This is a genomic window from Wolbachia endosymbiont of Dirofilaria (Dirofilaria) immitis (genome assembly GCF_013365455.1).
Taxonomy (GTDB): Bacteria; Pseudomonadota; Alphaproteobacteria; order Rickettsiales; family Anaplasmataceae; genus Wolbachia.
The window spans coordinates 576,715-692,057 of record NZ_CP046578.1; the positions used below are offsets into that span (position 1 = coordinate 576,715).

The 115,343-nt window shown below is 32.3% G+C and carries 85 protein-coding genes, 3 tRNA genes, 2 other RNA genes and 3 pseudogenes (1 of these 93 running past the window's edge); 32 read left to right on the forward strand and 61 right to left on the reverse strand.

Annotated features, from left to right (window positions below):
* The 5 genes from GOY12_RS02290 to GOY12_RS02310 form a co-directional block, all read right to left on the reverse strand.
* Positions 1-215: the 5' end (the start) of a TrbI/VirB10 family protein gene (locus GOY12_RS02290; protein ID WP_175818456.1), read on the reverse strand. Its footprint begins 1,267 nt before the window's first position; only the first 215 of its 1,482 coding nucleotides appear in the window; its start codon is at positions 213-215; the stop codon falls past the left edge of the window.
* 16 nt (positions 216-231) lie between these two features.
* Positions 232-1,038 carry a P-type conjugative transfer protein VirB9 gene (gene virB9, locus GOY12_RS02295; protein WP_175818707.1) on the reverse strand — a complete coding sequence of 269 codons (807 nt, stop codon included), beginning with the start codon at positions 1,036-1,038 and terminating at the stop codon, positions 232-234.
* Positions 1,025-1,708, reverse strand: a complete 684-nt coding sequence (locus tag GOY12_RS02300; RefSeq protein WP_175818457.1) for a VirB8 family type IV secretion system protein — start codon at positions 1,706-1,708, stop codon at positions 1,025-1,027. Before GOY12_RS02300 ends, virB9 begins: the two co-directional genes overlap by 14 nt.
* Positions 1,709-1,771: 63 nt before the next feature.
* Positions 1,772-2,854: a GTP cyclohydrolase II gene (locus tag GOY12_RS02305; RefSeq protein ID WP_175818458.1), complete on the reverse strand. Its 1,083-nt coding sequence runs from the start codon at positions 2,852-2,854 to the stop codon at positions 1,772-1,774.
* A gap of 31 nt (positions 2,855-2,885) precedes the next feature.
* Positions 2,886-2,973 (reverse strand) — tRNA-Leu (locus GOY12_RS02310).
* Between the two features lie 190 nt (positions 2,974-3,163).
* Between GOY12_RS02310 and GOY12_RS02315 the strand changes: the two genes are divergently transcribed.
* Positions 3,164-4,438, forward strand: a complete 1,275-nt coding sequence (locus GOY12_RS02315) for a metallophosphoesterase family protein (protein WP_175818459.1) — start codon at positions 3,164-3,166, stop codon at positions 4,436-4,438.
* 3,585 nt (positions 4,439-8,023) lie between these two features.
* On the opposite strand, the gene GOY12_RS02320 is transcribed toward GOY12_RS02315, so the two are convergent.
* The gene (locus GOY12_RS02320) at positions 8,024-8,236 is read right to left on the reverse strand and encodes a hypothetical protein (RefSeq protein WP_175818460.1); all 213 of its coding nucleotides are present in this window, start codon (positions 8,234-8,236) and stop codon (positions 8,024-8,026) included.
* Between the two features lie 1,085 nt (positions 8,237-9,321).
* Positions 9,322-12,363 (reverse strand): phosphoribosylformylglycinamidine synthase subunit PurL, encoded by a 3,042-nt coding sequence (locus GOY12_RS02325; RefSeq protein WP_175818461.1) that lies wholly within the window; start codon positions 12,361-12,363, stop codon positions 9,322-9,324.
* A gap of 94 nt (positions 12,364-12,457) precedes the next feature.
* On the opposite strand from GOY12_RS02325, the gene GOY12_RS02330 reads away from it, so the two are divergent.
* The 4 genes from GOY12_RS02330 to hisS all read left to right on the forward strand — a co-directional run bounded on the left by GOY12_RS02330 (position 12,458) and on the right by hisS (position 20,410).
* A complete protein-coding gene (locus tag GOY12_RS02330; protein WP_175818462.1) occupies positions 12,458-15,145 on the forward strand; it encodes a PD-(D/E)XK nuclease family protein in 2,688 nt (895 codons plus the stop codon).
* A gap of 1,888 nt (positions 15,146-17,033) precedes the next feature.
* Positions 17,034-18,419, forward strand: a complete 1,386-nt coding sequence (gene purF / locus GOY12_RS02335) for an amidophosphoribosyltransferase (RefSeq protein WP_175818463.1) — start codon at positions 17,034-17,036, stop codon at positions 18,417-18,419.
* A 180-nt stretch (positions 18,420-18,599) separates the two neighbouring features.
* Positions 18,600-19,172: a NifU family protein gene (locus tag GOY12_RS02340; RefSeq protein ID WP_458694625.1), complete on the forward strand. Its 573-nt coding sequence runs from the start codon at positions 18,600-18,602 to the stop codon at positions 19,170-19,172.
* Positions 19,169-20,410: a histidine--tRNA ligase gene (gene hisS / locus GOY12_RS02345; RefSeq protein ID WP_175818465.1), complete on the forward strand. Its 1,242-nt coding sequence runs from the start codon at positions 19,169-19,171 to the stop codon at positions 20,408-20,410. Before GOY12_RS02340 ends, hisS begins: the two co-directional genes overlap by 4 nt.
* 16 nt (positions 20,411-20,426) lie before the next feature.
* Here the strand turns inward: hisS and GOY12_RS02350 are convergent, their stop codons facing one another.
* The 6 genes from GOY12_RS02350 to ffs all read right to left on the reverse strand — a co-directional run bounded on the left by GOY12_RS02350 (position 20,427) and on the right by ffs (position 25,022).
* Positions 20,427-20,924, reverse strand: coding sequence for an invasion associated locus B family protein (locus GOY12_RS02350; RefSeq protein WP_175818466.1), 498 nt, complete (start codon positions 20,922-20,924; stop codon positions 20,427-20,429).
* Positions 20,917-21,810: an RNA polymerase factor sigma-32 gene (locus GOY12_RS02355; protein ID WP_175818467.1), complete on the reverse strand. Its 894-nt coding sequence runs from the start codon at positions 21,808-21,810 to the stop codon at positions 20,917-20,919. Before GOY12_RS02355 ends, GOY12_RS02350 begins: the two co-directional genes overlap by 8 nt.
* Positions 21,811-22,087: 277 nt before the next feature.
* A complete protein-coding gene (locus GOY12_RS02360) occupies positions 22,088-22,798 on the reverse strand; it encodes an acyloxyacyl hydrolase (RefSeq protein WP_175818468.1) in 711 nt (236 codons plus the stop codon).
* 291 nt (positions 22,799-23,089) lie between these two features.
* Entirely contained in the window at positions 23,090-23,422 is a 333-nt protein-coding gene (locus GOY12_RS02365; protein WP_246214349.1) for a YbaB/EbfC family nucleoid-associated protein, read from the reverse strand.
* A gap of 3 nt (positions 23,423-23,425) precedes the next feature.
* The gene (gene dnaX, locus GOY12_RS02370; RefSeq protein WP_175818469.1) at positions 23,426-24,910 is read right to left on the reverse strand and encodes a DNA polymerase III subunit gamma/tau; all 1,485 of its coding nucleotides are present in this window, start codon (positions 24,908-24,910) and stop codon (positions 23,426-23,428) included.
* 16 nt (positions 24,911-24,926) lie between these two features.
* An RNA gene (gene ffs, locus GOY12_RS02375) (signal recognition particle sRNA small type) lies at positions 24,927-25,022 on the reverse strand.
* Positions 25,023-25,252: 230 nt separating this feature from the next.
* Between ffs and GOY12_RS02380 the strand changes: the two are divergent.
* Positions 25,253-25,906: pseudogene (locus GOY12_RS02380) on the forward strand (glutathione S-transferase family protein).
* A 1-nt stretch (position 25,907) separates the two neighbouring features.
* On the opposite strand, the gene GOY12_RS02385 reads toward GOY12_RS02380, so the two are convergent.
* Positions 25,908-26,555, reverse strand: a complete 648-nt coding sequence (locus tag GOY12_RS02385; RefSeq protein WP_175818470.1) for an O-methyltransferase — start codon at positions 26,553-26,555, stop codon at positions 25,908-25,910.
* Between the two features lie 237 nt (positions 26,556-26,792).
* Between GOY12_RS02385 and GOY12_RS02390 the strand changes: the two genes are divergently transcribed.
* Positions 26,793-27,071: a DUF2671 domain-containing protein gene (locus GOY12_RS02390; protein WP_175818471.1), complete on the forward strand. Its 279-nt coding sequence runs from the start codon at positions 26,793-26,795 to the stop codon at positions 27,069-27,071.
* Between the two features lie 38 nt (positions 27,072-27,109).
* Here the strand turns inward: GOY12_RS02390 and GOY12_RS02395 are convergent, their stop codons facing one another.
* Together GOY12_RS02395 and ssrS are read right to left on the reverse strand one after the other, a co-directional pair.
* The gene (locus tag GOY12_RS02395) at positions 27,110-27,802 is read right to left on the reverse strand and encodes a thioredoxin domain-containing protein (RefSeq protein WP_175818472.1); all 693 of its coding nucleotides are present in this window, start codon (positions 27,800-27,802) and stop codon (positions 27,110-27,112) included.
* 527 nt (positions 27,803-28,329) lie between these two features.
* Positions 28,330-28,491, reverse strand: a non-coding RNA gene (gene ssrS / locus GOY12_RS02400) — 6S RNA.
* 123 nt (positions 28,492-28,614) lie between these two features.
* On the opposite strand from ssrS, the gene GOY12_RS02405 reads away from it, so the two are divergent.
* The 3 genes from GOY12_RS02405 to GOY12_RS02415 all read left to right on the forward strand — a co-directional run bounded on the left by GOY12_RS02405 (position 28,615) and on the right by GOY12_RS02415 (position 32,584).
* Positions 28,615-29,205: an MlaC/ttg2D family ABC transporter substrate-binding protein gene (locus tag GOY12_RS02405; protein WP_175818473.1), complete on the forward strand. Its 591-nt coding sequence runs from the start codon at positions 28,615-28,617 to the stop codon at positions 29,203-29,205.
* Complete coding sequence (locus GOY12_RS02410) at positions 29,202-30,503, forward strand: bifunctional folylpolyglutamate synthase/dihydrofolate synthase (RefSeq protein WP_175818474.1); 1,302 nt, start codon at positions 29,202-29,204, stop codon at positions 30,501-30,503. Before GOY12_RS02405 ends, GOY12_RS02410 begins: the two co-directional genes overlap by 4 nt.
* Positions 30,504-31,420: 917 nt before the next feature.
* Positions 31,421-32,584 (forward strand): aspartate kinase, encoded by a 1,164-nt coding sequence (locus tag GOY12_RS02415; protein WP_175818475.1) that lies wholly within the window; start codon positions 31,421-31,423, stop codon positions 32,582-32,584.
* Positions 32,585-34,068: 1,484 nt separating this feature from the next.
* Here GOY12_RS02415 and tyrS read toward each other — a convergent pair.
* Together tyrS and rsfS are read right to left on the reverse strand one after the other, a co-directional pair.
* Positions 34,069-35,331 (reverse strand): tyrosine--tRNA ligase, encoded by a 1,263-nt coding sequence (gene tyrS, locus GOY12_RS02420; RefSeq protein ID WP_175818476.1) that lies wholly within the window; start codon positions 35,329-35,331, stop codon positions 34,069-34,071.
* A 205-nt stretch (positions 35,332-35,536) separates the two neighbouring features.
* Positions 35,537-35,866, reverse strand: a complete 330-nt coding sequence (gene rsfS, locus GOY12_RS02425; protein WP_246214357.1) for a ribosome silencing factor — start codon at positions 35,864-35,866, stop codon at positions 35,537-35,539.
* 552 nt (positions 35,867-36,418) lie between these two features.
* Between rsfS and GOY12_RS02430 the strand changes: the two genes are divergently transcribed.
* Both GOY12_RS02430 and GOY12_RS02435 read left to right on the forward strand, forming a co-directional pair.
* Positions 36,419-36,904 (forward strand): RNA pyrophosphohydrolase, encoded by a 486-nt coding sequence (locus GOY12_RS02430; protein WP_175818477.1) that lies wholly within the window; start codon positions 36,419-36,421, stop codon positions 36,902-36,904.
* 15 nt (positions 36,905-36,919) lie between these two features.
* Positions 36,920-37,705: a TatD family hydrolase gene (locus GOY12_RS02435; RefSeq protein ID WP_175818478.1), complete on the forward strand. Its 786-nt coding sequence runs from the start codon at positions 36,920-36,922 to the stop codon at positions 37,703-37,705.
* 25 nt (positions 37,706-37,730) lie between these two features.
* Here GOY12_RS02435 and mdh read toward each other — a convergent pair whose 3' ends face one another.
* From mdh to GOY12_RS02465, 6 genes are read right to left on the reverse strand one after another with little or no spacing between them, the layout of a single operon-like run.
* Positions 37,731-38,681 carry a malate dehydrogenase gene (mdh, locus tag GOY12_RS02440; protein WP_175818479.1) on the reverse strand — a complete coding sequence of 317 codons (951 nt, stop codon included), beginning with the start codon at positions 38,679-38,681 and terminating at the stop codon, positions 37,731-37,733.
* A 3-nt stretch (positions 38,682-38,684) separates the two neighbouring features.
* Positions 38,685-39,257 carry an NADH-quinone oxidoreductase subunit C gene (locus GOY12_RS02445; RefSeq protein ID WP_175818480.1) on the reverse strand — a complete coding sequence of 191 codons (573 nt, stop codon included), beginning with the start codon at positions 39,255-39,257 and terminating at the stop codon, positions 38,685-38,687.
* A 1-nt stretch (position 39,258) separates the two neighbouring features.
* A complete protein-coding gene (locus GOY12_RS02450) occupies positions 39,259-39,765 on the reverse strand; it encodes a NuoB/complex I 20 kDa subunit family protein (protein ID WP_175818481.1) in 507 nt (168 codons plus the stop codon).
* A gap of 4 nt (positions 39,766-39,769) precedes the next feature.
* Positions 39,770-40,123, reverse strand: a complete 354-nt coding sequence (ndhC, locus tag GOY12_RS02455) for an NADH-quinone oxidoreductase subunit A (protein ID WP_175818482.1) — start codon at positions 40,121-40,123, stop codon at positions 39,770-39,772.
* 23 nt (positions 40,124-40,146) lie between these two features.
* Entirely contained in the window at positions 40,147-40,515 is a 369-nt protein-coding gene (locus GOY12_RS02460; RefSeq protein WP_175818483.1) for an HIT domain-containing protein, read from the reverse strand.
* Positions 40,516-40,518: 3 nt separating this feature from the next.
* Positions 40,519-41,424, reverse strand: coding sequence for a hypothetical protein (locus tag GOY12_RS02465; RefSeq protein ID WP_175818484.1), 906 nt, complete (start codon positions 41,422-41,424; stop codon positions 40,519-40,521).
* Between the two features lie 187 nt (positions 41,425-41,611).
* Between GOY12_RS02465 and GOY12_RS02470 the strand changes: the two genes are divergently transcribed.
* On the forward strand, positions 41,612-43,030 hold the full coding sequence (locus tag GOY12_RS02470) for a UDP-N-acetylmuramoyl-tripeptide--D-alanyl-D-alanine ligase (RefSeq protein WP_175818485.1): 1,419 nt from the start codon (positions 41,612-41,614) through the stop codon (positions 43,028-43,030).
* A 1,009-nt stretch (positions 43,031-44,039) separates the two neighbouring features.
* Here the strand turns inward: GOY12_RS02470 and GOY12_RS02475 are convergent.
* A tRNA-Arg gene (locus GOY12_RS02475) sits at positions 44,040-44,113 on the reverse strand.
* Between the two features lie 186 nt (positions 44,114-44,299).
* On the opposite strand from GOY12_RS02475, the gene rpe reads away from it, so the two are divergent.
* Entirely contained in the window at positions 44,300-44,980 is a 681-nt protein-coding gene (gene rpe, locus GOY12_RS02480; protein WP_175818486.1) for a ribulose-phosphate 3-epimerase, read from the forward strand.
* Between the two features lie 63 nt (positions 44,981-45,043).
* On the opposite strand, the gene pnp is transcribed toward rpe, so the two are convergent.
* The 4 genes from pnp to GOY12_RS03715 all read right to left on the reverse strand — a co-directional run bounded on the left by pnp (position 45,044) and on the right by GOY12_RS03715 (position 48,398).
* Positions 45,044-47,311, reverse strand: coding sequence for a polyribonucleotide nucleotidyltransferase (pnp, locus tag GOY12_RS02485; RefSeq protein WP_175818487.1), 2,268 nt, complete (start codon positions 47,309-47,311; stop codon positions 45,044-45,046).
* Positions 47,312-47,325: 14 nt separating this feature from the next.
* Entirely contained in the window at positions 47,326-47,598 is a 273-nt protein-coding gene (rpsO, locus tag GOY12_RS02490) for a 30S ribosomal protein S15 (protein WP_175818488.1), read from the reverse strand.
* A 237-nt stretch (positions 47,599-47,835) separates the two neighbouring features.
* Complete coding sequence (locus GOY12_RS03710) at positions 47,836-48,180, reverse strand: pseudouridine synthase family protein (protein ID WP_369406219.1); 345 nt, start codon at positions 48,178-48,180, stop codon at positions 47,836-47,838.
* A 152-nt stretch (positions 48,181-48,332) separates the two neighbouring features.
* Positions 48,333-48,398, reverse strand: a complete 66-nt coding sequence (locus tag GOY12_RS03715) for a hypothetical protein (RefSeq protein ID WP_246214416.1) — start codon at positions 48,396-48,398, stop codon at positions 48,333-48,335.
* A 232-nt stretch (positions 48,399-48,630) separates the two neighbouring features.
* Between GOY12_RS03715 and GOY12_RS02500 the strand changes: the two genes are divergently transcribed.
* Positions 48,631-49,344, forward strand: a complete 714-nt coding sequence (locus tag GOY12_RS02500; RefSeq protein WP_175818489.1) for a hypothetical protein — start codon at positions 48,631-48,633, stop codon at positions 49,342-49,344.
* 549 nt (positions 49,345-49,893) lie between these two features.
* Here the strand turns inward: GOY12_RS02500 and GOY12_RS02505 are convergent.
* Positions 49,894-51,054 carry a cysteine desulfurase family protein gene (locus tag GOY12_RS02505; protein ID WP_175818490.1) on the reverse strand — a complete coding sequence of 387 codons (1,161 nt, stop codon included), beginning with the start codon at positions 51,052-51,054 and terminating at the stop codon, positions 49,894-49,896.
* 134 nt (positions 51,055-51,188) lie between these two features.
* Between GOY12_RS02505 and GOY12_RS02510 the strand changes: the two genes are divergently transcribed.
* On the forward strand, positions 51,189-51,887 hold the full coding sequence (locus tag GOY12_RS02510) for an alpha/beta hydrolase (RefSeq protein ID WP_175818491.1): 699 nt from the start codon (positions 51,189-51,191) through the stop codon (positions 51,885-51,887).
* Positions 51,888-52,133: 246 nt separating this feature from the next.
* On the opposite strand, the gene GOY12_RS02515 is transcribed toward GOY12_RS02510, so the two are convergent.
* Together GOY12_RS02515 and GOY12_RS02520 are read right to left on the reverse strand one after the other, a co-directional pair.
* Entirely contained in the window at positions 52,134-52,808 is a 675-nt protein-coding gene (locus tag GOY12_RS02515; RefSeq protein WP_175818492.1) for an ABC transporter ATP-binding protein, read from the reverse strand.
* Positions 52,809-52,849: 41 nt separating this feature from the next.
* Entirely contained in the window at positions 52,850-53,314 is a 465-nt protein-coding gene (locus tag GOY12_RS02520) for a HesB/IscA family protein (RefSeq protein WP_175818493.1), read from the reverse strand.
* 47 nt (positions 53,315-53,361) lie between these two features.
* On the opposite strand from GOY12_RS02520, the gene GOY12_RS02525 reads away from it, so the two are divergent.
* From GOY12_RS02525 to GOY12_RS02545, 6 genes are all read left to right on the forward strand, one after another.
* On the forward strand, positions 53,362-54,561 hold the full coding sequence (locus GOY12_RS02525; RefSeq protein ID WP_175818494.1) for a deoxyguanosinetriphosphate triphosphohydrolase: 1,200 nt from the start codon (positions 53,362-53,364) through the stop codon (positions 54,559-54,561).
* Between the two features lie 18 nt (positions 54,562-54,579).
* Complete coding sequence (locus GOY12_RS03785; protein ID WP_410543526.1) at positions 54,580-54,918, forward strand: hypothetical protein; 339 nt, start codon at positions 54,580-54,582, stop codon at positions 54,916-54,918.
* Positions 54,919-55,131: 213 nt separating this feature from the next.
* Positions 55,132-55,335 (forward strand): dihydrofolate reductase family protein, encoded by a 204-nt coding sequence (locus GOY12_RS03790; protein ID WP_410543527.1) that lies wholly within the window; start codon positions 55,132-55,134, stop codon positions 55,333-55,335.
* 1,396 nt (positions 55,336-56,731) lie between these two features.
* A complete protein-coding gene (gene mnmG, locus GOY12_RS02535; RefSeq protein ID WP_175818495.1) occupies positions 56,732-58,645 on the forward strand; it encodes a tRNA uridine-5-carboxymethylaminomethyl(34) synthesis enzyme MnmG in 1,914 nt (637 codons plus the stop codon).
* 18 nt (positions 58,646-58,663) lie between these two features.
* Positions 58,664-60,481: an aminopeptidase P family protein gene (locus GOY12_RS02540; RefSeq protein ID WP_175818496.1), complete on the forward strand. Its 1,818-nt coding sequence runs from the start codon at positions 58,664-58,666 to the stop codon at positions 60,479-60,481.
* 120 nt (positions 60,482-60,601) lie between these two features.
* On the forward strand, positions 60,602-60,973 hold the full coding sequence (locus tag GOY12_RS02545; protein ID WP_175818497.1) for a hypothetical protein: 372 nt from the start codon (positions 60,602-60,604) through the stop codon (positions 60,971-60,973).
* Positions 60,974-60,984: 11 nt separating this feature from the next.
* Here the strand turns inward: GOY12_RS02545 and GOY12_RS02550 are convergent, their stop codons facing one another.
* The 13 genes from GOY12_RS02550 to ccmC all read right to left on the reverse strand — a co-directional run bounded on the left by GOY12_RS02550 (position 60,985) and on the right by ccmC (position 77,131).
* Positions 60,985-61,968, reverse strand: coding sequence for a beta-ketoacyl-ACP synthase III (locus GOY12_RS02550; RefSeq protein WP_175818498.1), 984 nt, complete (start codon positions 61,966-61,968; stop codon positions 60,985-60,987).
* The gene (gene plsX / locus GOY12_RS02555) at positions 61,961-62,998 is read right to left on the reverse strand and encodes a phosphate acyltransferase PlsX (protein WP_175818499.1); all 1,038 of its coding nucleotides are present in this window, start codon (positions 62,996-62,998) and stop codon (positions 61,961-61,963) included. Before plsX ends, GOY12_RS02550 begins: the two co-directional genes overlap by 8 nt.
* 10 nt (positions 62,999-63,008) lie before the next feature.
* Positions 63,009-63,191 carry a 50S ribosomal protein L32 gene (gene rpmF, locus GOY12_RS02560; RefSeq protein ID WP_175818500.1) on the reverse strand — a complete coding sequence of 61 codons (183 nt, stop codon included), beginning with the start codon at positions 63,189-63,191 and terminating at the stop codon, positions 63,009-63,011.
* A 1,539-nt stretch (positions 63,192-64,730) separates the two neighbouring features.
* Entirely contained in the window at positions 64,731-65,117 is a 387-nt protein-coding gene (gene ccmE / locus GOY12_RS02565) for a cytochrome c maturation protein CcmE (protein WP_175818710.1), read from the reverse strand.
* A complete protein-coding gene (locus GOY12_RS03660) occupies positions 65,101-65,238 on the reverse strand; it encodes a CcmD-like small membrane protein (protein ID WP_218938927.1) in 138 nt (45 codons plus the stop codon). The genes ccmE and GOY12_RS03660 overlap by 17 nt, the downstream gene beginning before the upstream one ends.
* Positions 65,235-66,026 (reverse strand): biotin--[acetyl-CoA-carboxylase] ligase, encoded by a 792-nt coding sequence (locus GOY12_RS02570; protein WP_175818501.1) that lies wholly within the window; start codon positions 66,024-66,026, stop codon positions 65,235-65,237. Before GOY12_RS02570 ends, GOY12_RS03660 begins: the two co-directional genes overlap by 4 nt.
* Position 66,027: 1 nt before the next feature.
* On the reverse strand, positions 66,028-67,422 hold the full coding sequence (locus tag GOY12_RS02575; protein WP_175818502.1) for an NADH-quinone oxidoreductase subunit N: 1,395 nt from the start codon (positions 67,420-67,422) through the stop codon (positions 66,028-66,030).
* Complete coding sequence (locus GOY12_RS02580; protein WP_175818503.1) at positions 67,419-68,855, reverse strand: complex I subunit 4 family protein; 1,437 nt, start codon at positions 68,853-68,855, stop codon at positions 67,419-67,421. Before GOY12_RS02580 ends, GOY12_RS02575 begins: the two co-directional genes overlap by 4 nt.
* A 3-nt stretch (positions 68,856-68,858) precedes the next feature.
* A complete protein-coding gene (nuoL, locus tag GOY12_RS02585) occupies positions 68,859-70,715 on the reverse strand; it encodes an NADH-quinone oxidoreductase subunit L (RefSeq protein ID WP_175818504.1) in 1,857 nt (618 codons plus the stop codon).
* 4 nt (positions 70,716-70,719) lie between these two features.
* Complete coding sequence (gene nuoK / locus GOY12_RS02590; protein ID WP_175818505.1) at positions 70,720-71,028, reverse strand: NADH-quinone oxidoreductase subunit NuoK; 309 nt, start codon at positions 71,026-71,028, stop codon at positions 70,720-70,722.
* The gene (locus GOY12_RS02595) at positions 71,019-71,606 is read right to left on the reverse strand and encodes an NADH-quinone oxidoreductase subunit J (RefSeq protein WP_175818711.1); all 588 of its coding nucleotides are present in this window, start codon (positions 71,604-71,606) and stop codon (positions 71,019-71,021) included. Before GOY12_RS02595 ends, nuoK begins: the two co-directional genes overlap by 10 nt.
* A 680-nt stretch (positions 71,607-72,286) precedes the next feature.
* Complete coding sequence (locus GOY12_RS02600; protein WP_175818506.1) at positions 72,287-74,149, reverse strand: WD0745 family porin; 1,863 nt, start codon at positions 74,147-74,149, stop codon at positions 72,287-72,289.
* A 2,271-nt stretch (positions 74,150-76,420) separates the two neighbouring features.
* Positions 76,421-77,131 carry a heme ABC transporter permease CcmC gene (gene ccmC / locus GOY12_RS02605; RefSeq protein ID WP_175818507.1) on the reverse strand — a complete coding sequence of 237 codons (711 nt, stop codon included), beginning with the start codon at positions 77,129-77,131 and terminating at the stop codon, positions 76,421-76,423.
* Positions 77,132-77,286: 155 nt separating this feature from the next.
* On the opposite strand from ccmC, the gene GOY12_RS02610 reads away from it, so the two are divergent.
* The 4 genes from GOY12_RS02610 (at position 77,287) to GOY12_RS02625 (ending at position 80,907) form a co-directional block, all read left to right on the forward strand.
* Positions 77,287-78,108, forward strand: coding sequence for a pyruvate, water dikinase regulatory protein (locus tag GOY12_RS02610; protein WP_175818508.1), 822 nt, complete (start codon positions 77,287-77,289; stop codon positions 78,106-78,108).
* A gap of 68 nt (positions 78,109-78,176) precedes the next feature.
* Positions 78,177-78,305: a ribosomal protein bL36 gene (locus tag GOY12_RS02615; protein WP_025264104.1), complete on the forward strand. Its 129-nt coding sequence runs from the start codon at positions 78,177-78,179 to the stop codon at positions 78,303-78,305.
* 474 nt (positions 78,306-78,779) lie between these two features.
* Positions 78,780-79,388 (forward strand): protocatechuate 3,4-dioxygenase, encoded by a 609-nt coding sequence (locus GOY12_RS02620; RefSeq protein WP_246214360.1) that lies wholly within the window; start codon positions 78,780-78,782, stop codon positions 79,386-79,388.
* 58 nt (positions 79,389-79,446) lie between these two features.
* Positions 79,447-80,907, forward strand: coding sequence for a leucyl aminopeptidase (locus tag GOY12_RS02625; RefSeq protein WP_175818509.1), 1,461 nt, complete (start codon positions 79,447-79,449; stop codon positions 80,905-80,907).
* A gap of 103 nt (positions 80,908-81,010) precedes the next feature.
* Here the strand turns inward: GOY12_RS02625 and rho are convergent, their stop codons facing one another.
* Together rho and GOY12_RS02635 are read right to left on the reverse strand one after the other, a co-directional pair.
* Positions 81,011-82,426, reverse strand: a complete 1,416-nt coding sequence (gene rho / locus GOY12_RS02630; protein WP_175818510.1) for a transcription termination factor Rho — start codon at positions 82,424-82,426, stop codon at positions 81,011-81,013.
* Between the two features lie 204 nt (positions 82,427-82,630).
* The gene (locus GOY12_RS02635; RefSeq protein WP_175818511.1) at positions 82,631-83,242 is read right to left on the reverse strand and encodes a cell cycle transcriptional regulator TrcR; all 612 of its coding nucleotides are present in this window, start codon (positions 83,240-83,242) and stop codon (positions 82,631-82,633) included.
* 295 nt (positions 83,243-83,537) lie between these two features.
* Here GOY12_RS02635 and GOY12_RS02640 point away from each other — a divergent pair, with 295 nt between their 5' ends.
* The gene (locus GOY12_RS02640; RefSeq protein WP_175818512.1) at positions 83,538-85,346 is read left to right on the forward strand and encodes a peptidylprolyl isomerase; all 1,809 of its coding nucleotides are present in this window, start codon (positions 83,538-83,540) and stop codon (positions 85,344-85,346) included.
* A 617-nt stretch (positions 85,347-85,963) separates the two neighbouring features.
* Here the strand turns inward: GOY12_RS02640 and ubiA are convergent.
* The 7 genes from ubiA to acnA form a co-directional block, all read right to left on the reverse strand.
* A complete protein-coding gene (gene ubiA / locus GOY12_RS02645; RefSeq protein WP_175818513.1) occupies positions 85,964-86,821 on the reverse strand; it encodes a 4-hydroxybenzoate octaprenyltransferase in 858 nt (285 codons plus the stop codon).
* A gap of 3 nt (positions 86,822-86,824) precedes the next feature.
* The gene (gene rbfA, locus GOY12_RS02650) at positions 86,825-87,172 is read right to left on the reverse strand and encodes a 30S ribosome-binding factor RbfA (RefSeq protein ID WP_175818514.1); all 348 of its coding nucleotides are present in this window, start codon (positions 87,170-87,172) and stop codon (positions 86,825-86,827) included.
* A 9-nt stretch (positions 87,173-87,181) separates the two neighbouring features.
* Positions 87,182-89,500: a translation initiation factor IF-2 gene (infB, locus tag GOY12_RS02655; protein WP_175818515.1), complete on the reverse strand. Its 2,319-nt coding sequence runs from the start codon at positions 89,498-89,500 to the stop codon at positions 87,182-87,184.
* Positions 89,501-89,509: 9 nt separating this feature from the next.
* Entirely contained in the window at positions 89,510-91,072 is a 1,563-nt protein-coding gene (gene nusA, locus GOY12_RS02660; protein ID WP_175818516.1) for a transcription termination factor NusA, read from the reverse strand.
* 1,640 nt (positions 91,073-92,712) lie between these two features.
* Complete coding sequence (locus tag GOY12_RS02665) at positions 92,713-92,874, reverse strand: hypothetical protein (RefSeq protein ID WP_175818517.1); 162 nt, start codon at positions 92,872-92,874, stop codon at positions 92,713-92,715.
* A 1,953-nt stretch (positions 92,875-94,827) separates the two neighbouring features.
* Positions 94,828-94,968 carry a hypothetical protein gene (locus GOY12_RS02670; RefSeq protein WP_175818518.1) on the reverse strand — a complete coding sequence of 47 codons (141 nt, stop codon included), beginning with the start codon at positions 94,966-94,968 and terminating at the stop codon, positions 94,828-94,830.
* A 361-nt stretch (positions 94,969-95,329) separates the two neighbouring features.
* Positions 95,330-97,933: an aconitate hydratase AcnA gene (gene acnA / locus GOY12_RS02675; RefSeq protein ID WP_175818519.1), complete on the reverse strand. Its 2,604-nt coding sequence runs from the start codon at positions 97,931-97,933 to the stop codon at positions 95,330-95,332.
* 827 nt (positions 97,934-98,760) lie between these two features.
* On the opposite strand from acnA, the gene GOY12_RS02680 reads away from it, so the two are divergent.
* Together GOY12_RS02680 and hemB are read left to right on the forward strand one after the other, a co-directional pair.
* Complete coding sequence (locus GOY12_RS02680) at positions 98,761-100,008, forward strand: IscS subfamily cysteine desulfurase (protein WP_175818520.1); 1,248 nt, start codon at positions 98,761-98,763, stop codon at positions 100,006-100,008.
* A 1,328-nt stretch (positions 100,009-101,336) separates the two neighbouring features.
* Entirely contained in the window at positions 101,337-102,332 is a 996-nt protein-coding gene (hemB, locus tag GOY12_RS02685; protein ID WP_175818521.1) for a porphobilinogen synthase, read from the forward strand.
* An 823-nt stretch (positions 102,333-103,155) separates the two neighbouring features.
* On the opposite strand, the gene dapA is transcribed toward hemB, so the two are convergent.
* The 5 genes from dapA to GOY12_RS02710 all read right to left on the reverse strand — a co-directional run bounded on the left by dapA (position 103,156) and on the right by GOY12_RS02710 (position 107,253).
* Positions 103,156-104,103 carry a 4-hydroxy-tetrahydrodipicolinate synthase gene (gene dapA / locus GOY12_RS02690; protein WP_175818522.1) on the reverse strand — a complete coding sequence of 316 codons (948 nt, stop codon included), beginning with the start codon at positions 104,101-104,103 and terminating at the stop codon, positions 103,156-103,158.
* 9 nt (positions 104,104-104,112) lie between these two features.
* Complete coding sequence (ssb, locus tag GOY12_RS02695) at positions 104,113-104,586, reverse strand: single-stranded DNA-binding protein (protein WP_175818523.1); 474 nt, start codon at positions 104,584-104,586, stop codon at positions 104,113-104,115.
* Positions 104,587-104,653: 67 nt separating this feature from the next.
* Positions 104,654-104,727 (reverse strand) — tRNA-Arg (locus GOY12_RS02700).
* A gap of 888 nt (positions 104,728-105,615) precedes the next feature.
* The gene (locus tag GOY12_RS02705) at positions 105,616-105,780 is read right to left on the reverse strand and encodes a hypothetical protein (protein WP_175818524.1); all 165 of its coding nucleotides are present in this window, start codon (positions 105,778-105,780) and stop codon (positions 105,616-105,618) included.
* Positions 105,781-107,067: 1,287 nt separating this feature from the next.
* A complete protein-coding gene (locus GOY12_RS02710) occupies positions 107,068-107,253 on the reverse strand; it encodes a hypothetical protein (RefSeq protein ID WP_175818525.1) in 186 nt (61 codons plus the stop codon).
* A gap of 255 nt (positions 107,254-107,508) precedes the next feature.
* Here GOY12_RS02710 and GOY12_RS02715 point away from each other — a divergent pair, with 255 nt between their 5' ends.
* Positions 107,509-108,153, forward strand: a complete 645-nt coding sequence (locus tag GOY12_RS02715) for a hypothetical protein (protein WP_175818526.1) — start codon at positions 107,509-107,511, stop codon at positions 108,151-108,153.
* A 267-nt stretch (positions 108,154-108,420) separates the two neighbouring features.
* Here the strand turns inward: GOY12_RS02715 and GOY12_RS02720 are convergent, their stop codons facing one another.
* The gene (locus GOY12_RS02720; protein WP_175818527.1) at positions 108,421-110,163 is read right to left on the reverse strand and encodes a type I secretion system permease/ATPase; all 1,743 of its coding nucleotides are present in this window, start codon (positions 110,161-110,163) and stop codon (positions 108,421-108,423) included.
* Positions 110,164-110,339: 176 nt separating this feature from the next.
* Positions 110,340-111,347 carry a tRNA (adenosine(37)-N6)-threonylcarbamoyltransferase complex transferase subunit TsaD gene (tsaD, locus tag GOY12_RS02725; RefSeq protein WP_175818528.1) on the reverse strand — a complete coding sequence of 336 codons (1,008 nt, stop codon included), beginning with the start codon at positions 111,345-111,347 and terminating at the stop codon, positions 110,340-110,342.
* Between the two features lie 1,787 nt (positions 111,348-113,134).
* Between tsaD and GOY12_RS02730 the strand changes: the two are divergent.
* Together GOY12_RS02730 and GOY12_RS02735 are read left to right on the forward strand one after the other, a co-directional pair.
* Positions 113,135-114,080, forward strand: a pseudogene (locus GOY12_RS02730) (D-alanine--D-alanine ligase).
* A pseudogene (locus tag GOY12_RS02735) lies at positions 114,061-114,821 on the forward strand (cell division protein FtsQ/DivIB). The pseudogenes GOY12_RS02730 and GOY12_RS02735 overlap by 20 nt, the downstream one beginning before the upstream one ends.
* Positions 114,822-115,343 lie beyond the last annotated feature (522 nt).

Below are 115,343 nucleotides of genomic sequence, written 5' to 3' on the forward strand. Positions count from 1 at the left end.
TCTTGAACACTTTGCTTCACTTCTTCCTTTTTAATGATTTCTATATTCTCTTTGTTAAAAAAAGGATTAAAATAAAGGTAATAATACACCCCACCAACTAAAAATACCAAAACAATAATTATTAATATTCTATAACTTTGACTAGAACCAACTATTACTACTTTGCTCTCTATTTCCGACTCATTCTCTGAATTGTTATGCCTATCTTTATTCATATTACATATATCAAAGCTAAAACGATCTATTTATAATTTCAACTTCATCACCTTCATACCGCATAAATAACTTCCTATGCACCCCCTTTATTACAACATAACCATCAAATAATAGCCTTCTACAAGGCGATTTAGCTTTGTTCTCCTCTACAAAAATCTGAGGTATTTTGCTACTATCCCTAAATTTAAAATAGGTTAAATAGCCGTCATCAAATAACTCTACTGGTATTATATCAGCATCAACACCTTTATCGACATATGTATAATTGTACTTTGTAGCATTTTCCTGTACTACGTCTTCTAGATCATCTACAACATATTGCATTTGAGTAGGAGTTGATATTTCATCTAAATCAATATCAAACTCATCCTCCTCTTGAGGATAATAAAAACGTATTACATAAGATATATCTTTTTCAGTAGAATAATCATGATTTGTTTTCCCAGCATTAGTATCTGGATGTTTATCGTAGTTTGGCCTTGAGATTAGATCAAAAATGTAATTCCTTTTTTTTGTGGTCGTAATAATCATATTAGTACGACCACTAACTTCAAACGGCATGATGAGTAATTTATTATCATAAGGACTGATTTTCCAACTAGATGCATCACCAACGGCAATATTTTTGACTTTTTCTCCTTCTGCAAACTCTATATAAGAATAGTAACCTTGACTAAAAACGACTGTAAATACTTCATTAGGACTATATACAAAAGTTTTTATTCTACTGTCTACAGAAATAGGCTTACTATAATCAACTAACGCACTTAAACCACTACTCATCAATAAAACTAAAATCAATAATACTCTACACATATTCATCATCTACTCTATAAGAAGTAACCTGAAATCCTAATGGGTTAACATATCTTTGCTGATCATTCATTTCAAGTAACACATACCTATATGACATAATAGCTATTTTATTTTTTCTTATAGAACTTCCATCTTCTCGTGTAAATTCTACAGTGAACCTCACTTGAAAAGTATTATCATACAATTTCTGAATTGAGCGAATCTTAAACTCATTTTTAACAAAATCTGAATATACACTGAAAAGGTCATCCATGTTCTGTAGTTTTGTATAATTTCTAAACTCATTGTACACACTTGGTGAGGAAAATAATCTCACTTTTGTATAGTAGTTATAATTATAGTTATATGGGTCAAAAACCTCTCTTGATTTTATATATTCTGCAATAAAATGATTATTTAGCACTTCATCTGCGGAATACTGTTTTACCGTAACAGGATCAACCCATTGCACTATTCCTGATTTCTTATCAATTTCTATAACAAATGGTTCAATAGTACTACTAGTACTAATTTTAAATATAGCTAATATGCTTACAAAAATTGCCGCCGACAATATTAACACAAATAGAAGTAAAGTATTTCTCTGAGCAACAACCATGCTATAGCGACTCGAATTCCAATCTATATCTTTATCCAATAACTTACTATTTCTTTCCTGCTTAAAAAACTTTAGCATCTTTATTCTCTTAAAACCTTAATTTACATCAATAAATTTAGTAAATTAATAAAGCAATTAAAACTAAAAAATCCTTAACTTATGGCCTAACTTACTGAATTTTGTCTCCATATATGAATCATTATGTTCATTACGCTCCATAATAAGTGGTAGACATTTTGTAACCTCTATACCGCTACTTCTTAACCCTAATAACTTCCTATCGTTATTTGTAAGCAATTGGATTTTTTTGATGTCTAATTTCTCAAGTATTTTGGCTGCAATAGTAAAGTTTCTTTCATCATCTTTAAAACCCAATACTCTATTCGCATCCACAGTATCAAGGTTATATTTTCTCTGCACACCATACGCTCTTAACTTATTAGCTAAACCAATACCTCTTCCATCCTGCATCAAGTACAATATAATACCACCTCCAGAATCAGATATCACTTGGATTGCTTGATGTAGCTGGCTTCCACAATCGCATGATAAACTATCTAACAAGTCACCTGTGTAGCATGAAGAATGAATTCTCACTAACGGCTCACCTTCTTCACCTGGACTACCAATAATAATTGCATAATGTTCTTTTCCACAACTTCTAGTTCTGTAAGATACAATATTTACCTTTCGAGCTTGCTTCAAAAACAGAGATGTTCTGCATACTTCATATACACCATAATCCTGTTGAAAATGATTTACAAGTGATGTATCCAGCGCAATGACATCATTTTTCTCACACCAATATCGCATTTCATTCTCATCTTTAAAAGTCATATCAACTACCAACGCGTACGGTAGTAACTCTGAAAACTTAAGCAAAGCAATAGCATATTCATCTATTGTTTTTGAACATTGTAATCTCTCTGTATAATCTTCTATTGAACAGTTTACTAAACTTAGCAGCTCATCAAAGTTGTTCACCGGCAAGCGTTTGTTATCACTTTTCCCATTCTTTAATATATACTGCATCTTATCTGAAGTTAAGGTGATATACAGATTATTTGATATAACCTTATACTGATCAAACAAATCTCTCTCCAAAGTTTCAGCAGCAGCAAACAATAGATAATCACTTTCATCATATATTAAAATTGGTAGGCTACACCTAATCTCACTAACAGCTCTTTTTACCTTGTTTCTACCTTGATTTTCTATCAACATTCTACTTACATAAATAACAATAAGAGAAAATTGGTGCGGACGAGAAGACTTGAACTCCCAAGGCTCTTACAGCCACAGCGACCTCAACGCTGCGTGTCTACCAATTCCACCACGACCGCGCCTTATTCTAGCCTCTACATAATTATCTTAAATTACTTAATCATTTTAAAATTTTTCATCTAAAGTGTCAATCTGATACTAGAATAATTTTTAAATTACCTATACGATTAAATAACGGTTTTTATAATTATAAACTTCATCTACTTAAGGTAATTATGTTACTATTTTTTAACTTAGGCTTTTATATAAATGAATATAGCTAACATTTTTGTTTTTTTGACTTTACCCTTTGTAACCAGTTTCTACTCCGTCCACGCACAAATATTATATACATGGTCTCAAGTTATCCCTGGAAATAAATTAAGCGTACGCGCAATTATAGGTAATGATATATGTCCAATCGCTTATATTGATGGTAAGAAAGTAGAAATGTTAAACCGTAGCTCAATTAGTAACGGTAATCATACTGAAACAGTTTGTGAACTGACAATAAAACCGAGTGCTAAAAACATTAGTATTAACAATATACAAATTCCCATACTACCAGAAAAAATTAGTAAAATTGCTTTTATTGGTGATACGGGCTGCAGAACAAATACACTATTTCAGCAGGAATGTAATTCCGCAGATAGCTGGCCTTTTAAAAAAAATTTGGATTCTATTGCTTTCCATAAACCGGACTTAACTATCCATGTTGGCGATTATCATTATAGAAAAACAAAATGTAGAAACACAAGAAAATGTGGTGATGTTTACGGACATAATAAAGAAGTTTGGTATGCTGATTGGTTTACCCCCGCAAAGGATATTTTATTACAATCTTCCTTTCTCTTTGTTAGAGGGAATCATGAAGACTGTAATAGAGCTTATGAAGGATGGTTTAGATACCTAGATCCATATCCCCTTTCATCTGAAAAGTGTGTAGATTGCATCCCTAGCTGGTCCTTAGATGCTGGACCGATTAGATTTTTCATCTTTGACTCTTCATCTGGTAAGGATATCCTTACAAATCAAAGGACAACTAATACCTTTAAAAAACAATTTGATAAACTAATACAAAACAGTTCCGATAAGCCTACATGGTTTTTAACTCATAAACCGCTTTGGAGGTCCATAAAAAAAGAATTTTTGACACTAAAAAGCCATGGCAATCTTACACAAATTGAAGCTTTCGGAGATAAATTTCCCAGTAATATAACTACCATAGTCTCCGGACACATTCACATAGCTCAGATATTATTAATGGACAATGTTCCAGATCAGATCATAGTCGGAAATGGTGGTGCACTATTACATGCTCAAGATCAGGAGCCGCTTTACCGGAATGTAGAATTTAGTTATCCGAATGATAAAAACTACTTAGCACATGAAGTTAGAAACTTCTTCGGCTTCGGTTTTGCAATATTAAACTTAGATGACCACAAATTTACTTTCTATAACCAAGATAATAAGGAAATACATTCTGTAAAATTAACGAAAGACTTTAAGCTTATGGGATATACTAGAGCTATGACTTTAGATTAACAGTTTTACGTTTAATAATAGAAAAACATCAACTGTTTCGCACTATTAATCCAATACACACAGTATCAAAACACGATAATCATGAATTCATCCAGTAAAAAGCGTTGAAAATAGAAGTTTTGCGCTATAAAGCGCAATAAACAAGCGTAGAAAAATGCAACCAGAAAAGGTATATGGTTTATTTTAAGTCACTCTTAAAGTAGCCAAAAACCGTTTCCAATAATAGGCCTTTTTCTCAGCAAAACCTTTCTTCCATTCAATGAAATTAATACGGTCTTTTATATTCCTTATTTTGTAAATATGCTTAAATTTCTATTAAATAGTTTTTAAATATTATTTTTTCTAACATAGTCTTCATCTCTAAACAACAAACTTACTAACTTTTGAGCTTAGATCTAGAAGTAATTTTCTTCTCATTGATGATCATATACAATCTAAAATCACAAAACTAGCAAGCGCTTTTGTTTAATTTTACAACTCCAGCAAAAACCTCATTAAGATTCTTTTTTTACAGTCTGCTATATAATGCATCAAATCAATATGAGGTACCCTATATTTTTGCTTGCTAATATAGCCATTGTAGCAGAATCACCAAACATGTAAAGGTAACATTAGAAAGTCCAACTCATGTAATAACTTTAGATAGCATTAATAAAACAATTCTGTTATATTTTTACTTATTAGATAATCTTCTACCATAGGTAAGATAGAATATCAAGGAGTTACCTTACTTTCCTTCTTTTCTTCACTCTCTTTTCCAATCCATAGTTAAGTTCTAAAGGATACCCCTATCGATTTAAAGTAAGCTTGTCCCACAACTGCCAGCTTTTGATGATGGAAATCGTTATATTATTTAAATCTTTTAATTTAAATAATCACTAAATAAACAATAAATTTATCCTATAGTAGCTAAGAGAGATCAATAAAAATAACGGCAAAAATAGGCTTTTTGTCAGCTTGGTAAATTTAAATTAATTTCTTTACTTTTCTAAATTAAATTTGGTTTAACCCTTTTTTTAACCTTTATATACTAAAGCTTTGATTTATCCACTCACAGTAAAATTCAATCAGAGAAAGTACACTGCAACAGGCACGTTTCTGAGCTAGCCTGTAAGCAAAGACAATGTAGACAGTTTTATTATAAAAAGAATAAAGCTCAAGAAGTAAGATGATAGAGAAAAAACAATAACATTTTTACAGTCTCTCCACATCAGAGAACATACAGCACTCACAAATTAGGTGACTAAAAACATTTTTTGAGTGAGTTTTAAGAGAGTAAAAAATACAACCTCCATAAAAATAACTCTTGTAATGTCCGGACAGGTAAAAATTTCTACTATAAGAGAGGATATTCTCTATTTAAAGGAGAAGTGCATTACAGTACAGAAATAGTAGTAAATGTTATTACTACGACTTATGTGCAGTCAAACAAGGACTGTGAGCTAGTATCTTTTAGCTCCCTATACTGTGATAGAAACGATATCAGAATAATGACCCACCAACATTAGTTTACCTGCAGCAAGTTACACAATAGTTGTTGAAAAGAAATGATGAAGATGAGCTTTTAATCTACCTTACTAATAAGCAAGAAGCATGCACAAAGATTAAAATAAACATAGGTTTTGATGCCTTAAATTACGTGAATTCATTTTCTAAAATAGTACTACTAAGAAAACTTAAATATAAAAGAAATCTTACTTGAAGCTTGGGATTAACTATATTCTTTTAAAAAAAGTTAAAATATTAAATCAATAAGATTGATACAACAGACCAAGCACAGTTACTCAAGAGTTAATTACTAATAAAGTAAATAAATTATGACAAGCAGTACTTAATACTACTAATAGCAAAGTTGAAATTCGGTATTTAGGTTACTAATAAAGTCAATCTTCATCCGGAAAGAAGCTTATAAATAAAGTTGATAGAGCAGATCTTACTTAAGAAATGTAAGCTTACTACAAAAAAGCAGAAAAGAATTATACAAGATATTATTAATTTGATATTAAGCAAGGTCACATGAAAAAATAATCTAGATCAAAGCCTTTAGGAAACATAAAAAAACTACTAAATTGCTTGTTAACAGAAGCAAAATAAGTAGAGATAATATTCATAATCTCGTAAAAGAAGAAAGTAGGCAAGTTGGTTTTAGCGCAAGGTACCTTACTCTATATGGCAACTTATAGCAAGCTAGTAAAGCGTGCCCAGTGGTAAAACAAAAAAAGCTGGTAAGGGAAAAATTAACTGGACTATTAGCTAAATCACTGCTGGGTGGTTTCATGAAAATGAAAAAACACAGCAAATACAACAATTTAAAATATTACAACCACTTTCTTAGCGCCAAAGTGGATAAGTTATGATATAAACAGTTTTAGAAGTAAAGGATGGTTAAAAACAGAAAAAATTAATGAATAACTCTATTTTACAGAGGAAGGATAGTAGGTAAAATTGATGAACGGTGATAATAAAAATACGCTAGTAATTAAAGTTACAAATAATAAAGGTACAAAAGGCTGTAGTAGGTAATCCAGGGTTAAGAACTTCGTTAGCAAACAACTTGAGAGGGATTAGAGCTTTTAAAATAATGTGAAAGTCAGAATGAGTCCATAGGCTAACAATACAGCTATTTAACTACTTACTGATAAAAAATACGTAAGTAACTAAAGTTGTCAATGAGCAAGGGTTAGGAGTTATAGCTATAAATCCTTTAAAGAGGAAGGTAGAGCTTCTTAAATTTGTTGTAAAGGGAGAAAGAGATGAAGCCATAAAGCAGATCCAGTCTTCATAGAGCACAATGGTGTAACCCCTTGGCAATAGTTTACGGTAGCTTAAAATCTAAGTCTTTTTTGCAAGGAAGGAGAAAAAATTATCAAAATATATCTGTAAAGCAAAAATCGCACTGAATGATAAGATCATAGCTACTTTACCAAAACAGATTAACTACATGATCAGTGATCACTGGTTACAAATAATCATGTATAAAAAGAGGAAGTGACTCCTCTATAGAGACTTCCATTATTTGAAAATTGTTAAATTTGTCAGTAGTTTTAATATTAGCAATTATAAATAGATTTTTTAATAATCCACAGTATTCAAATGTTTCAGGTGAAAACAAATCCATAAGTTTAGATTATATAAAAATAACATAATACAGATCTCAGCTAGTTACTAAGCCATCAGCCATTATATTTTTTGCCATAGAAGAACTTGCTGAGTTAGACTCAATTGCTGCGTTTGAATCAACACATTATAGAAAAGATGAAGAAACGTTCACATTAATTGATAAATTTAACTATTTTGATCAAAGCTGCCTGTTTAGGTAGAGCAATGACCATAAAGAAACGAAATATGCTCTTATACTTTTGCTAAAATTGATAAAGAACATCAGACAGCAGATATACAGATGGTGATTTTTACTTAGCAAAACATAACAAAATATCTCTTTACACCATCCCGAAGTTATAAACTCTGTAAAAATATTCTTAATTTCTCTTCGTCCTTCTTGGATAAAGTTAGTTTCGCCTATTTAAAATAAAATCTAGAGCCACATAATGCAGATGTTGATAGCATTCAAAAGTGGCCAGACGGTTATAGAGCTATACATTTATATGTAGCACAAACTGCTTTACCTGCTGTGTCAACCATAACTATTGCACCTCGATGAAATATTAATAAGTTAATTCTTATACTAAAATCCTCTTTGGAGTTATGTTCTAAGGTATACTCTAACATCTTGTGATGCTTATCTCCTACATAATTAACAACTTCCACTACAACTAACTCATTTTTTACCCTCAACACTTTTATCTCCTTTTTACTTTTCCAAGCTCTTCAATACTTTTTGATTTTGCATCTAAAATCCCTTTTTTTTAAATATAAGTAAACTTTTCACTTTTCTCAGTTTTGTGTATTTCAATGATTCATCTTAGTTGCACCATTTGTCTCATAATAACAATATCTTTCTCTTATAGAATAAGAGCAACCGATATATCATTTAGTTGAGCCTATGTTGAAGACAATGAAAGAAAACGAAAAATAACACAAAAAAAATGTAGTCAGAATAAAAAGGATACATATATCAGAATCCATTCTACTAGACCAAAGCTTAATATTGTATGTAAAGTTATTAAATTTCATCTATCTAGAGTAACTTCCAAGAAACATTTTACTACTAAAGTAAGCAAATCTTAATTCATAAAACTGTTATAGTTAATGTGGGTTAATACAAAAAAGCCAGCCATTATTATACCTCAAGAATATAAGATCGCATCAAAACCCAGATTAAGTAAAAAACCAACATACTTCCTTCTTACTAAGCAGAATAAACACACTGATGAAAGTAAGCAGAAACTTAGTTCAACACATTAAAAAAACTCAAAAGCCAAGTCCATGATGTATATTGATAGATATTTATATAGAGAAAATTTTTATAGAATTAAATGTAAGCAACAGCACTCTCTCATCAATTACCGATTACTATAGTTAAAATAACAAAATTTGCTATACAAAAGCTAGACTTAGTCTTCAATTTTTTAAAGACAATCATCTTAAGGATGAAGAGGATAAAATTATAGCATATTAAATTAATATCATCAAGCTACAATTTTGCTATTCAAAAATACAACATAACACTATTCGTATTATTGGCCATATATAATTTTCCTTTTGTCATAAAATTTAGCTATTAAATTCACAACTAAAGCTGTCTTATAATCGAAGTGGAATATACCATGTTAACCTACTTTAAGTATTAAGTAAAAAAGACTAATAAACAGAAAAAGCAATAGAAACAGATGTAATTACCTACTTTAAAGTAAATAACGTATATCTATACTATAAATAAACGTTGCCCATAATGAAAGAATTTCTAGCATAACAGAAAATATTTATATTAGAATACTACGGTAACTGTTCTCTAAATCTTTCAGATCTACTTTTAAGGTATCCTTTATATTTAGGAACTTTTCCTCTGTTACTTTACCGATGCATGAGAAGGCTACACCTCTAAATAATTCCTCAAACCTTTGCTGACTCTGTGGTGCTATAGTGATCAAAATTCTACTTTGTGATTCAGAAAACATTATTATCTTATTTATTATATCCCTATTTTGCGTTTCCCCTATTGGTACTAGTGAAAGATCAATTTCAGCACCTAGATCCCCTGCAATTAGCGATTTTACTAAAGCAATAGCTAGCCCACCTAAGTTTGATGCAATTGCAGAAGCAATTATATCATCTTTTATTGCAAAGTTATAACGCTCATACAACTTCTTAGCACTTTTTGCATTAACCTTTGGTACACTATTATTGCCTATTCCACTATATAATTGATATTCGGATTTACCAAGCTCGTCATAAGTTACACCAAGCACATATATCAAATCTCCTGGCATTTTTACATCAAGAGATACTACATTCTCGATATTTTCTATAACCCCGATTGCTGAGATAAGCAGTGATGGTGGTGCAGAGATCATCACTTCCTTACCACTTTCATCATATCCCTTGAAGTCGTTGAACATACTATCTTTTCCAGATATGAATGGAGTTTTAAATGCAGTCGCAAAGTCATAACAAGCCTCTGCAGCCCTTTTTAGCTGCCATAGCCTTTCTGGGTTATAAGCGTCACACCAACAAAAATTGTCAAGCAACGCTAGATGATTTATATTTCCTCCCGCAGCCACACAGCTGCGTATGGCAGTGTCAATTGCACATGCTGCCATATGATAAGTGTCAATTTCCCCATAGCTAGAGCCAAACCCTTGCGATTTCACAACTCCTTTATTTGAAGAAAGGATTGGTCTTGAGACAATAACTTCACTACATACTCTTCCCTTGCCTTGTAGTGGTTTCAACACTGATGAACCTTGAACTTCATGATCGTATTGCACCACTATAAACTCTTTACTACATATGTTTGGCCTACTTAGCATTTCTTTTAGTTCAATTTCTAGAAAAGGAAAGTTTGTTGCCACTCCAGCACATGACATGTAAATGGTATTATCCAAGTGCTTGATATTAGAATCCATTTTGCGCTTAGATTCACCATCGTATATACTTTTATATAAGGATTCAGGTTTAGTCTTTATAGACCAAGGCTTTGTCTGCAAATGAACTCTAGGGTTGCCATCGTGCAGAAACTCAGTTTCTATATCCATGATTACCATCCCTTCAGAACATTTAACAATAGCTTTGCCACTATTGTTAAATTCTCCAATTATACTAACTTCTACATCATGTTTTTTCATGATTTGCTTAAACGCAGGAAGGTTTTCTCCTGGTACTGCTAAGGTCATTCTCTCCTGTGATTCTGATATCCATATTTCCCATGGAGCCATATTATTGCTTTTAAGTAGAACCCTGCTTAAATCAACCTCAAACCCATCCCTTCCCATTTCACCAATAGATGATGATAGGCCACCTGCTCCATTGTCTGTTATTGCATTATAAAGACCAAGATCTCTTGCTTCCATTATGGCATTAGATAATTTTTTTTGCATAATAGGGTCACCAATTTGTACAACTGTTAAAGAACTGTTCCTCGATAGTGCTTCTGAAGAAAACGTCGCACCGTGAATTCCATCTCTTCCAACTCTTCCACCAATAATTATGATTTTATCACCATTTTTAAGCTTCTTAATATGTGAAGGTACGTTATTTATACTGCGAGGAATAATCCCGACACTTCCAACAAAGACTAATGGCTTACCACAAAATCTATCATCAAAATGCACTGACCCAAGTTGCGTCGGGATACCAGAGGAATTACCAGCAACATTAACACCATGAATAACTTCTTTCATTATATATTTCGGCAGTAAAACCTCGTCAGTGCATTCCTTGTCCCTATAAAGTTTACCTCTTATTTCTTTGGCAAAGCAAAAATAATAAGTATTCATTATAGGCTCTGCACCCTTGCCAAAGCCTATTATATCACGGTTAACTCCAAGCACTCCAGTCATTGCTCCTCCAAACGGATCAAGAGCTGAAGGACTATTGTGGGTTTCAACTTTATCTATAATCAAGTAATCGTCATCAAAGACTATCCCTCCTGCATTATCAGAGAAAACTGATACGCATATTTTAGAATTTATTTCATGTGTTGCACGCTTAATATAATGTGCATATAAGCCATCTTTTATTTCATCAATAGAAGAACAAAAGATATTATGCTTACAATGTTCAGACCAAGTTTGCGCGAGAGATTCAAGTTCAATATCATATGGATTCCTGCCAAGTCTTTTGAAGTAATCTTTTATAGTTTGCATTGCTATGAGAGAGAGCCCTAAAGGGCCATTACCATCAATTCCGTTCCTGCTGATATTCTCAAGTTCTTGGTTACTTACGTTCAAATTAACAGATTTAGCTCTATTTTTGCTTGTAGTTAGTTTCTTTTCTATCATTTCAGCGCAGAGTGCTGAAATGACACCAGAGTGAGTATTTGATCTACCATAATATTTCCAACAACAATTACTGTTTCCTTTATAAACAAGCTTACAGTACTCAGTAAAAGGGTTAAATTCTTGCTTTATACTATCTTCTGCTGGTGCGTTCCCTTTACCTAAAATCAATTTAGAGCTCCTTGCTTTAATATAAATATCTTTATAAATATGACCCTTACTTAATAAATATTCTCTAACAATTTGTTCTGCTGTATTACCTACATTATCTGTCATACCAGGCAAGAAGCTTATCTCTAAGCCCCACTCAGCTTGCGGGTTGATGAAATCATATTGAACTTCCTCAAAATCTTCATTGTAGAAGTAATAATGGCAGTCTTGTATCACTCTATTGTAAAATAATTTACAAATTTCTTTATATAGTTTTAGTGGCAACTCTTTACTCATATAGATTGAATAAATATCAACTAACCACCTATAACCAACCTGCTCATATCTATTTAAAACTTCTACTCTAATATTTACCATAACGTTACAAAAGGCTTTAACATATAATAACACAATAAGCTTCAAACACACTTACATTTTGCTATACAATAGGCATCATTAGTTAATGTCTTTTATGAAAAAAATTTTCACTATTAACGCATATGAAACCTTTTTTGATGTGCTGGTTCAGCACATATTTTCTGAATATGAAAAAGAAAAAATTCCTGAAATAAAGATTATACTCCCCTGCAAAAGAGATGTCATAGCATTGTTAAGTGCATCCAAAAGCCACAGTGCTAAAAAATGCATCATTCTACCAGAGGTAGTTTCACTAGAAAACATTAATGAAGAAGATTCAATATTAAATCTTGACAAAATCAGAGTCATCAAGCCAATAAAAAGGATGCTATTGCTGATTCAATTCATCCTAAAATGGAATAAAAAAAATAACGATACCTTCCCCATTGATTTAGCTTGCAGCCTACCACTACTGCTTGATGAGATCCAAGCTGCCCAAACAATAGATTATTATCAACCCAGTGAGCACCCAGGAAAAATAGAAAGTTTCATAAATTTGCTTATTGAAACCTGGGATAAAACCCTAAGAAATCTTGGAGTAATAGATATATCAAAACATAAAAGTGATTATATAAAAAATATGATCGCTTCTTTAAAAAAAGATCAACATGTAATCTTTGTTGGAATTGGAAAGGGTAAAATTTATAAACTATTGATCAAAGCTATATATGACATACCACTTGGAAAAATAATCTTACCTAACTTGAACTTAAAAATTAAAGAGAAAAATTGGAAGTCACTTGGTAAAAGGCACTACCAGCATAGTATAAAGGATCTGCTGGATTACTTAAATGTAGATAGAAAAGATGTAAGTCTTCTAAAAGAAACTAACATCACTGCCACTCAAACACATAAAGCTGGAATTTGTGATCAAGGAACTGTAGACCACCTAGATTATATCTTTGATACAACTACTGATCTTAACAAAGTTAGTAATGAGTACATCAAAAATATCGAAGTCATCACCTGTGACTCTAAAGAAGAAGAAGCACAAGTGATATCGTTGATTATAAAAAATGAAGGTCATGAAAACGTTTCTCTGGTCGTTCTTGATAAATTACTTGCAACACGTATAGCTTGTTTATCAAAGCCCATATCAGAAAATTACTCTTACATAATGCTTTTACTTAATAGTATCGAAGTTTTGACCTCAAATTGGAACAGTGTAGCATTGCTTGCGCTTCTCAAACATAAACTAGTAACTTTTGGTCACTCTCAGGAAAAATATGCTCAGATTTTATCTGAGTTTGAAATAGAGGTATTACGTAACTTTAACACAAATGGCCTAAGCGATATCATAAATTCTATTAATATCCATGAAAAGCTAAAATATAAAGAGGATATACTGTTTATTATTAATAATTTAAAGATTATATCTAATATATTATATAATGTTACAGATTATTTTATTTATGATATAGTAACAGCCCATTTACAGTGCATTAATATGCTTTCTAATATAAATTTTTTAGAGCTAGATAATAAAATAGGCGATTTTGTTCGTGATTTTTTAAACGCATGTAAGGGTGTAACAATCAAATGTTCTTTAGAGCTATACAAACAAATTCTAATGTTATTCCTAAAGAAAGAGTTTTTTTCTATAACAAGTAACTTTAATAGACTCAGTTTATATCACAATAGAGTTACAATACTTGCTGGATTTTATGATATGCCTAGTTTTCAAAACCCACTTTTAAATGCATTGACAAGAGAAAAATTTAACCTCCCTTCTATACAAGAGAAGCAGGGTTATTTTTTATATACCTTACGCAATTTATTTGGTGCAAGCAAAGTTTATATCACAAGACTGCTGAGCGATAAGAAACCAACTATATTAAGTCGTCTAGAAGTTCTATTACAAAAACCAAAATATCCTTATTGTGATTGGTTAAGAATATTAAATACACCTGAATATGTTGTTCCATACACTCAGCCTATACCAAAGCCTCAAGCTAAAGTCAGAGAAGAAAAAATGCAAGTGATATCTTGCAGTGCGGTAGAAAAACTAATTCGTAATCCTTACTCGTTTTATGTTGAATACATACTGAACCTTAAACAGTTAAGAGACCTAAATTTCAAGCCATCAATATTAGAATTTGGCACTGTGGTGCACAGCATTTTTAAGAAGCACTCATGTGATAGAAAACCATTAATGAGCATCGCACACGAAGTATTCTCAACTAGCCAGTTTCACTTCTCAAGTATATGGTGGGCAAGGTTACAAAGAGTAATTCAATCTTTCGTTAAACTAGATAAGGATAGAAATAATCATGTCGAGTTAGAAAAGAGCTTTTCTTATCCGATATCTCATATTCCAACACATACTGACAGTTATGTTACTTGGATGACAAAAGAAATTTCACTGATAGTAAGATGTGACCGAGTTGAATACCTGCCAAGTGGGCAAGTAGCAATTATAGACTATAAATTTGGTTCATCACCATCAAATAAGGAAATTATGTCAGGTTTTTTTCCACAATTAATTTTACAAGCCTTAGCAGTGGAACATACAACCAAGAGAGAAGTTTCAGAGCTTGCTTATTGGAAATTTGACTATGATAAAATAAAAGTTACTACCTTAAAAAATTATAGACTAAAAATGCAAGAATTTCAAGATAATTTACCAAGCTTCCTGTCTAATTATTTAAGGGAGACTACCCCTTTTATTGCCTCCCCATATTTCGATAAATTCCTAAGATTTAATAGCTATAAACAGCTAGAAAGGATAGAAGAGTGGTTGTAAAATCAGTAATAGTACATCACGAAAGTAGCTGACACTTTGATTTATAGTGTAGTTCATTGTACTACAGCATTAACATATGACAGAAATGTTGATAGATTTTCTGTTATCCTCATTTTAACATTTCTGAAGATAATACAAAAATAGAACATCATCCTTGATTATGCTAAATTAAAACTGGATTTCAATATCTGTTAATTAAAACGCTATTTTAAAATAAGACATAGGTTGGTTAAGTAAAAAATTTGCCTCTATGCTTCTATTTTTTACTTTATCTCTTTGCAAACTCCCATAGTAATACGTTAAACTATCTCTTGACTAAGCAAAAATTTTACAACCACAAAAACATATAAAGAGGCGTCAAAGTACTATGGTAATCAGATGGTATGTGTAGAAGAGATTAAGAAAGTACATTGTAAATTCATGCATAAACAGCAACCATAACAAAATAGTCAGGCAAAAGCTAAAAAGAGAACATAAAGTAACAAAAAAAATTCAAGAAATAAAAGAAACAACAGTGGTACATTGAGTACCAATAGATAAGCTAAAATTTGTAATATGCATACTAGCTGGCATTTAATATTGAACTATACATGGAGAATTTTTTAATAGCCTAAACTTAGTTGAGCAAAATTCCTTGAAGGAGTTTTTTTCAAGTATAGTACTAATATAATTCAACACTGATTCATAATTAGTGCAGCATTAGACTATACTTACACCTTACATATATAAATGTAATCCTATAGAATAAGACTACCTTATACGTTGTGCATGAGTTAGAAGGCGGTAACCCTACATTATAAATGTGATTCTAAAGCATGGAACAAATTCTAATGAATTTGATAGCTAAAAATTTACATTATTGCATTGCACTCTAAAAAAAATAAAAACAATGTTGATAAGATACTACCTGAACACAGCGCTGAAACTGATGTAAACTCTTTTGAAAAAAAGCTAATCGTTAAAATGGTATCATAAAACACAGTCCAAAGCATAACAAAAATACTCTTACTACATGCATTTAATAGGCAAAAAAACAGGGTGCATAGTTTTATTATTTTCAATAATTATACAGAACTGATTACAATATCGAAATTGCAGAATTATCATTAAAGGAAGGTTCTAGTCGCAAATTTTGTAATTAAATAGAAAAAGAGAATCAAATACTAGTACATCACATATTTAGCCAAGTAGAAAGAGAAAATGAGATTGTAAAATTACTTATTTAAACACAAGGAAAATGCAAATAATAATAATTTACATTTATCCAGCTACTTATAACAGGTAATATAGAACATAACTCTCCACAAAAAACAACTTTCAAGAGTTCCTTAAGAAAATAGGTAATCACTTAAGTTCAATGCTGCTGTTCAGTGTTATAGTAATATAACACTTATAATAAAAATTATACCTAGAACTACTATTGTATTGAAATAATCACACTTGTTGTGTTATCAGGAATTGCTAATACTGCGGCAAGCAGAATAGCACAGGATATCTTGCTAATATATTGATAAATCAATGCTGTTGTAATCAGTAGTATACATTCTAGTACTATATAAGCCCTACTTGGCATCAGCCCATAAAAACAAATTAAACATGTTATAAGTTTGCAAACTCCTAGCTGTAAGTGCTACTCTTAGTTTATCATTCCAAGATTTCGTATAAGATCAGATCTCTTATATAACTATTTTCATGTTAAAACTTGCTTATGCTCTTCCTAAGTATTTTACAACCGTATTTCTCTTACAAACTCCTTATCACTATATAATAGATCTAGCATAGAGAGTTATCATTAAAATTGCTGTAAAAAAAACTGAGTATTAAAAAGAACAAAGTACTTGTGCTTTACTTACGCTAAAGTAAAATTAGAGTTTACTCAATAATTTTGATGCTTGATGAAATACATGAAGAATGTGGGGTATTTGGTACAAGCTACAACAAGAATGCTGCTTTTGACTCTATACTAGGTCTTCATGCTTTACAGCATAGAGGTCAAGAATCTTTTGGCATAACTACAAGTAGCAATGGCAAGTTACATTCTTATCACTTTCAAGGTCAAGTAAGCAGCATAATTGATAAAACAAGTGAAATAAAAAAATCCCTGCCTGGAGATTACGCAATAGGCCATGTTCGATATTCAACAAGTGGTAGTAAGTCTGGAGCACAACCTATGCTCGGCAAAAGCAGTAAGTTTGGAGATTTTGCTATAGCACACAATGGTAATTTAATTAAAGTTTCCTTAATACGTGAACAGCTAATCAAACAAGGATGTATTTTTCAATCAGATATTGACACAGAAGTAGTAGTACGTTTAGTAGAAATCAATACGAAGAGTAGCTTCTTAGAGAGTTTCATATACGCATTAAAGCAAATACAAGGTGCCTATTCCTTCGTTGCAATCAACCAAGAAGTAGTTATTGGAGTACGCGACCCAGCAGGAATAAGGCCTCTTGTTTCAGGGAAGTTAAATGGTTCTTATGTTCTCGCATCTGAGACTTGTGCTTTTGATATAGTAAACGCAGAATTTGTGAGAGAAATAGAGCCAGGGGAGCTAGTCACTCTCGATCGGAATGGCAACTTAGCTTCAGCATTTCCCTTTTCACAGCAAAAGTCAAGCTTTTGTATTTTTGAATATGTTTACTTCTCACGATCAGACAGCATAATGGAGAACAAGTCTATATATGATATAAGAAAAGAAGTAGGAAGAACGCTTGCAGAGGAAAGTCCACCAAAAAATGACGTGGATATGGTTGTACCAATACCTGATTCTGGAACACCTGTAGCTATCGGATATTCAAAGCATTCAGCTCTGCCCATGGAACTAGGAATAATTCGCAATCACTATATAGGAAGAACTTTTATACAACCAACCGCTGAAGTACGTAAAGATAAAATAAAACTAAAATTTAATGCTAACAAACAAATTCTGAAGGGTAAAAATATAGTTTTAATAGATGATAGTATAGTACGTGGTAGCACACTCAGAAACATAATAGTCATGCTAAAAGACGCAGGAGTAAAAGAAATTCACCTAAAAATTTCAAGCCCACCAATTAAGTATTCTTGTTTTTATGGAATCGATACACCAGAACGCAAGGATTTAATTGCTGCAAACCAATCTATAAAGGAAATAGAGGCAAGCATAGGAGTGAATAGCTTAACTTTCTTAAGCATTGATAGTCTATATCAAGCCATTAAGAAAGAAAAGCGCAATAACATAACACCTCAATACTGCGATGCCTGTTTTACTGGTGATTATCCAATTGGCAAGTAATTTAATTAGTAGAAAAAACAGTTTTAAAATAAGTTTTTATAAATCACCAATTCCTATGAATTAAAAGTATTAAAATAATTACTGTGAATGTCAAAAAAAAGAAAAAATAATGAATAACATATATACTTTTTCATTATTTTATGATTAAATAGCAACAATTATAATCTCATGGTAAGCAATGTGTTCATTCAAATCGAAGAAACACCAAACCTAAACACATTGAAGTTTCTTCCTGGATTTGCGATTCTAAACGAAGGAGAAACGGTTGATTTCTCAAGCACAGATAAAACAAAAAACTCTAAATTAGCAGCAAATCTTTTCCAAATAGAACATGTAGTAAGAGTATTTTTCGGTCACGATTTTATTTCAGTAACAAAATCAGATAAAATTAACTGGAATACATTAAAAACAGAAGTCTTAACTACAATCATAGATCACTTTACTTCTGGTAGAAAAGCCCTAGATAAAGAATGGGTAAATGATAATGACATACTAGAGAAAGAATTTTTTGATGAAAGTGACACAGAAATTGTAAGCAGGATAAAAGAATTAATGGAAAGTTATATCAAACCTGCAGTCACTCAAGATGGTGGCGATATCAAATTTCGTGGTTATAAAGACGGAATAGTTTATGTTGAGCTACAAGGATCCTGTTCTGGGTGTCCAAGTGCTGCAATCACTCTTAAGCAGGGAGTACAAAACATGCTGTGCTATCATATACCAGAAATTCTAGGTATAGAGACTATACTATGATTACTCAACTAGCTAGAGGAACAAAGGATCTATTGTTTAATGAATGGTATAAGTTCAAATATATAGAGCAAACAGCAAACAGGATTTCAAATTTATACGGTTTTCTGCCTGTTCAAACTCCAATATTTGAATATACAGAAGTCTTCACAAAGACTTTAGGTAATAGCTCGGACATTATCAATAAAGAGATGTACACCTTCAATGATAAAGGAGGAAAGAGCATAACTTTGCGCCCTGAGTTTACTGCCGCAGTCGTCAGGTTACTGATTGAAAAAAAACTGCAAACACCGATAAAATTGTTTTCAACAGGGCCTGCATTCCGATATGAGAGACCTCAAAAGGGAAGGCAAAGACAGTTTCACCAAATAAATTTTGAAGTTTTCGGTATAGAAGACCCAAAAGCTGATGTTGAATTGATATCACTCGCTCAACATCTGTTAACTGAATTTGGTCTTAATAAAAACTTAAGGTTAGAAATTAATTCTTTAGGTAATAGTGAAACGATGCCAAAATATAGAGAAGCTCTAATATCATATTTCAAAAAGTTTCAAAATGACCTATCAGAAGATAGCCAAAATAGACTGATTAAAAACCCACTTAGAATATTGGATTCCAAAGACAAGAAAGATAAAGAAATAATCTCTGGTGCACCTAAAATTAGCGATCATTATACAAAGGAGTCTTCATATTTTTTTGATCAAATATTAAACGGATTAACAATTCTCGATATACCTTATACCATAAACAATACACTAGTCCGTGGATTAGATTATTATTGCCACACAGTATTTGAATTCATTACAGAAGATTTGGGTAGCCAAAGAACAGTATTTGCAGGAGGAAGATATGATAATCTGATGTCTTCAGTAGGTGAAAAATACACTCCAGCAGTAGGATTTGCTGGAGGTGTTGAGCGCATAATGGAATTAACCAGTTATTCTGCAAAAGAAGAGAGACCTACTTATCTAGTTCCTATTGACAGTGAGGCTAAAGAATATGCTTTCACGCTTGCAAATGAATTACGTAGAAGCGGTTTATACATAATTCATGAATATAGTGGAACGCTTAAAAGCTATATGAAGAAAGCGAATCAAGCAAATGCTAAAGTCGCACTTATTTTCGGTAATGAAGAACTGAGCAGTAAAATTTTAAAAATTAAGAACATGGATACAGGTGAAGAAAAGAAAGTTACCCATGACGATATAATAGAAAACATTCACCAAGCTTTGCTTACATAAATTAAATAAATATAGTTTATTTCATATGGCATGAACCATGCATTTTTTGGTATGCTTTCTGAAAGCCAAGTAGAGAATAAGTATCATCAACAGTAGTTGCTCTTATTTTCCCACTAACTACCATTGACAACCCTTGTTTCATCTTGAGGATTAGATCTTGATCTGTTTCTATATGTTCTGCCCACGCAAAATTCCCCTGTATTATAGACAGTATATATTCAACTTTCTTATCGACACCGAGAACTACAGGCTCTTTATCGTACTGAAAGCCAGAAGTTACGCTTACCTCACCTGCTTTTTTATTAACATAACTAACCATTACATATGGCCTGCGAGCAATCGTATAATGCTCACTTTTTTTCTTAGGATAAGATACAATGTAACACACTCTTTCTCCATCTTCTAATGCAGTGTACACAAACCAATCTTTATACCTTTCCTTTAGCTCCACACTATCAACTGATGCAAGAGCATCCATTGAGAAAAATATTAAAAATACAAAAAAACTACGCATGCAAATCAAGCTTTAAACTTTCTGACTGTATATGCTGTTTTACTTTACTCATTGCTTGTTCGGCTAACTGTCTTATTCTCTCCCTTGAAACGCTATACTTTTTACCAAGCTCATCCAGAGTTTGAGTGTTTTCAGACAAATACCTGCTAATAAAGATATCTCTTGATCTTTCACTAAGACTTCCTAATGCATTATTTAAAATCGTTTCTTTCAATTCTTTTTCTTCATGATTTTGATAAGTTACTTCCTGACTAGCAAAGTTACAAGGAATCATATCTTGCAGCTCTTTCTTAGAATCATCACCTACCTTTAAGCAATTATTCAGCGATTGATCCTTATAAGCCAACCGGTAACTCATCTGTATAACATCCACTTCAGACACAGCAAGTTCATTAGATATCGCTTTTATTTCTTCACTGCTTAAGGTTTCTCTGTTTGTACACTGCAAAATTCTTTTCTTTATTTTACGCAAACTAAAAAATAACTTTCTTTGCGCTTGTGTTGTGCCTATTTTTATAAATGACCAAGACTTCAATATGAAATCTTTTATTGAAGCTTCAATCCACCATACCGCATAAGTCGAAAAGCGGAACCCCAGATTAGGATTAAACTTTTTCACTGCATGCATTAACCCTACATTTCCTTCCATAATCAAGTCCATAAGCAGTAACCCATAATTTTTAAACTTCATTGCAATTTTTACTACCAAATTTAAATGACTAGTAATTAACTTATGAGCAGAAGAAATATCCTTACATTGGTGCCAATTTTTTGCTAGCCGTATTTCCTCTTCTTGGGAAAGAATAGAAAATTTTTGCACTTCAGCAATATATTGAATTAGACTAGCACTACCATTCACACACAAATTTAACGCCGGGATTAACATAATAACTAACACTAAAACTCTATGATACAGTATACATAATCTCTCAGCAAAAATTCAAGTTTTTACTAAAAAATACAACTTATTACTTTATACCTGATTATAAAACTTTATAGCCTTACTATTAGTCATTAGTACCTTCAAACTAAAGTAGCACGTAGCAAGTAATGCTCTTCCAGTGCAAGAAAAACACTGGAATTCACATTCCTTTTTTCTAGGTACCAATACCAGAGCTACCTAAATAACAAAACTGGAACAACAAGAAAAGTTACAAAATAGGCTAAAAATTAAACATTAACCCAGCTTCTGTGCCAACAGTGCCATAAAGAACTTTAATTCCGTCTTTAATAGGCTGCTGATCATTTTCAGTAACTGGTTTATCAAATTTAGCACCATAAGAGCCAAAATAGCGAGCTCCAGCAAAGAGTTTAATCTCTGGAGTTACATCATAACTGATACCAGCTTTTGCCTGATAAGCAAAACCAAATCCATATTCCTTATCACCTGTAACTTTTGTTGCTAGAGGATTGCTAAGATATGCTGCGCCAACACCAATACCAATATATGGAGTAACAGGCATATCTTCAATTGATACATCATAATATACGTTAACTAATCCTGAAAGTGCATTTAAGTTATCTGCAATTGCTGGAGTAGGAGCTGTTTCAAATATATCTCTACTCAGTTGCGAGTAAAGACCTTCAATATCAACCCTAATATCGTCCATCTTATAACCAAAAGCACTACCACCAGCCATAAAAGAAGCTTTATAAAGGTCAGTAGTTACATTAGCATTTGCACTCTTCTTTTTAGCACCTATAACGCCATCAACTTCCGTTTTAAAAGGTAAAAATTCACTGTTGTACTGCAAGCGAATGTAGTAGCTAGTCTCTTCATCATCTATTGGACCAATAGGACCTGAAAAAGCAGCATTTGATAAACTTAGCAACGCCACTAAAGCAGTTGCTGAAAAAAACTTTTTATAATGCATAATCACCCCCATCAAAAAAATTAAAATTCCACTTTAGCAATTTTAATAAAAGCTAAAGCCAAGTCAAGCACTAACTTAATAACACAAAATACTTGACGTACAAAATAATTTTTAGGGAAAAGTAAAGACTTTACCGATAAATCATGTAACTTTTCCGTAGATGATTTCTTTTGACTCTTTGCATTATCTTCTTACCACTAATACCCCATACCTTAGTGTGACAGATACATTATATAAAACAACGACAGCATTAGAAATACTAGAGAAGCTTAGTCATAATATAGAAAAACTTTAAAAGGGAAGTTTAAATCCAGAAGGTAAACCCATCATACTTGCTAGATCAGAGGTTGCATTTGTTATATCCGCTTCTGCTTTTTTAATAGCATCGTTGAACGCTGCTGTTACTAAATCCTCTACTATGTCTTTCTCTTCATTTCTCATAAACTCTAAGTCTATATTTATCTTCTTAACTTTATAGCTACCTATCTTTATAACTTCTATTAACACGGACACTTTACCACCACCGGAAATACCCTTAAATTCTTTCCCAACATATTTTTCTTGAGCTTCTACAAGCTTCTTTTGCATCTCTTGTGCTTGCCTCATTATTTGACTAAAATCCACAATTCACTCCTTACTCTCTATATTAACTATCTTTGCACCCTTAAACGTATCAAGTACATCTTTGACTGTAGGTACATAATTTAAGTTACTTATTTCTCTGTTCATATAACATACATCAACTGTAACCAACCATTGTTGCTGAGTCACCTGATCCAAGTAATTTTTTAAGTCATTACAAAAATCACTACTCAATTGAGATATAGCTTTTAATCTTAAATATCCAGGTTTACAGTCTATTAATTGTAGATTACTACATAGCTGTTTGTAAAGATAAATTTGATTATCCTGTCGCAATAGTTGTTGAATTTTATCAAAATCATAATTTTTTTGCCGTATACTCTCCATAGTACAGATATCCTTTTGCTGTACATTTTGCGCAAGAACTTTTTTAACTACTTGCTCAGGAGAAGGCAAATCAGAAAGATAACAGAGACTGATGAGCATCATTTCAGCAGCAATATCATTACATGATGAAGTCTTTATAGTTTGAACTCCCTTGAGCAATACTTTCCATAGCCTCGAGAAAAAGATTAAAGACTTCTTTACACTTAAGTCTTTAATCTTGTCTTTTCCACTTTCTAGCACTGAACTGTCAATCTCCTTTGTAATCAAAAAACGACATATTAACTGGATTGTTTGTAAAAGACTTTCAAAAATACTAAGTGGATTCGCTATCTTTGTTGCTTTGTCAAATATCAATAAAGCTTTTTGCAAATCACTATCTAATAGTGCTTCCATTAAATCAAATACACTACCTTCATCTACCAAACCAAGTATTTCTATCACATCTTCAGTAGATATTAAGCTATCTTTACTATACAACATCGCTTGATTCATCAAAAATAAGGCGTTACGCATTGAATTGCTACAATGATGTGCAATTAACTCTGATGCTCTATTTTCAATCAAATAATTTTCTTTTTGTGCAATGTCATTTAAACGCTCTACTATTTTAGTTATAGGTATTTTACATAAATCAAATCTTTGACAACGTGCAACAATAGTTATCGGCATCTTTTTTATTTCTGTAGTTGCCAAAATAAACTTTACGCTAGATGGTGGCTCTTCCAGGGTTTTAAGTAATGCATTAAACGCACTGCTCGATAACATATGCACTTCATCTATAATGTAAACTTTAAATTTAGAACTTATAGGTAAATAACAAACATCCTCTAATATTACTTTAATATCTTCGACACTAGTGTGACTTGCCGCATCGATTTCAATCACGTCTGAATGATTTGAGTTTTTTATCGCTAGACAATTTTCACATGATCCACAAGGCTCAAAAGTTGGTCCTAAAGAACAATTCAAACATAAAGCTATTATTCTCGCTGTTGTAGTCTTACCAACTCCACTACTGCCAGAGAGTAATATAGATTGTGGAACCTTATTGAGAGTAAAAGCATTTTTTAGTACACGCACCAATATATCTTGACCTATCAAGTCTTTAAAACTATCAGGACGATACTTTAATGCTATATTCATGCCTCCAACTAAACCAAATAACAAGATAGGCATGCAACCCAAAAAAAAACTGATATGGCTGCTTCATTCCTGATCTGACCAAGTTACAGAGTTTTTGCCTGCATACCTTATAAAATATAATACTTTTTTTTTATTTAGCAAGGTATATTCTATATTAGCCCTATAATTTGATATATTAATTTCTTTATAATGCTATTATAATAGTAAACAAAAAGTCAGTTTATCATGTAAGTTACCTAAGATTATTATTCTTATGTCCATTTACGTTATCCAATACTCATCATTTATCATCCAAGTATTTATGACACCTAAGTTGTACTGGAACAGCAAGGGGAAAAGTTTATGATTCTATATTACTTTCCTCTTTGTCCATTTTCACGAAAAGTTAGAGTCCTTCTCAAAGAGAAAAAGTTAAATTGTAATTTAATATATGAAAATCCATGGGAGAAACGCAATAAATTTATGAAGATTAACCCAACTGGATATGTACCAGTCCTGATAGATAAGGATTTAGTCATAGCAGATAGCAATGCTATTTGTGAATACCTAGAAGAAACTTATAACAGCAGTATTAAATTGCTGGATTTTCCCGCTATTGTTAAGTCCAAAATACGGGCTTTAATTAGCTGGTTTGACAATAAATTTTATAATGAAGTCACTAAGTATATTATAAATGAGAAAGTGATAATTAACCGCAGTCCCGACTCTAGGTTCCTCCATGCAGCCAAGCACAATTTATCTTACCATATAGAATATATTGAATACTTAATCAGTAAAAATGTTTGGCTTGCAACCAATAAGTTCACTTTAGCTGACATTACTTTAGCGTCACATGTTTCTGTGATGGACTACGTAAATAGCTTCCCATGAGAAAAAAGTAAAGTTTTAAAAGAATGGTATTCTATTATCAAATCAAAACCTTGCTTTCGTGACATGCTATTAGAGAGAGTTCTCGGTTTGTCTCCTCCTAAACATTATGCTGACCTTGATTTTTAATTCACATCAGCTTTAAAGCTACAGTCATTCCTTCATCCGTTGGAATCAACATAGAGTAATATCTTTTTTCGTCTGACAACCTATAATTAAATTCTCTCATAGCATACCATGATTTTTCTGATACTTTTTTTGGAGGTGATTCCAAAAATACCGTATTAAACAATAGAGTATTATCAGCAACAATTAGTCCGTCTTGTTTAATATATAGCTCTGCCCAATCTAAGTATTTAGGATAATCACTCTTATTAGCATCGATAAATATCATGTCAAACGGTGCTTGTGTTGATAACTCGCTCAATTTTTCTGATGCGTTGCCTTCTATTAAAGTAATTTTATTATTCAGATTAAAAGCACTAAAATTCTTCCTTGCTATACTTGAGTGCTCAAAATTACTTTCTACCGTGTATATATGACCATACTCAGGCAGAGCTTTTGCCATACAAATTGATGAATAACCATACAATGTACCAATTTCAACAACACTGCTTACTCTGTGTATTTTTATGAATAAACTAAGTAGTTTTCCTTCTTCAGCACTAATTTGACTGTGTTTCTTGCTTTCAAGAATGCAACATTCCTCTATCTTCCTATACTCCTTTACAAATAAGTCCCTTATGTACGATGATTTCACAGAGCCATTACGTGCCATATTTCATACTAAAAATTCAACTCATATAGAGTATATACTAGCTTGAGATAATAAAAACATCTACCTTAGGTTACTATTTCACAGCGTAAAATTTTAAGTGACAAAAATTATTATATATAATATTATAATTAACTAGTATAACAGTTGATCGATTGTTGTACTAGAATTAAAGAGGCTGCTCACATGCATCTTTCTTTATTAAAAAATAATTTTTATTTATATCAATTAGAGGGGTATATGTCTTATAATATTGCTAGTGAAGTTGAACCTTCAAATAAAAAATCTAACAAAGACGAAGGGGTTGCATTACTACATAACCCAGCCTATCGTGAGAAATATAGGGAACGTTTTGATGAAGCTCAGAAGAAAGTTATGGATATGGTTCAGTTTTATGATGGAACAATAATGCTAATAGAAAATAAAATTGCTATGTATTACTATGCATGGCACAGTAAAAAAAGAGAGTTTGAGCGCAAAAAACAGCAAGCAGTAATAAAAAACGACGGACCAACATAGTGGCCTTTTATGTGATAAGCTACAGTGGTATTACCTCACTATAGCTTTTTCACATAACTATCTATTATACTAGCTAAGTACTCTAGTGTTTTATACCCTTCGTGTTTAATTTTGTCATGCTCTACATACAATTTATCATTGGTAGGCCTGATAAAAAATATTGGAGTACCTGTAATGCCAAGCTTATTGATTGCCAGTGACTTATCACTTATAACTTTATCCATTATTTTCTTATCATTGATGCATTGGTTAAACGTATCTTGCTTTAAATTACTTAGTGCAGCAACTTTTTGTAATACAGTTAAGTCATTAAAGTTAGAGTAGTTCCATGAATCTATTAAATTAAAAACAGCTTTATTAAAATTAAAATAGTCTTCTGTTCTTTCGTAACAATAACTTAGCATTGCAGCTTTTAAGCCTCTATAATCCATAGGGAAATGACGGAATATATATAACATTTTTCCTGTATCTACATATTTCTTTTTAATCTTAGGAAAAACTTCCTTATGAAAAAGATAACAGTGGTAGCAGGTAAGCGAAGCATACTCAATCATCAAAATCGGTGCTTTTGGATCCCCTAATAATTTATCATCAGGCAAAGGTGATAGTAGCTCCTTTGGTGTTATCTCACTAGTCTTTCGAGTGCACTGATCGTCAAATAAGTCTTGCTCAACAAGAGCATAAGAATCAACACTTATTAAAATTAACGCAAACACCAGCCTGAAGATCATTGCAATACAAATATTAACTAACTAAAAACTATATATTTATATAAATAATGTCAAGATAACTTTTAACCAGTAAGGCTTTTGACTCTATTTTTGAATGCAGCAATTACTTTCTTTGCATATATCCATATATTAGGCTTAATAAAGTCAAAAGTAAGCTAGATTTGATTTAAACTTAAATTCCATATAAAACTTCACCACGGTTTTATTCTCATTTATAAAAATAAATTTTTATCCGTTGTACAAATATTCAAATATTCTATTTGCTAATACAACTTTTTTCAACATTCATTTATTTTACCTGGAGAAAGAAAGATTATCTCTAATATGTCACTGACTTTAATACCATAAAAAGCTGCTAGTAAATCCATAACCATTTGGCTGTGACGATTCCTTATATAAATAGCTTTACACTAAGAAATAAAACCGGTCACTTCTTAACTTAATTATAACCTGAAACATACTGCTAGCTGAATAGAGAAAAAATATCTTATTCTCCACATCGGTAGAGCATAAACCTAATTAACTGAGTAGAATCCGTATCTATCGTCAGCCCTAGTAGATTCCTGAGACATGAAGTTAAGGTGGGCATCACATACTAACTTTAACAAAATTAATAGAGGCAATTCCCTTGACTAGAAATTATCGCTCGGGAAACTTAACTCAACTAATAACGCATAGAACAGATTCTCATAAGTATAGCTAATTTTTATAAGTCATGTCCATAAGCACATTGTAATTAACAATAAAATTAACTATCATTTAACTCTTGTTAAACTTTATGTCCTAAGTGTTACAGTCAATAAATATATTTTATGAACATCACTAAAGCTTTAATCATCATTGTTTCCACTATCATTTCTTTAAGAGCCTACACTAACTGTACAGACCATAAAATTTTTGTGCATTCTATAAAGCAACAAGTAGATGGAACATCTATAAAGGAAAATAAAAAAAATCGAGAATACATATGTAAAAAACTTCAGGAGATTATTCAAAATAATGTTAACCTCAAGGAAATATCCCAGTTTGTTATTGGAAAACATTGGACTTTAATTACTCAGAGAGAAAGAGAAAATTTCTTAAGAGAATATGAAGCATATTTTACACATTTATGCGCTAAAATTTTATATAAATACATAAACGGTAGCGAAATGAACATAATTAGCTCAAAAGCAATTGATGATAGAACTTGCTTAATTAACACAAGATTTTCCTATAGCGATGAAGAATTTACTAATATTGACTTCAAAGTTACTAAAAATAACAACTCCTTCTTAATAAACGATATTGTAATGAACGCTATAAGTATTTCTATTAATCAACGCTCTAAATTCAGTGAGAAAATTGATACATATGGTATAACAAATGTTATTAATGAATTAAAATTTAACAATAATCTATGATATATATGCCTCATTGGCCAAAACCACTTGGCAGCAGACCAAAGGATTTTTCTCTTAAGCGCATAAAAAGTTTTCTAAATAAGCTAGGGAACCCTGAGAGAAAAATGCCCCCAGTAATTCACATAGCTGGAACTAACGGAAAAGGTTCAACATTGTCATTTATAAGGTACATGCTGCAGGCAGCAAAGTACAAGGTACATGCATATACTTCTCCACATTTAGTAAATTTTAATGAAAGAATAGTTGTCGCAGGCAGTTATATTGACGACAATGAATTACATAACTTACTAGAAGAGTGCCGCAGTGTAATTGTAGATCAACCTATCACTTTATTTGAAGCTACAACTGTTGCAGCTTTCTTAGTCTTTTCTCGCTATAAAGCTGATGTTACTTTAATCGAAGTGGGCATGGGTGGAAGGTTAGATGCAACAAATACTATAGATAACCCAATTTTAACAATCGTTACTTCCATTGCACTCGACCATGCAAAATACCTCGGCCCTACTTTAGAGATTATAGCAGGTGAAAAAGCTGGAATAATGAAATGTGATGTTCCTTGTATAATAGCACCACAGAAAAAATCTATAATGAATACACTAGAACGTTGTGCAATAAACAACAGGTCCCCTTTATTTAGAGGTGGCTTCGAGTGGGATTGTAAAAAACAGAACAGCAAAATGACTTTTCAATCAGCTATTCAATCGATAAAATTCCCTTTGCCGTCTTTAGAGGGCAATCATCAAATAATCAATGCAGGAAATGCTATCGCAGCATGTAGCATTTTGAGTGGAAAGTACGGGTTTGATATTGGAAAAGAGGATATCACTTTAGGGCTACAACATACCTACTGGCCTGGACGATTAGAACTCATAAAAAAAGGCAATTTAATTTCTTTATTACCGAAAAATTGGCAATTATTTTTAGATGGTGCACACAACAGTGATGGTGCAAGAGTATTAGCTGAGTGGATAAAAGATAATTTTGCTGAAGGCATCTATATAATTTTTGGTATTACGCGTAACAGAAGTGTAGAAGAGTTCTTAGAATACTTAAAACCATATATCAAATTATTATGTGTAGTTTGTGTAAAATCTGAGCCCGAATCAATAAATACACGTTCAATCAGAAAGAGAGCCAACAATATAGGAATAAATGCTATTGAATGTAAGTCAATTAGCGATGCTATATTAAATCACATACTAAAAGCCTCTGTTCAAAATATCAAAACCATATTAATTTGTGGTTCATTATTTTTAGCCAGAGATTTTGCTATGGAGAATAGCTATAACTTCATATAAATAATAACTTACAGCTCAAAAAATAATTTCTATCTCTTATAGAAATACTACTTGGTAATTTTTCATCAATTTCTACAAGAAAATAATCCCTTGAAATTGTTTCTCAATTAAATTTATAACTATTTTCTCGACACAATCATAATCAACTGCAGCTACTTAAACACAGCGATATAACAACTAAAGTAGCAACCAAAATATCTAAAGCAGAGCTAGCGAAATTAAAACTATTACAGCTAAAATTAATCCCATAACGTAAAGTACTAAAGACATAAAAATTACTTTACCTAAGACAATCGAGTTCTTCAGCCACTTAACTTAATCTCATCACTTTTTAAAAATTTCTCCATACTTGGTTAAAGTCAAACAATAGTGAAGGAAACTAATACTTAGTTAAATTCATTTCTGTTTTGAAGATAAATGCTCTTAATGACTGAGTTTAAAACGAAACTTACTATAAGGAAGGGAAGAAAAGTTATAGTGCTATGATAGGCTATAAGTAACACTATTATTTACAAAAATTCAATAGATAATGAAAATTATAACCCTCTCAGAAAAAAGGAAATAAGAAGAATACTTGGAGCAAGCAATATACTATTGTTAATGTTAATTAGCTGCTCTTTATTAAAGAATTTACCTTTACTACTTTATTATCTAGAAGTTTTATAATTCTTAGTAATCATAGTTACGTAACTTATCATGTAACTTTTTTACCAAATTATTTTTCTACCAAGTACTATTTTCCAATAGCTCTATTATAAATTCTTTAAAAAATAGCTTTTTGACACAGCAAACTTTAAATTTCTGCTCTATTTCCTTATTATTTATTTTCTATCCAAGTGACCTTCAAGAATTGTTTTTGTCATAAATTTTCCCTATAAGAACTATATTTTTCCCTAGAGGAAAGCTATATTGTAACCATGAACAATATAATTGTAAAAAAATTTGGTGGTACTTCATTGACCGATTTAAATCGAGTTGCAAACTTAATAAAAAAAGATGTCGAAAAAGGTTACAACGTAATCGTTGTTGTTTCTGCTATCGCAGGATTTACCGACCAAATGGCTCTTCAGGCTAGACAAATCTCAAATTTAAATCACAGAGGAGAATTATCAGAATATGATGTTCTACTCTCAGCAGGAGAACAGACTTCTTGCGGACTACTAGCAATCACTCTTCAATCTATTGGAGTGAATGCTAAATCGTGGCTTGCTTGGCAGTTACCAATCATAACTGATGATCTTCATTCTGAGTCTAAAATAAAAACAATAAAGATCGATCCTTTAAAAAGATCTTTTGCCGAAGGCTATACTGTTGCAATTATTGCTGGTTTTCAGGGCATACATGATAATAGAATCACTACTTTCGGCAGAGGAGGCTCTGATATATCAGCAATTGCCCTTGCAGTAGTTTTTAATGTCAAAGTTTGCGAAATTTTTACTGATATCGACGGAATATATATAGCCAATCCGAAAATCGTTCCAAAAGCACACAAGCTTAAGTCTGTTTCTTATGATGAAATGTTGGAGATGTCAGTATCTGGTGCTAAAATACTGCATAATCGTTCAGTACAACTTGCAATGAAACATAATATTAAAATACAAGTGTTATCTACTTTTAAAGAGGTAGAAGGAACTGTAGTACTGCATGAAAAAGATGTATTAGAGAGATATATAATCACCGGAATAACTTATAGTATTAATGAAGTCCTTGTAACTTTTACTAACCTTACAAGTGCCTTACATATTTTACAGGATATAGTAAAGGCAAACATTAAAATTAATATGATACATGGGTCAGACTTTGTGATTTCAGAGCTTGATATCGATCTAATAAAAGAACTACTGAGCAAAAACGGAAATTATGTTATAAATAGTAATATAGCCAGAATTTCAATAATTGGCATTGGCGTTATGTCTAATACTGAAGTGATACATCGCACATTTAAGGTCTTAGGCAAAAAAAACATAGAAGTACTTGCTGTCACAGCATCTGAAATCAAAATCAGTATAATTATACCAAAAAAATATGCTGAAGCTTTAGTTAGAGATTTATATACTGAGTTGGTATGTAACACTAGATAGTGCTACATACCAATAACTTCTTTTATTGAAAAATCCAGAAGAATGGTGCACGATCTTTATAATAGTAAACTTTAGTAAAACTTACTTTAGCTTCAAACTGACATACCTTTTAATAATGGAATCTTAGAGCTGCCTCACTCCGGACTAGCAAAAACAAAGAAACAGATCTATTAAGGAGCTAGTAGAAAAATTGATATTAGAAAAAACTGAAAGCGAAGGAGAAAAAGTATTAATTAAGCATACTATGAAACTTTATACTCCGAGTATAAAATAAAGGACGTCAAAAACTGATCTTGCCAACCATGATAAAGTATTGCGCTACAGAATTAAAAAAATTAAGAGCAAGTAAATCTTACAAAATATCTAATGCCCGTTGTTTCAATAAAGTATAGGAAAGATATTTATGGAAAATAAAAAAATGCTGTAGAACCATTAGTTTGAACCTCTTAGAGAGTAATGTTTGACTTCTATAGTTTTACCATACATTCGTTATAAAGCTCTTTTACTCCTTAAGAAATAAACAGCCTCAAGTGCACCAACTTAACGTTGGTATCCTAGTGCTTGGAAACTGAAGCACTTAGCATAGCTACATCTAAACTTACCTAGAAAAAGTAGAGAAAAAAGTCTATCTTCTCGCTTCAAAAACTAATTTCAGCAACTTCACATAGTCCTTTCTTTTTATTATCAGTTCTAACTTTTCTTGTTCTAATCAGCTCGTCAAAGTTAGATTTACTAAATGATCTTGAGCAAGATCTGACATCTTATACACTCCTTTTTAGCTAGAACCTTAGTAACTTTAGCATTAACTCTTCCATTTCTTTAAGTAATTTATAATCATTAAATAACAAAAACGTGTTTACCTTGATAATCTAATCTTACAATTCATATTTAACACCTATCTTTTTACTTAATATCTCAAGCATAGTCTAGATATATCAAAAAATATGGTTTAATTTGCTTAATTACACTTCAGTTAAATAATTTTTTATAATATTTAACTCCACTTTTTTTAAATCTTGCCATTAGGAGTTTACATAGAAATAAGACCTACTATGATTTTTTCGTGACTAACTTTAGAATGCATTAACTGTATTGTAGATAACCTATGAATCGCTCGATTAATCTATGTTACACTTTTAAGCAACGATGTTTTGTTACTTCTAAAATTGGACAGTAATCAGCAGAACATCTAGCATAAACATCTGTAACTTCTAATAGAATCTATGCTTTGAAGCTTTTATTTCTCTAATCTCTTTAATCAGTTCATCAATGCAACAATTTTCACCAGATTCAAATATATTCTTCGTATGTTTACTAATAGCCTAAGGCTATATACTAAAACTCTGTTATTTTTTTCACATGAAGCCAATGAACTACTTAACACAAAATATTGACTCTATATCTTCACCTGAGATTATATATAATAAACTTTGCTCCCTAATATTCTCTTAGCTATTTCATATACAACTTTTCATTCTATGAAATTACTTTCTAACTTCATCTACTACAACTTTAATATGGCGTTTCTTTCCCGCAGATAATTTTACGAATGACTGACTTTTGAAGCTATCAGAATTTATTATATAGTTAATATCATTTACAATATGATCGTTGACTTTGCATCCATTGCCCTGTATTAAACGTTTTGCAGCACCTTTTGAAGACTCAAGACTAGTGTTGTTCAGTAAATCTACCAAAGACATACCATGTGCAATTTGTTCCTTTGTTATAGTATACTTAGGAAGTAGCGAACTATTTCTATTTTCAAAAGCAGAGACTGCAGCAGATTGTGCAAGTTCTGCTTCTTTCTCACCATGGCATATCTTTACAGCTTCTGTTGCCAAAACTTTTTTTGCTTCATTTACTTCTTGATCCTTTAAAGATTCTAGCTTTCTAATCTGATCAATTGGCACATCAGTAAGCAACCTCAAAAAACGTCCTACATCTTGATCATCAACATTGCGAAAATATTGCCAATAGTCATAAGGTTTTAACATAGTATCATCAAGCCACACTGATCCACTTTCTGTTTTACCCATCTTCACCCCTCGAGCATTCAGTAAAAGAGGAGTGGTAAAACCAAACAACTCAGGTAAGTTCAACTTCTTGCCAAGCTCAATTCCATTTACTATATTCCCCCACTGATCTGATCCTCCAATTTGCAGACGACAATCATATTTTTTATTTAATTCAACAAAGTCATAGGCTTGCAGCAGCATATAGTTAAACTCCGAAAAGCTTAGATTTTGCTCCCTATTAAGCCTAATCCTTATACTATCAAAACTTAGCATACGATTTATAGAAAAATATGCTCCTATATTACATAAAAAATCTATGTACTTTATGTTATCTAACCAATCTGCGTTATTTATGATCACTGCACCAGTCTTGCTATCATTAAAAGACACCATCTTCTCCAGTATTTTCCTTATACTAGATACATTTTGCTTGATGTTTTCTATGGGCAAGGTGCTTCTTTCTTTATCCTTGAAAGATGGATCGCCAATCTTTGTTGTGCTACCTCCAAGTAAAATTATTGGCTTATACCCAAATTTCTGTAGGTGACGCAACATCATAACTTGAATCAGATGACCAACATGTAGACCAGGTGCTGTGCAATCAAACCCAATATATGCCACTATATAGTTATTCTGCACCAATAGTTGGTTTAAACCTTCAATATTTGTACATTGGTATAAATACCCTCTCTCTCGGATAAAATCCAAAAATTCTGATTTATGCTTCATAATTTCTTAGTATATTATTTTATATATGAACATTATCATGAAAACCGTAATGCTAAAGTCAAGTTTTTTCATATAATCTTACCAAAATTGTTAGTGTGCTTACCTACGATTAAGATTTCTTTGCCCACACAATTCAAACATCTGAAAGTCACCCCGTAAAGATTCAATACTTATATAGTTGTAAGTCAACTACTCAGATACCCAGTCAATCAATCCATAACTCTTCTATTTTATAGTATTCTCTCACTTCTGGTCTAAATATATGAACCATTACATCTTGAAAAGATACAACTACCCAATTACCTTTGTCTATACCTTCTACATTTGTTTTATCATATGGCTTGAGACTCCTTATTATATGCTCAGCTAATGCTCTGACATGGCAGTTTGAACTCCCAGATGCAATAACTATATACTTTGTAACAACAGTTTTATTTTGCACATTGAAAGTAGTTATATTATAACCTTTATTTTGACTTATAACGTTTACAATTAAGTTTTTTATTGATTCTGTATTACAGGATATACTATTCATCACTAAATTAAATGTCTACTTACAATAGTACACTCAAAATTTCTAAACATGAACTATTTTTGACATTACTAACACAGATCATTTATGCTTTTGACGCAACAGTAATGTAATATACATTTTTTTATATATAATGTAAAAATAGTTTCTCCAACATTGTGTTTATTATAAGTAAAGCCCTTGTTTACTTAACTGGCTTTCTAAGTAGTAGTAAGTTTACTGCGAAGAACTATACAAGATTGTCAATGCAATAATAGTGAGTAATAACTTATCTAATAACATTAATTTAAGACTACTAAATTACTAAACAAAAGTTCCTTATTACTGTGGGAAAAATTTTTGTAGCTAGAGAAAGTGTGTTAGTGATATTGTGTAAATATTAGAAAGGCAAAATTACTGATTCAGATTTTGCTATAAAAAGGAGTAGAGAAAAGAATGCTATCTTTATCTTAAAAGTTTGCTAAAAATTAACAATTTAAATTTAAGTGTAAAGGAAGCTTAATAAAAAGATTAAATTAGTTAAAACTCTTATAAGTAATTTAACAAAGTATACTCATGATTAACCAGAAAGATAAATATCGTCCTTGTGTTGGCATAATGCTATTAAATAAACAAGGACATATTTTTGTTGGAAAACGCTTTGGCAGTGATTTTTACTGGCAGATGCCGCAAGGAGGAGTTGATAATGGTGAAGAGTTAGAGCAGGCAGCATTACGTGAGTTGCTAGAAGAGGCTGGCACTGATAAAGCAAAGATTATGGCTAAAAACAAGAGTTGGATATACTATAACTTACCTAAGAAATTTATACCAACTTGCTGGGGTGGAAGATATTTCGGTCAAAAACAAAGGTGGTTTTTAATGAAATTTCATGGAGAGGATAAAGATATTAATATCAACCATACTGATTATTCAGAGTTCAAAGAGTGGCGTTGGCAAAGTGCAGATGATTTAGTAGTCAACGCTATACCTTTTAAAAAAAAAGTTTATAAAACTATAATAGAAGAGTTCTCTTCTCAAATAAAAATCTCTATTATTAAGTAACATTCGTGTACATTCGTGATAATAGATTCTCATTGCCATTTAATTTACTTCTCTGACGATGAAATACCAGAAGTGATTTCAAGGGCAAAACAAAGCGGTGTAAAAATTTTACACAACATATGTACTAGCATTAATGACATTCCTAAATTACTAAAAATCTCCTCATCGTATGATCAGGTTTACTCCTCTATTGGTGTACATCCACTTGATGCTACCGTAGAAAGCGGCAAATTTATACATGTCGATGAATTAGTTGAATTTACCAAGGGTCAAAAGGTAATTAGCATTGGTGAAACTGGGTTAGATTTTTACAAATCTAATACCCAAAATAATCAGAAAAAAAGTTTTACATCACACATAGAGGCGGCAAGAATAACAGGGTTACCTTTAGTTATCCATGCTAGAAACGCTGATTGTGAGATGGTTGATATATTAAGGTCAGAAATGAAAATTGGCACTTTTAATGGAGTAGTACACTGTTTTGCCTCTTCTAAAAAGTTTGCTTACCAAGCTGTGGATCTGGGATTATACATTTCATTTTCTGGAATTATCACTTTCAAAAGTGCTAATTTACTCAGAGAAATTGCACAAAATGTGCCACATAAATTCGTTCTAGTCGAAACTGATGCTCCATATCTATCACCTGAGCCTTATAGAGGGAGAAAGAATGAACCAGCAATGATAAAATATACCGTGAATTGCCTAGCAGAACTATGGGATGAATCACCTAATAAAGTAGCAAAAATAACCACAAGCAACTTTTTTAGCTTATTTATGAAACTTAACTCTAGAGAAATTTAGTAAAATCACTGACCTACTTGTGAAGCTATGGAGCTAAAAGTTCTAGCAGTTTTTTCACTGCACCCACAGATTTATTGAACATTTCTTGTTCATTACTATTCATCTTAACTTCTAGAACCTTTTCAACCCCATTTTTACCGATAATTATAGGAACACCAACGAATAAACCTTCCACACCGTATTCACCATTGAGATAAACAGCACATGGCAGTATACGCCTTTTATCTTTTAGATATGATTCTAGAATACATATAACTGAAGATGCAGGAGAGTAGTACGCGGATCCAGACTTAAGTAAATCAACTATTTCTTTACCACCATTACGAGTACGTTTGACTATTTCATCAACCTTTTCCTGCGTGATAAGACCCATATCAATAATTCGAGTAAGAGGAATACCAGCAACTGAGGCGTAATTAATTAGAGGTACCATAGTATCACCATGTCCTCCAAGTACAAGAGCAGATACATCCTCAATAGAAATATTTAGTTCTTTTGCAAGAAAATAACTAAAACGGGCAGAATCAAGTACTCCTGCCATTCCAACAATCATATTAGTCGGAAGAGCTGAAAATCTGTGCACCACTGAAACCATAACATCTAAAGGGTTTGTAACCACTATTACAAAGGCATTTGGAGAATATTTTTTAATATTTTCACCAGCCTCTTTCATTACTCTAGCGTTAGTTTGAAGAAGATCATCCCTACTCATTCCAGATTTTCTTGCAACACCAGCAGTTATTATAATCACATCAGAGTTTCTGATATCTTCATATCTATTTGTAGCAGTAATATTAATGTTAAACCCATCGATAGGAGATGACTCCGCAATATCTAATGCCTTACCTTGTGGTACTCCATCACTAATATCAAACAAAGCAACGTTGCCAAGCTCTCTGAGCGCAATCATATGGGCAAGAGTACCTCCAATATTCCCTGTACCAACCAAAGATATTTTTTTTCTTTGTGCTGTCATTTTCTACTCCTTTATATTCATTTTTGCAGCTTCGCCCTCCCAAGGGGATAGACTATCAAATATACGAAAATCTTGTGGTAAATCTATAGGATTATATACAACCTTTTTTGTTTCTATATCATACTTTACCTCCTCATAACCAGTGAGAGGAAAATCTTTCAACATAGGATGACCTTTAAATCCATAATCTGTTAGAATTCTACGCAAATCAGGATGACCAGAGAATTCTATCCCATACATATCAAAGACTTCACGCTCAAACCACGAAGCTGTGCTGAATATCTTTACTATACTTGAAGGAGTATCACTTTCATCTAACTGAAGTTTTATATGTAATCTAATATTATATATAACGCTGAGCAAGTTATATATTAATTCGAAACGCTTTTCTCTATCTGGATAGTCAACTCCAAAAATATCAACTAATAATTCAAACCTACATTTTTCATCATCACGCAAGAAAAGTAAGTAATTTTCAATATCACCTAAGGCTGCATACATTATAATAGTACCATTATCTTGCTGAATACGCTCACATTTAGTCTTTTCTTGTATATACTTTACAGTTTCACTCATCCTATGTACTCTGAGTTTGTTTTATTTTATTTTGTAAGCGCAACATTCCATACAGCAACGCCTCAGCAGTTGGTGGACACCCAGGAACGTACACATCAACTGGTACAATTCTGTCACAACCACGAACAACCGAATAAGAGTAATGATAATACCCACCACCATTTGCACAACTTCCCATAGAAACAACATATTTTGGATCTGCCATTTGATCATACACCTTACGCAATGCTGCCGCCATTTTATTGGTTAGCGTGCCGGCAACAATCATAACATCCGCTTGTCTTGGACTTGCACGAAACATTATACCATACCTATCAAGATCGTAACGGCTGGACGCAGCGTGCATCATCTCCACTGCGCAGCATGCGAGACCAAATGTCATCGGCCATAACGAACCAGACCTTGCCCAATTAATTATATAATCCATTAGATCACCAAATTTAGTAACAAGGAACCCTTCTTTCTTATAAGAACTATAATCATTACTAGAAAAAATTTGACTTTTCATAAACTTACTCCCATTCTAACACACCTTTACACCACTCATAGACAAAGCCTATAGTAAGGATTAAAAGAAATATCATCATAGACCAAAATCCATAATAACTTATTTTAGATAAAGAAACTGCCCAAGGGAAAAGAAAGATAACTTCTAAGTCAAATATTATAAATAATATTGAAACTAAGTAAAATTTAATGTCAAAACTTTTTCTTGCTCTTGATAAAGGGTTAAGACCACACTCATATGTAGAAAGCTTTTCACTATCTGGCTTACTTATAGCAAGAAACATAGGTAATACACCTAAGGCAAGTGATACCACCATTGATACGCAAATAAAAATTACTACAGTTAAATATTCACTCATTCAATAAAATTACATAAAAAACATTATAAATTCACATGCTTCCCTAGTCTCTTACCACCTAAAACATGTACATGAAAATGTGGAACAACTTGCTCTCCATTTTTACCATAATTAGTAACTAACCTATATCCTGTTTCTTCTAAATTATATTTGTATATCACTTCTCTTATAGCTTTAAAGAAGCCTACTATCTTCTCTGCAGAAGCTTTTAGGATAAAGTCATCATACGAAACATATTGATCTCTTGGCACAACTAAAATATGAACCGGTGCATCAGGATACTTATCATAAAATGCCAGTACATCTTCATCTTCATACACTTTCTTGCAAGGTAACTCTCCTCTTAATATTTGGGCAAAAACATTACTACTATCATAACCTTTGTTACTCATATTTTAAGAACGGCTTTTTCCTTCTTTTTCCTTATTAAAGACAAAAGATGGCTTTATTACTTTACCAGGAGAAACATCTTCGAGATTTGAAAGACCACTTTTAATTCCAAGCTCTCTTGCTTGTTTTTCAATACTTTGCTGCGATTTCATAGAAAATATACTCTTTTTACCATAGGGAAAATTATTAGGATTAGTAATATTAAAATCTATACTTGCGATAACCTCTGATGATTGCCCCATCAACTTTCCTGTAGGGCTTATAGCTTCCGATAACCACCTATTACCTTCTCGATATAGTGCCTTCCCAATACCATACAATAACTTCCTGTCTGTATGAGTCACAAATTCCCCATTAGCAATCCTTGCCACACCTTTGAGATTACGATCAGCTTCACCATAAATCTTGTCAATGACAAGCTGTCTTACTTCCTCTTGGCTCCTTTCCCTGTATTTATAATCATTCCTAATATCATTGATAATTCCCTCAACATTAACTGTAATCATAATTCTATTGCTTCCTTTATCTATACACACGCTCGAGTATTTACCATCTAGCTCTTCTATTTCATTTAACTGCTCTTCAGTTAAATGAAATATATTCCCAGTTAAAGTTCTTGACACAAGAAAAATCACCAATCCTCTTCCCTGTTTTGTTACTTGAACACCAAGATCCTTACTAGCTTCTGTTGTTTCTATAGGTGAAATATACTCCTTTTCTTCTTTAGACACATTTATACCAGCAGCTTCCTTTAGTGAAATTTTAGCATCATGTTGCATTTCACCCATTGAGGCACTTGGTTTCTTTATAGGGTAAATAAAAGCTTTAAGTGGAAGAGTAGAGATATCTTTCATAATTTTTACCCCTCTTTTAACTGATCTACCTACCTTATTCCAGAACGATTCTACCATACATACTCCTAAAGCATCCTTTACAATTAAATGTTACAATACATCTTAAATGGTTAGATAAAAATACCTAAACTCCTATATTTAGAGTATATAGATAAAGTTATAGAGATTGCAATCACTATTTACATTACCAAAAATATGTGGCATTTTTGCTATTTTTGTTGTCTAATTTACTTTGCGCTAAATCATGTTCAAATGGAACACAAACAATATTATCGATGCCACTAATGGAAGAAAAGAAGGTAGCTGTAACTGGACACATAGCTCAAATATTTCAATAGATACAAGAAGCATAAAAAAAGGTGATGTGTTTATTGCCCTCAAGGGGAAAAAATTTGATGGACATGATTTTCTACATGAGGCCTTTTTAAAAGGGGCAAAAGTTGCAATAGTAAGCGATAATAAATATAAGAACCTTCCTCTAATTCTTGTGCAAGATACCTTAAAATCTTTACACAACATAGCATCATACTACGTTAGAAATGTCCTTGTTAATACTAAAATCATTGCAATTACAGGCAGTATTGGAAAAACTACTACAAAAGATATGTTACACATTGTTTTATCACAATATGGAATATCTTATGCAACCGAAGGTAATTTGAATAATAATGTAGGACTACCTTTAACAATTCTAAAAGCCCCAGAAAACTGCCAGTACTTAATTCTTGAAATGGGAATGAATAAAACTGGTGAAATAAAAGAGTTATCTAAGATAAGTAATCCTGATATTGCTGTCATTACTAATGTAGAACCTACACATGTTGAGAATTTTTCATCACTATTTGATATTGCTCAAGCAAAATTAGAAGTTCTGCATGGTATGAAAACTGAAGGCACTTTAGTTTTGAATAAAGATAATAAATATTACAATTATCTTTCATCATATGCTAACAAAAATGTAGTAAGCTTCGGTAAAGATAAAAATGCTACAGTTTGTTTACTAGACATAACAGAAAATAATGAGTCTTCTATCATCACCCCAGCGTCACACGCTAAAAATCAAGCTACTAATAGACTAGGTTTAAAAATTAGACTAAATAATAACCAAATTATAAATTGTAATTTACACCTGAGAGGCGAACATTTTGCATATTCTGCATTGACTGTTATAGCAATTATACAAATCCTAGGACTTGATTTATCAAAACTACTATTCGCACTTGAGAATTTTAGTGTAACTAAGGGTAGAGGCAGCGTTCATAAGGCTAAATATAATGAAAATTATGTATATTTGATTGACGATTCCTATAACGCCAGCCCTGCTTCAATGAAAGCTGCAATAAAAACTTTAGGTACATATTCTAACCAAAGGAAAGTTGCACTGCTCGGTGATATGCTAGAACTTGGCAATGAAAGCATAACATTTCATAAAAAACTGCTTGATTCTATCATAGAACATAGTGTGGACAAAGTTTATACAGTTGGCAAATTTATGTTAGAACTAAATAGCCTTTTACCAGGCAATATAAAAGGTATACATTTCAGTGATATTAATCAATTAAAGAGTAATTTAGCTAATATTATTCAGGATAATGATATAATTTTAATTAAAGGTTCGCGAGGAGTAAAAATGAATCTTGTAGTACAAGAATTTGCAATATAATATTAAAAAGAACTGTTGTTATATTAATTTAAAGATAGGCTATTAGAAATTTCAATCATAATAAAACATGATCACTTTTAGTAAAACTAAGATTTATAAGGGAATATATCGTAAAATGCTTAGCAACAGCTGGGTATCTAATAAAGATATTTATTTGTAATTAGGAAAACTTCTTGCCTAAAGCTGCATAAAAAATTAGTCTAAATATCACATACTTAAGGCAATTCTTTGATGAAAAATCAATCTCAGAAAGCACAAAAAATATGACACAGCCATAAATTTTAGTAAATACATTATCCAAGGTAAAAAACATGACTTCTATACTGTTCATATTAAAATAATTGAAAGAATAACAAGAGCTACAAATATAAAAAAAATATACTTACGGTGATATATTTTCCACTACAAGAATAGAAATAATAAGTTTTTAAAATGAATCAAAGCAAGCTAGAAAGCAAAAAGCTATAATTCAGCATTTCTAGAATACAATAAAAATTAAATCAAAGTCTTGTTTTAATAAAGAGAATAACTCATTCAATAAGTTTTTGTAGAATTAGCGATTTATTATCTCCCTCTACCTTTAATTAGTAACAAAATAACTAAATTTTAACTAATATGTGCCCACTGGCTTAGCTAAACGTTATATTATACACTAGCCTTAATAAACAAAACAAAAAATTTATAATATAGATTAACTAAAGGTTTCTCCCTAAAAATCTATCAAAGTTTATTTTGAATATTATTAATAGAAAATGCTTATTAGTTAATGCATCTTTTTCAACGGCAAAGCTAATAACTTTCCTCTCAGAAAGAAAACTCATTCTTTATTGGCTAAAAAACCTACAATCGGCAGTGTAAGCTCTATATTGCTCAGAATCAGGTAAAAATTATAATAAGCAGGTTAGCTAAAAGTGAACTAATCTTAAAATGACACAAATCTGCCTATTACTAATTTTAAATACAGTACAGAATACTTAAAGGCTCATAGAAAATATTGACATACAAAGAGTGCGTCCAGTAGGATTTGAACCCACGACCCACAGCTTAGAAGACTGTTGCTCTATCCAGCTGAGCTATAGACGCACACTATATATAAGTAGCTTCTTACCATGTATGAAGTCAAGGTATTTCATGTAAGTATGGTATTTAAATAAAGCTCTTTAAAAGACTTTATCACTAATAAGTAATACTAACTTAGAGTTCATTAACTAAGGACTTGGTGACAGAACTTTTAAAATAAGTTATCTTCTATTTTTTAGTAAACAAAGCATGGGTATCAAAATTGCACCTTCTATACTTTCAGCAGACTTTGCAAAATTAGGAGAAGAAATAAAAAAAATCAATAGTTTAAGCGTAGACCATATCCATATAGACGTTATGGATGGAAATTTTGTTCCAAGCATCACAATTGGTCCAGGCGTTATCTCTGCAATACGTAAATACACCAATCTTCCTTTTGACGTGCACCTAATGATTAAATCTCCTAGTAAACATATTGAAAGCTTCATAAACGCTGGTGCCGATATCATCACTGTACATGCAGAAGCAGAAATACATCTTGAGAAACTAATAAAAAAAATAAAATCATATAAAAATGCAAATTCTACAGAAAAAACAGTTCAAGTTGGAGTTTCAATTGCTCCTTCAACTCCTCCTAGTGTGCTTGAGCACGTAATACATGAACTAGACGTTGTGCTAGTTATGACAGTCAATCCTGGATTTGGTGGACAGAAGTTTATCCATTCACAACTAAGCAAGATATCAACCGTAAAAAAAATGATACAAGAGCGTGACCTCAAAACACAAATTTCAGTAGATGGTGGAGTTAGCCTTCTAAATGCAGCTGATATAGTGAAGGCAGGTGCAAACATCTTAGTTGCTGGATCAGCAATATTTAGAGCTGAAAACATGAGAAAGGCTGTCAATGACTTTAAAAAACTATCGTTGTAGTGCAGATAATAAAATTTTACCTAGCAAATTAATTCTTAATAAGATAAGACAAAGAATCTACTCTTAATAGAAACTTGATGATGAATCATCATTACCGAATTGTGCCCTATTACTTCTGTTACTTAAGCCAAAACGAGAACGAACAGGACGTTTACGCTGCCCAGATTTTCTATTAAATGGACTATTATAATAACCTCTCTCATTTGAACCATCTCTCTTATCTTCATTGTAAAGTTCTCCCTCAAAGAACTCACCTGTTTCTTGATCAACACGACGCCTTGATAATTTTGGACATCCACCTTTTTCAAAGTCAATTACTAACGCTCTGAAAATATCACCATGCTTAAGTATATCTCCAATAGATTCTATATGTTTATTTGCTACTTCACTTATATGCATTTTACCTCTCCTTCCATTGAGAAGCTCAAGTTCTACAATAGATCTATCTATTTTTATAACCTTGGCATCAACTATAGCACCTTGCTCTAGTTCTGTTATCGAATCAATTAGCATATTTTTTGCAATTTTAGCTTCAGTGCTATTCATAGCAAACACAGAAACCTTGCCATCATCCCCTATTTCAACTTTTGCATTACTTTTTTCACACACATTCCGTATATTTTTTCCCTTAGCACCAATAGCCACAGAAATTTTATCTTTATCTATGTAAAATGATGTCATTCTTGGTGCATGACTTTTTACATCACCACTGTGTTCTGAAATCACTGCATTCATTTTTTCTAAGATATGTAACCTTCCATCCTTTGCTTGCTCTAGAGATTTTCTAACAATTTCAAAACTTATACCAGAAATCTTCATATCCATTTGCAGTGCCGTAATCCCTTCACTAGTTCCTGCTACTTTAAAATCCATGTCACCAAGACAGTCTTCATCACCTAATATATCAGAAAGTACTATATATTCGTTTCTTCCTTTGATAAGGCCCATAGCAATTCCAGCAACAGGAGCCTTTATTGGTACACCTGTATCCATCAAGGCAAGGGAAGTTCCACAAATCGTTGCCATAGAAGAAGAACCATCCGATTCCAGAATTTCAGATACTACTCTTATTGTATAAGGGAATTCAGATTTATCAGGTAAGACAGGATAAATTGCTTTCCAAGCAAGTTTACCATGACCAATTTCTCTCCTTCCTGGCGCACGTATAGCAAAAGTTTCTCCAACAGCAAATGAAGGAAAATTATAATGTAACATGAAATGCTCACGCCTGTCACCCTCAATATCATCTACAATTTGTTCATCCTGTGTAGTACCAAGAGCAGTAACGACAAGTGCTTGAGTATTACCTCTTGTAAATAATGCAGAACCATGAGTTTTAGATAAAATATCAACTTCAATTTCTATTTGGCGTATTTCGTCGTATTTACGGCCATCTATTCTTATTTTTTTCTTTCTAATTATCTCACGCAATAAGGACCTTTCAAAGGTCCTTATTGCATATATAATTAATCTCTCATCCTTTCCAGCCTCCTTCAAAGTGCTTAATATGTCACTTCTAAGCATCTCTAAAGTTCGAGCCCGCTCTTGTTTTGCTGCTTGTGAGTACGCTTTCTCAAAATCTGCACTGTACCTTTCAAGATCTTGTATTATATCTGATATATCAATAGAGGCAAACCTTTCAGGTTTACTATCAACTGCGTCAGCAAACACTTTTATAAGCTTAATAACAGGTTGAAGGTGCTCATGACCAAATTTCATTGCACTTAGAACCCTTTCTTCAGAGAGCTCTTTTACTTCTGACTCAACCATCAAAATTGAATGCTCGTCACCAGATAAAAACAGATCTAAGCTACTTACTTTCATCTCTTGAGCAGATGGGTTGAGTATATAATTATTATTTTCATCACAACCAACTAAAGCCCCAGCTATAACAAAGTGAAAAGGAACACCAGAAATCGCAAGTGCTGCAACAGTACCAATCAATGCTGGTACCTCAGGAGGATTTATAGTATCATAAGTTAACAAATTGCATACTATACTAATTTCATCATGAAAACCTTCTGGGAATAGTGGCCTTATACTTCTATCTACTACCCTTGAAATTAATGTTTCTCTATCAGATGGTTTACCTTCCCTTTTTAGAAAGCCACCAGGGATTCTACCCATGGCATAGCTTTTTGCAATAAATTGCACGTTCAAAGGCAAAAAATCAACATTTTCCTCTCTCTTCTTACGCACAACAGTTACCAAAATAGAAGTATCACCATAATTTACAACTACTGAACCATTAGCTTGACGTGCTATTTTCCCTGTTTCCAAAGATAAGGTACGGTTACCCCACTCTATGGACTTTCTTATAATTTTAAACATACTAAATTCCTCAATTATTTTCTGATGCCTAACTTCTCTATTAACTCCTGGTAAGTCTTATTACCAAACTTATGCTTTATATAATTTAAGTGCTTGCGCCTTCTACCTATTAATATAAGCAAACCACGCTTAGAGTGATAATCATGCTTGTGCACTTTAAAATGCTCAGTCAAGTTACTGATCCTTTCAGTTAAGATCGCGCACTGTACAAAAGACGAACCTGTATCATTTTCCTTAATTGAATATACATTTACTAAACTCTTTTTCTTCTCAGGTGTTATTGACATCTAAACCTCATTTTAAATGTTAAAAAAACAAATAGGCTTTATACAACCATACACAAAACTACAAATCGCAATAGGTACATTATAGACCACTACGCAGAAAATATCATAATTCTTTAACTTGCGCAAGTTATTTAATATGACTCCTTTACCTTTTCTGATCTTACTTACTTCTTCTATAGAAACTTCAACCTTAAGCATTCTCTCTAAAACTGATCCAATAGGGATAATTTTATCCCTTTAGGTCATCTGCTCAATTATCACCGATTCATCTTCTCTAAAATTACCTACCATAATCCTTCTTAATTTTGTAATATATCCAAAACAATTTAACGTAATTCCAAGATCTCTTACAATTGATCTTACATATACACCACCACATATCATAGAAAAGTCAGCACTATTATTTATGGCATCAACAGATATCAATTTCAGCTCATATATTTGCACTAGGCGAGGCTTTACATTTGCTTTTTGTCCTCTTCTTGCTAATTTATATGCCCTTGTTTCATTAACTTTTATTGCTGAAAATTGAGGAGGAACCTGTATTATCTTACCAACAAAGTTCTTGATAGCATGATTTATTTGATCTCACCCAGGTTCTATATCACTGACTTTGATAATATCACCATTTACATCATCTGTAGTTCTCCGCTCACCCCATTTTACTGTGAAATTATACACCTTCAAACCACAAAATAAATACGGTATAGTTTTTGTTGCCTAACCGAGAGCAATCAGCATACACCTGAAGCTAAAGGGTCAAGTGTTCCTAAATGACCAGCTTTTCTGGTTCTAAACATCTCTCTAACTCGTACTACTGCTTACGTAGAACTAATTCCTACTGGTTTATCAAGATTCAACCAGCCATGTGTCATACACTAATTATACATAATTAAATCAACCTATAATAGATAATAATTTAGGAAACAGCTCTAAAACAGTTATCATTAAACTACTATAAATAAAGCTTGACTAACATATGTCGTTAGTATAAAGTTAACTTTTTATTAACTTTAATTGGAGGAAGTTATTATGAATACAAAACCAAGTATATGGAAGTGGGAAAACACTGCATCTGTAGCAAAAACAAGCATTGAAGGTATAGTTGTAGTTGCATCTTTAGCAGCCGCAATAACAACAATATTAGTTACTACTAACGTAATTGTTGGACCTGAATTCTTAGCATCTGTTGCTAACCCCATAGGAATTGGAGTTTTACTTGTCCTCGCTATATATTTTACTGTAAAAGCTATTTCTTCGTATCAGCAAATTTATGCAATGGAGGGAGTTCAAGGTAAAGCTGGTAGAGATGGTAAAGATGCAAGCTTTGCTGCTCTTATCAGCGATGCGATAAAGAGTGGTGAAATTATTGAAAAAAAGGTTCAAGGAACAGATGGTAAAGATACTAAACAGTTATTTCTAGTACTTCCAATTAATGATTATAAAACACTAGTAGGAAATGATAAAAAAGGAGTTCATGTATTGGTAGCAGGTAAAAAAGTTGAAGTTGAGCTCGCACACGTAGATCCTAAAGATGATGCTAGTGAATATAAAGTAAAAGTAACTAAGGTAGGTGGTAAAGATCAACTTACTGACATGAAAACAGAACTAGGTATGAGTAATTCTAACTCACTGAAAGTTGCGGTAAGCAATCAAGATCTAAAAGCTTTAAGAGCTAATATATCAGCTAAGCTAGTAGATGTTGCAGTAGAGGCAGCTATAGAAAAAACCGGGAAAGCAGCTTAAGGCTAGGAAGTAAAGAGGTAGCATACTACCTCTTTACTTTTATTTTTAGATCTAAAGTTTTACAATAACTTACCTTAAATCTCAACTATTTTCTTATTAAAATCTAATTATCCCTGTTTTTTAGACAAGTTATCCAATTCTTTATCAGTAAAGGTTTGCTCAGGTACTCCTCTACAATATATCATCTTAGCAATTAGACACTCAGATCCAGGAAAGTTTACTAGCCTATAAGCAAACTAATTTAATAAACATAAAAAGTAGCTGATTTTACATTAAAATATAACATTTTTGATAATTATAAAGAGCTAGATTCTAATGTATAACATTAGAATGATACCATCCAGTGCAAAAGTAAATGCTTATACATAAACTTCTTTAACTATAAATATTCAGAAGTTTTTTTAATAAAAAAGGCAAAAAACCACATATTAGATAGTTGTTTACTCCCAACTTTGCAATTGATATCATATATTGTTCTAAATACTTTATAGCTGTATAATAAAACATAAGCTAGAAAAAAATTTTCAAGTATTTTTTCACTTCTACTAGTTACTTGTATATATCTAAGGCGTTTTTCTTATAGATATCGTACCAACAATCCACTATTTTTTTTATGTCTTGTGGCTTGGTTTGTGGACCTATACTGATCCTAACTGAACACTTTGCTTGCTCCTTTGTTGCTCCCATTGCAAGTAACACATAAGAAGGCTCAATTTTTCCAGATGAGCATGCAGAGCCATTACTAACCGCAATGTTATTTAAATCAAAATGCATAAGCTGCACATCACTCTTTACTCCTGGCATATAAACAAAACTTGTGTTTGGTAATCTTTTAGAGTTTTTACCAAAGATTTTAATGCTACTAACAAGATTTAATAACTTACTCTCTAATTGATCACGTAGTTTCCTGATTTCATTCATTTTTAATAGAAGATCTGGAATGCTTTGTAATGCAGCAAAAAGACTTGCAATTGCAACAACATTTTCTGTACCACCACGCAATCCTTTTTCTTGCCCACCACCTACTATTATAGGTTCTATTACAAGTTTTTTATTGAATATTAAAGCCCCACTACCCACTATACCACCAAATTTGTGGGCAGATAAAGTAAGTAAATCTACTCCTAAATCTTCCATGCTAACTTCAATCTTTCCAACACTTTGAGCAGCATCGGTGTGACAGATTGCTCCAAATCTATGTGCTATCTCAGCTATTTCCTTAATAGGCTGAATAACTCCAGTTTCATTATTAGCCATCATAACTGAAACTATTACCCTATTTCCCTCAAGTTTGCCTAGGATCTTTTCTAACTCTAAAAGATCAACGGTACCTTCTTGATTAACGGGTACTATATGTGGGTTATACACAGAATTAAGAATTGAAGGATGCTCTATAGCTGAAACTACATGCTGAAAGCCTGTTACCCCTCGCATAACAAGGTTATTTGCTTCAGTTGCTCCAGATGTAAAAACTACTTCCTTATCACTTGAAACATCAATTATATTATATATAGCATCTCTTGCATCCTGAAGAATCTTTCTTGTTTCTTGCCCCTTTCTATGCAACGACGAAGGATTCAGAATCTGTTTTGACAAGACTTCGAATATACTTTTCCTTACACCATCACTAATCGGAGAAGTCGCGTTATAGTCAGCATATATATAATCACTACTTTTCAAGAAAAATGAACCTAGAGGTTTATTTGCCATTGAATTATAAAAGCTCCTCTTTACCATTAAAATTATGCATATTAGCTTTAATATGACAAAATCTTATTGCAAAAACAGTAAGATTAATACATAATTAATATATTTGTTAAACAGTTTTTTTATTAGGAGCAAAAGTGGTAGAAGTTTTTTTAAACAATGCAACAAAAAAGATAGAAGGTGAGTATTACCAAAGCAAAAACACTAATGCACCAGTTGTATTAATTCTACATCATCATCCTCAATATGGAGGAAATATGGACAGTAAAATGGTACACGGCATATATACATCTTTTATCGACAATAACTTTTCTGCATTGAAAATTAACTTTCGTGGAGTGGGAAAATCTACTGGAACTTTTGATAAGGGCATAGGAGAATTAACTGACGCTGCAGTAGCGATTGATTGGCTTCAAGAACATAATCCTAGTAATGTTCCAATCTGGGTTGCTGGGTTCTCTTTTGGAGCATGGGTTGCTATGCAGCTAACTATGCGCCGACCTGAGATAGTAGGTTTTATTGCTCTTTCTCTTCCAGCAACCAAATATGATTTCTCTTTTCTTTCTCCCTGTCCAGTCCCTGGACTCATAATACAAAGTAGCAACGATACAATTTCAGAAGAAGGTGATATAACAGAACTAACAAAAAGATTAATAAATTCAGTAAAAAGTGACCATATGGAGTACCATATAATAGACAATACTAATCACTTCTTAAGAGATAAAGAAGAGGAGGTAGTGCAAATCATAGACGATTACATAAAACTACGCTTAAATAGTGCAGCTATTTCTCTCCGAAAGGTAAGAAAAGAAGCACAAATAAAAGAGTATGTCTAATCTTTACAAGTAAGAAAAATAAGTGTAGTAATAACGTAAGTAAGGAGGTTTTATTGTGTTCAAGAAATTATTATTTCTTACTCTAGCCATATTTATGTTATCAGGATGTCTCTTAAGTAAGCCACGCAAGTTAAAAAGTCCATGTATCAGAAGTAACGAAAGTACTTCATGTAAATTATACTCTGTTAATGAACATTGGTTAAGCAAGTACAAGGCAAATAGATCATAATTCTATATCATGTTTCTTTACAATTTTACTAAAGATCCATTTTCTAGACGTAAAATATAGTCTGCCCTTTCTGCAAGAAGATGATTGTGTGTAACCATAAGCATAGAACTATTATTTTCCTTTACATATGAATATAACAACAAAAACACATTCAAAGAATTTGTTGGATCCAAGTTCCCTGTTGGTTCATCTGCAAGTAAAAGCCTTGGAGAATTTACAACGCTCCTTGCAATTGCAATTCTTTGCCTTTCTCCACCAGAAATTTCAGATATCATACTACTTGCCTTGCTTTCTAGGCTAAATTTTTCCAATATTGTTTGCGCACTCTTCATTGCTTCAGCTCTACTTCTTCCTGCAATCAGCTGAGGAAGCATAATATTTTCTAATATCGATAATTCTTGCAGCAAATAATGAAATTGATAAACAAAGCTAAGAAAATTTCTTCTTATATAAGTTCTATATTTATCGCTAGCTTGTGTACAATTCATTCCATCTACTGCCACGATACCTGAAGTTGGCTTATCCAGTAAACCCGCAATTTGCAGTATAGTTGTTTTTCCTGACCCTGAACTACCAATTAATGCAACTATTTGCCCTCTTGCAACCCTTAGGCTGATATTTTCTATAGCAATAAAACTCTTTTTAAAGCTTTTGCCTACAGAAATTAGCTCTAGCACTACACCATCACTCATGTTTAAAAGACCTAGTAGTTACTTAAATTCTAGTAAAGTAATTAAATTGAAAAACTACTACCACAGCCACATCGAGACTTAGCAAGAGCATTGTTTATTTGGAAACCAGAGCCACTGAGATTCTCAGTATAATCTATAATTGAGTTATTCAAAAACTTTGCCGAACAATTATCAATCATTAATACAGGCTTTCCATTCTCATCATTAACTATTATATCTTTGCCTTTTTTACTAAAATTAGAGTGGTCTTTATAGTCTTCGCTATCTTCATAATCATCATCTTCATCATCATCAAATTCATCATCATAATCATAATCATCATCGTCACCACCTAAAGATATATTTTTGTTTATTTGCTCCATAAGAAAATTGTATTTGAAGCCAGAACATCCACCACCTGAAATTGCAATTCGCAAAACAGAGTTCTTATTTTTTTCCTGCTCTATAAGAGAGTAGATTTTCTTTATTGCACTATCAGTTAAGTTAATATTGTAATTTATTGACATAACCACCGCCACTTATTATTAATAACTCATTATAGTAGAAATTTTACATGTCAAACAATAATTTTCTCTTAAGCTATGCATGCCTCCCACACAAAACGAGAGGAAGATATTTCAAAGAATTAGAGGACGAAAATCGCAGTTGCTTTCAGCGTGACAGGGACCGCATTATACACTCCAATGCGCTTAGGAAATTAGGGTACAAAACACAAGTTTTTATCAATTATGGAAATGACTATTATCGCACACGACTTACTCATAGTCTTGAAGTAGCACAAATTGCAAGATCTATTGCACGCAGGTTGGGTTTAGACGAAGACATTACTGAATGTATAGCACTTGCACATGACCTTGGTCATCCTCCATTTGGTCACACAGGTGAAAATGCTTTAAAAAAATCAGTTCGAGATTTGAATCTTGATAGTGAAAAATATGAATTTGACCACAACGTTCAAGCTATAAGGATTTTAACTCATCTTGAACAAAAACATGCCGACTTTGATGGCATGAACTTAAGTTGGGAGGTAATTGAAGGAGTTGCAAAACATAATGGCCCTTTACTTGGCAAAAATGCAGCATTCCATACAAATAATCAGCTATTATTAGAATACAACAAAAAATATAATCTAGAACTTGAAAAATTTTCAAGCATCGAAGCACAAGTTGCTTCAATTGCCGATGACATTGCATACAGTGTTCACGACCTTGATGATGCATTGAGAGGAAACTTAGTAACCATAAAAGACCTACTCGATATTCCTTTAATTGGAAAAATATTTCAAGACATAAAAAGCAAATATTCAGAATTATCTCAAAATAAGCTGATACATGAATCACTCAGTAAAGCTATAGGAACTATGATAAGTGATGTTGTTTCTCAGACTAAAAAAAACATTGAAGATTATAAAATAAAAAGTGTAGAAGACGCAAGAAGTTTAAATAAGATGCTAGTTATATTATCGCCAGAAATTGCAAACGCTACAAAAGAAATAAAAAAATTTAACATAGAAAAAATATATAAAAGTTATAAACTCAATAGAACGATGAATAAAGCAAAACGTATAGTACAAGAACTCTTTCAATGCTTTTATGAAAATCCGGGACTACTACCCATAGAGTGGGATAGACTCACTTATGAATTCAAGCGTTCAGTAGTAATATGCGACTATATCTCCGGTATGACAGATAGATTTGCCATACACGAGCATAGAAGAATTTTTGATACCTCATATGAAATGACTTCTTTCTAATGAAAGATGACCATTTTTATGTCAGTAGCATTAAAACTTACAGAAAGAACTCTTAAAAGCGTTTCACCAAATCCTGCTGTTAGGTGTGTTATTGTAAAAGATGGTATAGTAGTTAGTAAAAGCCACACAGGAATTGGTAGACGTCCACACGCAGAAGCAGTCCCCTGCAAAGCGCTAAAGACTATAACTTATAGTGTGACTATGTACGTTACTCTTGAGACATATTGCCATTTTGAAATTACAGAACCTTGTACTGCAGAAATTATAAGATCTAGAATAAAAAAAGTGGTGATTGCAATAATTAACCCAGATAAAAGAGTGTTAAGTAGAGAGCATCAAAGCCATAGAATAAGCTGAAATTAAAGCTGAGCAAGGTATTATGCAAAAAAAAGCAGAAAAATCGAACACATTGTTTTTTACTACTCAGAGATCACATAGATCATTCATAGCGTGCAAAATCGTAATGACTCTTGACGAGAAAATTGCAACATTCACAAGTAATAGCAAATAGACAGAAAGCAAAAATACAGAAATTGGGCATACAAGCTCAGAGCAAAACATGACACAATTATGATCGGTAGCAATACTCTAATTAATGATAACCCACTGTTAACTTGTAGATTACCAGGACTTGAAGATAAATCACAAACCAGACTAATTATCGATAGCCAAGGAAAATTAAAGGAAGAACACAATATTGCAAAGACTGCAGATAAAGTAACAACTTGGGTGATTACAAACAAGAAAGTAGAGAAAAAAAATACAAAATATTAACTATCTGGTAGTTAACTCAAACAACAAACCTCCTATTACTTCAGTACCCTGGCACTGGGATTTAGAAAATTTAGCTCTAGATCAGTAAACTAAATGTTTATATAACAAGGCTACTAGTCAAAGGTGGAAGAGTGTTAGTCACAGAATTATTAAAATATAATTTAATCGACAGATTGATAATCTTATCATAGTAATAAAATTCATTGGTAATGATGCCATTTCTTTTATAGAAAATTTAGGAACTCAATTTATCAGCAACTGCTACCAATTTAAGAAAGCAGAAGTAATAGACTTTAACGAGGATATAGTCGTCGAGGTTTGGAATAAATTGTTATAACCTCTACATGCCTAAATAAAGTAAAAAGGTGGAAGCCTACCCATAACAAATTAAGTTACTTAACCTCCAGAAAATTTAAGCACTATTAGTATAAACTCCAGTCCCATAACCTTCTTTGCCCAGGTCAGTTATGGCAGTTAATTTTTTAATTTCTGTTTCAACTTTATTCTAAACCAGTTCTTCTCCTTCTTTATTCCTTTTAGTGTCTTCAGATGTTCTAGCTTCATTTATTTCCTCACCCTTACAGATTTGCTTATATGAACAATAAGCTAGTATAGCAAAATACGTGCAGTAACAAAAGAAAGCTGTAACTCATACCAATGCTAATTTTTGTCACTATATACTATATTTCTCATACTTTGTATACCTTTACTTATAACACCACCTTTCAATAAAATCAACAACAAATTAAACATAGATACTAGAATACACAATTAAGTTATTTTTTTTCAAAAAAAAAATAAAATTTTAGCTGTCGATCTTCCTCCTAAACTGCCAATAACCATAAGCAGCTGGCTGAATTTTGATAAACCAATACTGTGCAGATAGATTAAAAAAAATTTTTGAAATCATAGCTCCATGCATAACTGTGCAAATACTAGATTTCTTGTGACTAACCTTCAGCTATAAATAACTAAGAAACCTACTAAATAGAAAAAGAAGATAAAAAAATTCCACAATAGCTAGTATTCTTCCTAATTTCATATAAGCTAGTATTCATTATTAATTATCCTAAAAGCTTTATAAACGTACCTCAACTTATATAGGTAGTAAAAGCTTAAAACTTAATAAGTACATGAGGCGCACACATACTGATAAAATTAAATACAAGATACCAACTACGCAATGCTTTCATCGGTTAACCTGTGCAGATTTGAAGACAATTAGATATTATTATTATCATAATAAAGAAACTAGCAAAATTTGCTAAGCAGTTTTTTTACCCTATCCTTATGAATCAAGAACATAAACTAATTAGCTATCTAGACAGTAGAAAGTAATGCCATTGATTATATTAACTCCATTTGTTATATATAATTTTTCTAAATATGAAAAATAATGGGCAAGTATGACATAATAGTTATAGGTGGTGGTCATGCTGGGTGCGAAGCAGCTGCAGCTGCAGTTCGCCTTGGCGCAAACACGCTGCTTATAACCCATAAAATTTCAACTATAGGAGAAATGTCCTGCAATCCAGCAATTGGAGGAATTGCAAAGGGTATTGTAGTTAAAGAGATTGATGCCCTTGACGGAATAATGGGAAGAGCAATCGACCAAGCAAGCATACACTCAGTTATTCTAAATGGCAGCAGGGGTGCAGCAGTGTGGGGACCACGTGCACAGGCAGACCGGAAATTATATAAAAAAGCAATACAGGAAATTATCCTAAACTACAAAAATTTGGCAATAAAAGAAGAGTCAGTCGATGATCTCCTTATCAAAAGCAATAGTGACAAAGAGCTGCATATTAAAGCTGTTGTAACAAGCTCAGGTGAGCATATACTGACAAGTAAAGTTATTTTAACTACAGGAACTTTTCTGCAAGGTGTAATTCATATAGGCAAACAAACGATTCCTTCAGGGAGAATGGGAGATAAATCTTCAATAGAGCTTGCAAACACATTGAAAAAATATAATTTCAAATTAGGTAGACTACGTACTGGAACTCCACCAAGACTTGATTATAATACTATAAACTGTTCAATATTGCAAGAACAAATAGGTGATAATCCACCCAAGCCGTTTTCTTATCTCACAGAAAGAATTAATCAACCTCAAGTTTCATGTTTTATTACCTATACTAATGAAGATACACATAGAATAGTTCGAGAGAATCTCCACAGATCAGCTTCTTTATATCTAAATGACATTATTGCACCAAGATATTGCCCATCGATCGAAACTAAAGTCAAAAAATTTGCAGAAAAAAATAGTCACCAAATATTTCTAGAACCAGAGGGGCTTGATGATAATATCATATATCCAAATGGAATTTCAAATTCATTACCTATTGAAGTACAGCGCAAAATGATAAGGAGTATCAAAGGACTTGAAAATGCAGAGATATTGAAACCTGGGTATGCAGTTGAGTATAATTACATTGACCCACGAGAGCTATTTCATACCCTCGAAACCAAGAAAGTTAAAGGACTATATTTTGCCGGTCAAATTAATGGAACTACTGGGTATGAAGAAGCAGCAGGACAGGGAATTATTGCCGGGATTAATGCAGCACTATCTGCAGCCGGAAAGAAAAAAAGCTTTATTCTCCACCGCACAGACTCATACATCGGCGTAATGATAGACGATCTAGTCACTAAAGGAATAATAGAACCCTATAGGCTATTCACCTCACGTGCAGAATACAGATTAGCAATTAGATCAGACAATGCAGATAGAAGATTAACACAAAAAGGGTATGATATTTCCCTTGTATCACATGAGAGATACTCTATTTTACAAGGCAAACTTAATTCTATTAAGCAACTCAAGAAAAATTTAGAGAGTCTAACAATTACTCCTGAGCAGCTCAGGTTTTATGGTATAAAAATATCATATGACGGAATAAAAAAAACAGCATTAGATTTACTAAGCTATCCTAATATCAACTGGAATAAATTGCAAAAAATATGGCCAGAGTTAAATAGTGTTACATGCTGGAATAATACCAAAATAAACGATGCAACCAAGAATGAAATATGTGAGGCAGTTGCAATTGAAGCAAAGTACAAACCTTATCTAATAAGACAAGAAGCAGATATGAAGTTTTTACGAGAGGAAATTAACACTCAAATTCCAATTAATTTCGATTATTCACAAGTTCAAGGTTTATCAAACGAAGTAGTAGAAAAATTGCAGACAATAAAACCAATAACGATTGGTACTGCAAGGCAAATACAAGGTATCACTCCAGCAGCAATAGTTAGCATATTGGTACATTTAAGAAATAAGAAAATGAAAATTAGCTGCTAATTCTGTGTGAGACACACTATGTTAAAAATCGAAAAATTTCGCTCTTTCATGCGTAAAATAAATGTAGATATGTTCATACTGCACACTAAAGACGAATATTTAAATGAATATTCAGATGAATTAACCAAGCTATGTGGTTTTACAGGAACAAATGGGTTGCTCATTGTTACAAAAAACAATAAGTGCCCATTTTTTACAGATGAACGTTACATCATACAAGCCTATAATCAGCTCAATCAGAACACTTTTCAAGTATATAACACACAAGAAGAGAATCCATACGAATGGGCAAAAGCAAACTTAACATTGACCACTTCATTAGGTTATCATCCACAGTCTTTTACCATAAAAGAGATAAAGAAATATGAAAATATTTGTAGGTTAGTACCCTATCCAATTAAAAAAAAAAGTAATCATAAAAAACAAATTATAGTTTCGCATGCAGCAAAGTATTCTGGTGAAAGCAGCAAGAGTAAATGCGAAAGAGTGACTAAAAGCATAGATAAAGAAATTGAAGCAGTACTCCTGACTGATCCAAGTTCAATTTCATGGTTGTTAAATTTAAGAAACGAAAATGCTAAGCATACTCCGTGTATACTAGGTCGCGTTATATTATATAAAAGTGGCAATGTTGATTTATTTATTCAAGGTAAAGAATACTCAACTATACAAGCAAATTTGGATAACCACATAAATATTTTTGATACTAGTAAGCTAGAGAGTTCGCTACGTAGGCTAAGTTCGGTAATGATAGATCCAAGCACAACTCCAATGAGCATTATGGCCATAATACAAAGTAAGCGAGTAGTTGAAAGAGAGGATCCCTGTTTAATTCACAAAGCAGTGAAAAACCAAACTGAAATAGCCGGGGCTATAAATGCACACATTAGAGATGGAGTAGCAGTGACAAATTTTCTATATTGGCTTGAAAATAATGTTAATAAGTCTCTTGCAAATTCACATATCATCCAAATAACTAACACTAAGACCAAGAAAAAAAATGCAGATTCCAGCATCACATGCTGGAATGACACAAAAAGAAATACTAATTTTTTGCCTGAGCAACCATTATATGATAGACCCAGTGAGATTACTGAACTCAAAGCTGAAGAGAAACTTTTAGAACATAGAAAGGAACAGGCTCTATTCAAGCAACTAAGCTTTCCAACAATTTCTGCATTTAATGAGAATGGAGCAATAATTCATTACCGTGCAAGTAATGAGACTAACAAAATAATTCAGAAAGATGGACTATACTTGATTGATTCCGGTGGCCAATATCTTGACGGTACAACTGATGTTACAAGAACTATAGCAATTGGCAACCCAACTAATGAACAAATAACTCATTATTCAATAGTATTGAAAGCTCACATTGCTGTAGCAAGCGCAGTCTTTCCTTTCAGCACTACTGGCGGGGAGTTAGACATATTAGCACGCACCCACCTATGGAAATTTGGAATAGATTATATACACGGTACAGGACATGGAGTAGGAAATTATTTATCAGTTCATGAAGGGCCACAAGCAATATCAAAAGGAAACAAAGTAAAACTTATGCCAGGTATGATACTTTCCAATGAACCTGGCTATTACATCCCAGGTAAGTATGGAATAAGGATTGAGAATCTTATGTACGTTAACAAACAAAAAAATTGCTTCTTAAACTTCAAACAACTTACTTCTATCCCATACGATAGAAAGCTAATAGATATGCAAATGCTTACTAAAGATGAAATTAAGTGGATAAACAGGTATCATCAGTCTGTCTATGAAAACCTAGAAAATAATATCAACAATAAAAAATGGTTAGAAAAAATATGTGCTCCTTTATAAGTAAAGGAACAGTTTTTACTCTTTAATAAGTATTAATATAGATATAAAATAGGCATTATATATTGTTTTTAATTCAAAAATAATATATAATAAAATACATATTTCCAGGTAGGTATAATTATGACAGATAAAGTGCAGGAAGATGAATTTATGAAGCAGTACATGGATACTTGTAAAGAACAGATAGAAAAACTAGCCAAGGATCCCGAGTTACTTAATCAAACTTTAAAACCATTTATGCAAATGTCTCAGCAGCTTATGGCTAGTAGTATGTTAGACAAATCTATTCCTGATATGGTATCTAATTTGAGTAGTATGGATATCACCAAGGTGATCGCTCAAATAAAGGAAATGATTGATTATATAAAAAGCAACTATAAAGGGATCATGAAAAAAGATAGCTCGCAAATTCAAGAGCTTGATGAATCCAGTAAAAAACTGAGAGGCTTAGTCAGGAAGCTGATAGAAAAAATTGAAAATAACAAACAGTAAAATCGGAGTTGTCAGTAGCGTAGTAATACAGAACCCCAGGTTAGGCCTGCACCTATTGCAATTAGTAGTCCTAGACTTCCTGGTTTTATTTTTGATTTTCGTATTGCGTGATCAAGTGCTAGTGGAATTGACGCTGCTGAGGTGTTTGCATGTCGATCAACCGTATTAACCACTTTTTCTATAGGCAAATCTAACTTCTTGACTACTGCTTCAACAATACGAACATTTGCTTGATGAGGAGTTACCCAGTCAATATCAGTAATCTTCAAATTATTGGATTTTAGTTCTTTTTCTACTGAAGCTGTTAATTTATCTACTGCATGTTTAAACATTTCTCTTCCTTTCATGCATATTTTCCCAGGATTACCAGTTGAGGATACTCCTCCATTCGTATATAATATACCTATATTACCATCAGAGTATAAGCTGGTTGATACTATGCCGCTACCTATGGACTTCTCTGTTGTTCCATCGCAATATAATGCAGATTTTATTACTATTGCACCAGCACCATCACCAAATAGTACACAAGTTGACCTATCTTCCCAATCAATAATTCTAGACATTATCTCAGCACCTATAACTAGTACATATTTAATGTCATTATTAGCTTTAATAAGCGAATCAGCAACTGCAATTGCATATATAAAACCAGAGCATGCAGCTTGTATATCAAAAGCAAACGCATTTTTACATTTTAGTCTACTCTGCACAATAGTCGCACAGCTAGGAAAAGTTTTATCAGGTGTTGTTGTTGCCACTATGATTAAATCAATTTCATCCACTAAAATCCGTGCCTTCTCTATAGCATTTCTTGCTGCATTAACAGCTAAATCTGACGTTAATTCTTCTTCACCTGCTATATGCCTCTGAATTATTCCTGTTCTTTGTCTAATCCATTTATCACTTGTTTCAACTATCAATGCAATCTCATCATTACTCAATGTCTTTTTTGGCAAGTAAGACCCAGTACTCAATATGAAACTTCTATTCAATGTGACTTACCTCACTCACTATCTTCTGGTTTAAATTTTCACTAATAGCACTTACTGCAAATTTTATGGCGTGAGCAAAAGAAACAGCATCAGAATTTCCGTGGCTCTTGATAACTACACCATTGAGTCCTAAAAACATAGCTCCACCTCTAACTTTGGGATTAAAACGTGTAAGTGCCTTACTAAGTTTAGATTTCAACAATATATCAACAAACACTTTTGTTATCCATGAGCTAAATACTTCCTGCTTTATTAAATTAATAAAAGCACTAGCAGTCGCCTCAGCTGTTTTAAGCATTACATTGCCAACAAAACCATCAGCAACAATCACATCAATACTACCTTCTAAAAATTCACTTGCCTCTATATATCCTCTAAAATTAATACTCGGAGCATTTTTGAGTAACTCAAAAGCCCCTCGTACTGAGTCAGTACCTTTAATTTCTTCTATACCAATATTTAGTAAAGCAACTTCAGGATTATCAATTTTTAATGCTATCCTTGCAAAGATACTTCCCATCAATGCAAATTGAAATAATGAGTCAGCGTTACAATCAACATTCGCACCAAGATCAAGTAACACAAAACTTTTTGCCTTAGTTGGACAGACAGACACAATAGCAGGACGATAGATATTTGGTAATATCCCTAAAACAAATCTGGAAATTGCCATCAGTGCTCCAGTATTACCTGAAGATACCACTCCAGAAGCCTTACCCTTTTTTACTGCCTCAATGGCTGCTTTCATACTCGAATCTTTACGATTCCTCAGTGCAAAGGATGGCTTATCATTCGCAAGAACACTATCAGAACAGTGAATCAACTCAGAATTATTACTTACTTTCTTATATCTTAAAAGCAAAGGAGATACTTCTTTCTGGTCCCCATAAATACGAAAAAAAACTCTAATACCTGTGTTAACAAGGTTATCCAAAAAAAAACCAGCACCTTGAATCACTGAGAGAGGTGCAAAGTCACCTCCCATAGCATCAAGCGCAACAACTATATTATCGTTAACCGTGGGTAACATATCATGATAGCTATTCTTTCTGTTGTTTAATAAAAACCCTTTTCCCTTTATAGCTGCCATCAATTGCTATATTGTGAGGCAACATAAACTCTCCAGTTGCTGTACATACCACAATATTTTTAGGCTCAATGGCGTGGTGAGAACGATGCATATTACGCCTTGATTTTGACTTTTTTCTCTTTGGTACTGCCAAAACTCCTCCCTATTCTATTATAAAAATTTAACCTATCAGTAACACACTTTTTACAGAAAGTAAATAGTAATAGCAAAGTAAGTAAGGTTTACTATGCAATCAATCTTTTGTCAGTTTTAAACTGAAACACTTCAGTTAAAGTATATTGAACTTAGAACACACTTTACTATATAATAAAATTAACAAAAAATTTTAATAAAATTAGTAAGACTAACTTCATGCTAATATAAGTGCAAAGTGATTTCTTTCGATAGAAATGGTATCAGAACAATCGGTAGGTCCAGTCCTTACTGATTTCCTATCAAAAGGCTTAAGGCTTTTTCTCTTTACCGACTAATTGAGCTTCACATAAATTTTCATAGAGGTAGCAATAGTTCTGCCAAAATAATTCTAAACGATCCATTGATCATTTCCCAGAATAGACAATACTCAAACTATCACAACCAACAACATCACTAAAGAATTAGTCTAATTTTAATTAATCTAATAAAATGCCAGGAAAGGCTGAAGTACCAGTTGCAGCAGAAATAACTGGCACGATTATATATTACCAAATAGATAAATGCACTTACAACTTTAAATATTAACCTTCTTAAATACTTAATTATACCAAGAACTTCAGTATCAGTATAGTACTCTGTATATTTATAATATACGCAGATCAATAGGAACATTTGAAGATATATCACTGCAGTTTGTGAATTTAGCCACAACATGAGTATACAAGCAAAAATGTACAGCTTAATTCTTTTATCATAGAAAAGGGCACACAAGAAATAAGTGTTTGCTATAACATCAACTATTACTTCATAATCTATATTATATCAGCCATTTTAGCAAATCATTTTGATTAATTCCTTGAACTTATCTTTACTAAGAGATTTAAGTTTTAATATACTAAAAAGGAGGGGAACCACTAGTTATACTCTGGTAACTCAAAAAGTGATAAATCATCTTGTACTAATAAAAATAATCATCAGCTTACTGATACTAAGCCATTGCTTGCTAAAATAAATAGTAAAAGATAAAATAAACTTAGAATACTTTTCCAAAATTCAGTTTCACTTGACTATTCTACAGTATAGAAGAAAAACTCCTTAACTACAAGGACAGCCTTACTTCAATATCAATAAAAAAGAGGCAAAGCAATTAATAATCAATAAGTTAAATGACATTGTAGATTAGAAGAAAGCATATATATTCCCAACACGGCTATCAGGTAAAATGAAGAAAAGGATAGTGTTTGCAAGAACAATTGTACACAATCTAGGAATTATATTCGTTAAAACAACCTTAGAGTAGATCCATTTTACATCTAATATAGTGAATAAGATAATAATAAAGCTTGTTAAAAGACCATAACCTTATAATTATTACAATTACACATAACATTCACAGTACATTTAAAATAGCTATCCTATATAAGGAAGGCACAATCACCTTTCATGGAACTACCTAAGCAATAAAAAATATTAAAAACGGACATACAAAGAAACTCATTTGCTATATACAAAGTAAAAAAACTTTCCATCTTATTACTCACTTCCTAGGCATATAATTCTCATCATGCTTTGCAAATACTGTATCTGCAAAAAAGATTCCATTGTCGAACATTTTACCTTGTACAACAACACCACCTTTTTCTGAAAACATTGGCGGGAGTATTCCTTGATACTTTATCAAAACACTTTTGTTAAAATCTGTCACCTTAAAGATCACTTCATCCTCACCATATATTACACTATCCTCAACAACCATTCCACCAATACGAATTAGCTTTTGATTATTTGGTAAAACTACTGCTTCACTCACTGTATAAAAAAATGAGATATTCTCTTTGAGAGCTATTAAGATAAAAAAAACTACACAATTTAAGAAAAAAGAAATTCCTAAAGCTATCAGTAATCGCTTATGTTTTTTCTTCATCATTACTTTTAAGGCCCTCCAAAGTTTCCTTACTCTTAACATAGCAAGAAGTAGTAAAAATTAACTCCCCAGCAATTAATACAAAACTAATTAGGTAAGCAAAAACTACATATGCATTCATAACGTACTACCAACAAACAACTCACCTGCATCAAAATAAATCAAGCTTCCATCTCCTTTCTGTAACATCAATCTACCACTTTTATCTATATCAATAAAGATCCCTTTGTGCAACTTGCCAGCTAACTTTACGCTAATTTGCTTGTTCATTTTAAATGCTTTTTCCAACCACATTTTTCTTATAGCACAAAACCCATCAAATATCCATTTTTTCCTTAATCTATTAAAATGTATTATTATTTTTTTTAATAGATCTATATTAGACAAAGATCCACCGTAACTATCAACACATGTTGTCCATGAAAATGGTGCATAATTAATGTTAATTCCAATTCCTATAACCAACCAATTCGAATTGGATTTTTTTTCAAGTAATATTCCACTTATTTTCCTACCATCTACCAAAATGTCATTTGGCCACTTATATTGAATATTACCATCACCTATAGATGATAACAACGTATCACCAACAGCAAGAGCAGTGACAAAAGTCAATTCTGTTAATTTACTCAAATTCTCTCTATTATCCCAACATGCAATATTAGAATTCACTATCGGAGCGGCATCAGTATAATTATATAAAAAATCTATGATTAAACTCACATAAAAATTACCTTCTGGAGAGATCCAGCTTCTACCAGTGCGCCCTCTACCATCTGTTTGTTTATCAGCAACAATGATAGTTTCATCTAATACCCCTTTATCAATTAAGTCCAATGCTTTTCCATTAGTGCTATAAACTTCTTTATAATGATAAATATGAAAACCCTCAAATGTTTCAGGGATCACTTTATAACCCTTTAGTTACTAAATAAATTAACGAGTACAAATTTTCTACATACATAAAAAGAACAATATTGATTAAGGAAGCTACTGAAGTAATAATCAATAAACCCTTAGAATAAATAACCCTACTACTGCTAGCCTTATCAAAATATATAGCTTTTATAATATTTAGGTAGTAGTACCATGATACAATACCTGCTACTACGAAGATCAAAGACAGACCGATAAAACCTGAATTTATTAAACTCCTAAATATAAAAAGTTTAGCTAAAAACCCCCCAAGTGGCGGCATCCCTGCCATTGAAAGTAATAGTACAGAAAGATGAAAAGCCAAAATTGGGTGTTTTTTCCCAATACCAGATAAATTAGCAACATTACAATTGTCATCATCAATTTGTATAAAACATGAGAACAACCCTATACTTGTAATAATATATATTACTAAATACATTAAGGAACTATTTATTCCCATCTGTGTAAAGATGGAAAGTGAAACAACCATGAAACCAACATGACCAATTGAACTATAAGCAAGCAGCCTTTTTAGATTTCTTTGGCGCAAAGCCCCAAAAGCGGAGACAAGAACAGATAATGCCGAAAAGCATAAGAGAATAGGTTGAACATAACTTTTTATATCTATCAACTCTTCATTCATTAACCGAATTAAAAATGTTATAAGTGCAGCCTTTGGAGCAGTAGAAAAAAACATGGTTACTATAGTTGGCGCACCTTGATATACATCTGGAGCCCACATATGAAAAGGAACAATAGCAAGTTTAAAACATAAACCAATAAGGACAAAGACTAAACCAAAAACTATTCCGTAAGTTACTTGATGATTTTGCATAAATAAACTTAACTGAGAAAAATCGATTTTTCCTGTATATCCATAAAGCAGCGACATTCCATACAGCATAATACAAGAAGATAGTGAACTGAGCGTAAAATATTTTACGCCTGCTTCACATGAATACGCTGAATTTTTATTAAAGCTTGCAAGGATATATAAAGATATACTCATCAGTTCAAAAGCCAAATAAAAAGAAATTAAACTATTTGTCGAAACTAAAGTTATCATGCCAAATAGTGCAAAAAGAACCAGTACTGAAAACTCATATTTGTAGTCATATTTTGATAAATCCAGAAGTAAAAGTACTAAAATTCCTATGATAAGGATTAGCCCTTGGGCTGATTTGACATACAAATTAAGCTTTAACAACGAATTAAAGAAGAAAATTTCATTATTTTCTACTGAAAGAATTAAAATCATTAAAGTTGCCGCTGTACAACTAAGTGCTAGTAAATTAATAACGCGACGGCTAAGCACAATTCCAAGTAGCAGCAACACTAAGGAGGAGATAATAGAAAAAGCTTCTGGCAACACCTGTATGTAATTCATAGAGTATTATATTTAACTAATAAATTTACCATACACGGCTTCAAATAATTTAGTGCAAAAGTTGGATAAAATCCAAGCAAAATAATGAACACTGAGAGTAAAATCAAGATAGAAAACTCTATACTATCTAGGTGATTATTCAGCAATTTAGAATAGTTACCACCCCATATTATTTGCTTGCATAAGTTCAACATATAAACTGCACTCAAAACAGTACCAAGTGCAATAAACCCTGTAAAAAATCTTATACTTTTAAACATCCCAATCATAACTAAAAACTCACCTATAAATCCCGATGTTCCAGGTAATCCTATTGAAGCCATTGAAAATAAAATGAACATGAAACCAAACTTTGGCAAAGTGTTTATTATGCCAAAACACTTTGCAATTTCCATAGTTTTAGTCCTAGTATATAGTATCCCCACACATAAAAATAAAGCAGCGGAAATAAGACCATGACTAATCATTTGGAATATAGCACCAAGTATACTTTCTTCGTAAAACGAAAAGAGACCAGCAGTAACAATCCCCATATGTGCTATCGAGGAATAAGCTATTAACTTTTTTATATCATCTTGAACAAACGCAACTAGTGCAGTATAGATTCCTGTAATAATGCTAAGTATAATAACAAAATTTGAAAAATACAAACTTGCCTGAGGAAGCATTGGAATAGAGAATCTTAAAAAACCGTATCCCCCCATTTTAATAAGCAAACCAGCTAAAACTACAGACCCAGAAGTTGGCGATTGCACATGCGCGTCAGGAAGCCAAGTGTGAAATGGAAACATCGGCACTTTTATTGCAAAAGAAACAAAAAATGCGATCCATAACAATGATTGCACTCTAAAATCAAGGCCTGGCATTAATGAGGCTAGTTTCTGCATGTCACACGTCCCAAAAACACTATAAATATATACTAACCCAAGCAGAAACAACAGTGAGCCAGTAAGTGTATAGAGAAATAACTTAAATGTTGCATATACCCTGTATTCCCCACCCCAGATGCCAATAATAAAGAACATTGGTACTAAAACAGCCTCAAAGAATACATAAAAACTTATAGCGTTTAGTGAAATAAAGAAACCAATTATAAAACTTTCAAGTAGTAAAAATAACGCCATATATGCCTTTAGAGCCTTATAACTCATTTTACAATTATAGAGCATACAGATACTAAATAAGAAAGTTGTGAGTAGAAGAAAAAATAATGATATACCATCTACCCCTATTCCTACATCTCTAATTGGATAGCTTACAAACTGAAAACCTGCATTGGTATAATCAAATTCTATGCAAGCTACAATACTAAACAAAAATGGAAGTATCACAAAAAGCAAGGCAAGGGACCTTAGAGACTGATGATGAACCCTAATTAGAGATAAAACTAATGCTCCCATTAATGGAAGTAAGAATATACTAAGTAATAACACTTTTTATAGAATTCCAATAATATACAAAGCACCGCTTATTAAAGCAACAAACATAATAAACGCATAATCAAATATATAGCCAGTTTGTAACTTTATAAAATTCTTCGAACATTCATTAACTAATCTTACAACACCGTTTGGTCCAAACGAATCAATAGTCCTAACATCAAACTTGTATAGAAGCTTAGATATAACCTTAGTCGGTACAATTATAAAAAATTCATATATCTCATCAAAATACCATTTATTCTGTAGAAATTTAAGTAAAAACTCACTTTTAATCTGGTTAATTACCTGATAATAATAAATTAAGAATGAAAGCAATATCCCACTCAAGCTTACTAAGGTCGGCAGTAGCCTTATAAAGGCATTATGAATTTCATAAGTATCAGCAACTACTAAGCTTGATTTCCAAAATACATCACTAGTTATATCTAAAATCTTTACTCCCCATATACCAGAAAATACCGACCCAAAAGTAAGTATTAATAGGGGTATAAGCATAACTATCGGTACTTCATATATATCGATCTTACTTTGTTTTTGACTATGAAATACAAGAAGTAATACTCTCCAAGAGTAAAATGCTGTAAAGAATACAACAACCAAACTCATTACAAAGGCAAAACTGTCTATACTATAAGCATGTTCAATTATTAAATCCTTTGAATAGAAACCTGCAAATGGAAATATCCCAGAAAGCGAAAGAGATCCAATCCACATAGAAGCATAAGTATAAGGGATTTTCTTCCAGCAATTTCCTATCTTTTGAATATTTTGTTCATAGTTCATTACACGAATCACATTACCTGCACCAAGAAACAACAAAGCTTTTAAAAAAGCGTGTGTCATCAGATGAAAAACAGCAATATTGTAAGCAGAAAGACCGCACGCTATAAACATATAACCAAGCTGGCTGCAAGTTGAGTAAGCAATTATCTTCTTTATATCATTCTGAGTAATCGCAACAGTGGCTGCAAAAAAAGCAGTAAGCGTACCAACAATAATTATTAATTCTCTTGCTACACCTGATAGTTCAAACAATAGAGAACATCTTGCTACTAAAAATACACCTGCTGTTACCATCGTTGCAGCATGAATAAGCGCAGAAACAGGGGTTGGCCCTTCCATTGCATCTGGTAGCCAAACATGTAGGCCAAGCTGAGCAGACTTTCCCATACAACCAACAAAAAGCAATACACATATTATATCAATAATTTTAAATTCACAGCAAAATGCCCTAATTTTCCTTATACTAAGAAGACTAGCTGTATTAAAAATTTCAGTAAATTTCAAAGAATGAAATGTATAATAAATAAGAAAAATTCCAATCAATAGTGCAAAGTCTCCTACTCTATTTATAACGAATGCCTTAAGTGCCGCACTATTCGCAGAATACTTTTCAAACCAAAATCCTATAAGCAAATAAGAGCATAAACCAACCCCTTCCCAACCAAAGAAAAGCTGTACAAAATTATCACTTACAACCAACACAATCATACAAAACGTAAATAGCGACAAATAAGAGAAGAACCTCGACTTTCCTCTATCGTGTTCCATATAACCAATAGAGTAGAGGTGAACTACTAGCGAAATAGTGGTAACAATAACTAACATTAAAGATGAAAGAGTATCCACACTAATTGCCCAATTTACTTTTAACTCACTCAATGAAAGTAGAGGAAATAAACTTAAGTGGTAATTTTTAGAAAAAGTAAGAAAAACATACCAAGATAAAACCGCAGATATTCCAACCCCTACGGTTGTAATTAACTGACTTAAAATACTTTTCCTAAGAAGAGCTACAAATAATGAACTAAAAAGTGGCAAAAACACTATTAACTTTAGCACATTCATCATATTTTTACTCCTTCATTAAGTTTGCCTGTTCAACATCTATGTTGCCCTTGTTTCTATAATATACAACTAATATTGCAAGTCCTACTCCTGACTCAGACGCTGCAACAGTTAACACAAACATGACAAAAATTTGCCCAATTACATCATTCATAAAAACAGAAAAAGCTACTAGATTGATATTAATTGCTAATAATAATACTTCTACTGATAACAATATGTTGATTATGCTCTTACGGTTAATGAAAATACCACACACTCCAATAGTGAATAAAATAGCAGCAACAACCAAGAAATGATTTAATCCTATTTCCACTTCACTCCTTTTCCAAATTTAGCTTTAACCAACCTTACAGATGAGGATTGCGTCAATTGCTTCAATATATCTTGCCTTTTAATTCCTCTTTTCCTGTCTTGCAAAGCAAGAGCAATTGTGCCTACAATTGCAGTAAGTAGCAGAACACCAGAAAGGTGAAAAGCATACATATAATCAGTGTACAGCAAATCACCTATAGCCTTCACATTATTTGTGCTATAATTTATAATATTATTTATATTAAGCGCTGAGCTACGGATTACAAAGCTAATAATTAGAAAAAACATAACAGACAATATAGTGCTGAGAACTAAATGTTTCGTAAAACCCTGACGCAGTTTTATATAGTCAATATCAAGCATCATAACTACAAAAAGAAATAACACTGCAACTGCACCTATGTATACTATTAGTATTACCATAGCAATAAACTCAGCTCCAAGAAGAATAAAAAGAACTGCAGAGTGAATAAAGGTGAAAATTAAAAATAACACTGCATGTACAGGATTTCTTACACTAATAACACAAACAGCAGATAAAATACTAAGAATTGCAAAAAGATAAAAGAAAAAAGCCATTAATACTTTAATTGCAATAATATTCACTAATTTAAAATAACTATTGTTATGAAGTCAATAAACTTCTCGCATAGCATAGTAGTGTATTAGAGGTCCAACAGAAATTACTTAACAAATTCTGCCAGCTCTTTTATCATGGTGTAGAAGCTATTTCATTCAACCTCCAAACTTAGCAGATTAAAATAGTAAAAAAAGTTTTTATTTGACACATTATCGTTTAATTTTTTGTACTATATATCCTTATATACCTTTACAAACTCTCCTAGGTTCCAGGCCTTTATTTATATAAACTGAAAAATAAACTCACAAAGTGCTCAAGACATTATTTATAATGTCAAATTAAAAATAAAGAATAAATAATTAGCCTTACAGGTTTTCTTTATTTTCTTTTCTGTTTGATAAATTTTTAAAGTATTAACAAATAAAGTAGCACTAGCAACCTTCACCTGGTGCTTGTTAACGCCATAATGGTATAAGATTATGCTGTTTTTATACTTACCAAATCAGTTCATCTATAAGCAAGCAAACTACTCTAGATACCTCTAGTAATTTAACTAATTTTAGCCAAATACTCGATTTGGTATGACATGAGATAAATTTTAAAATAATAACTTAATAGCATTATAACTAACATTGAGAATATATTCCATATTTAAAATATGGAATATATTCTCAGCTAATCAGAAAGAAAACCTTATACCAGTAAGAAAGAGCAGCCCTTGATTAGGTGCAGCAGTATACTTCTCTTTGTACCCTTTATCATCAGTCATAAAATAATGAAGGACCGCATAAGGGATAAACTTACTTTTACTGCAAGTAGAAGAGAGATCATATTGAACACCAAGTGCAATATCATAAAGCTTATTTCCGTTACCTGTTTTACTACCAAAGTAAGTCAAACTTGTGTAGAGGTTATCATACTGATAACTAGTACCTGCAGTCCAATACATAGTGCTTTTATCATCTCCTTCAAATTGAGCCCCCAACCCTTCCATTTTTTCTCTATTACCACCAATAAAACCGTTAATCTCAATTTTCTGATAGTTACCATCAATTAACTTTTTAATATTCTTCGGTTGATCAGATTCGCCTAAATATGCAAAGGACGCAGCAAATTTCACGCTTTCATCCTCGTTAATTTTATAGTCAGCACTTACACCTAAATTAACGCCTACTAGATTATCATATTCTATATATTCATTATAAAAGAGTTGAGCTTCATCTAGTTGTTTCGGTAAACCATATTCACCAACTACAGAAGTTTTAACTTTCATATTATATTTACTAAAATCATATTCATACGATACACCAGCGCTTACTATATGCTCATAATCTGGACCGATATGTCTTTTATTCTCTACAATAAATAAATTACTACCATAGCGAGGTGAGTAGCCAATACCAAATTTTGCACCCATATAATTCGGTGAGTAGTAAGCAACTCTAAACGGCAGTGTAGTCATAATATCTTTATGGTATTTTCCTGCCATATAGAAAGAGAACATTTCGCTTCCACTTGAGAAACTTTCAGTGTGAAGGCGTGGTGTCACATAAAATGGAAAATTTTTACTAATCCCTTCTAAGTTTACTTTTCTAAACCAGTTGCTATCTGCAGCTCCATCAACGGTCGCAATTCTCGTTGCATCAAGCCTCATTAAAGCTTCAGGACCAAATTGATAACCAAGTTTTAAGTCACCATATTTTGAATTCAAAAACAAATGTGCACTTCTACCTCTTACCAAATTAATACCCTGTGAAGCCCCTTTACCTTCAGTAATTGGAACTTGGAGCTGGACATCAGCACCATAAAGAACTCCTAAATCCTCATTTTTATTTTCTGCCTTTAAATGCAACATTGCATCTGTAATCATGCCTATATCATTACTATAATCACTAATATTTTCTATCTGCCCAAATATTGGATGTAACCCTGTCACCTGATTATAAGGATCAGTATAGCAACTTACCATATTATTATAACACCTATAATCTTCACCACTTGGCCCCGCTTTCCCATAACCTTGGGCATCAACAACACCACCAAAAGTTATTCTCACACCACTTTTCCCTTGGCTGGTATTAATGATATCAACTCCACTAATCGAAACGACAGGGCTTACCTTTTCTTTCTCCCCTATATGCTGATTAATAACTTTTACATTATCTTTTGTAACTTCAGCTTCAGTTTTAGTCTTCTTAGCTCTATAACTTTCTAAATTAGAACTCTTAACATCATTTAGAACTCTTGCTTCTTTCTCATTTACTAGCTTTTCCTTTTTCCTTTCAGCTGCTAGCTTTAACTCCTCTTTCTTCTTAAGTTCTTCAGCTTTCTTTTTTGGATCAGCATTACATATCCGATCCATTTTCTCCTTCAGTTTTTTATTTGATGTTTTCATAACTTCTATTTTGCCAGAAGTTGTTGTACTCTCTTGCTTTTTCACTTCCTTCATATTTTCATTAGAAAAGTCAGCAGCAAAACTACTGAAAGAACATAAAGTTAATAAAGAAACTAGAGCAGTTTTAGCGTAGGTAGATTTTTTCATGCAGTGCCCCCAAAAAATTTCAAAGTCATTATCCTAAATGTAAAATAGTATAAAAGTGTTGAAAATTCAACTTAAAGCAACCTTATAGCTGAAACAAAAGTAAAATGCAACATCTTAGAAGTAACTTTTTTTAATATACTCTCAACATATAAGTTAATATTTTTACTTATTATTTTATATTATGATTCTATTGCTTGCCTCTGTAGAAGTAAAACTTTTCATGATAAAATAATAAACAGAATAAAAAGCTCTTATTAAAGTACTTAATATTTATCAAAGCATTAAACAACTGCTGGTGGGTTTATAGCCAGTAAATAAAGCTACTTGATAAATTCAGATATTTTATATAGACTTTACCCCTTACAAAATTAGTTTAATATTATAATACTAGTACAAGTTATACAAACTCCACCTCAGCTGATACCGGCAAATATAAGATAGAAAAGTACTACAGTGAATTTGGGATCATTAAAGATGGTAAATTTACAAATACTTATAACCCAAAATGAAATCATCCTCTACTTGTTTAAGATAACTTATGGCAATAATAATCTAATATCATCCAACAGAGGATATAACACTAAAGTCAAGTTTATTCAAAGAGGGCCACAGCATTATCCCACTTTATTATAGTTATTATAGTAGTGAAGAGTGCACTATTTTTTGCAAAAGATAGGGAAATACGTGGTGCTTTATTTATTAAAGGCTTTAATTGCACAACAACCAATGTAAACATATTTTTATATTACCCCCCTGAGAACTTACATTCGGCAGTAGAAGAATTCATTGTACTTCTATAACTCATTTATAAATTCGTGGCTTAATCTCGCATAACATCTTTAAACCTCATACTAAAGAATAAAGATCAGAAACTAAAGATTTAAAATAATCTCACAGGTTATAGTATAGAGGATCCATTGCTAAAATAGCTTCTCCGCTCAATAATTTAGTGGAACATATCTTTGATTAATCAAATTTCTCCAAAGAAGCAGAAAATAAACTTAAGAGTCTTATTAGATTGAGCAAGCAGGAGCTAAGTCATATAGAAGTTTCATGCTATAGAAGGCTAGATAATCAATATTAAAATGTTGATTATCTAATAATTCTCTAGGAATAACATAAAATTAAATTTTCATGCTCCATTAAGATAAAGCTCATTATTTACATCCGTTATACATATTATACATATTATATTCAGCATAAGTCAAAAAAAACTATACTATTTAACATCTCAAGTCAAACGGCACAGATTTCTTTAGCGAATTTAGAGTACTGAATGATAAACCCAGTTTAGATTGCCACCTACAAAAAATCTATAGCATTTTACTAATTCTAGACATGTTGTGCATCACAACATCCTCTCAAAAATATGCATGTTGCCCTCACTACATAACTTGAATGTTCAAGATCATCATTTACATCCAAGTTTTTATAGAACTCTCTTGCTACCTAAAAATCATAGTTACTAGTCAATATTTCATAACATATTTCCCAAGCATAATCATATGACTTTTCCGTTAATTTCATTTAACTAGAATACACCTAAAACAGATCATAGACTAGGGTAAATTGAGCCATAGATAACACCATCGAAACAGCCGCCTGTAATAATTTATCCAGTATTATATAAATAAAAAAGTGAAAGGTCACATATATTTCCATCAGTGCTTTTTTTTATTGCTTTTTTTGAACAAGAATCTAACACCCCCATTACCTATGAGCATAGGATACCCAATTTTCACTTCTAGTTCTCTATTCAAGCACTTTAATTTAACCAAATATATAAACCTTAGGATTCACAGGCTCAATAACACTATAAATCTACTTAACACAGGGAGAGTTACATACCTTATATACTAAACCCCTTCTCTAGTAACATCCATATCTAAGCTTCTTTTTATCTTCCTTTACTGTTAAACTAAAAACACCAGCTGTATTAAGTAATGCAAAAAGGATAGCAGTCACATAAACAGGAACACTACCTTTACACCTAATGAACAACTCTTCCTATCGGTCAGATAATAGCTCCATAAATTTCTATGTAAAGACATGTACCATTACAAACATGCTCAAGAACTTTAATAAAGGATCAAATAACCTAAATTTAATACTCACTCTATTCAACAAATTAAATTAAGTTTCAATGATGAAGCCATGCTTTAGCAATTTCCGCTAATTCCTCTAACTCAATTGACTAACTAACTTAACCACAAAAAAGCTGACACTTCTAAACTCTCTTCAGTATATTCTTCTATACACTTATAAAACTATCTAGCATTGCATATTAACCTCTCTCTTTATCTTATATAAGTTAATCAAGTATAATGAATACAATATCCATACAACCAAAAAAAATGTTGCATAAAACATAAACATTGCAACCAGCGGCAATAGTAGGGAACCTTCTATTGTTATTCCACCCCTTCTAAAAATACTTGTTGGCTGATGGAGAGTGGCCCACAAGTCTACAGAAAATTTCACTACAGGAATATTTATAGCACTAAAGATAGCAAATACTGCCGCCGATTTTTTAGCTCTTTCTTCATTATCAAAAATACCCCATAGGGAAAGGTACCCAACATATAGAAAAAATAAAATTAACATTGAAGTAAGCCTTGCGTCCCATACCCACCAAGTACCCCAAGTTCCTTTTCCCCAGATGCTGCCTGTGATTAAACATATTGAAGAAAAGACTGTTCCTGCAGGAGCAGCAGCATGTGCTAAAACACTAGCAATACTATTGTTCCACACCAAAGAAATAAAACTTAGGAATGCAATAAGTCCATATATCCCAAGAGAAAGCCATGCAGAAGGTACATGAAGATACATAATTCGCACAATTTCTCCCTGTTTATAATCCTCTGGAGAGAAAATTAAAGCTAAAAACGTTCCAACTAAAAAACACGCAAAACACATAACTTCAAGCCAAGGCAAAATTTTCTTAGAGAAATAAGAGAAATTTATGGGCTTTAATAAAAACATTTGTTTCCACAATAATTATACTAAGAATTTATCAATTAGTTTAAGCTTTATCAACAGATAGTTTCCCCTTATTTATATAAACTAATAAATCAACACAATTTTATTAGCAAGTTATTTAAATCTATACTATTATTTAATGTAATGCTATATAAACTATGACTCTTAAAAAAAAGCTTAATCTATACCTAGTATCAGATTCAAGTGGTGAAACTGTTATATCAGTTGCAAAATCAGCTCTAAAGCACTTTCGTTCCGTAGAAACGATTGAATATGTTTGGTCTTTTGTGAAAGAAGAAGAACAAATCGATAAAATTTTAGAGGAAGTCAACAAGAAAAATGATGAATGCCACTTCGTTATATGTACTATCACTGATGATAAATTAAGAAAATACTTGAAAGATAATTGTATAAAGTTAGCTATTCCTTATAGAGCAATATTGTCACATATTATTAGAGAAATCTCCTCCTATCTTGAAATTGAAAAAGACGAAAAACTTAACTTACATACTGAGATAAATAATGAATATTTTCAGCGCATTGAAGTAATAAATTATACTATTAATCATGATGATGGACAAAATATTCAAGACATCAATAAAGCAGACATAATCTTGATTGGAGTTTCACGTACATCAAAATCCCCTACTAGTATGTATTTAGCTTATCGAGGCTACAGGGTTGCAAATATTCCTTTTGTTAATGAGGTACCTTTTCATGTTGACTTAACAAAATTAGAGAACAAGCTAACAATAGGACTAACAATAGATGTAAGTAGGCTAGTGGAAATACGTAAAAACAGGCTTACTTCAATCAATAACAAAGATAATAATATATATGCTGACCCCAAAAAAGTAGAAAAGGAAATTCAAAAGGCAGAGAAACTTTTTAAACAAAATAATTGGCCAATTATTGATGTTACACAAAAGTCAATCGAAGAAGTATCAGCAACAATCATACAACATTTTAATAAAATGTGAGGATTTATCAATTGACTAATTTCTTGCAAGAATCCACAATATAAGGTATTTTAGTTCTTGCTATAGATATGAAGGTTAAAGGTTCACTAAAATCCTACCGCAGTAGGGATAAAAACTGTAAAGTTGTAAGAAGAGGTAGTAAAGTTTACATTATAAACAAAGTTAAGCCAAGATGTAAAGCTCGTCAAGGTTCTTAAGTGCTCTGTTTTGAAATAAGGTAATAGGTTGCAATAACCATAGTGTAGTAACAGCTTGTGTAGAGCATGTTAAGGGTAGCTTTACTCACTTCTTCTCTTACACTATATTTTAGCATCAATATAATCACAGGTAAGTATGATCTATTAGCACTAATGAACTTTTAAAAAAAGAGATAAAATACAATAAGCTTCTGCTCAAAATATTTTTCTTGAAAAGGAAAAATTGAGTAACAAAGTGCTTTTACCTCATGTGATAAAAAGCTTAGATTTAGATTATTCTTGTGAATAAATAAAAGATACTTTAGTTATACGACTTTAAAGAACTAATGAAAAGAACTAATGATCATGCTTGACACGGAATAGCAAAGAAGTCTTATCTTTAATAAAAGAAAAAAAGCTGCTATAATCCATAGCAAAACCATCATAAATAAAACAAAAGTGAGAGGCATCTTATTAGTACTTTTAATGCACTGTATGCTTGAGTTATCATTATTTGCTGCTGATCCTGTTCTACTTAACTGTATAAAAACACCAGAAATTTATAATCTTGACCCACGGCCAAGAAATTTTAACTTTTCAAATAACTTGAGAAGAAAACCAGGTTCCTCAATTAGTGCAGCAGGAGAATTAATAAATATAGTAGGTAGAATTACTGATATAAACTGTCTACCAATACAAAACGCTGTAGTTTCTATATGGCACGCAAACTCACATGGCACAAATCATTATGATGAAAATATAAAGGAAGATAAACTTGATCCGAATTTCGCTGAGTCAGGAAGATTTATAGTAAATAACCTTGGCTACTATAGTTTTATTACAATAGCACCAGGTAAAACTGGCGATAGAGCCCCACATATCAACTTCCTAGTTCAGCATCCAGATTTCCCAGAATTCACAACACAAATGTTTTTTGTTGACTACAATTGTAATAATTGTGTTGATTCTGTCCTCAGTGACCTTATTGATAGCGGACTTGCAAGTCTATTAATAGCACCATTTACTTATAATAATAAAGCTATTAAAACTTATAAATTTAACATTACTCTAGGTGGACATAGCAAGTTTTCTAGTAAGAAATAAAACTTGTATTTTTTAGCCATTTTGGTAAATATTACCCTGGTTGAGTATGGAGCAAACAATGAAGATAATGATTTCTAGAATTCTACCTAATTTTAAAACAATAGTTGTAGGTTTATTTGAAGATAACGAAGCCATAAGTAATTGTAAGATTTTACAAGAAAAGCGGATTGTAGACAACATAAAACAATTTAGTAATTTCAATGGAGGCTTTGGTGAGTTTTTCTCTATTACTTCATCAGAAGGAAAAAATATTATGGTTATTGGGCTTGGCAAAAGAGGTGAATGGGATGGAAATAAAGAATTAAATATTGGCGGCAAGGTATATTGTGAATTAAGCAAATTAAAAATTAAGCAAGCAGTGATTTCAATTGAAGGTAATGCAGCAAATATTGCATACGGTGCACTTTTACGTAGTTTTAAGTTTGATAAGTATAAAACTAAAAAGGATGAAAAAATTACAGAAGTAGAAGAGATCATAGTGCTAGTGAAAGATGAGCAACTAAGCAGTGCTGAAAGATCATTTGAACGTTTAAGACAAGAAGGTGAAGGCATATTTCTTGCGCGTTCTTTGATCACTGAACCACCCAACGTTCTATATCCAGAGTCTTATGCTGACCGTATAAAAGCAGAACTTACTAAATTTGATCTCGAGATCGAAGTGCTTGATAAAAAACAGATGGAAGAAAAAAAAATGAAAGCATTACTTGGAGTAGCACAAGGAAGTAGTAAAGAGCCAAAATTAGTAGTGATAAAATGGAATGGAGTTTCAGAACAAAAACCAATAGCTTTTGTGGGTAAGGGTATAACGTTTGATACTGGTGGAATATCACTCAAACCTTCGCGTGGTATGGAGTCAATGAAATACGATATGGCAGGTTCTGCTGCTGTGGTTGGAATAATGCGTACTCTAGCTGGACGAAAAGCAAAAGTAAATGCAATTGGCATAGTCGCGCTTGCAGAAAATGCAGTGGGTAGTAACGCTCAAAGACCAAGCGATGTAGTCACTTCAATGTCTGGTCAGACAATAGAAGTATTAAACACTGACGCAGAAGGAAGGCTCATACTTGCAGATGCTTTATGGTATACACAAGATAGGTTTTCGCCAAAATTCATGATTGACCTTGCAACTTTAACTGGTGCTATAGTAGTCGCACTTGGAAACAATGAATATGCTGGTCTTTTTTCCAATAATGATGAACTAGCAAACTATCTCATCAATGCAGGAAATGAAGTAAATGAAAAATTGTGGCGTTTTCCTATAAATGAGACTTACAATAAAATTATCGATTCACCAATTGCCGATATGCAAAATATAGCTCCTGCAGGTTCTGGTGGGGATAGTATAATGGCTGCACAGTTTTTACAGCGTTTTGTGAACAACACTTGCTGGGCACACCTAGACATTGCAGGAACTGCTTGGCATGAAAAAGGTACTGACATTTCTCCAAAAGGAGCAGTAGGCTTCGGCGTAAGATTGCTCAATAAATTAGTCGAGAAGTACTATGAGGCAAGTAACTAACACTTGAATACTAGAATTTAGAAAACTAAATTCTAGTATTTCTTATTCACTAGCACCATGCTTATAGAACAGCTATATAGCCAACCTTTCAAAATTCCTATACCTAATTATTCATAGAGTTAAAGAAGTCAGCGTTACTTTTTGTTAAAAGTAGTTTATCACGCAAAAATTCCATTGCCTCAACAGATCCCATAGGATTAAGTATTCTACGCAGCACCCATATTTTATTTAATATAGCTCTATCAATTAACAGCTCTTCCTTTCTAGTTCCAGATTTTGTAATATCAACAGCTGGAAATATTCGCTTATCGGCAAGTTTTCTATCAAGAATAATTTCAGCATTACCTGTACCTTTAAACTCTTCAAAAATAACTTCATCCATTTTTGAACCAGTTTCTATAAGAGCAGTAGCAATAATTGTTAAAGAACCGCCATTTTCAATATTGCGAGCTGCTCCAAAAAAGCGCTTTGGTCTTTGCAGTGCGTTTGAGTCTACACCACCAGTTAGAACCTTACCGGATGAAGGAATGACTGCATTATAAGCACGTGCAAGGCGGGTTATAGAGTCGAGCAAAATTACAACATCCTTTTTATGTTCAACCATTCTTTTAGCTTTTTCTATTACTATTTCAGCAAGTTGCACGTGTCGGTAAGCAGGTTCATCAAACGTAGAACTCACTACCTCACCTTTTACAGAACGCATCATATCCGTTACTTCCTCAGGTCTTTCATCTATAAGTAAGACTATCAATTCTATTTCAGGATAATTTGTAGCTATAGAGTGAGCCATTTGCTGGAGTAATATCGTTTTTCCTGTACGAGGTGGAGCAACTATTAAAGCCCTTTGTCCTTTCCCAAGGGGAGCAACTATATCAACAGCACGCATATTTATATCTTTTTTATTATCTCCACTAATATTGTTTTCAAGAATCAAACTCTCTTCAGGATAAAGGGGAAGCAAATTATCAAAGTGGATGTATTTTCTCAATTCATTTATCTCAGTAGAGTTTATGCTTTGAACTTTAGTTAAAGTAAAATACCTTTCCTTATCACCAGGTGGCCTTATCTCTCCGCATACCACATCTCCGGTACGCAAGCTGAACTTTTTTATTTGTCCACTGGAAATATAAACATCGTCTGTGCTCGTAGCATAATTCGCACTCGCTGAACGTAAAAAGCCGAAACCATCAGGTAATATTTCTACTACCCCGCTTCCTGTAGTAACTCCTCCTTCTTCGCTCATTTTCTTCATTAAGCTGAATATCATCTCTTGCTTCAGCATTCTACCATTACTTTTACCATTAGCTGAAACTTTCCTTTCTTCAGCCAGACCCAATAGTTCTTCTGCTGTTTTTTTTCTCAGTTCACTCAGATCTAGCGTTTTTCTGCTCTCTTTTATACTTTCACTTGTTGTTTGCCTTACCATGTCATTATTGAGAATTTGCTCACCTTTTTTTACTGACTCTAGTTCAGTTACAACCTTCTCCTTTACTAAAATATCTTCATTGATTATTACCATAGCCCTCCAAAAATTTTAATTGATGCTTACTAACTTTAAATGCGATACAAGATAATAAATTAGGCTTAGCCAGCCTTTAGGAAGTATTAAACTCAATTGCTATTAAGCTACATACTTTAGCTAGTATTATACTAATAAGCACTAACAAGTCAAGTTAATTTAATGTAACAAGATACAAAAATAAAATAAGCAACTTGAAGGGCTTCAATAATTTTCTTTTATGTTCTTTAACCTTTCTCTTCTCTCTTCTTTTACTTTTGCCTTTTCTATTTCTGCCTCTAAATCTTCTTGGCTACACAAGCCAAGAAGTACAGGATCTTGAGGTTTTATATTTTGCATATTATAATGAGATCCATTTTTCACCTGCTCTACCGTGTGACTTGTTGTACTGATCAACTTAGCTATAACATTATTATCTAAAATAGGAAATTTTTTTATTAAGTAATAAATCGCATCAGGTTTGTCTTTACGTCTTACTACAGAGGGAAGGCCAAAAATGTTACCGATTGATTTATTCCTCCTTTTTTTTAAGCTTTTTGCAATCAAACTTGGAATACGATCCAGATTTTTTTTGCAGTCATCAATTTCTTTTTCAGTTATTATCCCAGAAATAACAGGATTAAATCTTCCAGCATCTATTTTTTCATCAGCTATATCCTGCACTTCTCCAAGAGTCAACTCACAACATTGAGCTATCTGGTTAAAAGTTAAAGCAGTATTATCCACTAACCAAGCAGCAATTTGCATGAGAAACTGTTTATTTTTAGCATTATTGCCTTTAGAAAGTTCTGATGACATCAGGAAAACATCTACCATTTAAAACATTCTTTGCTGTCATATAGAGCTAAAATATAAGCTATTAAAATTAAAAAAGCATTAATTTTGTCACTTAACAACTTTTTCATTTGTAACTAGGCTTACTTTAAAGCAACCTAAAAAAGAATATCAACTCTCTCAAGTATAATTGCTTGACTTAAATATATCCTTCTATTCAAGAAGGAATTGAATTTTAAATTTAATATATTATAATATCGTACGTAGTACTAATAAATCAATAAATTTATAAAGACTAAATCCTCATACAACTAACACTAATTAATTTTTACCGTTTATGAATGTTAAAATTTTTTTCACCAAAGCAACCATCGTTACTCTAGCCTGTTTATTAATCTTCATGGAAATTGGTAATTTTCTATCAGATAATAGCAAAAAAGAAGAAATAGCGAGAGTTGGAAAAGAAGTCATAACATTAGGTGAGTACAAGCTGTTATATCAAAATTACGAGAATCAAATTCCTGAATCCAACATTAATAGAGAACAAATGAAAAAACTAAAATATGATTTACTTAATGCACTTATAGAGCAAAAACTACTGTTCAATCTAATTAGTGATCTGGGATTAGTAATTGGAGAAGAATCTATAAAAGACCATATTAGAAACACCAAGCATTTCCAAAACGATAAAGGAGAATTTGATAAAGAGAAATTTCATGAAATGCTAAACGGTCTGTATATGATAGAAGAAAACTATGTGGCAAAGCTGAAAAAAACTCTACCTGCCATGATGTTCATGACCTCCTTATTTAAGGGTAATTACCCAGTGACTTTCGGTGAAAAAATTGATGAGCAGATATATAAAAGTCGTCATCAAACCAGGGTAGTCGATATTATAAAAGTAACTAAAGACGCAGTTACAGATATCCCTGAACCAAATAACAAAATCTTACTTGACCTGTATGAAAAAAATAAATCCCACTTTTACTATCCTGAATATCGAACTGCACAATATATTTCCTTAGGTCGAAAGTACTTTGAAGACCAAGTTCACGTTTCAGATGAAGAGATTAATAATATAATAGAACAACAGGAGCTTAAAGATCAAAGAGATATATTTAACCTAATATTTCATACTGAGGAAGAGGTAAAAGCAGCAAAAAAAGCACTTGAGGAAAAGGAAACAAGCTTTGAGCAGATAGTAGAAAAGTTTGGTAAAACAAAACTTGAGAAAACTAGAATAAATAATATAACCAAGGATTTTCTACCAGATGGTATGAGAGAAAAGGTGTTTGCCCTCAAAGCAGGTGAAGTGAGCGAAGTTCTGGAGAGCAATTTTGGTTGGCATATAATAAAGGTGGATAATGCGCACCAAATCTCTGATGAAAACTTAGCTGACTTAAAGAAGGATATAAAGTCAATCTTAATTAACCAAAAGTCTTTTGAAAAAGTTAATGACTTTATAAACCAAGTAAACTATAAGATATATAATGGTGCAACTATCGAAGAAATTTCTAGTGAGTACAACTTACCTATTCAAATCATCGGTCCAGTAGACGCTAATGGAAAAGATCAAAGTATTGATAGTGTGAAAAATTTCAATGACTTGATTTCTTTTATCTTTTCACGGAAAAAAGACCAAAAAAGTTATTTTAAGAGTATTGGAGACACTGTTATTAGTGTAAAGATCACTGACATTACTCCATCTAAGATGCAAAGTTTTGAAGAAGGCAAAGCATCAGTGTTAAATCTTTGGCGTAACGAGTTTATAAAAGGACAAATGTTTAAAATTGGACAAAGAATTGTAGCTCAATTCAAAGAGAAGAAAGATTTTAAGAAAATTCAGGGTATAGAATTGATCAAGGACCAGCAGATACATCGCAATGAGACTAATCAACAAAACTATCCTTCTTCTTTTATAGAAGAGATCTTCAATATGAAAACAACTAATTCAGTGACAGATCCTATTCAACATAATAATGAAATTATAATAGGCACCCTAAAAAAAGTGTATTCATCAAGTGGCAAATTAAATCCACTTGATACTGGAAAACGCATGATGATATCACTAAAAGAGCAATTAATTAATTATCTGAAATCAAAATACAAGATAGAAGTTAATCACGCTATACTTGATGACATATAGCCAGAAAACCTGTTTTTCATTTAGAGTGTATGATATCATTCCAGCACCGTTTACCCGAACAACAAAAAAGAATTAATAGAATAACAGAGAAAGTAATGTAAATAGGGAGCACATCTCTACAGATATACAGCTAAACAACCTATAGGTAAAAATAAAAAAACTTTATCTACTCTGGCTTTAACTCTAAATTAATACTAATGAACCTTTGATGATGTTTATAGTTTAATCATGATTTTGCTGTATACAAAAAAATTTTAAAAGGCATGCAGCCACTACAATTTCATGTAATTCGCAAAAAATATCTTAAATTTTGTAATAAATTTTGCAATTAAATTTGTACAGATTGAAAACAAGTTCTAAGTCAAAAGCACTCTTGCTGTTAAAACAATGAGATTAGCTAAAATTTATCACAAGTGTCCATAGATATAGCATTTCTAGAACAGATAATACAAGGCTTCTGTAGCAAAAATATATAAGCTATCTTCAAGCACGAAAACAGAACTTTAATATTACCCTTCCACACTACTTTTAGAAAGCCTTTTTAGGTTAACATAAAAGTATTTACCTAACATACTAGCTTACACTAAGGTCCTTCAGGAAGGTTTTTTTAGATATATTTAATTTACAACTCTATCCAAAAGAATACCGAAAAAAAGCAATAGTCCCACATAGGAACTACTTTTAAATATAGACATACATTGACTAGGATTATCAGGGTCAAAATTCTTATATTGGTAGTAAAACACAAACCCTACAGCGAGTAGAGCGATATAAAAAATGTTATTTAACGATGATAAGATACCAGAATATAGCCACATCATAAAAGATGTCAGGTAAAATCTTCTTAACCAACATTTTATTACATTACCAAAATATAATGCAGTTGACTTTATTCCTAACTTTTTATCATCTCTCCTATCTTGACAAGCATATACAGTATCGTAACTCAGTGTCCAAAAGATACATCCCACATAAAAGAGTACAGGTTCTATACTAATCTGGTTTTTTACTACTGCCCAGCCCATAAGTGATCCCATATTAAAAGTAAACCCTAAAAACAACTGAGGCCACCAAACATAACGTTTTAACAAAGGATAAATAATTATCATACATATAGAGACTATTCCAAGTATAAGTGTAGTTCTATTGGTAAGTAGTAAGATTACCAATGCAACAGATAGTAACAAAGAAAGTAAAGTCAAAGCTTGCTTTACATTGAGTGTACCGTTTGCAAGTGGTCTATATTTTGTCCGTCTAACATGTATATCTATTTCTCTATCGAAAATATCATTGATTATGCAACCCGCAGGTCTCATTAAAAGTGCACCTACAGTGAATAAAATAAAGAGAAGAAAAGTCCGCCATGATAGAGAAGTTGAGGCTAGAATAATACCACTTAAACTCGGGAATAATACAAGCCACAAACCCGTTAAATTATGCAACCTCATCAATAAAAAATAATGATTGAAACGCACCTATTAAGTGAAATTACTTAGTATTTTGCTTACAGTAATAAAATTATCGAACGCTAAATCAGGTTTAAAAATTAACTTAGGCACAAACCGTAAATTAACATAACGCAATATAGATTTATGTATTAACCATGCAGATTGGTTTATTTCATTAATAATAGCATTAGTACTGCAATTTTTTTTGCTTAATGAAGGCAACACGATATATACATTTGCTATTTTAAAATCTTTACTTAATCTTACATCAGAAACTGATACATTTTTATGAATGTACACCTTGCCTTCTATCAAGACTCTAGATATCGCCCTATGTAATACAGACGCTATTTTCAGGCTTCTAATTTCTTTTTTCATAGTTGACTACTACAACACCCTTTCTTCCTGAACTAATTGATAAACTTCTAAAACATCTCCAACTTTAACATCAACGTTACCATCAAAAGATAACCCACATTCAAAGCCTGCACCTACTTCCTTAACATCATTCTTAAATCTACGCAAAGCTTTTAACTTTCCTTTGCATATTAATTTACTATTGCGCATTACCTTAATTAAAGAATCCTTTTTTGCTATTCCATCACTTACATAACATCCAATAATATTACCAGCTTTAGATGCACTAAATATTTGCTTCACAGATGCAGAGCCAATATGCACTTCTCGCGTTATAGGCTTCAACATTTTAGTTAAATACATTTTCATGTCATCAATAAGCTCATATATTATACTATAAGTGTATATCTCTACACCTTTTTGTTTTGCTAAATCCCTTATTTTTGAATCCGCTTTGACGTTAAACGCTAAGATTACTGCATTCGATGCTTCTGCAAGTAGTACATCCGAATCCGTTATTCCCCCTACTGCTTTATGCAAGATATTTAATTTAATTTTACCTCTGCCTAGTTTATCAATCGAATTTAATATTGCTTCAATAGAACCAGTAACATCACATTTTAAAAGCAAAGATATTTCCTCCACTCCACTATTGTTACGACTAAATATATTCAAATTATTACTATTTAAATTCCCTTCTTTTTTCCTAACCAACTCTAACCTATGTTCAATGATTTCACGAATCTGCCTTTCAGAAGTTACAACAACAAACCTATCCCCAGCATTTGGTACACTGTTTAGACCAGTAATTTCAATCGGAGTAGAAGGTAAAGCTATCCTTTCTCTTTGACCAAGATGATTAACCATATTACGTACTTTACCATATGTTGTACCCAGAACTAACATATCACCAACCTTTAGCGTTCCTTCCTCAACTATCAATGTAGCTGATATCCCTTTAGCTTTATCCACTTTAGACTCTACCACCCAACCAAGCGCTCGACAATCTTCTATTGCCTCAAGCTTCATCAACTCAGCAATTAACAAGATTGCCTCTTCCAGCTTATCTAAGTTCATTCTCTTTTTTGCTGATACTGGCACAACTATAACGTCACCACCAAGTTCCTCAGGAATAAGATCATATTGAGGTAAACTACTAATTATCCTCTCTAAATCCCCAGGCTGAGACTTATCAATTTTATTAATAGCAATCATAATAGAAACATTCGCCGCCTTTGCATGATTTATAGCTTCAACTGTTTGCTTCATCACTCCATCATCAGCTGCAATCACTATTACAACTATATCAGTAATGTTAGCACCACATGCACGCATTGCAGTAAATGCTTCATGCCCAGGCGTATCAATAAAAGTAATCTTCTGTTTATCTTTTGTAACTATCTGATAAGCACCTATATGTTGAGTTATCCCACCTGATTCTCTCTCTGCAATATTAGATTCACGAAACGCATCAAGCAATGAGGTTTTACCATGGTCAACATGTCCCATAAATGTAACAACTGGCGGTTTAGCTTTTTTAGGCAAATTTTCCTTATTCTCTATAAATAATAAATCCCTTTCCTTGTCAATACTACTTACCCGTTTAGCTGCATGATTGAATTTTTCCACTATTTTACACGCTATATCTGGATTCACTAAATCATCTACTTTATAGCTCTCACCTATTTCTTCTTCTAACATTTTTAACACATGTTTATTGTCCTCTGCCATACGAATAGATAACTCCTTGATCGTAATTCTATCTGGTATAATAACTTCCCTTGATATATTTTTACCTTTGGTAAACTTTGACTTTTTATTTCTTATACCAAACCTTTGCCTGAATACTGAAGTTTGCTCAACTTTGTCATCCATTGACTGTGCAATCACTAGCTTAGAATATTTAGAATACACATCCTTGCTAGTCCTTAAAGGCTTTCTATTAACATCTACATCATCAATCCCTTCTTCCATCAGCTTAACTAAGCTGATACCACTTGAGCCTTTTTCTTTAGTTTCCTTAAATGAAGCACCAGAGATACTACCTTCATCAATCCCCCTATTGTCATCTTTTTTCGTCATCACTTCCTTCTCTTTTTTTAGATTTTCCTCTTTTAGGAAAGCAGCATTCTGTACTGCATTAATACGAAAAATCTGCTCTTTTTCTGTCAATGAGCCCAATTTGCTTTCGCTTTGCTCTTCCGGCTCACAGATTTTTCTTCTTCTCTTTTTTACTATTGTAGCCCCTACATTTGAACTTGCTGAATGACTCAAATCAAGACTAAATTTAAGCTTGTTAAAGCCTTCAAGTGTTAATTTTTTACTACTAATACCTTCTTCATTATTCATATTATCTTACTATATTACACCAAGTTTCTTACGTGCCTCCATAATTATCAAGTCTACTGTATCTTTTAAATCTTCTCTATTGTCTACTAAACTAGAAAGTATACTACAAAATTCATAACTCGACAAATCTGCTATATTCTTCAAAGTTTTAATACCGTATTTACTTAGAGCAATTTTACCATCTATTGATAAAGGTAGATTGATTACATCATCTTCCATACCTAAAGTTCTTAACTCTTCTATTTTTCTATCATTTTTTGCCTTTAGGTATTTGTTTGCCCTGCTACGTAACTCATTTGCAATATCCTCATTAAAGCCTTCTATTGAAGCAAGCTCTTTAACTGAAGCATCAGATATATCTTCTACACTTGAAAACCCTTCTGTGACTAACAGCTGACCCATAATCTCCTCTAAATTTAGAGCTTCAGCAAACAAAGCTGAACATTGGCTAAGCTCCCTACTTCGTCTTTCTGACTCCTGCTGAATACTCAGTATCTCAATCTTCCATCCAATAAGCTCTGATGCTAACCTTACATTTTGACCTTTTTTCCCTATAGCTAAGCTCAACTGAGCTTCAGGAACTATTAACTCTACACAATTTTCATTCTCATCAATAATAACTTTCGATACTCCTGCAGGAGTAATTGCTTTAATAACAAACTGGCCTAGATCTGAAGAGTAATGTATAACATCAATCTTTTCCCCATTTAATTCATGTATTATAGTTTTTATCCTTTCTCCCTTAACTCCAACACAAGCACCTACTGGATCAATATTTTTATCAGGAGAAAAAACAGCAACTTTAGATCTTGAACCAGCATCTCTAGCTATACCTTTAATTACCACCAGCCCATCAGCAATTTCTGGTATCTCTTGATTTAGCAATGCTTCCAAAAAACCTTCATGGGTCCTAGAAAGAATAATTTGACGTCCATCATCAGAACGCTTAACAGTTTGTATATAAGCTTTAACCTTATCACCTTCGCGAAACGATTCACCACCAATTAAATTTCGCAATGGAAGATATGCTCTAGCACCATTTATATCTACAATCAAATCTGAATACTCTATTTGCTTAATAACACCATCCCTTACTTCTCCCACCTTATCCCTAAATTCTCCATACTGCTTCTTTAATTCCTCATATTTAATTACTTGAGCAATTCTTTGCTGGGCAATTCTCGCTGAAGCAAGATCAGTATTAAGAGAGAGTAATTCATTAATAATATCACCAACTTTTGCATCCTCCTTTATTAATCTAGCCTGCGTAAGAGTAATTAATTCATATCCAGAATTTCCCTCTTCATTTAATTCATCACTAACAACCTTTACCCCCCTGTATAAGATAACCTTTCCTGTGTTTCTATCTACATTAACTACAATTTTACTCTTACTGCCATACTTTTGATAAGCAACTGCTTCTATTGCACTTTCTAATGCCCTTATTATCACTTCAAAATCTAGACCTTTCTGAAGTGAAAGTTCCGCTGCTGTCTTTATTATATCAATACTTCCAACTAAGTGACCCTTATCACTTTTCTGCTTAATACTACTTTTACGATTAACAATCATACAAATAAAACCCTAAACAATCAGTTATAATTATAGCTTCAACAGACAAAAAATACTATTCCCGATATTAAATAATTACTAATTTAAGTCAAGTTCTTTCATATCCTCACATTACAAGCAATTCGAGTAAAAAAACGAGATTAGAACTGTACAGCCAATATGACACATATCATAGTCATTTTAAACGATAAACTCATTACTAGTTAATGGTGCGTCATATATAATCTGTACAAAAAAAATCAATACTTAACTTAGCAAGCACTAGCATTAGCGCCAAGAACTGCAATCACAATAGCAAGTAACATCAGCATGATACGAGAAACTGAAGCATTCAAAACACATCTACTCAATATTGATCTCACATACCCTACTTAGTGATACTTAGTGATAAAAAAACATCAAGTAATAGTACATTATATTTCATTATAATCCCAGCCAAAGTAATTTTCCTATCCATACATGCTAATCATAAAAACTTTACTAACAGGAGAAAATAAAAAAATCACCTATGTAGTAAACAAAAACACTACTATCATTCATCATTACAATAAACATGTGGTACATACTACTAAAATATAGAGCCAATACTAATATTATTAACATAATTACCAATATATAAAAGCCTTTAACAAAAAGTTTTCAATCTTTATTGATATTTTTATCATTTTTAAAACCAATTTTTTTTCTTTACCCTAATCTTTACCTGCTAAAATCTCTATTTTTTTATTCTCTTTTATATAGCTTAAGTTCACCATCTGCTGAAGTAGCCAATATTCTTACTTCTTCAACAAAAATCCCAGAAATTCAACAAACACATTTTCATTATAGGAATTTGCTGCCAGGACCGCCTTCCTTTAGCACTTTTTATAGATATATGAACCAAAAATAAAATTATCTCTATAAACAATAACTTTACTACCCTGTTTCTCTCCGCAAGCAAGCTCTTCATGTCAATATTTTATTAAACACTCATACTTTTGCTAACCTTATATCTAAGGTATATTATATACTAATTAATTCTTATATTATTCTAAAATAATTAGATTAAATATAAAAAAATTAAATAAAATTACAGTTACAAAAAAGATTCCAAATACTAACTATAGTATAATATTTAAGAGGTTACTATAAATACAATTTCAAATATGATAAAAGGTAAAAGTAAGTTAAACCAACTTTAACCAAAGTTTTAATTTAAAAAAAAGAAAAAGTATCTACAAATCAACCAAAATATATAAACTTAGTACTACCACCACACAGTGTTGATACTTACAACCTTTTCTATAGAAAAATATCACAAATAATCAGGACTACCAGCTTTTGGTCCAATGCCAAACAGTCCCTTTCTCCAATAACTACACGCTAACCGCTGCACCTATCTAATTGCAGCTGATGTATACATTTCTAACCTACACTTTTTTTTACTTACTAAATTAATCTGACTCTGTATGCAGCTCTGCAAAAAAGACATCAGCCCATCATATTTTGGGTTGTTTATATTACTTATAATCTCATTTAATTGAGACCTATCAAGATGTATGATATGCAAAATTGGACAAAACACTTCTTACTTCAATTGCAATTTTTTTTGCACTTAACAAATACCATAGAGAAAAAGAATAATACTGTAGAATTTATATTCATAGATACTTTAGGTAAGAGACTTGAATCCTTTTTCTTTGAAACCTTTTCATATATTCAGTTAGCATATTAACAGATGCTTTGCTAATTACTGGACCAACATCAATGCTAAGTTGCATTGGATAACCAATCTTCAATCCTTGAACCGAATCACATATCACCTTTATCTGTTTTGCCGATGTACCATTTTAAATAAATATCACTTTAAATACAGAACAGCGGTAACCACTACTTCAATACAGAAAGTAAAACATCTGAAGTCACTTACTCTAAGTAATAGTCGAGATATCATAATTGTAACATTTAACCACCAGTTTAGCGATAAACAGTGTGATTAGTGGCTATCCATTTAGCAAGCATTTTACTAATCATCTGAACATTTGTGTTGAACTAGTAAAAGCTATACCAGAGATTCTATTATCTAGTGCTAATACCTTACTTAAATACTAACCATCTCCTAGAATAAGATGCAGTATATTTTAGCATCTTAGCTCTCATTCAGCATCATAACAGCTTTTACAGGCAATAATTGACACTTGTTCCACAGCTGCTTTGCCAGCACCACATTACTTGCTACAAGTACAGCTTAAACCTACTAATTAAAATAAAGATAGAAAGTAGAAACTCCATGGTAATATACACAAAAAAAATCTCTATCCTCAAAAAAATAAAATTATCTTCACCATTGAACCTAGCAACCTTTTCCAGTCATCAAGTTCATTTTTTTTACTATCATTACATAATAACACAAAAAGTCAATTGTCCCCCCCCTCACCTCTGCTACTATATGACAAAACTTTTCCTACTTCCACAACTAGAGATAAAATTAACTCTCCCATCCTTTTCCAAGCAAATCTACAGTTCTTTCAAGTACTCAGTATATATCCATCACCTTTACTTAAAATATTCTACTCCAGCAAGAGCATTATATACTATTTTTAAGAACACTTAAGCCTGATTATTCGTTTGTATTTGACACTTTTCCAATTATATTCCCTAAATGTACCAGACTAATTACCTCAGTAAATTCAGCACCACCAAATAGTAACTCTCCATCAATCATTAGCTCAACTTACCATTTCCTTTTGCTAAGTTCTGTCATACCAGTTGCAAATTGCAAAACTGTAACTGAATTACCAATATCTACACATCTAAGAAATTTTCCTTTCCTCTCCAAAAAATCTCATTGCAACGAAATGCTTAGATGAGCTCATACTCCAAGCTTTTATATCTTCTAATAGATCTAAAATTAACTCTTTAATTTAACATGAAACCACTTATTTGATAGATAAATGAACTATCAGCACATCTTTAAGAATAGCACTTAATTAATAAGGTACGGTAATAAATTACTATATTTACCAACTAGAGCATACACATAGCAACTAATACTTATCGTAATCTAACATTGCGTGTTAAATTATACAAGCGCTTACACAGAATGGGTAAGCGTAGGACCTAAATCAGAGCAGCTTTTTTTCATCAGCAAGCTTCATTATAGTAGCAAAATTATAAGCATTTATTAACCACCAAAGCATAGATAAAAGTGACTTGCTTCATTTAAAAACCCTGTGCATAGACAAGGTAACACACATGTATATCTCTTCTAGCAAATACTAGATATCCAATTAACCCTAATTCTTGCGTGTCTTGCTCTCTGCTCCCAATATGCTCCTTTACAAGCTTCACCATAACTCTATATTTTAACCGAATGGCAACTCAATAAAACCAAGAACAGATAAAACACGTTTTTGATACGCACTTGCATAGCCAAGCTAAATCCTTTTTTCTGAGAGAACAATTTATCAAGACACAATTGCTGAACAAAACCAATGATATTACAAGTCTCTCTGATTCTTCTGTATCCTCAGCTGTGCAAGCAGTTTTACCAACCATATCAAAAGAACACAAATACCGCCATGATTATCTAACTTTATACTTTCTAACACCTTCTCTATAATTATTCCCAATAATAAAGTACTTACCAAGCATTATAATATCACTTATTTCACTATTTTACAGATAACTTGCCCCCTAAATTTTTAAGCAACCTAGAAATGCATAACAGAATTTTAGATCTTTTCCTTCGAGATATCACTTCCTATCACTACATTCTACGTAGAAGCATTAACGAACAATAAAAAAAAGAATGCTCCAAGTGTGTTTACTCCATCTTGATTAGCAATTCTATCTTCGATTAATTGATTTATCATATAATCATCTAGTATTCTAAGCAGTGATTCAACAATACACATATTAGCACTACTCTTTCATCATTGGAAAATGAGTACTACTATATATATCTAGCTTACCACCCTTAATTTTTTACAATAATTTATTTTGCAATATTGTAAATTTTGTTTCTCGAGTCAGCCGAAAGTTCTATCTTTTCCACAAGATTAACACACATAACTTTTTTTCACCAGTACAAAATAAACCCCTGCAAAAGTTTTCGTAGCCCGTTAAGTTCTTGTATAGAATTAATTATAATTATCTACATAACATCTTTACTATATAAGGTAAAATTATACTATAAATCCGCGTAGAATAAATCTTTACTTACATAAAGGCTAGAACTGAACAAAAAAGCTCAATAATTACTCAACATTTTATAAATCAAAAAGAGTGCGCAAGTACATAATTCAATATTCCACCACTCATTAAATACTTTACCTCAGTGACAGTTTGCACGCAGCACCTGAGCTGAATTGATTGCTCTGAATTACCATTTCTTTTAATAATACACTCTAGATCTCCGTTTGGCACTACTTCACCTCTTATGTCTATCACCTCATTACCACTAAATACTTTTCTAGTTATTCCATCTCGAAATACGAGCGGAAGAACACCAACACCAATTAAGTTTGACCTATGTATGCGTTCAAAGCTTTCTGCAATCACAGCTCTAATTCCTAATAACGCAGTACCCTTTGCTGCCCAATCTCTGCTTGACCCCGTACCATATTCCTTCCCTGCAATAACAATTAATGGAACAGCTTCTTCCTTATAGCGCATTGCCACATCAAAAATTGACATAGTCTCTTGAGAAGGAATATATTTTGTATAGCCACCTTCAATACTCACCATTTCATTTTTTATTCTGACATTAGAAAAGGTTGCACGCATCATTATGTTATGGTTACCACGACGAGACCCATATGAGTTAAAATCTCGTGGTTCAATCCCAAGATCTTTTAAATATATACCTGCTGGACTATCTAAAGCAATATTTCCAGCAGGAGAAATATGATCAGTAGTTACGCTATCACCAAATATTGCTAATATTTGCGCGTTCTTTATGTTGATTACGTTGTTTTTACTACTCTCCACTGACAAATCAATAAAATAAGGAGGATTTTGTATATAAGTACTCCTTGTATCCCAGCTGTAGATCTCGCTTTTTCCACATTTTACTTTTTGCCAATGCTCATCGCCAGAGAAAACATTCCTATACTTTTGTATGAACATTTCACGTGTTACAACACTTTTAACACAATTTTCAATTTCACTGCTTGTTGGCCACAAGTCTTGTAGATAAACATCATTCCCATTCTTATCTTTACATATAGGATCTTTTGTCAGATCAATTCGTACAGTACCTGCAAGTGCATATATAACAACAAGCAGTGGAGATGCCAAGTAGTTAGCTTTGGCTAGAGGATGAATTCTTCCTTCAAAATTACGATTACCAGATAAAACTGTAGCAACAGTTAAGTTTTTGTTTTTTATATCATCCTCTACACTTTTATCAAGCGGACCTGAATTTCCAATGCAAGTCATACAGCCATATCCAACTAAATTAAAACCTAAAGAATTTAGATCCTTTTGTAATCCTGATTTCCCTAAATACTCTGTCACAACTTGTGACCCTGGAGCAAGAGAAGTTTTAACCCAAGGCTTTGATTTTATTCCAAGTTTAACCGCATTACGTGCTACAAGACCAGCAGCAATCATCACACCTGGGTTTGAGGTATTAGTGCAACTAGTTATTGCTGCAATAACTACGCTCCCGTCTTGAAGTTTATCACTTCCATCCAGTCTATTAACTGCAAACGATTTAGAAAAAGACTTTGAAACTTGTGAAAGAAAAACTTTATCTTGTGGTCTTTTGGGACCGGCCATTACTGGTTTTACACTTGACAAATCAAGCTCCAGCATATCAAAAAACATTAACTTGTTACTGCTTCGCAACAATCCTTGTTCTTTTGCATAGACCTCAACTAACTTAATCAGCTCTTCTGGTCTCCCGGTTAAGCTTAAATAATCTAGTGTTTTCTGATCAATTGGAAAAAATCCACAAGTTGCACCATACTCTGGAGCCATATTAGCTATAGTTGCCCTATCTGCCACAGATAGATGATCTAACCCATTACCATAAAATTCTACAAATTTACCAACAACACCTTTCATCCTCAAGACATTTGTAATTGTCAGTACTAAATCAGTTGTAGTTACTCCTTCTGAGAGCCTCCCAGTTAACTTAAATCCTACTACCTCTGGAATTAGCATACTAATTGGTTGACCAAGCATTACAGATTCAGCTTCTATCCCACCAACACCCCAACCAAGAATTGATAACCCATTAACCATAGTAGTATGGCTATCCGTGCCTATCACAGTGTCAGGATATACAACCCCATTTTTGTTACACACAACTTGTGCCAAATACTCAATATTCACTTGATGACAAATTCCTGTGCTAGGTGGCACTACTCTAAAATTTTTGAAGGACAACTCCCCCCACTTCAAAAAACTATACCTCTCTAAATTCCTTTTTGCTTCTAATTCAACGTTCTTATCAAACGCAGAAATGTTCCCATAACTATCTACTTGAATAGAATGGTCAATCACAAGATCAACAGGCACAGACGGATTTATTTTGCTTGGATCACCTCCATTTTTTTTTACATAACTGCGCATCGAAGCTAAATCAACAATAGCAGGAACTCCTGTAAAATCCTGCATCAACACTCTTGCTGGTTTATAGCTAATTTCATGATTAACGTGTTTCTCAACACAACTTGCTAGTATTTTTATATCATCAAGTTTCACATTCATTCCATCTTCATTACGCAATAAATTCTCAAGTAAAACCTTTAGCGAGCAAGGTAATTTAGTTAAATCTACCCCTAAAAATTCACTAGCAGCGCTGAGACTAAAGTAGCTATACAACTTTTCGTTGATGCTTAAAACTGTTTTTGAGTTCAAAGAATTATTCATCTTGTGTAACCACATCTAAATGAAAAGGTCACAATCTTAACATTACAATAAAACCGTGTAAATTCTCTGCATTACAGTAGAATAAACATAATCACCAAATTACCAGATAGCCAGTATTAAATAACTCCATCTGTTACAAATTTTAGGAATAAATACCATAACTGTCAATAGTAAACTGAGGTAAACTTGCCAGACAAGCACCATCTTATGTAAAGCTTAATAAAAAAAATTGTAATAGCAGGCTAAAATAAAAACATATTTGATATAAAAACTACGGCAATTCATTAGTTCTCTCACTACAATGTTGAAGTCATTTTACTTACTTTGCAATTTTTGTAGGAACCAAAAATAAGAAAAATTCAATGTATTTGGTGTATATCATGTTTAGCTTTTTGCACTATGTGCTAACTTTTTACAAGATGAAGCAAGCCCACGTAGTACTCTAAGGCAGCAAAAATATTAGATAGACGTAGAAAGAATCAGAACAATAGTTGCCTTAGGTCCTCTTGCTTTTTTTTGCTAAGTAAGCATCTCTAATGCCTATAGGATTTAGATTAGTTGCACTTTAAATGTAGTTAATTATAGCCATAAATAAAAACACCATTATCTTAAAGCAAACAATAAATTAGTTACTGCTTATGATTTTTATAGTAAGTTTTTAAAAAGCAATTCATGAATAAGTATCTGTTTTTATAAAATAAATAGTCACTCCCATGATAACAACGTTTAATAGTTGGATTTTATATTTAGGACAAAATTATATCTTGAAAAAGTCAAGTTTTAGTGTTATAAAATATAACTTCCACTTCCCAAACTTTATACTAATTATGAATATAGAAAATAAAAAAATATACAATACTAAGGTAAAATTACCGATATTTCTTGATTATCAGTCTACTACTAAAGTAGATCCTCGTGTTTTAGAAGTGATGATACCTTACTTTAGTGAGTTTAGCAATGCACACTCTCGTAGCCACTCGTTCGGCTGGATTGCCGAAGAAGCAGTGGGAAAAGCAAGAAAGCACATTGCAGATCTAGTAAACGCAGATAGTAAGGAAATTGTCTTCACCTCAGGCGCAACTGAATCAAACAACATGGCAATTAAAGGTGTTGCTAACTTTTATAAAAATAAAGGGGACCATATAATAACTGTTTGCACAGAGCACAAGTGCGTTTTGGATTCATGTCGACATTTAGAAAATGAAGGCTTTAAAGTTACATATCTACCCGTTAAGCAAAACGGAATTATAGATTTATCAAAACTCAAAGAAACTATCACTGATAGGACAATTCTGGTTTCAGTGATGATGGTAAATAATGAAATTGGAGTAGTGCAACCTATTAAAGAAATCGGTGCAATATGTAGAAAACATAATATATTTTTCCACACAGATGCTGCTCAAAGCTTTGGAAAAGTGCCAATCGATGTTAACGAAATGAGCATCGATCTCATGAGTATTTCTAGCCATAAAATTTATGGACCTATGGGAATAGGTGCATTATATGTACGTAGAAAGAACCCTCGTGTTAGGTTAACACCATTAATTAGCGGTGGTGGACAGGAAAGAGGTATGCGTTCTGGAACAGTTCCAACCCCTCTTTCAGTTGGTTTTGGTGAAGCAGCGCGTATTGCCAAAGAAGAAATGGAAATAGAAGCAACTAAGTTAAAAGAATTAAGAGATATTTTATACAGCAAGATAAAAGAGGCATTTCCTGATATTGTTTTAAATGGCGATTATGAAAACAGAGTCCCAGGCAACCTAAACTTAAGTTTTCCTTATGTCGAGGGCGAATCCCTTATTATGGCAATCAAAGATTTAGCAGTAAGTTCTGGTTCTGCATGTACATCTGCATCTCTTGAACCTTCTTACGTAATAAGATCACTAAATAATGGCCATGACCTTGAGCATTCATCAATCAGGTTTGGTCTTGGACGATTTACAACTAAAGATGAAATTTTATACGCAGCAGATCTTATTGCTAGAAATGTTGGACGGCTAAGAGAAATGAGCCCACTTTGGGAAATGGTGCAAGAAGGAATAGATTTAAATGCCGTAAAATGGGATTTTCATTAAACCTTATTTAGCAGAGTGGCAAGGTAGAGAAAATGAGAAACATAATAGTAAAAAAGGTTAATCCTTTTAAAGAATGAAAGTGATAACACTTTAAAAAGACTGACTTAAAATTAAAGAAGAGGTAGTTTTTAAAGGTACTCTCTCTCAGCGGAGCAGTGAATAATATATAAAAGTAGGTTATGAGGCTCTACAGAAATTTAGAACAAAAATAAAGACAAGTAAAAGTTTAATGATATTGAGAAGTATAAAATATACTACTTAGCATAAATCTAGTATCTTCAAAGATTACATACTCAAAAATATGGTTGAACAACCCCTAGTAATATTTTATTACTAATAGTCCTTAAGTTAATTTTTATAATCTTTCCTAAATCTCTTGATCAGAAATTAAGTTTAACCTTTAAAAAATCTTCGGCATAAAAAACAAGAATATTCTTGCTTATTTTTGAAATAATATCTTAAAACTCTATTAGTGCCCCCGATACAAAAAGTTGAGTTCCTCAGTCCCATTACACCATTATAAATCCTGAGACCGCTTTTAATAAATAAAGCGTTGTCGATTTTCTTCGCAAAGTGGTTTTCGTAAAATAGATAAATTGCAGAGATACAGCTCACTAGAGCAAGAGACCTAAAAACACGCTTAACTTTACGCTACTAAACTAAAGCCTATCTAAGATACGCTCCTTATATCGCTATCTTCAATAGTGTACCCTATTCCCTAAAATAGTTAATTACATTTAAACTCATAATACACGGGAGCAAAAAAATAATGAGTACTACTTAAAAGACCTGCAATTTATCTTTATTAAGTTACCTAAATTTACAAAAAAACAAAGTAGAATAATCAGAAAGCACAGCAGAAAGATGTCTTCTAATGAGTAGAAGAAGTAACTGATAAGATTTAAGAAAAACAGCAGGAAAATCACCCATAACAAAGTTTACATACAACCAGTCAGGAAAGCTTTATCGAAATAATAAGAATTCAGTAACACATAAAGAAAGAATAATGAATTTATAGAAAGAAGTGCTACTTTAAAATAAAAAATCGATGATATTATAAAAAAAGTATATTTAAATCTCTATATCTCTATAAAAGGTTAGTAGAAGATAAAAGGCAGACTAAAGTAGCTATAGCTAAAAACTTACTTAAAACTAATGTCTCTATAAATGCTATTGCCAAAATTACTGGCGTTTAGATAGATGAAATAGAATGAATTGATATAGCAGATAAACTATATACTCTTCTTTAATAAGAATAAAATTTGAAGAGAAATTATAGAAATGCTATAGATATTTACTTTTATCAAGATAATCTTAGAGAAGGTATAATGTTTAATTTTCCAAATACACGTTTAAGGCGTAGGCGCTCAAGTAAATGGATCATGAACTTAACGAGTGAAAGCATTTTATCAGTAAATGATTTGATTTTCCCTCTTTTTGTTCACGACAAAAAAGAAACAATTGAATCAATTCCTGGTTTACCTGAAATAAAATGTTATTCAATAGACGGATTAGTTTCTGCAGCCCAAAAAGCTGAGGACTTGGGAATCAATGCTATTGCGATTTTTCCTGTAGTTGACAGTAAATTAAAATCAAAAAATGCTGAGGAAGCATACAATCCGGACAATTTAATCTGTAAGGCAATTTACACTGTAAAATTAAAGGTACCTGGTATTGGTATTATAGCAGACGTTGCACTAGACCCATATACTACTCATGGTCATGATGGCCTTTTAAAAGAAAATCTGACAGATGTGGAAAATGATGAAACTGTGTCAGTATTGTGTAAGCAAGCACTCACTCTAGCAAAAGCAGGATGTAATATAGTTGCTCCTTCTGATATGATGGACGGTAGAATAGGAAAAATAAGAAGGACATTAGATGACAATAACTTTCAAGATGTATTAATATTATCTTATGCAGTAAAATACTGCTCCAGTTTCTATGAACCATTTAGACAAATTGTTGGCTCATACATGCCATCAAATTGCATTGACAAAAGTGGTTATCAAATGGACTATAGAAATGCAAGAGAGACAATTTGTGAAATTGAAATGGATATAAACGAAGGCGCAGACTTTATTATGATAAAACCAGGTATGCCATACTTAGATATAATTAAAACAGCAAGCGATAAGTTTGACTTCCCGATTTTTGCTTATCAAGTAAGCGGTGAGTACGCAATGATAAAAGCTGCAACAAACAATGGCTGGCTGAATTATGATAAAGTAATTTATGAGTCTTTAATTGGCTTTAAACGTGCTGGCGCAAGAGCAATACTCACCTATGCAGCACTTGATATTGTAAAAAATCTAACAGCATAAAACACTTAATACAAGCCTGCGCTTACCATAGCAAATTAAGAAGCTCCTTGCATAGTTTTTAGCAGCACACTACTAATCTGCATTTACATAAAGACAAAAAGCTACATAACAACCTTTACAGCCTCTTCACTTAAACTAATGGTATCCAGTCATTCTCAGTCCACGCAGGTTAAAAACAACAAAAGTATTATGTAATTAAGACTTTATATTTAATTCTTTATATTATATATATTCCTCTATCTCCATTAGTCTTACTTAGGCTTCTGTTTACCGCATAAGCTGAAACACATCTATGAAACTACAAAGCATTTAATGCAGTGTATGATATCAGTGTTTCAGACAGATATTAACCAAGTTTTACCTTATCCTTTTTCTACTTTATCTAATAAGCTTTCCAAATATTTATAGCTAAAACAATTCAAAAGCCTGCAAAGAGATGTCATTTCAGTGTCCGCCACTTGCTGGTATGATGTCCTAAAGATTTTCTAAACTATCAATAAACTTAAGTCAGTTCAGCCACAGATTAGGGGACACGTCTAATAGTTTAAGACATCAAGGCTATATAGAACAGAATGGCATTAAAACCTTAGTTATGTAATTAAAGTTAGCTACCCTAGTCTTGAATTACCTAGGTATACATTTTAACTAGAATAGTATGCAAAATTATTATGTCACCATTAGTACAATAACTAAACACCTTTTTCTCCTCCGTTTTAACACTACTAGGTGATTTCATAGAGAGCCAGCCACTCAAACAAAACTAAATAATGCCTATACTGTACTAGCCACAGCCCAAAAGTTAATAAGACCGATGGTTATTGTCCTAGTTATCAGTCAACTCTTCCCACTTAGAAACCATTCCAGTAACTTGCCTTAATGTTTCAATAGAAGACAAGTCTTCTATACTGAGTGGTAGGCGAACAGTTTTATGTTCTATAAGCCCAATATCATGCAAGAGTACTTTAGTAGGTATTGGGTTGCTAGCAGTACACAGTGCTTTACAGACTTGCTGCCAAATATTTGCTAAACTTTTTACTCCATTTTCTATCACTGGAGCAGTTATTTTCTTCTCAGATTCCAGTGACATGCCCTGAAATGACAGTAGGCATTGCTTAACATATCTATGCGCTATACACGGCCAAAGATTAGAGGCAACAGAAACCAAACCAGCTGCACCATAAGTAGCCATATCAAGTATCATATTATCATCACCACAAAAAACCTCAATATTTGGTGCAACTTTTTTATATTCAATTAAAGTATCAATAGTTCCACTTGAGTCTTTAATAGACCAAAATTTTTTGTGGCCAGATAAATTACGCACAGTTTCTACGTAAAGACTTACTCCTGCTCTTGATGGAATATTATAAAGCATAGCTGGTACATGTGCTTTTTCAAGTAGCTTTTCAAACCATAGAGTCTGACCTATTATTCCAGGCTTTGTATAAATCGGGGTAGTCATTAGATAGCCGTAAATAGGCATACCTTCACAAAAATCAAGCCATTCAAGGGTTTGATGTAAATTCACTCCTGGTACACCAACTATAACTTTCATACTTAACTCCAGCTCACATACAAAGTTAACTAATGCACGTCTTTCACGATCAGTAAGTGATAAACTTTCACCTGTACTACCTAATAACACCACACCGTTTTCAGCTTCAGTTTGTATTGCAAGTAAACGCTGTAAACTGCTATAATCTATGCTATCTCCTCTATAATTAAAGGGAGTAACACAAGCAGTCCACAAAAATGGAGATAATACTTTCAATTTAAGTTATTAAAATGGTATTTCATCGTCCATCAGCTCTTCCTTTATTTCACTGTCAAAATTTCCATACTGATTTTTTTGCTCTGTTTCACGTTGCTTATATTCATTTGATTTATAATCAGAATTTGGCCGTGAATCTAAAAGTGTAAGAGTACTGTTAAAATTCTGCAGCATTACCTCTGTGGTATATCTTTCATTGCCATTTTGATCAGTATATTTTCTAGTCCTCAAAGAACCCTCAACATAAATTTTACTGCCTTTACGTACAAGATCCTTGATAATTTTTACCAATCCTTCACTAAACACCACAATATTATGCCACTCCGTCTTTTCAGAACGTATACCAGAAAATCTATCAGTCCAACTCTCAGATGTAGCTATTGAAAAACTTGCCATTTCTTTCCCATTCTGCATAGTTCTAATTTCAGGATCCCTTCCCAAATTACCAACTAATATAACTTTGTTTACTGTACCAGTGGACATAATTGCGTTCTAAATAAACTCTCTACATTATCTTATATCAAAATACTATTGTCAAACCTGATAAAAATGCGCTTGGAGGGATTCGAACCCTCTATCTTTGCCTCCGGAGGGCAACGCTCTATCCAACTGAACTACAAGCGCACATATTAAATTACCTAGATAATAAGCTACCTAAGTTAATTTAGATTCAGATAGAATATAAATATAATACTCTCATGTCTCTAATTCATACCTTATGAACTATTTGTCTGTTTTTTATCATCTTCTGATCCACAGTCCACACAAAAAATCACGTGTTTCAGTCACTAAATGAACTTTTAAGTCCTGAGTGCCCATAAACAGCTTTCTATTTACTTGCATTTTCCATGTACCAGAAAAAAATATAAAATTGAATTTTAAGCCACCACCTTACAATTGAAATCACCTAACACCATCTCTCTCGTAGCTCTTGAAGAACATAGGTAAAATTCTCCCATTCCACTAACTATCTTACCAACCAACTTCTTATTAAAAAAGAATCTTTTTATATCACAAAATTTTGATAAAACATCAAAATTGTCCTTTACTGTCCCCTTATTATGTTTATGTCATTCCAATTTGAACAACTTATTTCTTGATTGTTCATAAAAAATATCCTCTTTATACACAAATCACTATATCAGCAAAATCATCAATTTCTTTATTGTAAATATTGTAAATTTTAAAAACACTCCTTAAATATTTTTTATTACTACCCTACGCCTAGAGTGATGAAAAGACATTTCATTATTATCTTGTTTTTCTAAATAAACAAACCTTTACTATTCAATCTTAGTACTCCAAGCTAGATAAAGCCTTCTTTTCAAAATGAGAGGTTTAACCATAACATAACCAGGCAAAACTCGAAACAGATTGTAAAAATAAAAAAATATGCTCATTACTAATTAAAATAGAACTTAGATAGGGAGTAACTTCACTTTTTATTACTTTTATTTCGTATATATTCACCTTTATTATGTAATTCACCTTCTCAGGTATAGAAATTGATACTTAAAGTGCTAGTATCGTAGATACTTTACACAACTTACTAAGCTCAAAACCCAAATCTGCAACGTACACATCACTGTATAAATTCAAAAAAGAAACTCCCCCTACAGACTTAGTTTTTATTAAAATAACTTCCTCTTTTTGAACCCAAGTTATTAGTTCATTCATAGATGGAAATTCTGACTTTTATTATAAACTCTATCATTATAAAACAACAACATAAATTAAAAACTTAATGACCCACCCTAATAAACTAAATTATATCCCTTTCCTTTAACCAGAAAATAGTTATTGCTTACAAAGCTCTCCTACTTAAACATCAATAGAGTATGTTCTGCTCTTTGGCAAAAGATAAACTAGAACTATCAACATTACAAGCATGAAAATTATTGCTTAATTCTTTTGCAATTTCTTATTCTGATAAGAAACATCCCCACCAAATTAAAGGTTAAACTTCAAAGTTGTATTAACACAATTCTTTACCTCATTACAATTGCATTTAATGAGTAAAGTTTAAATACCCGGTGCTTTTGATTTTTCCATATATCTAAGTTATATAAAAAGGAAATATTCTAGCTTAAACAAAGGTTATATTAATAAAATTATAAATTCAACCATTTTTCACATTACAGCTTTAGCTGAGATTTATTAATCAATTATTTAAAGCTTACTCTTTCGCTAATAAATCACTAGCAATATTAAAATTTAAATGTAAATTTAAACAAATAAATGACATTAATTATAATAAAAGTCAAAGTAAAGCATAGCATAGAAAAACTCGATGAGAGTTTAAATGAAGATAACTTAATAGATAAAACTTCTTACTTTCTTTCATATTGAAAAATAGCCGCTGTTCATTTTTAAAATTATGAAATAGAATCATAGTATTATAGAAACTGTCTTTTCACTCACAACTAATTCTGACTTTAGTAATTTACCTCATTATATTATATAGAGTTAGCGCTAACACTGTTCTTTAAAAAATTTTACGATTGATAAACTAGCTTTAATATTTTATAGTACTAGTATACAAAGATCAATAAGGTCATTTTTCCTCAGTCAAACTTAGTTAAAGGTCAAACAATATTCCGTACTCCCGATATATTCTACCTGGAATAATTTCTAGTAGATTACTGTTGCGTCAACAAAGACAAAACACGCAAATGCCCACTTTAACTATCTTTTAGACTACCTCTGTCTTGTAGCCTCCAGTTTTAGTACAACAACTATGACTCTCCAACTATCATGATGGCTACGAGACAGAAAGTCTTCATCACAATATTACTTATTTCTATAGAAAACACTAATACTCTATTAAACGATTTACTTCTACTAATGAAACAAGAAAAGATAATACCATTTCTGGTCAATTTTATTTTTGCTCCTTATCAAAAAAAACTGAGCTATATTATAGCAAGTAAAATGCTCAATCTCTCGCTTCTATTAACAGATAGATTAATCCCATTTACTCTTGAAATGGACTGCAGCAATTAATTTTTCTGATCTACATGATATAAAAAAAGTACTTCTTTTTTTATCTAGTAACGCAAAACATGAACCCAAATCAGACACTGATTTACTATTTTTATCCCTAACAAAATACCTTTTATTTAAAGCATCATTCCTAAAATGTAGTAACATTGGTACCTCCTTCCCCAATAGAAAGCATGATACCTTTTAGATTTCAAATTTAAATATATTAACAGAACACATATACATCTATAACTAAAAAATAATCCATTGAAATTCACTAAACATTGTGTAAAATGTTGCCATAAATTTCCTACAGCAATATTACTCATATCATAATTTTTTGATGAATTTATTCTATAATTTTAATTGACATAAGACATTAACCTAGTTATTACTAACATAGTATTAACACGTGAGGTAAAAATGGGCACTTTCAGAATTTCATCTTCGTTAAAACACTCAATTGCTTCTTTTCTACTATGTGCATCTATTCTCACAACCGTGATATTTATTTATCCTGTAATCTTAGCGATTTATAGCACCACTGTAGCACCAGCGCTTTATACAACAATTGCCTCTATTTCTGCAATAGTTGCACTAAGCTCAGCAATATACCTTTCTAAATCAACTCCTTACACAATAAATAATAAAAAGCAGAAGGTTATATATAATGCCATTGAAGAGAGATTAAATGATAATAACGCTAGCACACAAACATTGGTAGTAACAACTATATCACCGTCTTTACCTACTCTAGATCTAAAAGAATCTACCGCAACTAATATACCAACTTCTCCCCTACCTTCTACAGCTACACTACTTCAATCTTCTCAGTTAGCATCACCACTTACACTCTCACCTTCTCCCTTGCTAAGTCAAAGCGCAAATGCACCACCACCACCTCCTCCTCTTCCCCCAAGCAAAAAACCTCTTAGTAGTACTGTACTGAAAAATTTTCCTATCACTAAACTTAAAAGCCACAACAAAAGTTTTCAGGAGGAATTAAAAGAAAAACTACAGAAGATAAAGGAAAAAATAACTAAAGTAAGCAGGCACGAAATCTTATAAAAAATTTAAAACTAAAAATGACAATTAGTGGTAGTCTTAATCTAGATAAAAATAGTATATTTAATCTTCACAATCAGAAAGTACAACACTGCCACAATAATTATTAACAAAATTTGCCCTCGCGAGAAAGTAGTAACGTGAACCCAGTGTGCAGTAAAGTGCAAAAACTCATTTTCTTTCAAAGTAGCAATCAAAAAACACCTGAGTATAGTAGACAAGAGATTGATTATACAAGGTAAAGAAAAGTACCGCACTTTTTTTAACCACTTACTGAAGATCGCGCTCACCCTCCGTGGTGTTTGACGACAACGATGAAGCAACTAGTTTGCTTAAAACTTCATCCCTCAGTCCCATAGCATAAACAGCACCATCTGACATAAGAATAACTTTATCAACTACGGATAACAATAGCAGCTTGTGAGTTATAATTATAGTAGTGGTATTTTGCTCTTTTGCAATATTAATCGCTTTAATTAAACACGCTTCTCCATTACTATCTAAGTTAGCATTTGGCTCATCAAGCACTAAAAGCTTCGTATTACCATAAAAAGCCCTTGCAAGACCAAGTAGCTGTTTCTGCCCACCAGAGAGTGTCACTCCAAAGCTTCCTATCGTTGTATCATACCCGTTTGGTAAACTTAGTATTAATTCATGTACCCCTGTAATTTTTGCTGCTTTAATTATTTCCTCAGGATTTGGATTTGGTCTCATACGTGCAATATTAGCTTTAACACTGGTGTTAAATAATTCAATATCTTGAGGTAAGTAACCAACATAGTTACCAAAATTCTCCCTGTTCCAAGTGTACACATCAGCACCATCCAGTCTCACTACACCAGACACAGGTCTCCATACACCAACAGTTAGTTTTGCAATAGTTGATTTACCAGAGGCACTTGCACCAATAACACCAACTATATCCCCTGGTTCTATTACAAAGGATATACCCTTTATTGTTGGTTTATTGCTACCATAAGGAGTAAAAAACACTCTATCAAATTCTAACTTTCCTTTAGGCTTTGGCAGAGCCAAAGTTTGTTCTCTTTTCGGAGATATTAATATAAGTCTTTGCAACCTACCATAAGATATTATGGCTTGATTTAAAAATTTCCAAGTATAGACTGCTGCATCAAATGGAGCCAATACCCTACCCATTAAAATAGAAGCAGCAACAATGCTACCAGCAGTCTTATGAGCTGTAATTGCAAGTAGTGCACCTGTTCCGATCACTGATATTTGCAGGGTCGAACGTAAGAACTTAGTAATTCCAGTAATTACATTAGACCGATTCTGTGCTCTAATCTGCATCATACGGGTTTGATTGTTCCGTTTACACCAGTCAGAAACTATGAATTCTGACATACCCATAGCTTCAACTACTTCTGCATTTCTTGTTGCAACATCTATAGCATTGATATTCAATATAGTTTCCTCATTAATTTCTTTCAATATGCGCTTAGTAGCAAGCTCATTCCATATTGCCATGGATACCAATATAACAATTCCAATAACAGCTATAAACCCTGTAGAGGTATGTATCATAAAAACCACACCAAGATAAATCAATGACCACGGAGTATCAAATAATGAAAATATACCATTTCCTACAATAAAATTCTTTATCACTCCAAGGTCTCGTATTGCCTCACCGCTGGAAGTTGAACTTTGCACTGACGTTAGCCTAATTGATCTTACTATTAAATCCGGCGTTACAGTTTTATCAATCCAGTCACCAATCTTTGCCATTGCTAAGTACCGACAAGTTTCAAGCATTGCAGAACATGCAAATGCAGCTAGGGTAATAATTGTTAACATAACTAATGTTGATATGCTTCCGCTTGATATTACCCGGTCAAGCACTTGAGAGGTATAAAGTGGCAAGAATAACATCAACAAGTTGATTCCTGAACTAAACCAAAAAATAAACCAAAATGCACTTTTGCACTTTTCTAAGCAAATATATAGCGTACTTTGCTTCAATTCCTTTTTTATTGATGGGGTAATTTCCACAACCCCCCTTTTAATTTGATTATATGTACCATATACAATTTTTATTGCAAAAATATTAACAGAAGCTAATTAACTTCAAGTTAATAAATAAAATATTGATATATAAATATAAAGTATAAACAACTGTAATCAAAAAAGGTAGATTTTTTCACCACCTAATTTAGAGCTGAAAACTTTCAATAACTTTCTAATTCCCACTTTGGCTTCGGTGCAAAATTGAGTGGATCTACATAATTTCTCCTCAATCTTTCAATTCCTGTCCATCCGACCATTATTGCATTGTCTGTACACAAGTTACTTGGGGGGAAAAATACGTTTAAGTTTACGTATCTCTTTAATTTCCCTTTTAAAAAGTTATTTGCTGCAACTCCGCCAGTAATTATAAAATCATTGATTTTAATATTTAAAGATGTAGCCATAATAATCGCATTTTTGACTCTATCGAGTAGTATATCGCTAATACACTCTTGAAACGAAGCACATACATCACATATATCTTGCTCGTTCAGCTTAAGCTCCCGAACTAGCTTCTTTACTGCTGTTTTTATTCCAGAAAAAGAAAAATTACATCCAGAACGTTTCACCATTGCTCTTGGAAGCTTAAATCTTGTACCATCACCTTTCTTAGCCAATCTTTCTATCAACGGACCTCCTGGATAACTTAAGTCTAGCATCTTAGCAACTTTATCAAATGCTTCACCTAATGAATCGTCTAACGTTTCTCCAAGCTTAATGTATTTACCTACATCCTGCGCAATTAAAAATTGACAGTGACCACCTGACATTAACAAAACCAAAAATGGAAATTTAATTTCATAAAGTAACCTAATAACCAATACATGTGCTTCTAAGTGATTAACGGCAATGAATGGCTTTTGTGTTACATGCGCAATCGCTTTTACCATCATTGTACCGACTATCAATCCACCTATGAGTCCTGGCCCTGATGTCGCCGCAACCGCATCTAAATCATAAAAATTAAGGTTGGATTTGTTCATAGCACTTTTTATCAAACCACTCAAATGTTCCATATGAGCACGTGATGCTATTTCAGGAACTACCCCGCCACGCTCCTTGTGCTCTGTTTGAGAAAGAATCTCGTGAGCAAGGACTTGCCTAGCACTATTTACAATTACTACCGCAGTCTCATCGCAGCTTGTCTCAACAGCTAAAATGGTCTTCATTTGTGTTCGGATACCGTATTACTGAACTATATTTTAAAATGCCTCAAAAGTTAATTCATTCTGATAAGTCAATCAATATCTTTAACCATAGAACTAATTTTTTTATCTTCAAGAGGAAATTTACTAGCCCAACTGCTCATACTTTAGCTACATTTTTAATGGTAATTTACCACCCACCTATTCATTTACTTCCTTATTTACATTCACTCTATCTATTACCTATAAATTTAGATAATTTCTTTTCCATTAGTCGGTAGCAAAAAACATTTTGTTTAAACTTCAAGCACGAATAAATACTCTTTGCTTTTAGAACAGATCCCCTATACTTAAGCCAATATAACTCAGAATAACATATAAGCAATTCAGATTTACGTGATTTTGCAGTCTGATTAATTCATATACTATTACATATAACTTAACTGATATTATTCTACAAGAGAATATTTGCTTGTTTCAAGCTTCGCTCGATACTTGATAAATTTCATGAAAGTTTATTGTAACATAGCATATGGAATATATCCTTCTCAGAAGAAGGATATATTTATTCACACTGTAAACCAAATTATCTTATATAATCTCCCCTCCTCCATATCCACTAATCTTTTTCGATATGCTTTAAGCAAGAGTGTTCACTTTACTTCATTAATGATAACATGAGGCTTAATACGCTTCCAAGTTTCTTAAGTTAACAAAAATACTTAGTGTATCATATTACATCCTTACTATTTTCTATTCAAGTTGTCCATTTTATTACTGGATAGATACTTCTTCACACTTAGGAATCAATCTACTTAAAGTAGCCTCTAGGAGAGTTTATTATAGATATAGCTAAATACTAAACACAACTATACAAATATAGATCTATAAGAAGGCTATCATCTAAATAGCTAACCAGTGTTAAGTTACTTTTAACCTTTACGACTAAACAACAGAAGTATTATGTAACCTGGTGTTGCATGTTCAGTCTTTTGCACTGTGTACATCTACATCTTCACAAAATTTCTATTCTTACTTACACAAGTTAAAACATGCTTATAAAATGCTCAAGACAGAATAGAATGCTAGTTTATAGGCAAACATTTTTCCTTATATGAATGATATTATTTCAGCATTACATGTCAGAATTCATATCTCTTTTTTTCTCTCTGGACCTTAGTACCCGCTACTTAGGTAACACAGGAAAAGAAGGCACTGAGTAATTCCATTATAAAGTGAATAAAGTCTTATCAGAGTTAGATGACATTATTTATTTGCTATAAAAGCAAATCCCAAAGCTTAGGTTATTTACTAATGCTTTACAGATACTAATTTAATATAGCTCAGGAAGTGGGTTACCAAAAGCGCTTCTGTTTATTGAACCAACAGAAATAGAAAACTACCAAAAAAATAAAATTTGTTTATAACATTCACTGAAAGTTTCATATACCTTACTGTAAATGGGGTTACAGTAAAAAGGAATTCTCCCCAAATTTTACTAGTCAGTAAATAATCTTAGAAATTGCTATATATATTAAGAGATGTAAGCACATTTATGAAAATGTCGCTCCAACATAGATAGTAATGAGAAGTACTCTTATAGCATTTTTGTAATTACATTAACTTACATTTTGACTGTCCTTCTATTCTACTAATATAGGTTCTAATACCTGCGGTTATTTGATCAACACAAGTAATTTCTTTATAATAAGACTATAGAAATGGTAGCAATAAATCACAATTTTCAAGCTAATTTTTCTTCTATTTACAAAGTTCGTAATGTAATTATAATTAATAAAATCCTTCTAAAAATGCTTATGCTTCCTACTATAGCAATTTTGATTGGTGGATCTTCTTGTGAAAGAGAAGTATCGTTAATGAGTGGAAAAGCAGTAAAAGAAGCTCTTAACAGCCTTTCATATAAGGCAATAGAAATAAACGTTGACAACAATATTACTGAAAAGTTAAAAAAAACTAACCCGTGCCTCGCTTTTATAGCTCTACATGGGCCTTACGGTGAAGACGGCTGCATTCAAGGCCTACTAGAAATCTTAGGTATAAAATATACACACTCTGGAGTTATGGCTTCTGCTGTTGCTATGAATAAAGGAATGTCTAAACACATATTTCGTTACCTCGGCATTGATACCCCAAAATGGTACATTATTAGTCAAGAAGATATACTAAAAAACAATATTAAAATTGATTATCCGTATGTTCTCAAACCAATCAACGAAGGCTCAAGCATAGGCGTACACATAATTTCTTCATATAAGGATTACCTAAATCTAAAAAATAATAATTCTATTATCATGAAAAGGATGATTGTAGAAGAATATGTTCCAGGTATAGAATTACAAACCGCTGTGTTACTAGATGAAGCAATCGGTACTATGGAAATACAATCAAAAAATAAATTCTATGATTATGAAGCAAAATATACAAATGGGCTTTCAGAATACATATTTCCTGCTAAAGTCCCAGATTATATATATAAAATGACTCTAGAACATGCATTAAAAATTCATCAATTTTTAGAATGTAGAACCATCTCCCGCTCAGATTTTCGCTACAATCCTAAAAATAAAGCTTTAAAAATGCTCGAGATTAATACACATCCTGGCCTTACTGAGTTATCATTAGTGCCAAAAATCGCAAAACTGACAAAAGGAATCAGTTTTAATAAGTTAGTTCAAATTATCGTTGAAGCAACACAAAAATGTTAGAGGTCAAGTAAATGCTGAACAATGTTACTAGAAGCCAAAAGAGTTTTTTACACAAGTGTGTTTTATTTATTACAATAGCACTCTTTCTGACATTAGTACTTTATAGATTACTTGATAAAATCACAAGTCAACTCAATTATTATCTTATTTGGTATAATAATCGCTTATCCAGTCTATTACTAAGTAATGGATTTTCAATTGATAAAGTAGTCATCACTGGTAACAAATTTACAAATGAGGAGGACATTTTAAACTTGATAAACAAAACACAACCAATTATGTATGTGTCACTATCAAAGCTCGCTGATAACATACAGTCTATAAGCAAATGGATAAAATACGTAAGAATTTATAGAATTTTGCCAAATACCTTATACATTAACGTAGATGAACATAAACCTTTTGCTCTCTGGAACAATGATAATAAGACTTCAGTAATCAATTCTGAAAATAAAGTGATTACAGATAACTACCTGATAGATAACCTCAATATAATCACAGAACAAAATTCGTTATCAAATCTAAAATTCACTAAAGATGTATTAGAAAGAAAAACTCAATTAAGCAGCTATGTCTTTTCTTGTGTTCATGCAGAAAATAGAAAGTGTAACATGATACTTAACAACAGTTCCACAGTAAAACTACCTGAAGATAACCTTTATAGCACATGGGATTATTCAAACCATTTACAAAGCACAACTAGCTTCACCTTTTTAGGAATTCGAGCATGACTGATATGTGCACTACAGATAAAATCTTTGTGAGCAGGTAACCTGCTATCACTCAAATATTCTAATACTACTCTTTTACGAACAGTGTTGCTCAAGCACACATACTGTGATCTGAGCTTTTATGTTACTTTAATAATGATGATTCTAAGATCCAAAAAAGAAATATAGGTTCCAGCCTCATATGCTGAATAACAAAATTTTTTGTAAAAATAGATGTTCATTCATGATTGAAATTAACTATGAATACTCAAAAAAAATTTGCTAGCAAAAGCAAAAAAAATCCACTATAGTAGATAGTTAATCACCTTTAACTCCGCAAATTAGCATATTATACTACCTTGAACAATTTATAAGCGCACTTTAGCTTAAAAAGCTAGAAGCTCTAGGTAAAATCAATAAAGATATGAAACGAATATAGTGCAAGAAAACAAGCACAAGACACCATTACATAATATTTGCATTATCAATTTGTCAAATTGACAATAATCAAACACCCCCTATCATTACAACAAATAAGAAGACTGATAAAGTTTATAAAACAATTTCTATTAATCCAACGTACT

Coding starts and splice junctions, on each gene's coding strand:
- GOY12_RS02445 (WP_175818480.1), bottom strand. CDS start 39,257: ATGAGTGAAACTGTAAAGTATATACAAGAAAAGACTAAATGTGAGCGT.
- GOY12_RS03785 (WP_410543526.1), top strand. CDS start 54,580: ATGTCAGTAGCATTAAAACTTACAGAAAGAACTCTTAAAAGCGTTTCA.
- GOY12_RS02330 (WP_175818462.1), top strand. CDS start 12,458: ATGAAAAAAATTTTCACTATTAACGCATATGAAACCTTTTTTGATGTG.
- rbfA (WP_175818514.1), bottom strand. CDS start 87,172: ATGAAAAAAGAAATTAGAAGCCTGAAAATAGCGTCTGTATTACATAGG.
- GOY12_RS02545 (WP_175818497.1), top strand. CDS start 60,602: ATGACAGATAAAGTGCAGGAAGATGAATTTATGAAGCAGTACATGGAT.
- GOY12_RS02705 (WP_175818524.1), bottom strand. CDS start 105,780: ATGAATGAACTAATAACTTGGGTTCAAAAAGAGGAAGTTATTTTAATA.
- GOY12_RS02450 (WP_175818481.1), bottom strand. CDS start 39,765: ATGAAAAGTCAAATTTTTTCTAGTAATGATTATAGTTCTTATAAGAAA.
- rpe (WP_175818486.1), top strand. CDS start 44,300: ATGGGTATCAAAATTGCACCTTCTATACTTTCAGCAGACTTTGCAAAA.
- GOY12_RS02680 (WP_175818520.1), top strand. CDS start 98,761: ATGAATATAGAAAATAAAAAAATATACAATACTAAGGTAAAATTACCG.
- GOY12_RS02325 (WP_175818461.1), bottom strand. CDS start 12,363: ATGGTAAATATTAGAGTAGAAGTTTTAAATAGATATGAGCAGGTTGGT.
- GOY12_RS02520 (WP_175818493.1), bottom strand. CDS start 53,314: ATGTCAATAAATTACAATATTAACTTAACTGATAGTGCAATAAAGAAA.
- GOY12_RS02715 (WP_175818526.1), top strand. CDS start 107,509: ATGGGCACTTTCAGAATTTCATCTTCGTTAAAACACTCAATTGCTTCT.
- rho (WP_175818510.1), bottom strand. CDS start 82,426: ATGGTAATAATCAATGAAGATATTTTAGTAAAGGAGAAGGTTGTAACT.
- GOY12_RS02595 (WP_175818711.1), bottom strand. CDS start 71,606: ATGGCTTTTTTCTTTTATCTTTTTGCAATTCTTAGTATTTTATCTGCT.
- mdh (WP_175818479.1), bottom strand. CDS start 38,681: ATGACAGCACAAAGAAAAAAAATATCTTTGGTTGGTACAGGGAATATT.
- rsfS (WP_246214357.1), bottom strand. CDS start 35,866: ATGAATAGTATATCCTGTAATACAGAATCAATAAAAAACTTAATTGTA.
- GOY12_RS02635 (WP_175818511.1), bottom strand. CDS start 83,242: ATGGTAGATGTTTTCCTGATGTCATCAGAACTTTCTAAAGGCAATAAT.
- ssb (WP_175818523.1), bottom strand. CDS start 104,586: ATGTCCACTGGTACAGTAAACAAAGTTATATTAGTTGGTAATTTGGGA.
- GOY12_RS02525 (WP_175818494.1), top strand. CDS start 53,362: ATGTCAAACAATAATTTTCTCTTAAGCTATGCATGCCTCCCACACAAA.
- GOY12_RS02395 (WP_175818472.1), bottom strand. CDS start 27,802: ATGATCTTCAGGCTGGTGTTTGCGTTAATTTTAATAAGTGTTGATTCT.
- GOY12_RS02670 (WP_175818518.1), bottom strand. CDS start 94,968: ATGTGTATTGTTGAATCACTGCTTAGAATACTAGATGATTATATGATA.
- GOY12_RS03790 (WP_410543527.1), top strand. CDS start 55,132: ATGATCGGTAGCAATACTCTAATTAATGATAACCCACTGTTAACTTGT.
- GOY12_RS02405 (WP_175818473.1), top strand. CDS start 28,615: ATGAACATCACTAAAGCTTTAATCATCATTGTTTCCACTATCATTTCT.
- GOY12_RS02615 (WP_025264104.1), top strand. CDS start 78,177: ATGAAGGTTAAAGGTTCACTAAAATCCTACCGCAGTAGGGATAAAAAC.
- GOY12_RS02710 (WP_175818525.1), bottom strand. CDS start 107,253: ATGTTACTACATTTTAGGAATGATGCTTTAAATAAAAGGTATTTTGTT.
- GOY12_RS02500 (WP_175818489.1), top strand. CDS start 48,631: ATGAATACAAAACCAAGTATATGGAAGTGGGAAAACACTGCATCTGTA.
- GOY12_RS02465 (WP_175818484.1), bottom strand. CDS start 41,424: ATGGTAGAATCGTTCTGGAATAAGGTAGGTAGATCAGTTAAAAGAGGG.
- nusA (WP_175818516.1), bottom strand. CDS start 91,072: ATGATTGTTAATCGTAAAAGTAGTATTAAGCAGAAAAGTGATAAGGGT.
- dnaX (WP_175818469.1), bottom strand. CDS start 24,910: ATGAATATAGCATTAAAGTATCGTCCTGATAGTTTTAAAGACTTGATA.
- hemB (WP_175818521.1), top strand. CDS start 101,337: ATGTTTAATTTTCCAAATACACGTTTAAGGCGTAGGCGCTCAAGTAAA.
- GOY12_RS02575 (WP_175818502.1), bottom strand. CDS start 67,422: ATGAATTACATACAGGTGTTGCCAGAAGCTTTTTCTATTATCTCCTCC.
- GOY12_RS02360 (WP_175818468.1), bottom strand. CDS start 22,798: ATGCATTATAAAAAGTTTTTTTCAGCAACTGCTTTAGTGGCGTTGCTA.
- tyrS (WP_175818476.1), bottom strand. CDS start 35,331: ATGAAGCATAAATCAGAATTTTTGGATTTTATCCGAGAGAGAGGGTAT.
- rpsO (WP_175818488.1), bottom strand. CDS start 47,598: ATGTCAATAACACCTGAGAAGAAAAAGAGTTTAGTAAATGTATATTCA.
- GOY12_RS02390 (WP_175818471.1), top strand. CDS start 26,793: ATGTCTTATAATATTGCTAGTGAAGTTGAACCTTCAAATAAAAAATCT.
- ccmC (WP_175818507.1), bottom strand. CDS start 77,131: ATGTTTTTATTAAAGCCCATAAATTTCTCTTATTTCTCTAAGAAAATT.
- GOY12_RS02540 (WP_175818496.1), top strand. CDS start 58,664: ATGTTAAAAATCGAAAAATTTCGCTCTTTCATGCGTAAAATAAATGTA.
- GOY12_RS02515 (WP_175818492.1), bottom strand. CDS start 52,808: ATGAGTGATGGTGTAGTGCTAGAGCTAATTTCTGTAGGCAAAAGCTTT.
- GOY12_RS02355 (WP_175818467.1), bottom strand. CDS start 21,810: ATGTTAATCCCGGCGTTAAATTTGTGTGTGAATGGTAGTGCTAGTCTA.
- GOY12_RS02625 (WP_175818509.1), top strand. CDS start 79,447: ATGAAGATAATGATTTCTAGAATTCTACCTAATTTTAAAACAATAGTT.
- GOY12_RS02505 (WP_175818490.1), bottom strand. CDS start 51,054: ATGGCAAATAAACCTCTAGGTTCATTTTTCTTGAAAAGTAGTGATTAT.
- GOY12_RS02620 (WP_246214360.1), top strand. CDS start 78,780: ATGCTTGAGTTATCATTATTTGCTGCTGATCCTGTTCTACTTAACTGT.
- purF (WP_175818463.1), top strand. CDS start 17,034: ATGCTTGATGAAATACATGAAGAATGTGGGGTATTTGGTACAAGCTAC.
- GOY12_RS02460 (WP_175818483.1), bottom strand. CDS start 40,515: ATGAGTAACAAAGGTTATGATAGTAGTAATGTTTTTGCCCAAATATTA.
- GOY12_RS02300 (WP_175818457.1), bottom strand. CDS start 1,708: ATGCTAAAGTTTTTTAAGCAGGAAAGAAATAGTAAGTTATTGGATAAA.
- acnA (WP_175818519.1), bottom strand. CDS start 97,933: ATGAATAATTCTTTGAACTCAAAAACAGTTTTAAGCATCAACGAAAAG.
- nuoL (WP_175818504.1), bottom strand. CDS start 70,715: ATGATGAATGTGCTAAAGTTAATAGTGTTTTTGCCACTTTTTAGTTCA.
- ndhC (WP_175818482.1), bottom strand. CDS start 40,123: ATGAGTGAATATTTAACTGTAGTAATTTTTATTTGCGTATCAATGGTG.
- mnmG (WP_175818495.1), top strand. CDS start 56,732: ATGGGCAAGTATGACATAATAGTTATAGGTGGTGGTCATGCTGGGTGC.
- GOY12_RS02640 (WP_175818512.1), top strand. CDS start 83,538: ATGAATGTTAAAATTTTTTTCACCAAAGCAACCATCGTTACTCTAGCC.
- GOY12_RS02385 (WP_175818470.1), bottom strand. CDS start 26,555: ATGGCACGTAATGGCTCTGTGAAATCATCGTACATAAGGGACTTATTT.
- virB9 (WP_175818707.1), bottom strand. CDS start 1,038: ATGAATATGTGTAGAGTATTATTGATTTTAGTTTTATTGATGAGTAGT.
- ccmE (WP_175818710.1), bottom strand. CDS start 65,117: ATGAAGAAAAAACATAAGCGATTACTGATAGCTTTAGGAATTTCTTTT.
- GOY12_RS02410 (WP_175818474.1), top strand. CDS start 29,202: ATGATATATATGCCTCATTGGCCAAAACCACTTGGCAGCAGACCAAAG.
- GOY12_RS02610 (WP_175818508.1), top strand. CDS start 77,287: ATGACTCTTAAAAAAAAGCTTAATCTATACCTAGTATCAGATTCAAGT.
- GOY12_RS02430 (WP_175818477.1), top strand. CDS start 36,419: ATGATTAACCAGAAAGATAAATATCGTCCTTGTGTTGGCATAATGCTA.
- GOY12_RS03660 (WP_218938927.1), bottom strand. CDS start 65,238: ATGAATGCATATGTAGTTTTTGCTTACCTAATTAGTTTTGTATTAATT.
- GOY12_RS02305 (WP_175818458.1), bottom strand. CDS start 2,854: ATGTTGATAGAAAATCAAGGTAGAAACAAGGTAAAAAGAGCTGTTAGT.
- GOY12_RS02315 (WP_175818459.1), top strand. CDS start 3,164: ATGAATATAGCTAACATTTTTGTTTTTTTGACTTTACCCTTTGTAACC.
- infB (WP_175818515.1), bottom strand. CDS start 89,500: ATGAATAATGAAGAAGGTATTAGTAGTAAAAAATTAACACTTGAAGGC.
- GOY12_RS02350 (WP_175818466.1), bottom strand. CDS start 20,924: ATGCGTAGTTTTTTTGTATTTTTAATATTTTTCTCAATGGATGCTCTT.
- tsaD (WP_175818528.1), bottom strand. CDS start 111,347: ATGAAGACCATTTTAGCTGTTGAGACAAGCTGCGATGAGACTGCGGTA.
- GOY12_RS02415 (WP_175818475.1), top strand. CDS start 31,421: ATGAACAATATAATTGTAAAAAAATTTGGTGGTACTTCATTGACCGAT.
- GOY12_RS02600 (WP_175818506.1), bottom strand. CDS start 74,149: ATGAAAAAATCTACCTACGCTAAAACTGCTCTAGTTTCTTTATTAACT.
- GOY12_RS02470 (WP_175818485.1), top strand. CDS start 41,612: ATGTTCAAATGGAACACAAACAATATTATCGATGCCACTAATGGAAGA.
- plsX (WP_175818499.1), bottom strand. CDS start 62,998: ATGTTACCCACGGTTAACGATAATATAGTTGTTGCGCTTGATGCTATG.
- hisS (WP_175818465.1), top strand. CDS start 19,169: ATGATTACTCAACTAGCTAGAGGAACAAAGGATCTATTGTTTAATGAA.
- pnp (WP_175818487.1), bottom strand. CDS start 47,311: ATGTTTAAAATTATAAGAAAGTCCATAGAGTGGGGTAACCGTACCTTA.